General features: G+C 68.7%; 96 protein-coding genes and 2 pseudogenes. 67 read left to right on the top strand and 31 right to left on the bottom strand.

All coding sequences use genetic code 11. The features are described from left to right. Positions 1-82: 82 nt before the first annotated feature. The 3 genes from rlmN to QHF89_RS24355 all read right to left on the bottom strand — a co-directional run bounded on the left by rlmN (position 83) and on the right by QHF89_RS24355 (position 2592). Positions 83-1234 carry a 23S rRNA (adenine(2503)-C(2))-methyltransferase RlmN gene (rlmN, locus tag QHF89_RS24365; RefSeq protein ID WP_136970236.1) on the bottom strand — a complete coding sequence of 384 codons (1152 nt, stop codon included), beginning with the start codon at positions 1232-1234 and terminating at the stop codon, positions 83-85. A 143-nt stretch (positions 1235-1377) separates the two neighbouring features. Beyond that, complete coding sequence (locus QHF89_RS24360) at positions 1378-1869, bottom strand: VOC family protein (protein ID WP_136970237.1); 492 nt, start codon at positions 1867-1869, stop codon at positions 1378-1380. 105 nt (positions 1870-1974) lie between these two features. Continuing rightward, positions 1975-2592 (bottom strand): glutathione S-transferase N-terminal domain-containing protein, encoded by a 618-nt coding sequence (locus QHF89_RS24355; RefSeq protein ID WP_136970238.1) that lies wholly within the window; start codon positions 2590-2592, stop codon positions 1975-1977. A 66-nt stretch (positions 2593-2658) separates the two neighbouring features. Here QHF89_RS24355 and QHF89_RS24350 point away from each other — a divergent pair. Further along, positions 2659-3603: pseudogene (locus QHF89_RS24350) on the top strand (LysR family transcriptional regulator). 2313 nt (positions 3604-5916) lie between these two features. Here the strand turns inward: QHF89_RS24350 and QHF89_RS24345 are convergent. From QHF89_RS24345 to QHF89_RS24330, 4 genes are all read right to left on the bottom strand, one after another. Beyond that, positions 5917-7095 carry a hypothetical protein gene (locus QHF89_RS24345; protein ID WP_136970241.1) on the bottom strand — a complete coding sequence of 393 codons (1179 nt, stop codon included), beginning with the start codon at positions 7093-7095 and terminating at the stop codon, positions 5917-5919. A 110-nt stretch (positions 7096-7205) separates the two neighbouring features. After that, entirely contained in the window at positions 7206-7622 is a 417-nt protein-coding gene (locus tag QHF89_RS24340; protein WP_136970242.1) for a hypothetical protein, read from the bottom strand. Positions 7623-7736: 114 nt separating this feature from the next. Further along, positions 7737-8150 (bottom strand): hypothetical protein, encoded by a 414-nt coding sequence (locus tag QHF89_RS24335; protein WP_136970243.1) that lies wholly within the window; start codon positions 8148-8150, stop codon positions 7737-7739. Between the two features lie 83 nt (positions 8151-8233). Further along, complete coding sequence (locus QHF89_RS24330; protein WP_136970244.1) at positions 8234-8956, bottom strand: transposase; 723 nt, start codon at positions 8954-8956, stop codon at positions 8234-8236. Positions 8957-8968: 12 nt separating this feature from the next. Between QHF89_RS24330 and QHF89_RS24325 the strand changes: the two genes are divergently transcribed. Continuing rightward, positions 8969-9235 (top strand): hypothetical protein, encoded by a 267-nt coding sequence (locus QHF89_RS24325; RefSeq protein WP_136970245.1) that lies wholly within the window; start codon positions 8969-8971, stop codon positions 9233-9235. Between the two features lie 1302 nt (positions 9236-10537). On the opposite strand, the gene QHF89_RS24320 is transcribed toward QHF89_RS24325, so the two are convergent. Next, on the bottom strand, positions 10538-10888 hold the full coding sequence (locus QHF89_RS24320; RefSeq protein WP_136970246.1) for a hypothetical protein: 351 nt from the start codon (positions 10886-10888) through the stop codon (positions 10538-10540). Between the two features lie 1448 nt (positions 10889-12336). Here QHF89_RS24320 and QHF89_RS24315 point away from each other — a divergent pair. Then, positions 12337-13545: an RNA-guided endonuclease InsQ/TnpB family protein gene (locus QHF89_RS24315; protein ID WP_136970247.1), complete on the top strand. Its 1209-nt coding sequence runs from the start codon at positions 12337-12339 to the stop codon at positions 13543-13545. Positions 13546-13890: 345 nt separating this feature from the next. Here QHF89_RS24315 and QHF89_RS24310 read toward each other — a convergent pair whose 3' ends face one another. After that, positions 13891-15744 (bottom strand): recombinase family protein, encoded by a 1854-nt coding sequence (locus QHF89_RS24310; protein WP_136970248.1) that lies wholly within the window; start codon positions 15742-15744, stop codon positions 13891-13893. Positions 15745-16011: 267 nt separating this feature from the next. Between QHF89_RS24310 and QHF89_RS24305 the strand changes: the two genes are divergently transcribed. After that, a complete protein-coding gene (locus QHF89_RS24305) occupies positions 16012-18735 on the top strand; it encodes a hypothetical protein (protein WP_284720888.1) in 2724 nt (907 codons plus the stop codon). Between the two features lie 84 nt (positions 18736-18819). On the opposite strand, the pseudogene QHF89_RS49990 reads toward QHF89_RS24305, so the two are convergent. Further along, positions 18820-19095 (bottom strand): annotated as a pseudogene (locus QHF89_RS49990) (VOC family protein); the annotation flags it as partial. Positions 19096-19405: 310 nt separating this feature from the next. Here QHF89_RS49990 and QHF89_RS24295 point away from each other — a divergent pair. Continuing rightward, positions 19406-20062, top strand: a complete 657-nt coding sequence (locus QHF89_RS24295; protein ID WP_136970249.1) for a hypothetical protein — start codon at positions 19406-19408, stop codon at positions 20060-20062. Here QHF89_RS24295 and QHF89_RS24290 read toward each other — a convergent pair. The 3 genes from QHF89_RS24290 to QHF89_RS24280 all read right to left on the bottom strand — a co-directional run bounded on the left by QHF89_RS24290 (position 20059) and on the right by QHF89_RS24280 (position 22801). After that, complete coding sequence (locus QHF89_RS24290; protein WP_136970250.1) at positions 20059-20610, bottom strand: hypothetical protein; 552 nt, start codon at positions 20608-20610, stop codon at positions 20059-20061. The two genes, QHF89_RS24295 and QHF89_RS24290, sit on opposite strands and share 4 nt — an antisense overlap. A 78-nt stretch (positions 20611-20688) precedes the next feature. Then, entirely contained in the window at positions 20689-21459 is a 771-nt protein-coding gene (locus tag QHF89_RS24285; RefSeq protein WP_136970251.1) for a TIGR02646 family protein, read from the bottom strand. Then, positions 21446-22801, bottom strand: a complete 1356-nt coding sequence (locus QHF89_RS24280; protein WP_136970252.1) for an AAA family ATPase — start codon at positions 22799-22801, stop codon at positions 21446-21448. The genes QHF89_RS24285 and QHF89_RS24280 overlap by 14 nt, the downstream gene beginning before the upstream one ends. A 741-nt stretch (positions 22802-23542) precedes the next feature. On the opposite strand from QHF89_RS24280, the gene QHF89_RS24275 reads away from it, so the two are divergent. The 9 genes from QHF89_RS24275 (at position 23543) to QHF89_RS24235 (ending at position 33131) form a co-directional block, all read left to right on the top strand. Further along, positions 23543-24064, top strand: a complete 522-nt coding sequence (locus QHF89_RS24275) for a hypothetical protein (RefSeq protein ID WP_136970253.1) — start codon at positions 23543-23545, stop codon at positions 24062-24064. Between the two features lie 8 nt (positions 24065-24072). Beyond that, entirely contained in the window at positions 24073-25623 is a 1551-nt protein-coding gene (locus QHF89_RS24270; protein ID WP_284720886.1) for a fused MFS/spermidine synthase, read from the top strand. After that, the gene (locus QHF89_RS24265; protein ID WP_136970255.1) at positions 25613-26107 is read left to right on the top strand and encodes a hypothetical protein; all 495 of its coding nucleotides are present in this window, start codon (positions 25613-25615) and stop codon (positions 26105-26107) included. The genes QHF89_RS24270 and QHF89_RS24265 overlap by 11 nt, the downstream gene beginning before the upstream one ends. A 117-nt stretch (positions 26108-26224) precedes the next feature. Next, positions 26225-26803 (top strand): hypothetical protein, encoded by a 579-nt coding sequence (locus QHF89_RS24260; protein WP_136970256.1) that lies wholly within the window; start codon positions 26225-26227, stop codon positions 26801-26803. Between the two features lie 21 nt (positions 26804-26824). Continuing rightward, positions 26825-27421 (top strand): hypothetical protein, encoded by a 597-nt coding sequence (locus QHF89_RS24255; RefSeq protein WP_136970257.1) that lies wholly within the window; start codon positions 26825-26827, stop codon positions 27419-27421. Continuing rightward, on the top strand, positions 27418-27963 hold the full coding sequence (locus tag QHF89_RS24250) for a hypothetical protein (RefSeq protein ID WP_136970258.1): 546 nt from the start codon (positions 27418-27420) through the stop codon (positions 27961-27963). Before QHF89_RS24255 ends, QHF89_RS24250 begins: the two co-directional genes overlap by 4 nt. Before the next feature lie 160 nt (positions 27964-28123). Further along, entirely contained in the window at positions 28124-29197 is a 1074-nt protein-coding gene (locus tag QHF89_RS24245; RefSeq protein WP_136970259.1) for an AraC family transcriptional regulator, read from the top strand. Positions 29198-29406: 209 nt separating this feature from the next. Next, the gene (locus QHF89_RS24240; RefSeq protein WP_136970260.1) at positions 29407-30507 is read left to right on the top strand and encodes an AraC family transcriptional regulator; all 1101 of its coding nucleotides are present in this window, start codon (positions 29407-29409) and stop codon (positions 30505-30507) included. Between the two features lie 215 nt (positions 30508-30722). Continuing rightward, positions 30723-33131 carry an arylsulfatase gene (locus tag QHF89_RS24235; protein ID WP_136970261.1) on the top strand — a complete coding sequence of 803 codons (2409 nt, stop codon included), beginning with the start codon at positions 30723-30725 and terminating at the stop codon, positions 33129-33131. A gap of 265 nt (positions 33132-33396) precedes the next feature. Here the strand turns inward: QHF89_RS24235 and QHF89_RS24230 are convergent, their stop codons facing one another. Then, the gene (locus tag QHF89_RS24230) at positions 33397-34782 is read right to left on the bottom strand and encodes a calcium-binding EGF-like domain-containing protein (protein ID WP_284720885.1); all 1386 of its coding nucleotides are present in this window, start codon (positions 34780-34782) and stop codon (positions 33397-33399) included. Between the two features lie 685 nt (positions 34783-35467). On the opposite strand from QHF89_RS24230, the gene QHF89_RS24225 reads away from it, so the two are divergent. From QHF89_RS24225 to QHF89_RS24155, 15 genes are all read left to right on the top strand, one after another. Continuing rightward, positions 35468-37129, top strand: coding sequence for a hypothetical protein (locus QHF89_RS24225; protein ID WP_136970264.1), 1662 nt, complete (start codon positions 35468-35470; stop codon positions 37127-37129). A gap of 21 nt (positions 37130-37150) precedes the next feature. Next, positions 37151-37690 carry a DUF3597 domain-containing protein gene (locus tag QHF89_RS24220; protein ID WP_136970265.1) on the top strand — a complete coding sequence of 180 codons (540 nt, stop codon included), beginning with the start codon at positions 37151-37153 and terminating at the stop codon, positions 37688-37690. A gap of 31 nt (positions 37691-37721) precedes the next feature. Then, positions 37722-38972: an alkaline phosphatase PhoX gene (locus QHF89_RS24215; protein WP_136970266.1), complete on the top strand. Its 1251-nt coding sequence runs from the start codon at positions 37722-37724 to the stop codon at positions 38970-38972. A 180-nt stretch (positions 38973-39152) separates the two neighbouring features. Then, positions 39153-40049 (top strand): nucleotidyltransferase domain-containing protein, encoded by an 897-nt coding sequence (locus QHF89_RS24210; protein WP_136970267.1) that lies wholly within the window; start codon positions 39153-39155, stop codon positions 40047-40049. 466 nt (positions 40050-40515) lie between these two features. Beyond that, the gene (locus QHF89_RS24205; protein ID WP_136970268.1) at positions 40516-42162 is read left to right on the top strand and encodes a hypothetical protein; all 1647 of its coding nucleotides are present in this window, start codon (positions 40516-40518) and stop codon (positions 42160-42162) included. Positions 42163-42165: 3 nt separating this feature from the next. Beyond that, a complete protein-coding gene (locus QHF89_RS24200) occupies positions 42166-43002 on the top strand; it encodes a hypothetical protein (protein ID WP_136970269.1) in 837 nt (278 codons plus the stop codon). Positions 43003-43068: 66 nt separating this feature from the next. After that, complete coding sequence (locus QHF89_RS24195) at positions 43069-43917, top strand: SDR family oxidoreductase (protein WP_136927649.1); 849 nt, start codon at positions 43069-43071, stop codon at positions 43915-43917. 4 nt (positions 43918-43921) lie between these two features. Continuing rightward, entirely contained in the window at positions 43922-44239 is a 318-nt protein-coding gene (locus tag QHF89_RS24190; protein ID WP_136927648.1) for a hypothetical protein, read from the top strand. An 89-nt stretch (positions 44240-44328) separates the two neighbouring features. Then, positions 44329-45333 carry an S-methyl-5-thioribose-1-phosphate isomerase gene (mtnA, locus tag QHF89_RS24185; protein ID WP_342763971.1) on the top strand — a complete coding sequence of 335 codons (1005 nt, stop codon included), beginning with the start codon at positions 44329-44331 and terminating at the stop codon, positions 45331-45333. Positions 45334-45414: 81 nt separating this feature from the next. Next, complete coding sequence (locus QHF89_RS24180; protein ID WP_136970270.1) at positions 45415-46527, top strand: Rpn family recombination-promoting nuclease/putative transposase; 1113 nt, start codon at positions 45415-45417, stop codon at positions 46525-46527. Positions 46528-46591: 64 nt separating this feature from the next. Next, complete coding sequence (gene lipA, locus QHF89_RS24175; RefSeq protein WP_136970271.1) at positions 46592-47668, top strand: lipoyl synthase; 1077 nt, start codon at positions 46592-46594, stop codon at positions 47666-47668. Positions 47669-47740: 72 nt separating this feature from the next. After that, positions 47741-48313, top strand: a complete 573-nt coding sequence (locus QHF89_RS24170) for a tellurite resistance TerB family protein (protein ID WP_136970272.1) — start codon at positions 47741-47743, stop codon at positions 48311-48313. 251 nt (positions 48314-48564) lie between these two features. Further along, a complete protein-coding gene (locus QHF89_RS24165) occupies positions 48565-49758 on the top strand; it encodes a thiamine pyrophosphate-dependent dehydrogenase E1 component subunit alpha (RefSeq protein ID WP_136970273.1) in 1194 nt (397 codons plus the stop codon). Between the two features lie 54 nt (positions 49759-49812). Then, positions 49813-50787 carry an alpha-ketoacid dehydrogenase subunit beta gene (locus QHF89_RS24160; RefSeq protein WP_136927643.1) on the top strand — a complete coding sequence of 325 codons (975 nt, stop codon included), beginning with the start codon at positions 49813-49815 and terminating at the stop codon, positions 50785-50787. Position 50788: 1 nt separating this feature from the next. Continuing rightward, positions 50789-52246, top strand: a complete 1458-nt coding sequence (locus tag QHF89_RS24155) for a dihydrolipoamide acetyltransferase family protein (protein WP_136970274.1) — start codon at positions 50789-50791, stop codon at positions 52244-52246. 51 nt (positions 52247-52297) lie between these two features. Here QHF89_RS24155 and QHF89_RS24150 read toward each other — a convergent pair whose 3' ends face one another. Then, positions 52298-54379 (bottom strand): M48 family metalloprotease, encoded by a 2082-nt coding sequence (locus QHF89_RS24150; RefSeq protein WP_136970275.1) that lies wholly within the window; start codon positions 54377-54379, stop codon positions 52298-52300. Positions 54380-54636: 257 nt separating this feature from the next. Here QHF89_RS24150 and QHF89_RS24145 point away from each other — a divergent pair, with 257 nt between their 5' ends. The 5 genes from QHF89_RS24145 (at position 54637) to QHF89_RS24125 (ending at position 61086) form a co-directional block, all read left to right on the top strand. Next, entirely contained in the window at positions 54637-55764 is a 1128-nt protein-coding gene (locus QHF89_RS24145) for a cytochrome-c peroxidase (RefSeq protein ID WP_136970276.1), read from the top strand. Positions 55765-55827: 63 nt separating this feature from the next. After that, positions 55828-56974, top strand: a protein-coding gene (prfB, locus tag QHF89_RS24140) for a peptide chain release factor 2 (protein ID WP_136970277.1) whose coding sequence is annotated in 2 segments (ribosomal slippage) — positions 55828-55896 and positions 55898-56974 — 1146 coding nt in all. Because the reading frame shifts where the segments join, the coding sequence is not laid out codon by codon here. Beyond that, complete coding sequence (lysS, locus tag QHF89_RS24135; protein WP_136970278.1) at positions 56971-58635, top strand: lysine--tRNA ligase; 1665 nt, start codon at positions 56971-56973, stop codon at positions 58633-58635. Before prfB ends, lysS begins: the two co-directional genes overlap by 4 nt. Further along, a complete protein-coding gene (locus tag QHF89_RS24130; RefSeq protein ID WP_136970279.1) occupies positions 58632-60326 on the top strand; it encodes an FtsX-like permease family protein in 1695 nt (564 codons plus the stop codon). The genes lysS and QHF89_RS24130 overlap by 4 nt, the downstream gene beginning before the upstream one ends. 4 nt (positions 60327-60330) lie before the next feature. Further along, a complete protein-coding gene (locus QHF89_RS24125; RefSeq protein WP_136927636.1) occupies positions 60331-61086 on the top strand; it encodes an ABC transporter ATP-binding protein in 756 nt (251 codons plus the stop codon). Between the two features lie 38 nt (positions 61087-61124). On the opposite strand, the gene QHF89_RS24120 is transcribed toward QHF89_RS24125, so the two are convergent. From QHF89_RS24120 to QHF89_RS24095, 6 genes are all read right to left on the bottom strand, one after another. Then, entirely contained in the window at positions 61125-62030 is a 906-nt protein-coding gene (locus QHF89_RS24120) for a hypothetical protein (protein ID WP_136970280.1), read from the bottom strand. A 90-nt stretch (positions 62031-62120) separates the two neighbouring features. Beyond that, the gene (locus QHF89_RS24115; protein WP_284720883.1) at positions 62121-64349 is read right to left on the bottom strand and encodes an MXAN_6577-like cysteine-rich protein; all 2229 of its coding nucleotides are present in this window, start codon (positions 64347-64349) and stop codon (positions 62121-62123) included. Between the two features lie 419 nt (positions 64350-64768). After that, positions 64769-66793: an FAD-dependent oxidoreductase gene (locus QHF89_RS24110; protein WP_136970282.1), complete on the bottom strand. Its 2025-nt coding sequence runs from the start codon at positions 66791-66793 to the stop codon at positions 64769-64771. Between the two features lie 94 nt (positions 66794-66887). Then, positions 66888-67919, bottom strand: a complete 1032-nt coding sequence (locus tag QHF89_RS24105; RefSeq protein ID WP_136970283.1) for an arginine N-succinyltransferase — start codon at positions 67917-67919, stop codon at positions 66888-66890. 156 nt (positions 67920-68075) lie between these two features. After that, on the bottom strand, positions 68076-69113 hold the full coding sequence (locus QHF89_RS24100) for a formylglycine-generating enzyme family protein (protein ID WP_136970284.1): 1038 nt from the start codon (positions 69111-69113) through the stop codon (positions 68076-68078). A 285-nt stretch (positions 69114-69398) separates the two neighbouring features. Beyond that, the gene (locus QHF89_RS24095) at positions 69399-70232 is read right to left on the bottom strand and encodes a shikimate dehydrogenase (RefSeq protein ID WP_284720882.1); all 834 of its coding nucleotides are present in this window, start codon (positions 70230-70232) and stop codon (positions 69399-69401) included. On the opposite strand from QHF89_RS24095, the gene lepB reads away from it, so the two are divergent. Next, the gene (gene lepB, locus QHF89_RS24090) at positions 70231-70962 is read left to right on the top strand and encodes a signal peptidase I (RefSeq protein WP_284720881.1); all 732 of its coding nucleotides are present in this window, start codon (positions 70231-70233) and stop codon (positions 70960-70962) included. The genes QHF89_RS24095 and lepB overlap by 2 nt on opposite strands. Before the next feature lie 58 nt (positions 70963-71020). Here lepB and ftsH read toward each other — a convergent pair whose 3' ends face one another. Further along, complete coding sequence (gene ftsH / locus QHF89_RS24085) at positions 71021-72904, bottom strand: ATP-dependent zinc metalloprotease FtsH (RefSeq protein WP_136970285.1); 1884 nt, start codon at positions 72902-72904, stop codon at positions 71021-71023. Between the two features lie 135 nt (positions 72905-73039). On the opposite strand from ftsH, the gene QHF89_RS24080 reads away from it, so the two are divergent. The 3 genes from QHF89_RS24080 (at position 73040) to QHF89_RS24070 (ending at position 74667) form a co-directional block, all read left to right on the top strand. Beyond that, entirely contained in the window at positions 73040-73582 is a 543-nt protein-coding gene (locus QHF89_RS24080; protein WP_136970286.1) for a hypothetical protein, read from the top strand. Between the two features lie 132 nt (positions 73583-73714). Then, complete coding sequence (locus tag QHF89_RS24075) at positions 73715-74005, top strand: hypothetical protein (protein WP_284720880.1); 291 nt, start codon at positions 73715-73717, stop codon at positions 74003-74005. Then, complete coding sequence (locus QHF89_RS24070) at positions 74002-74667, top strand: sigma-70 family RNA polymerase sigma factor (RefSeq protein ID WP_284720879.1); 666 nt, start codon at positions 74002-74004, stop codon at positions 74665-74667. Before QHF89_RS24075 ends, QHF89_RS24070 begins: the two co-directional genes overlap by 4 nt. On the opposite strand, the gene QHF89_RS24065 is transcribed toward QHF89_RS24070, so the two are convergent. After that, on the bottom strand, positions 74664-75074 hold the full coding sequence (locus tag QHF89_RS24065; protein ID WP_136970287.1) for a hypothetical protein: 411 nt from the start codon (positions 75072-75074) through the stop codon (positions 74664-74666). The two genes, QHF89_RS24070 and QHF89_RS24065, sit on opposite strands and share 4 nt — an antisense overlap. 116 nt (positions 75075-75190) lie before the next feature. Here QHF89_RS24065 and QHF89_RS24060 point away from each other — a divergent pair, with 116 nt between their 5' ends. The 7 genes from QHF89_RS24060 (at position 75191) to tgt (ending at position 81376) form a co-directional block, all read left to right on the top strand. Then, positions 75191-75955: an SDR family NAD(P)-dependent oxidoreductase gene (locus QHF89_RS24060; protein ID WP_136970288.1), complete on the top strand. Its 765-nt coding sequence runs from the start codon at positions 75191-75193 to the stop codon at positions 75953-75955. A gap of 108 nt (positions 75956-76063) precedes the next feature. After that, the gene (locus QHF89_RS24055) at positions 76064-76309 is read left to right on the top strand and encodes a (2Fe-2S)-binding protein (RefSeq protein ID WP_136927626.1); all 246 of its coding nucleotides are present in this window, start codon (positions 76064-76066) and stop codon (positions 76307-76309) included. Between the two features lie 202 nt (positions 76310-76511). Next, on the top strand, positions 76512-76991 hold the full coding sequence (gene bfr / locus QHF89_RS24050; protein WP_136927625.1) for a bacterioferritin: 480 nt from the start codon (positions 76512-76514) through the stop codon (positions 76989-76991). Between the two features lie 108 nt (positions 76992-77099). Next, positions 77100-78458, top strand: coding sequence for a sigma-54-dependent transcriptional regulator (locus tag QHF89_RS24045; protein WP_136927624.1), 1359 nt, complete (start codon positions 77100-77102; stop codon positions 78456-78458). A 243-nt stretch (positions 78459-78701) separates the two neighbouring features. Beyond that, positions 78702-79079 carry a response regulator gene (locus QHF89_RS24040; protein WP_136927623.1) on the top strand — a complete coding sequence of 126 codons (378 nt, stop codon included), beginning with the start codon at positions 78702-78704 and terminating at the stop codon, positions 79077-79079. Between the two features lie 9 nt (positions 79080-79088). After that, complete coding sequence (gene queA / locus QHF89_RS24035) at positions 79089-80231, top strand: tRNA preQ1(34) S-adenosylmethionine ribosyltransferase-isomerase QueA (RefSeq protein WP_136970289.1); 1143 nt, start codon at positions 79089-79091, stop codon at positions 80229-80231. Beyond that, positions 80228-81376, top strand: coding sequence for a tRNA guanosine(34) transglycosylase Tgt (tgt, locus tag QHF89_RS24030; protein ID WP_136970290.1), 1149 nt, complete (start codon positions 80228-80230; stop codon positions 81374-81376). Before queA ends, tgt begins: the two co-directional genes overlap by 4 nt. Positions 81377-81379: 3 nt before the next feature. On the opposite strand, the gene gspC is transcribed toward tgt, so the two are convergent. Then, entirely contained in the window at positions 81380-82366 is a 987-nt protein-coding gene (gene gspC, locus QHF89_RS24025) for a type II secretion system protein GspC (RefSeq protein WP_136970291.1), read from the bottom strand. 44 nt (positions 82367-82410) lie between these two features. Here gspC and QHF89_RS24020 point away from each other — a divergent pair, with 44 nt between their 5' ends. Next, positions 82411-84087: a response regulator gene (locus tag QHF89_RS24020; protein ID WP_284720878.1), complete on the top strand. Its 1677-nt coding sequence runs from the start codon at positions 82411-82413 to the stop codon at positions 84085-84087. On the opposite strand, the gene QHF89_RS24015 is transcribed toward QHF89_RS24020, so the two are convergent. Beyond that, positions 84084-84503 (bottom strand): SpoIIAA family protein, encoded by a 420-nt coding sequence (locus QHF89_RS24015; RefSeq protein WP_136970292.1) that lies wholly within the window; start codon positions 84501-84503, stop codon positions 84084-84086. The genes QHF89_RS24020 and QHF89_RS24015 overlap by 4 nt on opposite strands. 9 nt (positions 84504-84512) lie before the next feature. Further along, positions 84513-84932: an STAS/SEC14 domain-containing protein gene (locus QHF89_RS24010; RefSeq protein WP_136970293.1), complete on the bottom strand. Its 420-nt coding sequence runs from the start codon at positions 84930-84932 to the stop codon at positions 84513-84515. Between the two features lie 663 nt (positions 84933-85595). On the opposite strand from QHF89_RS24010, the gene QHF89_RS24005 reads away from it, so the two are divergent. The 16 genes from QHF89_RS24005 (at position 85596) to dnaJ (ending at position 105410) form a co-directional block, all read left to right on the top strand. Further along, on the top strand, positions 85596-86468 hold the full coding sequence (locus tag QHF89_RS24005) for an AgmX/PglI C-terminal domain-containing protein (RefSeq protein ID WP_284720877.1): 873 nt from the start codon (positions 85596-85598) through the stop codon (positions 86466-86468). 500 nt (positions 86469-86968) lie between these two features. Beyond that, positions 86969-87421 carry a division/cell wall cluster transcriptional repressor MraZ gene (mraZ, locus tag QHF89_RS24000; RefSeq protein ID WP_284720876.1) on the top strand — a complete coding sequence of 151 codons (453 nt, stop codon included), beginning with the start codon at positions 86969-86971 and terminating at the stop codon, positions 87419-87421. Continuing rightward, entirely contained in the window at positions 87418-88377 is a 960-nt protein-coding gene (gene rsmH, locus QHF89_RS23995) for a 16S rRNA (cytosine(1402)-N(4))-methyltransferase RsmH (RefSeq protein ID WP_136970296.1), read from the top strand. Before mraZ ends, rsmH begins: the two co-directional genes overlap by 4 nt. Next, positions 88374-88778 (top strand): cell division protein FtsL, encoded by a 405-nt coding sequence (locus QHF89_RS23990; RefSeq protein ID WP_284720875.1) that lies wholly within the window; start codon positions 88374-88376, stop codon positions 88776-88778. The genes rsmH and QHF89_RS23990 overlap by 4 nt, the downstream gene beginning before the upstream one ends. Continuing rightward, positions 88775-90865, top strand: a complete 2091-nt coding sequence (locus tag QHF89_RS23985; RefSeq protein ID WP_136970297.1) for a penicillin-binding protein — start codon at positions 88775-88777, stop codon at positions 90863-90865. The genes QHF89_RS23990 and QHF89_RS23985 overlap by 4 nt, the downstream gene beginning before the upstream one ends. Further along, complete coding sequence (locus QHF89_RS23980) at positions 90862-92469, top strand: UDP-N-acetylmuramoyl-L-alanyl-D-glutamate--2,6-diaminopimelate ligase (RefSeq protein ID WP_136970298.1); 1608 nt, start codon at positions 90862-90864, stop codon at positions 92467-92469. The genes QHF89_RS23985 and QHF89_RS23980 overlap by 4 nt, the downstream gene beginning before the upstream one ends. After that, a complete protein-coding gene (locus tag QHF89_RS23975; RefSeq protein WP_136970299.1) occupies positions 92469-93926 on the top strand; it encodes a UDP-N-acetylmuramoyl-tripeptide--D-alanyl-D-alanine ligase in 1458 nt (485 codons plus the stop codon). The genes QHF89_RS23980 and QHF89_RS23975 overlap by 1 nt, the downstream gene beginning before the upstream one ends. Further along, positions 93923-95053, top strand: coding sequence for a phospho-N-acetylmuramoyl-pentapeptide-transferase (gene mraY, locus QHF89_RS23970; protein ID WP_136927612.1), 1131 nt, complete (start codon positions 93923-93925; stop codon positions 95051-95053). Before QHF89_RS23975 ends, mraY begins: the two co-directional genes overlap by 4 nt. Before the next feature lie 5 nt (positions 95054-95058). Next, entirely contained in the window at positions 95059-96420 is a 1362-nt protein-coding gene (gene murD, locus QHF89_RS23965; RefSeq protein WP_284720874.1) for a UDP-N-acetylmuramoyl-L-alanine--D-glutamate ligase, read from the top strand. After that, positions 96417-97811: a putative lipid II flippase FtsW gene (ftsW, locus tag QHF89_RS23960; protein WP_284720873.1), complete on the top strand. Its 1395-nt coding sequence runs from the start codon at positions 96417-96419 to the stop codon at positions 97809-97811. Before murD ends, ftsW begins: the two co-directional genes overlap by 4 nt. Then, positions 97808-98932: an undecaprenyldiphospho-muramoylpentapeptide beta-N-acetylglucosaminyltransferase gene (gene murG, locus QHF89_RS23955; protein ID WP_136970300.1), complete on the top strand. Its 1125-nt coding sequence runs from the start codon at positions 97808-97810 to the stop codon at positions 98930-98932. Before ftsW ends, murG begins: the two co-directional genes overlap by 4 nt. Beyond that, on the top strand, positions 98932-100353 hold the full coding sequence (gene murC, locus QHF89_RS23950) for a UDP-N-acetylmuramate--L-alanine ligase (RefSeq protein WP_136927786.1): 1422 nt from the start codon (positions 98932-98934) through the stop codon (positions 100351-100353). Before murG ends, murC begins: the two co-directional genes overlap by 1 nt. Further along, complete coding sequence (locus QHF89_RS23945) at positions 100350-101276, top strand: cell division protein FtsQ/DivIB (RefSeq protein ID WP_136927609.1); 927 nt, start codon at positions 100350-100352, stop codon at positions 101274-101276. The genes murC and QHF89_RS23945 overlap by 4 nt, the downstream gene beginning before the upstream one ends. A gap of 112 nt (positions 101277-101388) precedes the next feature. Further along, on the top strand, positions 101389-102708 hold the full coding sequence (gene ftsA / locus QHF89_RS23940) for a cell division protein FtsA (protein WP_136970301.1): 1320 nt from the start codon (positions 101389-101391) through the stop codon (positions 102706-102708). Between the two features lie 163 nt (positions 102709-102871). After that, positions 102872-104197, top strand: a complete 1326-nt coding sequence (ftsZ, locus tag QHF89_RS23935; protein WP_136970302.1) for a cell division protein FtsZ — start codon at positions 102872-102874, stop codon at positions 104195-104197. A 118-nt stretch (positions 104198-104315) separates the two neighbouring features. Then, positions 104316-105410 carry a molecular chaperone DnaJ gene (dnaJ, locus tag QHF89_RS23930; RefSeq protein ID WP_136970303.1) on the top strand — a complete coding sequence of 365 codons (1095 nt, stop codon included), beginning with the start codon at positions 104316-104318 and terminating at the stop codon, positions 105408-105410. Between the two features lie 2 nt (positions 105411-105412). On the opposite strand, the gene QHF89_RS23925 is transcribed toward dnaJ, so the two are convergent. Genes QHF89_RS23925 through QHF89_RS23915 form a run of 3 tightly spaced genes read right to left on the bottom strand, consistent with a single transcriptional unit; the run spans position 105413 to position 107656 of the window. Beyond that, the gene (locus QHF89_RS23925; protein ID WP_136970304.1) at positions 105413-106597 is read right to left on the bottom strand and encodes a PrsW family intramembrane metalloprotease; all 1185 of its coding nucleotides are present in this window, start codon (positions 106595-106597) and stop codon (positions 105413-105415) included. A 4-nt stretch (positions 106598-106601) separates the two neighbouring features. Beyond that, positions 106602-107426: a hypothetical protein gene (locus QHF89_RS23920; protein WP_136970305.1), complete on the bottom strand. Its 825-nt coding sequence runs from the start codon at positions 107424-107426 to the stop codon at positions 106602-106604. Then, positions 107423-107656, bottom strand: coding sequence for a DNA gyrase inhibitor YacG (locus QHF89_RS23915; RefSeq protein WP_136927603.1), 234 nt, complete (start codon positions 107654-107656; stop codon positions 107423-107425). Before QHF89_RS23915 ends, QHF89_RS23920 begins: the two co-directional genes overlap by 4 nt. Before the next feature lie 52 nt (positions 107657-107708). Between QHF89_RS23915 and QHF89_RS23910 the strand changes: the two genes are divergently transcribed. Continuing rightward, positions 107709-109493 (top strand): hypothetical protein, encoded by a 1785-nt coding sequence (locus QHF89_RS23910; protein WP_136970306.1) that lies wholly within the window; start codon positions 107709-107711, stop codon positions 109491-109493. A 3-nt stretch (positions 109494-109496) separates the two neighbouring features. On the opposite strand, the gene QHF89_RS23905 is transcribed toward QHF89_RS23910, so the two are convergent. After that, positions 109497-110879: a trypsin-like peptidase domain-containing protein gene (locus QHF89_RS23905; RefSeq protein WP_136970307.1), complete on the bottom strand. Its 1383-nt coding sequence runs from the start codon at positions 110877-110879 to the stop codon at positions 109497-109499. A gap of 53 nt (positions 110880-110932) precedes the next feature. Then, a complete protein-coding gene (locus QHF89_RS23900) occupies positions 110933-112015 on the bottom strand; it encodes a hypothetical protein (protein WP_136970308.1) in 1083 nt (360 codons plus the stop codon). An 88-nt stretch (positions 112016-112103) separates the two neighbouring features. Here QHF89_RS23900 and tsaB point away from each other — a divergent pair, with 88 nt between their 5' ends. From tsaB to QHF89_RS23880, 4 genes are all read left to right on the top strand, one after another. Beyond that, positions 112104-112814: a tRNA (adenosine(37)-N6)-threonylcarbamoyltransferase complex dimerization subunit type 1 TsaB gene (tsaB, locus tag QHF89_RS23895; protein WP_136970309.1), complete on the top strand. Its 711-nt coding sequence runs from the start codon at positions 112104-112106 to the stop codon at positions 112812-112814. 16 nt (positions 112815-112830) lie between these two features. After that, positions 112831-113514 (top strand): Crp/Fnr family transcriptional regulator, encoded by a 684-nt coding sequence (locus QHF89_RS23890; RefSeq protein WP_136970310.1) that lies wholly within the window; start codon positions 112831-112833, stop codon positions 113512-113514. 286 nt (positions 113515-113800) lie between these two features. Beyond that, the gene (locus tag QHF89_RS23885; RefSeq protein ID WP_136927598.1) at positions 113801-114658 is read left to right on the top strand and encodes a tetratricopeptide repeat protein; all 858 of its coding nucleotides are present in this window, start codon (positions 113801-113803) and stop codon (positions 114656-114658) included. 73 nt (positions 114659-114731) lie between these two features. Next, complete coding sequence (locus QHF89_RS23880) at positions 114732-115172, top strand: helix-turn-helix domain-containing protein (protein ID WP_136970311.1); 441 nt, start codon at positions 114732-114734, stop codon at positions 115170-115172. The last annotated feature ends 171 nt before the right edge of the window (positions 115173-115343 follow it).

Genomic DNA, 115343 nt, shown 5'->3' with positions numbered 1-115343 from the left:
AGGATGTCCCGGCCTATTTCTCTTTTAGGCCGGCCGAATCGGCGTCGCGAGCGAAAAAACGCGCCGAGGGACGCGGCGCGCGTCAGGCGCCTTCGGTCGCGCCGCTTCGTTCGCGTTCGGCGCGGCGCGCGCCTGCGAGCTGGCCACAGGCGCCGCCCACGTCGCGGCCACGGGGCCTGCGGACGAGCGTCGTCACGCCGTGCGACGAGAGCCGCGCGACGAACGCGTCGAGCCGCTCGGGCGTGGGCGGGCGGAGCGCTGGATCGGGGCCCGGGTTGCACGGGATCACGTTCACGCGGCAGCGGATCCCGCGGACGTAGGCGGCGAGCAGATCGGCGTCCTCGGGCGCGTCGTTCCAGCGGTCGAAGAGCACGTACTCGAAGAGCACGCGGCGGCCTTGGGGGAGCGCGGCGAGGATCGCGTCGCGCAGCGCATCGAGCGGGAAGCGCGCGTTGATGGGCATGATCGCCCGGCGGCGCGCGTCGTCCGGCGCGTTCAGGCTCACGGCGAGCTCGGCGCGCGTGCCTGCGAAGAACGCGGGCAGCTTGTCGGCGACGCCGACGGTGCTCACGGTGACGCGGGAGGGCGCGAAGGCGAAGGCGCGGTCGTCCGTGAGCAGGCGCAGGGCGCGCAGCACCTCGGGCAGGTTGTCGAAGGGCTCGCCCATGCCCATGAACACGAGGTTCGAGAGCGGCGGGGCGCCGCCGGCCTCGTTCCAGAGCGCGCGGGCGAGCCGGACCTGATCGATGATCTCGCCCGCGGCGAGCTGGCGTTCGAGCCCGAGGCGGCCGGTCTCGCAGAAGGCGCAGGCGCGCGCGCAGCCGACCTGGCTCGAAATGCAGAGCGTGGTGCGGCCGGGGCCGGGGATGAGGACGGACTCGACGAGGGCGCCGTCGCGGGCGCGGAACAGCAGCCGGATCGTCCCGTCCTCGGCCGGCGCGCGCTCGTGCAGCGCGAGCGCGGGCGCGGGATCGAGCGCGGCGAGCGCCTCGTGGGCCCAGGCGCCGATGCCGAGGCCGGCGAAGACCGCGGGGCCCCAGGGGATCACCGCGGGGTCGCGGAAGAACGCGTGCCGGACGATCCGGGCGGCGGCCGAGCGGGCGGCCGAGGGGGCACCGCCGGCCGCGACGAGGCGTTCGGCGAGCGAGTTCGCGTCGTGCGAGCCGAGGAGCGTGTCGCCGCGGGCGGCGCGCGAGACGAGCGGGATCCCCCCGCGCTTGTCGAGAACGTCCACGGGCTTCCTGTTACTACGGGGCGGCGCGGAGGGGCAGGGCGGGCGGAGGGGAAACGGCCCAGGGGGATGCGCGGAACCCCAGGTTTTCCACAGGCATGTGGAGAAGCTGGGTGGAAGTGGTGGGGAGGCGGGGGCGGGGACGGCTACGAGCGATAGGCCGCTTCGAGCGCCGCGATGTCCAGCTTGATCATCTTCAGGAGCGCGTCCGACACCTTCTTCGACCGAACCGGATCGGGGTCGCGCATCATCGCGTCGAGCGCGGCGGGCACGATCTGCCACCGCAGGCCGAAGCGATCGATGAGCCAGCCGCAGGCCTGCGGCCGGCCGCCTCCTTCGAGCAGCGTGTTCCAGTAGCGGTCGAGCTCCGCCTGGTCGTCACAGAGCACGACCATGGAGACGGCGTCGTTGAACTCGTGGTGGGGCCCGGCGCTGATCGCCTGGAAGCGCTGTCCGAGGAGCGTGAAGTCCACGACCTTCACGGAGCCCGGCGGCCCGCTGGGCGTCTCGCTCTGGAGCTCGGTGACGTGATCGACCCGCGAGTTCGGGAAAATCGAGGCGTAAAACCTCGCCGCCTCCTCCGCCTCCTTGGCGTACCAGAGATGCGGGAAGATCTTCGTGCTGCCTTTCACGGCCATATCGTTCCTCCTTCGACGCCTTGGACTCTCGGCCAGGGTCAAACTCATCGGTCCCGGTTGGTTTTTCTCGGAGGGGAGGATCGAGGGCATGAAGCGCCGCGAGGCTCAGGCAATGCCTTCGGCCGTGAGCGCCGCGCGGACGGCCGGGCGTTCGGAGAGCCGCTCCAGGTAGCTACCAAGCGCGCCCGGCAAATCGACCCGCAGCAGGTGTCGATACGTTCGCAGCGCGAAGTACGCGTAAGCGTCGAGCAGGCTGAACGCTTCGCCGTGGAGGAACGGGCGATCGGCGAGCGCCTCGGCGAGCAGATGGACGCGGTCTGCGAGGCGCTGCGCGGCCCAGCGCTTCGACTCCTCGCTCACGTTTGGCATCAGGGTGAACGGCGCGAAGCCCTTGTGCAGCTCGGTGGCGATGAAATGCAGCCCTTCGTCGAAACGAACGCGCACGAGATTGCCGCGCGGCGGGGCAAGCTTGGCCTCCGGCCAGGTATCGGCGATGTAGTTCAGCAAGACCGCCGTCTCGGTCAACAAGGTGCCGTCCGGAAGGAGCAGCGCGGGCACATAACTCTTGGGGTTCAAGCGCGCGAAGTCGTCGCCGTCCGCGGTCTTCTTGCTCCGCAAGTCGACGCGGACGAGCTCGAATGTCGCGCCGGCCTCGCGAAGCGCGATGTGCGGCGCGAGCGAGCAGACCCCTGGCGTATAGAAAAGCTTCGTGGTCTCGGTCATGCCCGCAGTCTAGGAAGCCGCCGCAGATTGAACAATGCGAGCAGATTGATCACTCTGTCCAGCGCCATGAACAGCCGACCCGACTTCGCCGCCATCGAAGCCTTCGCTCGCGTCGCCGAGACGGGCAGCTTCCGCGCCGCCGCCCTCGCCCTGTCCGCGCCGGTGTCGACCGTCAGCGTGCAGGTCCGTCGCCTCGAGTGTCGCCTCGGCGTCCGGCTGCTCGAGCGCACGACACGGCGTGTCCGCCTGACCGAGGAGGGGCAGGCGTACCTCGAAAAGGTGCGCGCCGGGCTCGACGCGCTCGCCGAGGCGGAGCGCGGGGTGTCGTCACGCGACAGCGAGGTCCGCGGGCGCCTGCGGGTCGCCGCGCCGGTCGAGTTCGGGCAGGCGGTGTTCGGGCGCGTGCTTGGGCGTTACGCGAAGGCGTACCCGGGCGTCGCTGTCGAGGTCGAGCTCGTCTCCGAGCGTGTCGATCCGGTGCGCGACGGCTTCGATGTCGTGCTGGAGGTCGAGCCATGCGACAGCGCGTCGCTCGTGGCGCGCAGGCTCGGCGCGCCCTCGCGGCGCCGTCTCGTTGCCAGCGCGGACTACCTCGCGCGTCACGGCGTCCCCGCGCACCCGCGCGAACTTTCGTAGCACACGTGCCTCGTGATGGGCACCCGGCGCGAGGCGGCAACCTGGCGTTTCTCCCGCGGCGGCACGAAGCTCTCGATCGTGCACCGCCACGCGACCGCGAATAGCTGGGCGCTCTTGCGGGACCTCACCGTCGCCGGCTGCGGGATCTGCTGCCTGCCGGACTACCTGGCTACGCCCGTGATTTCCGAGGGGAAGGTCGAGGAGGTGCTCGCGGCGTACGTGATGCCCGCGGAGCAGATGTACGCGGTGTATCCCCGCAGCGAGCATGTGCCCGCGCGCCTCCGCACGTTCGTCGCGGCGCTGCGCGACTTCCTCGAGGTGTGGCCTGGTTGCTTGCCCAAGCCACCTCCGCGGACGGCCGCGGGGGGCGCGTGAAGGCCCCCCCCGCTGGACCTGACGAACCTTTACGGGGTGGGGGCCGCCTTCTTCGCAGGTTTTGCGGTGGGGCGGTCAGGAATGATGGCGTGGATCTCCGCCTCGCTGAATCCCTCGATCTTGTTCGTAGGCGGGGCGCCCGATCTTCCATCGGGTGCGGGTGAGCGCGGAGAGAGACCTCGGGCGCCGCAGGCGGGAGGACGCGCCCGGGGCTCGGCGGCTCAGGGCGGCCGAGGTCCGGGGGCGCGCGGCCGAGGTCCGGGTTGTGGCGGGGCAGGAGGTGGTTCGCGGCGAGCGACCGCAATCCGTGTTTGGATCGTTGGCGAGCCAGCGCGTCGCCATGCGCCTTGCACATGTGGGATGACGAGGGCGGGCGGCTGGACGGATCTGGCCGCGGTGCCGCGTCTGTTTTTGGGCCGAGCCGTTCGTCTTGCTTAGGGTGTCTCCGAGGAAGCCGGAGTACGTATGCAATTTTTAATGATGGGTCGCTTGTTCGGTTGGCTCGCGACGACCGTGTTGCTGTTGCCGCTCGCGGCATGCAGCGAGGAGCCGGAACCGGGGACGAGCGGGAGCGTCGCGTCGTCGAGCAGCGGAAGCAGTGGCGGGAACGGGAGCGGGGGCGCAAGCGCTAGCGGCTCCGGTGGCGACGGCGGAAGCGGCGGAGGTGCCGGAAGCGGGAGCGGGGGCGACGGCGGAAGCGGCAAGCGAAATCTGTTTGTGTACCGTTTCTGAGGCTAGAGCGATGACTAACGGCGCGATCTTAAACAGGATTTGCATGGTCCCTCCGGTCACGGGCGGAAGCCTTTCGGGGCGGTCGGCGCAGCCCTCGGGGCGCTCTCGACGCTCGGCGCATGCTCGGCGCGGTGTTGCTCGACGGCGCAGCCCTCGGGGCGCTCTCGACGCTCGGGGGCGATTGCTCGACGGCGCAGCCCTCGGGGCGCTCGGGGGCGATTGCTCGACGGCGCAGCCCTCGGGGCGCTCGGGGGCGATTGCTCGACGGCGCAGCCCTCGGGGCGCTCGGGGGCGATTGCTCGACGGCGCAGCCCTCGGGGCGCTCTCGACGCTCGGGGGCGATTGCTCGACGGCGCAGCCCTCGGGGCGCTCGGCGCGCTCGGCGCGATTGCTCATGAGGCCCGAATCCCCATTGATTAGTGATCCTGTGGCGCGGGCGGAGCCTGGCAACAAAAGACGCGCGGATCCACAGCCTTCACGTTGTTGATTAGTTCGCCGCCGCTTGGCGCGCATGTTCCCGGCTCATTATTGATCCATTGGGCCTTCATCGAACCGAGCGCAAGCGCTTCCGCGCCAAAATCGATGCACAGGCCGGGCACCGCGGGAACATACTCGAATAGCGGATCCGGCGAGGGCCCGCACGTGCTATCTTGGTATGCCGACCAAGCGACCTTGCATTTGGCGTCTATGGGCTCGCCGCATGCACACGGCGAACAATCGATCTTCCCGTCGGTCCCCGCGTAAAAGACGAACTGGCTGGGGAACGCGGCGGGACATTGTGGGAGCTTCTCTTCGTTCACCGGCAAAGCGTACTGTACGCATTGACGGAATCCAGGGGGAGGAGGCTCGGCGCTTGGAAGACACAGATCGCCCGTGTTGTCGCATAGGCCGTTTGCGCTGCCTTGGCACGCTTTCGCGAACGTTCCCCAATAGACGCCATTTGCGAATGACACAGGCCCAGGCGCGAATGACGGCGCCTTCGGGATCGGGTCGCCGAATGGCTCGCACGGCGCCACGCTCGCGGGTGACAGCTTGATTGACGAAAAGCTACCAGGGGGAAGGACTGAGGGGGATACGCAAGACCCGTCCCATTCTGCCGGTGCAGCGTATGCGGCAGCGTTGACGCCAGGGCAAAAGCTATTCGCTTCGATGTCGATCTCGTTCGGAAGCACGCATGCTGCGGGCCCACAAACACACTCGGCGCACTCGAATGAGACGAGCAGATCGCCGTATCCCGTATAGAAGACGTTATCAGCGCGCTCGGGGCATTCCGGCGCCTCCGATTCCTCCCCCATCCATAGAAGCACGGCTCTCTCGCGATAGTCCGAGGTGCCCATGGGTACACATTCGCCACCAGCGGCCTTGCACGACATTGGTTCTACTGCACTACCGCCGTCGGGGAAGCAATCGCCATTAACATCGGCATCAGGGTTCGCGTCGGGCAAGCAATAAACGGTCGCATGCCATGGCTCCGTCGTGCAGCCGTTCGCGCCGAGCGTTGCGCCAATGCCTAGTCCACTCGCAACGATTGCAACCAGGAATTCTGCCCTGACCCTACCTGTAAACATGACCACTGCCTTTCTAGCGCCCGAACACGAGCAATGCGGAGAGGGAAAGCGCAAACCGCTGAGTCTGCCAAACCGGCGTTGTGGCTCCGCTGTCGGCGGTAACATCGATTATCATGTCGCGTGTCAAGGCGGTCGCGTCGGCAAACAAGCGCGCGGAGAGGCTGCCATTAATCGCGTACGTCGCCCCTATGCCTAGGCCCAGCGCAGGGATCACTTTGCCGACCGTATCGGTACGATAGAGCGGGTTTGAATCTACTCGACGATCAAAGAAAGTGGCCCCAGCGAGAGCGCAGCCGTCGAGCCATCGCCACTGCACACACGGCCCAGCAAAGGCGTATGCGGAGAATATGTTGATCGGACGATTCTCGATGTCGCCAAGGGACCACGCACCCCTTGCCATGACTAATGCAGAGTATCCGCTCCGCCGATACTGCCCTATAGCGGACACCCCTACGGACGGAGAGGGCGCGGCGCCGAAAACCATTGCAGGGCCGATGCCAAATCCAAGGCGACCGCCAGGTTTGGCCGACACTGGCACGCTCGGGTCCGGCGCGCTCGGCGCCGCCCTCATAGGAGCAGGAGGCGCGGAGTCACGAATGATTATCGTTTTAGTTGTTTCTTTGGGAGTTGGAGGTGGCGGGGGTGGCAATGCAACAAAATCGAATCTTATAGATACGTCTTCCGAGCCCAGGCATTCGACAATCCTTTCTATGTCAGCGTGGCCCGTCAATGTCCCACGCCATTTATGAACGCCCCGGTTTACGAATGTCCAGAAGAAGCTGCCTCGCGTCGCTCGCCGGTCGTCGCCCTTGTAGATGAGTGCATCGACGCTGCTTGCCGTTACGTCTACTTTGCATACGCGACGCCGAAGCCGCTTGTATGTTTCCCAAAATAATGTGCGTTCGGTATCGTTGGCGCCGGCCGCATAAAAAACAGCCTCAAAGAGTTCGTGGACGGCCCGATAGTCGTACTTCGGCGCATTCGCCATCGCAATACATATCCCCAGGCGACCCGATACTAGGGGGTCCTCGCGAATGTTAAGCGCCTCGGAATACGCGGTTATCGCGTCAGCTATGCGAAATGCCAGCCTCGCACGGTCGCCCTCTGCCACAAGCGCCTTGAATCGAACCTCATCCTGGGGACTCGGTTTTCTTTCCGCATTCATGTCGTGAATGTTGCCGCCGTCGTTCATTTCAATGGGCGTCGCGCCCGGTGCGCCCGAGGTGGGCGGCGCTTGGGGATCCGCGGGCGTCGTGGGCGGATCCGCCGCTGCGACGGGCGCGACGAACGACAGGAGGGCGACTAGAGCGAATGCGGACGGGCGAGCCACGGCGAGCGACGATACACGATCAGCCAAACGGCGGGAAGGGTGGATCGTCGCCTCGGACGAACCCAAGCGCCCAGGGCTGCGCCGTCGAGCGCGACCGCGCCGAGCACCCCGAGGGTTGCGCCACCGAGCGCGACCGCGCCGAGCACCCCGAGGGCTGCGCTGTCGAGCGGGACCGCGCCGAGCACCCCGAGGGCTGCGCCATCGAGCGCGACCGCGCCGGGCACCCCGAGGGCTGCGCCATCGAGCGCGACCGCGCCGAGCACCCCGAGGGCTGCGCCGTCGAGCGCGACCGCGCCGAGCACCCCGAGGGCTGCGCCGTCGAGCGCGACAACGCCGAGCGTCGAGAGCGCCCCGAGGGCTGCGCCGTCGAGCGCGACCGCGCCGAGCACCCCGAGGGCTGCGCCGTCGAGCGCGACCGCGCCGAGCGTCGAGAGCGCCCCGAGGGCTGCGCCGTCGAGCGCGACCGCGCCGAGCGTCGATTTTAATGGTTGGACGTTGTGGGCTTAATCGGCGTCGGGCTCACCCTCGTAATTGTCCCAACCCTCGGGCGGCGCCGTTGCATTCGAGGCGACCAGGGCAGCGCGGGCCGCCGCCTTAATGTCTTCCGGAACGTCTTTCGAGGGTTCCCACGTCGCGATCAATTCGCGCAACCTAATGACGTGGGGCTCTGCCGCGATGTATTGCCGGTTATCTTCGTTGTTCGGTCGTCGCTTTGCGTCGACGATGATCGCTAGGTAACTGTCGAGGGCCCGTAATAGCTCCTCACGGGAGGGTATTCGCGACGCCTTTGCCATAACGCGCGGCGCAGCCAGCGCTATAGTGACCTCTGCGAACCCGATCATGGCGCATAGGGCGTCCTGGGCTTCTTTGGGCATGTCGCCATGCATTGCGTTGGTAGGCTTGTCCTTTTCCGTCATTGCGTTTTCACCCGCGCATCCTGCTACCGTGACAGCGACACAAGCGGCGAGCGCTTGGCCGCGAATGCACGTTAGCTCTCTTCTCATGGGATCGGGTTCTCCAGGAGCATGCACCGGCCACGCTTGCCGAATAGAGCGATATTTAGGACGATCTTGCTCCCTACGATTGCCCCCGTGCCCTTCTGGCACGTGTACAGACACCAATTCTTGACGACGAGATTCGATAGGTCCCACAACTTGGGACAGATCGGACATGCTCCTTTTCCGCAGCCCACGATCATGCAAGCGGAGCTTGTACCGTCATCGAATTCACACTTCTGCATGTAGTCGCACCCGTAATCCTCCACGCATGCATAATTCGGCTTGAAGCCTGCAAGCGGGATGCTCGACGGATCGAGGGTATCGACCCATTCCTGTGCCTGCTGCCACGCGAGCGGAGCATATTGATCGATTAGCTGGTCAATCGTTGCTTGGTCAGCGGTTGCAGGGTCCACGCCGCTGCCTTCGATGAATCCGGCGACGGCATAGCCGGCGTATTCCGAAACAAGCAATGTGCGGGCCGCTTCGTTGGGGTCGGCGTTCTCCAGGTTATCGATCGCGGCTTGTTCCTCGGGCGTGAATTGCGATCCGCCGGCCTGCTCGCCATTGTCGCCCGTATTATCGCCCGACGAATCCCCGCCCGAAAGGCTGCCGCTATCGTCCCCTCCCCCGGGACCAATTCGGATCACGCATGCCGGAATGGTTGCCGAAAGCATTGCGGCGAGAATGCCTGCGGCGCCGATTGTCTGGAAAGAGCGTCGACCCATGGCGAAACCTCCATGCAAGGGAAACCAGGCTACCACGGCACGGGGGCACAACGGAACGAAACGACCGACGATCCCGCGACGTGGAAGGGCCGCGCCGTCCCGAACGATCGCGCCGATCGCCCCGAGGGCTGCGCCGTCGAGCACGACCGCGCCGACCACGCGCCGAGCGCCCCGAGGGCTGCGCCGAGCGTCCCGAGGGCTGCGCCGTCGAGCACGACCGCGCCGAGCGCGCAAGGGGAGAGCCGCCGCGCGGAGCATCGCCCCCCGTGTGATGTGTGATCACGTGGGCTGTGTGAGGGGATCACACGATCCACGTGATCACACATCACACAGAAGCGCCCCCCTTCCGCCCCTTGACTCCAGCATTGCCGTTGACACGCACGCCCGGACCCGTTCGCGCATGACCGCGCCGAGTGCGGAGGGCTGCGCCGTCGAGCACGACCGCGGCGCCGCGCCGCGTCAGTGACGGGCGCTCTTACTGTAATAACCCGCTCCGGAGGGGGTGTAATAACTCACGGAAAGGCCCCCCGTGCGTGGTCCGTAGAGTACGATTTGAGGGGGGATCCCTTGACTCTCGCTGAGGTGATCGGAACCTCGCGGAAACATTGCAGAGTAACGCGATTTGCGTTTCAGGTACTCTACGTAGAGTACCGCTCGCGCGTAGAGTACCTTTTTCGCCCCCTTCCGGGCGCTATGACGCGCCCCCCGCGAGGGCTGCGCCGGGGGGTGTACTCTCCGGAGAGTACACCTCACCCGAGACGCCCCGAGGGCTGCGCCGGGGGGATGTACTCCGCGCGGAGTACATTTCATCGCGCCGCGCCCCCTTGCGCCTTGCGCCCCCTGGAAATGGGCCGGTAGGCTGTCTCCATGGCGCTTGATCCGAAATCGAAGCAACGGGGCGCGCGCATCGATCGGAGCCTGGTCCTAGCGGGGGGCGCAATCGTGGCTGGGCTTCTCATAAAGGAGCGAAGCAGGCGAGAAGCCGTGAAGGAGGTTGCAAAGGGCGCGCTTCGATCGGCGATTGCAGCGCTAAAGGCCGAGCGTGCTCCATCCCTTCCGCGCAAGGTCGAGAGCGATCCGGCGTTCGTGCAAGCCCTGGAGCGGGCAAAGCGTGCGCCGTCGAGCACGACCGCGCCGAGCGTCGAGCACGCCCCGAGGGCCGCGCCGTCAAGCACGACCGCGCCGAGCGTCGCGAGCGCCCCGAGGGCTGCGCCGTTCGTCGTGAGGGCTGCGCCGTCCCTCGGCTACATGCCGAGCACGTGTGAACCTCGCGAAATCGCGCCGACTACGTGCGCGAAAAACTCAAAATCGCGGGCGCGGAGCTGCTCGAGCGCGACTTGTGCGGCAATGCAAGGCGGCACGGGTGTGCCGAACGTCGAGCGCACCCCGAGGGCTGCGCCGCGCCGAGCACGCGCGCCGAGCGTCGAGCGCGCCGCGAGGGCCGCGCCGTCCCCCCGTTTTCCGCACCGGAGAACAGCGCGCCGATCCGGTCCTTCTGGCTTCCTATCGCGCGGTTACGCGTGGATCGAGGGCCGCGTATCTTCGGCGAAGAAACGGAAGCGGGCGCGAGGGCCGCCTACGTCACAGCACCAAGCGCCGCGAGGGCCGCGCCGTCGAGCATGACGCACTGATCGCCGCGAGGGCCGCGCCGTCGAGCACGACCGCGCCGAGTACCCCGAGGGCCGCGCCGTCGAGCACGACGCGCCAAGCGTCGCGGAGGGCCGCGCCGTCGAGCACGACCGCGCCGAGCACCCCGAGGGCTGCGCCGTCGAGCACGACCGCGCCGAGCGCCGCGAGTGCCGCGCCGAGCGTCGAGAGCGCCGCGAGGGCTGCGCCGTCGAGCACGACGCGCCAAGCGTCGCGGAGGGCCGCGCCGTCGAGCACGACCGCGCCGAGCGCCGCGAGTGCCGCGAGGGCTGCGCCGTCGAGCACGACGCACCGATCGCCGCGACGGCCGCGCCGTCGAGCACGACCGCGCCGAGCACCCCGGGGGGGCCGCGCCGTTTGTGTTGTCACGCATGTCTCGGGGTCGTGTGTCTCGCGAGACAAGCCCCCCGAGACATGCGTGACAAGAAACGCGCCCCCTTCCCGCACGATCCCCTTGACAAGTGCCCCGAGGGCTGCGCCGTCGAGCACGACCGCGCCGAGCGCCGCGAGGGCTGCGCCGTCCAGGAACTTGTGATTAGTTCCGGTTTGTGTGTGCTAATTGGTGGCCTAAGTGCGCGAAATGAGACGCGTTGAAAGGATCTCCGGGGGATTAGTTTAGTTCGGATCGAATTAATCACGGACAAACGAACGGTCGCAACTCCCTTGAAAACAAGCTCCGCCGAGCACCAAACGAATCGTTTTCCTACAAAAAGCGGTGTTTGCGTGGCGGTCGACGTGCCATGGCTGCGCCGTCGAGCACGACCGCGCCGAGCCCCCCGAGGGCTGCGCCGAGCGGCGCGAGGGAGCGCACGTCAAGCGGAAGCGGTCCGCGTGGCTCACGAGGGGCTTGTGGGCTTGTGCTCACAAGAGGCTTGTGGCCCAAGCCCCACGGCTACAAGCCAGAAGCGCCGCGGGGGGCTTGCGTGCGCCAAGAGCGGCGCGAGGGCTGCGCCGTCGAGCCCAACCGCGCCGAGCACTGCGCCGAGCGGCGCGAGGGGGCGCACGTCAAGCGGAAGCGTCGTGCCATGGCACGAAAGGCTTGCGGACTTGCGGGCGCAAGTGACTTGCGGCGCAAGCCCCACCGCTGCAAGCCAGAAGCGCCCGCGGGGGGCTTGCGTGCGCCGAGCGGCGCGAGGGCTGCACCGTCGAGCACGACCGCACCGAGCGAGACTTACGATAAGTCGCGGCGCGCCGCGGTGTGCTGGGTGTGCTGAACGGTCGACTGTGCCACGACACACTCCCGAAGCGGGACACACTGCGCGGCGAGCGGGACGCTTAGCGTAAGCGGTGCACACGAAGGGACCGAGCCGCCTCCCGCGGTTCCCTCACACGCTCACGCGAGGCGTGCTCTCACGCGTACGACTGGAGTCCGTGCTGAGACTGAGAGCGGCTGCGCCGTCAAGCATGACCCCACCGCGCGCCCCGAGGGGGGCTCACTCGCATGCGAGTCGCGGCGCCGCGCCTTGCGAGTCTCCGTGGGTGGGCTGCGCCAAGCGCCCCAAGGGCAGCGCCGTCGAGCACGCCCGCGCCGCGCGCCCCGTGGGCTGGGACGAGCGCAGAGCACGCCCCGCAGGCTGCGCCGTTTCATCGCGTGCGTCACGAGGGCTGCGCCATCGAGCACAACCGCGGAAGCGTCGAGCGCCCATGGTTGCCACGTCGCCGGGCCAGACTGTTTCATCACGCAAGCGCCGACGGTGCGATCGCCAAGTAGCTATTGATACCAGCGACGATTCATGACATCATCCAAGTGCTTGCTCAGAACGTTCCGCTACCCGCTGCATCCGACATATGCGCAGGAAAAAATCCTGACGCAATGGCTTGAAGCGTGCTGCGATCTTTACAACGCAGCGCTACAAGAGCGACGCGAAGGGTGGCGACGCGGCCTTCGCATTCGTTTTAACGACCAGACGGCATCGCTTACTGTGATACGCCACGAGGATCCGAAGTTCGCGGCGATGCCTGTTATGGTCTTGCGATCTGCATTGGCCAGATTGCAAGTGGCCTTCGAGGCGTTCTTTCAACGTTGCAACAACGGCGAAAAGCCTGGCTACCCACGCTTTCGTTCGCGACGCCGCTACGACTCGTTTTCGTGGCCGGCGCCCAATGGAATAGACAACCTGATCCAGGGCAAAGGGCGCTCTGGACGCCTTGCAGTTCCGAAGCTGGGCGACTTGCGTTTCAATCTCTATCGGATCCCTCGCGGTGTTCCGCGTACTGTGAGGATCCAGCGCGAATCCACTGGAAAGTGGTGGGTGAGCATTGCTTGCGATCTGGGCGCGGCCCCGGCGCCTGTCGATGCGGCCGCAATAAGTCCTGATCGCGTGGTAGGTATTGATGTCGGGCTCCAGAGCCTCGCCGCACTGTCGACTGGCACGATTGTAGGTAATCCACGACATGTAAAGCGAGCTGAAACGATACTCGCCAGGCGGCAGCGGGTGTTGTCTCGTCGTCGCAATGGTAGCGCATCGCGGAAGCGAGCCGTTAAACTTGTGGCCCGTGCGCATGCGCACGTCAAGAACCAACGATTAGATTACGCCCGGAAGTTTGCGACAAAACTTGTTCGAGACTTCGACTTCATTGCACATGAGGACCTGAATATCGCATCACTGGCGGCATCCACGTTAGGAAAACACGTAAATAATGCGGGGTGGAGGATCCTGCTCCACGCGATTGCTTGCAAGGCAGAATGCGCCGGCAAGGTGGTTGTACAGGTGGATCCTCGTGGAACATCGCAGGAGTGTAGCGCGTGTGGGGGGGTTGTTCAGAAGTCCCTCGCGGTCCGCGTTCACGACTGCCAATGCGGCTTACGTGTTGATCGAGACGTAAACGCAGCACGAAACATTTTAGCGCGCGGTATGCGCGTGGTGTCCAAACTTGGGGACAGCAACCCGAGCAAGGCCCGAAGGTCAAGAGGTCGCGGAAGTTCCGCTGATCAAACGTGACCCATACCGATCGATGCGAGAGTCTTTGTTTCCTTGAGTGCGACCTCAGATTCAAGCGAACATAGCGCAAATGCATTTGGGCCCCGCCGAGCGTCGAGTACGCGTTTCGGGCTCTTAGGCTTGCTGCGCCCCTTTGCCATCCTTCCTGAGCAGATAATCGGACGAGCACGCGCCGTCCTGCACGACACAGCGCCGCGAAAGCCATGATGGGCGGGGAAGGGCTGCGCCGTCGAGCACGACGCGCCGAGCGGAGGCGAGACGGCGCGGGAAGGGGGCGCCATGCGTTCCGGCGCGCGGGATGGCCCCCCGACCTTCCCGCGCGCCGAGCGCCCGCTAGCGCGCCTGCTAGACGTCGTCGGGCGGAAGCGCGCGCACGTGCTCCGCGCCTCCCGGGAGCATCGGGCGAGCAGGGCGGCGCGGATCGTCGCTCGCATGGTCGAGCGTCGCGGGATCGGGTAGGCGCCCCTCCGCGTATCGGACGGCCATCGTCGCGGCGTCGCTCCATTCGATTGCGATCCCCTCCGGACCAATCTTGATCCCGTCGAGCATCGCGCCGAGCGCCGCGCGCCGAGCAGGGACGGCGATGGTCCCCCATTGCGCCACGATCGAGCGCAACCACGAAAGCGCGCCCTTTCGATTCTCGACCGTATCGGCCGACGCTTCCGCGGAGAGCGCCCGCTCCTCCGCGTCGATCGCGGCAAGCTCGCGCTCGATCCGCGCCGCTTCCGCCCGGATCACGTCCATCCCCCACTGACCCGAGGAGACCATGGAAACGAGATTGCTCCGCGCCGTTACGAGCTTGGCCCGCTGCACCCTGAAATTCGGCGCGTGGGGGGACGGCGGAGGGGCTTTCGACAGATGGCCGTCTAGCGCTTTGAAGTGCCGCGCCGCGAGCCTTTCGATCTTCGGATCGATCTCGTCTTGCCGATTCCAGGGCGCCCCCATGCACCGCTCGCGCGTGGCATTCTTCAATTCCGGCGCATAGCGCTTCCGGCACACGTAATATCCTGCGTGCTTATTCTTCTCGCTTGCAGGCTTGGCCGTGATCATCGAGCCGCAAATGGAGCAACGGGCGAGCCCTCGGATCAACCATTCCGAGGTGATCGTGTCCGTGCGAGGCTTGCGCCCGTAGGAGCGCCGTCCGGCTAGCGCGTGCTGGGCCGCGTGCCACATTTGCAGGGAAACGATCGGTTCGTGCGCGTCGACCCATTCCGCGGGCTTTTGCGTCAACTGCCGGTTTTTGTCGGGCCGGACGGGCGTGGTCGCGATCTGGCCGGCGTACATTCGGTTTTTAAGCAATTGCAGGATCCAGACGGTTCGGAAGGTCGCGAGCCCTGCATAGGTCGTCTGGCAATGGAGCGCGATGTCTCGCGCGCTCTTGCCTGCAAGGCACATGTCGAACATCTCGCGAACGATCGGCGCCTTGACCGCATCGATCTCCAATCGGCGCGGCTTATCGTGGACGTCCGCGCCCTTGGCCCGCACGTAGCCGAACGGGGGCTGTCCCTCTACGAATTTCCCGAGGGCCCGGAGCCGCTTTCGATTGCCTTCCGTGCGATCACGGATGCGAGCCCGCTCCATCTGTGCGATCGACGCCCACAGGGCCATTTGCGTCTCCCCCTCGGGGGTAGAGGCGTCGAAGCGTTCAGCGAGAGACAGGAAGCGCGCCCCCCGCTTGATGATGTCGCGCACGGCGGAGATCGTGAAAACGATATCGCGAGAGAACCGATCGAGCTTCGCCACGATCACGAGATCCCCCGGGCGGACGGCCTTTAGCAAGGCTGCGATGTTCTCGCGCCTCTCTTGTGACTCGACGCCGCCTGATTCCGTTTCTTCAAAGTCAATCGGAGCGGGGAGGCGGGCGTATTGACAATAACGCCGGATCTCCTCGTCCTGCGCGTCGAGCGACGTGCCCGATCGCATTTGCTCCATGGTCGACACGCGCCGATAGGCGAGGACTCGCGACGTCCCGGCGTGGGGACCGTCGAGCGTGAGAACACGCCTAACCGCGGAAGGATCCGCGATCGTGGGCCCTGCGTTCACGACCGCGGGCGCATCGGGCGCCGCTTCGAGGATGGAGACCTCGCGCGGGGGGCTGACGTGCGCGCGATCCTGCGCCGCTCCGCGCGCCTTGCCGCCCTTGCCGCCCTTGCTGCTCTTGCCGCCCATGCTCGGGATGATGCCGGTCCTGGCTTCCATGGTCGAGACCTCTCGATCGGACTGCGCCACTACTGAACACGCGATCAGCACATTTGGCCGGGCAACGGGTCGCTCTCAGTGTGTCGCAAGTGTTCGGAATTATTAAGTTTGCTGCCTAGGTAGTAGGTAGCAAATAGATTCCGGATCGGAAGCGGCGGCGCGGGCGGAATGGCCGGCGGGGGCGGCGCGGGGGGTTCTGGCGGAATGGCCGGCGCGGGCGGCTCCGGCGGAGGCTCGATCCAGGAGCCCGTGGGCACGAGCCTGCTCGTGCAGGTCCTCGATACCCAGAACCAGCCAATTCCCTCCGCGGTCGTCACTTCCCAGGGGGACACGCCGCGCCCGACCGACGGCGCAGGCTACATCCTCTTCGACAACCTCGCGCCCGGTCGCTTCTCCGCCCGCGTCGAGCGCTTCGGGTATGCGCCGGCGAGCGTGGTCGTCGAATTGCCCCAGGGTGCGCATGGTGGGGCGGAGGTGCACCTGTTCCCCCTTCCCCCGCGGATTCCCTTCGACGCGACGGCAGGCGCCGCGCTCGACCAGGGACCGGTGCACGTCACCATTCCCTCAGGGGCGATCGTCGATGACCTCGGCGAGCCGGTGACGGGGCCGGTCGAGGCGACCCTCGTGCCGCTGGATCCGAGCCAGGGCCTCGCGAATGCCCCCGGCCCGCTCGAAGGGATCTCCGCCGGCAATGGTGCGATGGTCGGCCTCGAGAGCCTGTTCATGGCGGAGGTGACGTTGTGGCAGGGGAGCCAGAAGGTGAATCTCGCGCCGGGGCAGCGGGCGACGCTGGAGCTGGTGCTGCCGGATGCGGTGGCGGCGAAGGTGCAGGAGGGGCAGTCGATCCCGGCGTGGTGGTTCGATCTGGACGCGGGGATCTGGCGCGAAGAGGGCGCGGGAATGATCCAGGGCTCCGTGGCCGAGCCTGGGAAGATGGCGTGGGTGGCGGAGGTGGGGCATTTCTCGTGGTGGAATAGCGACAGGCCGTGGGAGGAGAAACATTGCTTCCTCGTGCCGGTGGTCTCGGCCGATGGGTCCGACACGCCATCCGGCGTGTCAGTGAGCGTGTCGGGGGTGAGCTACGCGGGCGAGTCGTCCGTGGTGCTGACGGACGCGAACGGGCGTGCCTGCATGGACATCATGCTGAACGGGACGGCACAGATCCTGGTTGGTCCGACGACCGCGCCCTTCGCGACGGTGACGGTCACCGGGTCGGGTCCGGCCTCGGATTGTGGTGGCAATGGCGATGCGTGCACGAACTTGAGCCCGATCTCGCTGCCGCTGGGCTCCGTGTGTACGCCGGGAACGTGGCAGGATTGCGGGTACAGCGGCCCCGCGGGTACGGAAGGCGTGGGGATCTGCCTGGGAGCGAAGGCGTACTGCAATGGCAGCGGGACGGGCTGGACCGGCTGCGTCGGCGAGGTGCTGCCCCAGTCCGAGGACTGTCGCTCGCCGCTGGACGACGATTGTGATGGGCTCGTGAACGAGGAAGGCGACGCCTGCGCGTGCCAGCCGGGGGAAACGAAAACCTGCTATACGGGGCCCGCGGGCACGCTGGGCATCGGTCTATGCACGGCGGGGACGCGAGCGTGCGTGAATGGGTTCTTCGGGCCGTGCCTCATGGAGGTGAAGCCGCAGCAGGAGACTTGCGCCACGCCGGAGGACGATGACTGCAACGGGACGGCCCAATGCACGTTATGGAGCAAGACGCTTGTGGGAGGAGGTGACAATGGGCCCGAGGCGTTCGTGGTCGACAGCGCGGGCAACGTGCTGCTCACGGGTGGATTCCCTGGAATCGTGAACTTCGGCGGCGAGGACCTCATCGACGCGGGGGGCTGGGACATCTACACCGCGAAGCTGGACACGAACGGGAACCATCTCTGGAGCAAACGCTTTGGAGATGCCTCCGGTTTCCAGGGTGGCACGGGGGCGGCCCTCGACAGCGCGGGCAACGTCTTCCTTACGGGACATTTCTATAGCACCACGGACTTCGGCGGTGGGCCTCTCACCAGCGCGGGGAATTTGGACATCTACGTCGCGAAGCTGGACGCGAACGGGAACCATCTCTGGAGCAAACGCTTTGGAGATGCGCAGCGTCAGTCGACCACTGCGACGGCCACCGACAGCGCAGGCAACGTCTTCCTTGTCGGAGACTTCCAGGGCAGCGTGGACTTCGGCGGTGGGCCTCTCACGGCCATAGGCTTGGAAGACATGTTCGTGGCCAAGCTGGACGCCGACGGCAACCACCTCTGGAGCAAGCGCATCGATGTGACAGACCCCGTCAACTACAGCATCACCAACCTCAGGATTGACAGTGCAGGCAATGTACTGGTCACCAAAGGGTTCTATGGCGTCGCGGACTTTGGCGGTGGGCCTCTCCCGAGCCAGGGTGGTATGGACATCGTGGTGGCCAAGCTGGACGCCGATGGCAACCACGTCTGGAGCAAGCGTTTCGGGGATGCTGATCACCAGCTGGTCCGGGCGATAGCGGTCGACAGCGCAGACGACGTTTTGCTCACTGGGCATTTCAAGGGCACCATGGACTTCGGCGGTGGACCCGTCACGAGTGCGGGAGACTGGGACATCTACGTCGTGAAGCTGGATGGGAACGGCAACCAGGTCTGGAGCAAACGCTTCGGAGATCCTGACCTCCAGAGTGCCACTGCGATGGCCGTCGATGGCGCCGGCAACATCGTCATTGCGGGAAGCTTCTATGGCACCGTGGACTTCGGCGGCATGACGTTGACCGTGGGGGGCACACAGAACTTTCCGGACGAAGACTCCTTCGTGGCAAAGCTGGATGCGAGCGGGAACCACCTCTGGAGCCGGCGCTTTGCAGGCCACCTGGAAGGAATCAAACCCGCAGTCGACGACAACGGCAACGTACTGCTCACCGGCGTCCACTTGGATCCCGTGGACTTCGGCAACGGCCCCCTCCCGGGCTCTTCTTTCTACTACCCCGAATTGTTCCTCGCCAAGCTCTCCCCCTGAGGGCGACACCTTCTTCGACCGGATGAGCCAGCCGCAGGCCTGCGGCCGCCCACCCCCTTCGAGCAGCGTGTTCCAGGAGCGGTCGAGCTCCGCCTGGTCGTCGCAGAGCACGACCATGGAGACGGCGTCGTTGAACGCGTGGTGGGGCCCGGCGCTGATCGCCTGGAAGCGCTGTCCGAGGAGCGTGAAGTCCACGACCTTCACGGATCCCGGCGGCCCGCTGGGCGTCTCACTCTGGAGCTCCGTGACGTGATCGACCCGCGAGTTCGGGAACATCGAGGCGTAAAACCTCGCCGCCTCCTCCGTCTCCTTGGCGTACCAGAGATGCGGGAATATCTTTGTGCTGCCCTCCACGGCCATCTCGGACCTCCTTCGATGCCTTGGACCCTCGGCCAGGGCCAAACTCATCGGTCCCGGTCTTTTCTTCCGAGGGGCGGCGGAGCGACCTCAGGCCATGAACGTTCCTGACATCCAAAGAACGCCTGTGTTTCCTGTCCCCTGCAAAGCGCCCCCCTCCGAGCCGTCGTGGCCCGTCGGGAGGGCGAAAGCGGCGCGATGGGCTGCTCTGATCGGACTCACGGCCTGCGGCGGCAGCACCGCGTCCGGCTCGCCGTCGGCGCCGGCCCCGCCGGTGGCCTCGGAGAAAGACACCGGCTCCACGCCACAAGCCGTGCGTAGCTCCCTTCCCTCGGACGAATCCGCGCCGCCCGGTCGAGACACCGACGCCACGCCGCAAGCCGAGCGTAGCGTGCTGCCCTCGGACGAATCCGCGCCGCGGCTTCGAAGGAGCCCCGCGACCCCGGTCGAGTTTGCTGTCGGCGACGAGCGAGTGGTCGTTCGTTTTCGCGCAGGTGCCTCCGCCGACCCGTTCGTCGAATCCATCGCCGTGGGCAGCGAGATGGTGTTCCCTCCGCAATGCGATGCGCCTGCCCTTCCGGCCAGCGGGCTGTGTTCGCCTGGCCATCTCGAGCTGCGTTCCGTTCTAGGGAAGGGCAAGGACCTCGAGCTCGTGGGGACACACGCCCGCGGACAGCAACTGGATTTGGTGTTTGCCGCCGTATTCGAAGGGAGCCCCGAGTGCGGCGCCTACGGGTATTGGCTCCTTCGGGTCGGCCCCACCGGCGCGCGCGCGACGAGCCCCATCCTTGGATGCATGGCGACCCCGGCCCCCGCGGGCCCCGACGGCGAGGTTCCGAACCCCATGATCCAATGGGCGCCGTCCGTCAGCATTCGATTGGGCGAAGAAGGTGGGAGCTGGCGCCGATGGGAGCTGAATGCGCGGACGTTCCAGTGGGTCCAGGTCGCCAGGGGAGGAAAAGCGCTCTAGCCGCGCCGTCTGCGCGCGGCAGCGTGCAGCCGACCGAGCATGAGGCGCCCCCGTTCGATGAGCGCATCGTGCTCGGCGGAGAGGACGAGCATGCCTTCGTCCGCCACCGCGCCGGGGATGTGAGGCGCGAACTCCTCGGCGAGCCCCTCCTCGGCGATCTCGGCGAGATATTCGGGCTGTTCGGTGCAGCGCAAGGCGGAGATGGCGCGGCGAATGTTCGGGAGGGAGCGCTCCTTCAATGCCTCCTCGGCTTGACGGAGCGCGGCCTCGATCACCGACGGAACGAGCGCCGGCCAGAACGCGCGCAAACGCTGCTCGGGCGTTTGCTGCTTCTTTTTCGCGAGCAAGACGTATTGGGCGAGATCGCCGAGCTGCTGCGTGAGCAGGGTCAATCCGGCTTTCGAGGACCTCCGGCGCAGTGAGCGGAGCTTCAAGCTCACCGCCTGGAAGTCGTAGCCGGCAAAACCTGCCTCGCGCGCCGCGTGGTACTCGCTCCAGAGGCGACGGGACTCTTCTTCAAGGTCGAGGGGGACGTCGGATTCCTTCATCTACGTCGGAAGATACTTCGGCTCCGTCAGAGGGACCTAGCATTTAAAAGCGCCGTTCGGGCGCGCGGCGCCCCGGCGTCACTTCCGCGTCGAACCAGCCGCCTTCTGCTTGGACTTTTTGATCCCTTCGAGTTTCCTGATCTCGCGGGGGAGGATCTGTTCGATCACGAAGCTGAACGCGTGGAGCCGAACGGAGCCGCCCCGATCGAGCTTCTCGGCGTCCGCCTTCAGGGTCGCGAGCAGCCGCCGCGCTTGCTCCAGGTTGAGGAGGCGCCCGGCAGGCTGTAGCGTACCCAGGATCGCTCCGCGTCGCAGATCGGTCAGCGTGGCATGCGCGAGCCCGAGCTTCTCGATCGTCGTCTTCGCGGCATCATCCTTTTCATCGGCTGGAGAGATTTCTCCGCGGTGATTGAATGAAAACCTCGCGGAGCATCCCGGGTCCAGCGGCGAAACAAAGAGGTGTTTCTCCTCCGGTGACGGCCAGCTCTTCTTGGTTACGGCCCCGAACGGCGGCTCGAATCCACAATTGGGCCGGGGCCAGCACGCGACGAGGTTGCCGTAGTCGGCGTCTTGCCCGTAGATGCAGTGCTTCTGCGGAGTCACGTGCTCGAGGTGGAAGTCCACCTTCCTCGGTTCCGAGGAGGCGTCGAGCCGGATCTGGATGCCGGTATATGCGCAGATCCCTCCCTGCTCCGCAAAAAGCCCGTCTTCGACGGCTGGCAGCGCCGACGTGTCGCGGCGCAGCTCCTCATACGTGCACTTCATCCCTTCGCCGGGATCCTTGGTGAGCCGTTTGGCGCGCCACTCGACGAAGGCGCTCGGCGGTGGACGCTTCTTAATCGTCCGCACGGCCGGTCCCCTCGTCGTCCCCCTCTTCGGCCAGCGCTTCGAGCGTCTCCAGGCTGCTCTCCAGCCGCACGAGCTCTCCCGTCTCCCCGTCGAGCAGGGCGCGCAGCTCGCGCAGCTTGCTTCGCGCGGCTTCCAGATGGCCCTCTGCGAGCGCCTCCTCCACGTCCCGCTGGAGCGTCCGGGAGGCCTTCGTCTCGCTCGTGGCCCCGGTCATCACGTGGTCGAGGATCCAGTTCGAATCGGCGCCGAATGCGACCGGAGGCAACGTCACGCCCTCGGCGCCGAGCAAGCGCACCTCTTCGCGTTTGAGCTCGCCGATGACCTGGGGAGAATGGGAGGTGCAGACGAACTGGATCGCGGGAAAGGTGCGCTTGAGGTCTGCCGCCACGCGGCGCTGCCAGCGGGGATGCAGGTGCACGTCGAGCTCGTCGATCAGGACGACGCCGGGCGTCTCCCGCAGCAGGCGCGGGAGCGGCTCGTCCTCGGGGCCGAGCTCGTCGGGCGGGAGGAGAAACGCGTTTTGCGTGACCGCCTTGATGGCGAGATCCGCGACCAGGGCGAACATCATGCGTTGCCCGGCGCTCAGGTTGTCGAAGGGCTGCGCCTCGCCGCCGATGGAAAGGACGATCTGGTCGAGGTCGGAGTCGAACCAAACGTTGTCCGCCCCGTCCACGCAGCCGAGCACGGCCCGGCGCACGACCTCGAAGCCGGGACGCATGCGGCCCTTGCGGCTCGCAGATGCGGTGACCTCGCGGCGAAACCACTCGTTGAGATCCCCGAACCGGATCCGCTCGTTGAAGCAATCGTAAAAGGCGGCCCAGCGGCGGGCAGGGCCGTGGAGCTTGGTGTCCTTCTGGATTCGCTGATTCGAGGGTAACCACGCGCGGCCCGCGCCGTAATAAGCGAGCACCGGGAGGACGACATGCTCCCCGGCCGCGTCGCGCTTGTACATGTCCCCGATGATGTCGAGCGCCTGTTTGGACCCCGCGCTGGACGTCCTGCCGCCACTTCCGAGCACACGCTCCCACGCGACACTCTCCACGGGGCCGATCTGGCCGAGCGAAAACACGATGACAGGGAATTGTTCACGGAACTGGATACGATCCCCCTCCAGGGACGGCTCCAGGCGGACCTCGGTCCGCAGGATGTTGCGGCCGCTGTTCCGGACGAGTGTATCGGGGGGGTGCACCAGCCAGATCCCCAGGCTCACCGCGAGCGCATCGAGCAGGCTGGTCTTGCCCGCCCCGTTCTCGCCCACGAGCAGCGTGAACTGCGGATGGAGTCCGAACTCCAGGTGCGCGAACCTCTTGAAGTTATCGATTCCTAAGGTGCGGATTCGCATCGGGCTCCCGGGGGCGTGGGGATCGCTACCACGTGTGTCGTGGTGCTCCAAGAGTACGTCGATCCCGTGTCCACCCCGAGCGGGGCAATGCCCGAGAGAGGGTTGCACCGTCCTGGAGAGGGGATCGCGAGATGCCCGCCAAACAGTTGTATGTGTCCTGAAGAGGGTCGCAAGCCCCCCAGCCGACAGGGGCGCGTGTTCTGGAGGGGGTCGCACCCTCCCCGGCGGACAGGTGCAAGGGTCCTGGAGGAGGGTCACAGGATACCGGCCGACCGTTGCGAGCGCCCTGAAGGCGTGTCGTAGGATACCGCCAGACGGTTGCGACTGTCTTGAGAGAGGGTCGCAGGAGGCCCGCCAGACGGTTGTGACTGTCTTGGAGGAGGGTCGCAGGAGACCGACCGACCGTTGCGCGTGTCCTGGAGAGGGTCGCAGTCTGCCTGGCAGACTGTTGCGCGTGTCCTGGAGAGGGTTGCAGGATGCCCGCCCGTCGGTCGTACCTCGAACCCCAAGCTGTCCCGACCCAGGCTCCCCTTCTTGCGACCCTATCTTGGCGGGCTCTTGACCCGGACCGCAATGTCAGCACTGCGACCCGCGTGACCCCAGCAGAAGCTACCTGCGGGGCCCGTTTTCACGGCGTTCGCCCCTGCTTCCCCTGGAGGCTGGGATTTTGCATCGTCGCCGCGGCGCCGCGGGCCCGCCCCCCGGGCACGGGCGCGGCCCCTTGCTTTCCTTGGAGACCCCATGAACCTGTTTCGAACCGTTCGTCGTCCCCTGAGCCTCCTCGCCACAGCGGGCCTCTTCGCGCTGCTCCTCGCCGACAGCGCAGAGGAGCAGTGTGCGCAGTCGTCCTTCGACCGCACCTTCGACATCACCACGACCTGCGGCGGTACCCTCAGCGGTCGCATCCGCATCCAGGGCTCCATGCAGGTGGGCGTGAGCGCGGATGTGGCGAGCCTGCCGGCCACCAAGGTCTCGGGCGACGTCGCCCCGGTCTCCGGGGGCGTGATCGGTTCGTGCAGCGGTGAGGACGAACCGTTCGTGAGCACGGGCGTCACCCTCAAGCTCCCGGCCTCCGCGACCGGCGATACGGGCGGCGGCGGCGCGGGGGGCGGCGGCGGCGCGGGCGGCGCGGCGCCCGGCTTCGTGGCCACGTGCAAGGTCGACTTGAAGACGCAGCTCGGAAAGGACGTGTCGTGCGCCGTCGACGACGGCACGGGTGTCGACGCCGGCACGTGCACGGTGCGCCTCACGGCCGTGAAATGACGGACGTCATGCGCCCGAAAGGGCTCGCCGCGTGGATGGCGCTGAGCTTCCTCGGCGGCGCGGCCGTGATGAACGGCGAGATCGCCGCGGGCAGGCTGCTCGCGCCGCACCTGGGGACGAGCACCACGACGTGGGCGATGCTCATCGGCACGGTGCTCGGGAGCCTCGCGCTCGGGAGCCTGCTCGGCGGGTGGCTCAGCGCGCGCGGCGCGGCCTCGTGGTGGATCGTGCGGCTGATGCTCTTGTCGGCGCTGCTCTTCGCGGCGCTGCCGCGCGTGGTGCCGTGGGTGCTCGCGTCGAGCCTCGCGCGCTTCCGCGCGGGCAGCGCCGCCTCGCTCGGGTTGCTCGCGGCCCTCACGGCCCTCGCCATTGCGCTCCCCATCGGCTCGCTGGGGGCGGTGCCTCCGCTCGTGATGCACGCGGCGGGGGAGGCGGACGGCGTCGAGGCAAAAGGGAAGCTCGGCCGCCTCGCGGGGCGGCTCTCGGCAATGGGGACCCTCGGCAGCCTCGTGGGCACGTTCGGCGCGGGGCTCGTGCTGCTGCCTTGGCTGGGGACACGCGCGACGTTCGACGTGGCCGCGGTGCTGCTTTCGGGGAGCGCCGCGGTGTTCGGCGTTCGCGCCCGCGCGCGCCGGGAGGCGATCGTCGGGGTCTTGGCCTCGTTGCTGACCGTGGCGCTGGCCTTCGCGCCGCTTTCCACGCCCGCGCCCGCGCAGGGACGGCTGCTCTGGGCCGGCGAGTCGCTCCATAACCACATTGTGGTGGTCGAGCGGGGCGGTGAGCGGCAGATCCGGGTCAATGACGGGTTTGCCGTGCAATCGTTCGCGCGCCTCGACGGCGAGCTGCCCGTGCGCGACGTGTGGGCCTACTACGCCATGGCGCCGAGTTATGGGACCCGGCCGAGCCCCGAGCGCGTGCTGCTCCTGGGGCTCGGCGGCGGCACGTCCGCGGAGGTGTTCCGGCGGCTCTACCCGGCGGCGGCGGTCGTGGGCGTGGAACTCGATGCGGCCGTGGTGGAGGCGGGCCGCACGTGGCTAGGCTTCGATTTGCCGGGGGCCTCCGTGATCATTGATGACGCGCGCCCCTTCCTCGAAGCCGAGGCCCAGCGCGCGCCGGGGCAAAAGGACGTCATCGTGCTCGACGCGTTCCAGTTCCCGTACGTGCCGTTCCAGCTCGCGACAACGGAGTTTTTCGCGGCGGCGCGGCGTTGCCTCGCGCCGGGCGGCGTGCTCCTGGTGAATGCGGGCCGTCATGGCGAGGAGCGTGGCGTGGTGCACGCGCTCGCGCGTACGATGGCGCAGGTCTTCCCGCACGTGCAGGCGGCGGATCCGCCGGGGCGATCGAATACGATCCTGGTGGCGACCGTGCACGCGCCCGCCGAGGCGGTCGGGGTCGCGGGGCTCTCGGTCTCGGCGCGGACGGCCACGGTGCTGCGGGATCTCGCCGGGCGCCACGCCCCGATGCAGCCGGCGTCCTTTCCTGCGAGCACGCCGGTGTTGACCGACGATCATGCGCCGGTCGAGTGGCTCACGGACAGGATCATCTGGCGTGCGCTCTGAGCCCCGGGAGCGCGGCGACGTCCCGGGCCGGGCGCTTTTGCATCCGTGGTCGTGGCTCGCGGGGGCAGCGCTTGTATTGAATGTCTTCTGGTTGCGACGCAGGCACCCGGGGGTGGTGAGCGGCAAGCTCTCGGATCTGGCGATTTGTTTTCTCTTGCCGGTGTTCCTGGTGGCCGCGGCGGAATGGTCGCTCGTGCTTGCGCGGCTTTGTGGCGCCCGCGTGGGGCTCGGCGTGGGGCGCCGTGGAATCTGGGTTTCGTGCGGCGTGACCGTGGCGTACTTCGCGCTGCTGAAGACGTGGCCTGCGTTCACGGGCGTGCACCGGGCGCTCCTCGGGGTGCTGGATATGCCGTTCGGGGGGGGGAGGTCGTTCCGGAACCTGGCGGATCCGATGGATCTGGTGGCGCTCGTGATGGTGCCGCTCAGCGCGTGGCATCTCATGCGGGGGGCGGAGCGGGGCGGGGACGCGGAGACGCGTGGATAGAAGATAGCGCTCGTCCTTGCCTTCCCACCCCGGAGATAGGGACTCCTGGCGGCCACTCGGTTGGCCAAACGCAGACGTGTGTTGTTTTCGCTGCTGGGTGGTACGATTGGTCGCGGGATGGGGAGGATCGGGCATTCACCGCACCGGGCAGGTAGCCCCGAGCGGGCAGGGTTCCTGATTTTCTTCCTCACGCTTCTCGTCAGCGAGGGCGCCCGCGCCGAGCCGAGCGTTGAGCTCGCGGGTTCCGTCGGCTTCGGCGTGCTTGCTGCTGGCATCCCCGCGGGCCGATTCGTGATCAGCCCGAGCGCGAGCCTCGGCCTTGGCGGCAAGCGCGGGTTCTTCGTCGCACGCGACACGGTCTCGTTCCTCGGCGCGAGCGGCGGACGGTTCGGGATCAACAACGAGACCACCGTCGGCGGCGGTCTCTCCTGGGAGCACGTGAACGTGAGCGCAGGGCTCTCGCTCGCGGCGTACTCGCTCCCGATTTGCGGCCCGCGGCTCTGCGGCCAGGTGCGCGGCTTTGCCCCAGGGGCGGGCGCACGGCTCGACTTGTTCGGCCCGTACCTCTCCGGACGTCTCGGCGTTTCGGTGGACTGCGCCGCCGCCTGGATCATGGGCTCCGCATCTCCCGTGTGGCGCGGCGTCTCGGTGCGTTGCTCCGCGGGGCCCATCTTTCGGTTTGGATCTCACCATTGACCCATGAGAAAGGATCTTCCCGTGCGTACGCTGTTCGGCTCGATAACTTCTCTCCTCCTGATGCTCGTGGCCGGGTGCAACACCGTCGACCCGGACGAATGCTGGGTCAACACGTCGGGCGGCCTCGGCGACGAGGAGCCGATCCCGATCGGCGCCGGGGTCGGCGCGACGAGCTCGGGCGATTTTGGCACCCCGCCCGCGGGGGAGCCGCTCGCGGCCGAAGCAACCGAGAACCCGTGCGTGGCGATGGGGTCGGTCACCGTCGTGAGCTTCAGTCCGTCGGAGTTCCCGTTCGTCACCATCGTCCAGGATGACGGCACGGGCCCGGCCGGCGGGTGGCAAGAGGCGAAGGCAAACCTGGAGTTCATCAAGAAGCGACGCGGAGGCGGCAGCACATGGTCCTGCGCCATCACCATCCAAATGCCGCTCCGAGCCGAAGCTTATGGGAAAATTTCGGCGAGCCGTGCGGCCGGCTTCAGCGTCGACGTCACGGAGGACGTCGCCTACGGCATGGACTACAGCCTCCCGCCAGGGATCTTCTGCGAAAAATTCCGCATAGGCGCGGATGTAGCGTTCAAGTCGATGTACCCGAACCTCGGCTCCAGGGTGTTGAAATGAAAACCACAACTCGCTCCGAGTTGCTCGCGCTCATCTACCGCTTCTATCCGCGGGGCGTGCATAACTTCGACCGCATGTATGTCCCTCCCGGCGAGCCCTTCTACGACGATACGGAGGAGCACCGCCGCCTGGTGGAAGCCTCGAACCGCGGGCGAGCAGAGTACCCGACATGGAAGGCGATGATCCGCCGCCTGGGGGATCGATACAGCCTCCAAAACGAGTCGCTCCATCTGTTCTCGGGGGGGCCCGACCCTGCCTACTCAGCCCGCATCTGGCTCACCAAGCAAACGGCGCTGAGCTTCCACGTGTCCCTGCTCGGGCCCTACTACGGGATCCACCTCCCTGGTCTCGCCGAGGAGGAGCCAGTGGCGCGCGAGGTCGCGCGGGAGATCGAGGCCACGTACCCCGGATATCACAAGATCCCGCCGGAACTCGGCAATGAAGTCGTGCCAGACGTGGCGGCCGGGGTGGTAGGGTTCGGAGAGGCGACGATCGATGTCTGCCTTTTCTCGGAAGTCTGGACCTGGGTTCGCCCGGTGTAGCCCTTGCCTGGCACACCCCCGAAACGGCGCCCCGCCCACCCGATCCTGGGGGCGGCGCACACGCCATGCCCGGGGCGCCCCAGGGCCGCCGCCGTGACCTCGCCTCGGTGAGCACCCCCGCTTTGCTTTTGGGTGCCAGTACGAGCGATCATGCCCGTGCATGGTTCCCTCCAAGTCGGGCACGGCACTCGTGCAGCGCCAGCCGGTCCTCCGCGAAGGGGAGCCCGCGCTCGGGGTCCGTCGAGGAGAGGCGCCCCTCTTGGTCGTGAAGGCCCACCTCCGCACCACCGACCCCGACGAACTGCTCCCCGCCTTCTCCCGCCTCTACCCGGGCGCGACGCTCCGGCCCCTGGCAGGGACCGCCTTCCGGTGTGATCTCGGTCTGACCTCGGCCGGGCCCGTGACGTTCGTGGCGGGGGACTGGGACCTCGGCGGCCGGATCGAGGCGGCCGCCCTCGGCGATCGGTACGCGCTGGTGTTTGCCGGGGAAGGCAGCGGCGACGGGGAGGTGGAGATCCGGAGCCGGCGGCTTTTGATCGCTCCGGGAACGCGGGCCGCGCTCTTCGTTCCCGGGCGGCCGGCGAACCTCCGGCTGCCCATGGGGTCGAAGGGCCGGACCCTCACCATCGAGCGAGCCGCGCTCGATGCGCATTTCACCATGCTCACCGGCCACGCGAACCGCGGCCCGATCGCCTTCGACCCCGAGCTGGATCTCACCACGGGCGACGGCGCGACGCTCCACGGGATCGTGCGGTTGCTCCGGGAGGAGATCGCGCGCCCCGCGGCCTCGCCGTTCGTCCGGCCGCGGCTCTTCGACGTGCTCCTCACCGCGCTCGTGACCATTCCTCGCCACGACGGCTTGCGGCTGCTCGAGCTTCCGCCCCCGCGCGTCGCCCCCGCGGTCGTGCGCCGGGCCGAGGAGTACATCGCGGCGCACGTCGGCGAGGCGATCCGGCTCTCGGACATCGTCGCCGCCGCGGGCGCGCCGGCCCGCTCGCTCCAGGCGGCGTTTCGCGCGGCGCGGGGCATGACGCCGATCGGGTTTTTGAAGCTCCGGCGGCTCGAACAGGCGCGCCAGATGCTCCTCGCCCCCGAGCCCGGGACGACCGCGGCGCACGTCGCCGCCGCGATGGGCTTCCGTAGCGCGGGGCGGTTCAGCGTCGAGTACAGGAAGCACTTCCGCGAGAGCCCCTCCGAGACGCTCGCGCGCGGACGCGCCTCCGTCGCGCGCTGATCAAAAAACGCAAGGCTGGTCAACAAGCGCAAGGATCTCGCCCTGCCGCCGGGACGGCCATCGCGGGAGCGATCGCGTTTGGGTATCGATGGGTCTTCATGACACACGCCGCTTCCTTGCTGGCCCGGAGGTCGTGGCTCCGCCGCGCATCCGCCTCCCCCGGATCCGTGGATCAACCCAAAGGCGCGGAGATGCGCTAGGAGAGTTCCATGGTGGGGTGGCCGGGTGGTGCGCTTCGGCTTGTCCAGACACGCCATCGGGGGGAAGGGCCCTCGCGCGTCGTGCAGGCGCCGGGGGCGGGGCTTGCGCGGGCCCAGCTCGTGCGCACCCGCGACGTCGGCGAGGCCCGGGAGGTCTTCAGCCGCGTGTACGCGGGGGCGACCCTCGAGCCCATGCGCGACGCACCCTTCGCCTGTGCGCTGGAGGTCGTCTCCTTCGGCGCAACCCGTGTCGTGAAGGGCGACTGGACCGGCGGAGGGCAGGCCTCCCTGTCGGACCTCGGGGAGCATTACGTCCTGTCGCTCTCGGCCGGTGGCGTGAGCGCCGGTGACCACGCAGGCGAGCCCTTCCGCGTCGTGCCGGGCCGGCGGGGCGCGTTGTTCTCACCAGGGCGCTCCTGCGTTCTCGATGTCGACGCGGAGTTTCACGGGCGGACCCTCGTGATCGATCGCGGAGTGCTCGACGCCCATTTCGCGACGCTCACGGGCACTGCGCCGCGCGGCCCGATCTGCTTCGAGGTGGCGCTCGACCTCGAGGACGGACCGGGCCGCACGGTCCACGAGGTCGCAGAGCTCTTCCGCCGCGAGATCGAGCCGCCATGGGCCTCGCCGATGCTGCTCTCGGCGCTGCGTGGTGCGCTCTTCACGAGCCTCCTGGTGCACACCCGGCACAACCAATCGGCGAGCCTCGATGCGCCGCAGCCGCGCGTGGCCCCGGCGTGCGTCCGCAAGGCGGAAGAATACATGGCCGCGCACGCCGCGGAGCCCGTCGACCTGGCCGACGTCGTCGCCGCGGCGGGCGTGCCGGAGCGGTCCCTGCGGGCGGCCTTCGTGGCATGCCGGGGAATGCCGCCGATGGATTTCCTGCGCCTGCGCCGGTTCGAGCTCGCGCGCGGCCACCTGGCCGAGCCCTCGGCCGATACATCGGTCGCGGGCGTCGTGGCTGCGCTCGGGCTCGGTCACCCGGGGCGGTTCAGCATTGAGTACAAGCGCCGGTTCGGCGAGAGCCCCTCCGAGACGTTGTCCGCGGGGCGCGCGGCCGCGGGCCTGCCGCGCCTCCAGCCGCGACGCCGTGCTGGAATGGCACGATGAGCAGGCGAATGCATTCTTCGCGGTAGAGGCATTCCGGCAGCAGCGAGCGGCGGGCCATCGCTGCGGACGCGCCTGTCCAGAATCGGCAGCGATTGTCCACGAACGGCAAGATTGTGCGCGGGCGCATTCTTCGCTGTTGCATCCTCGTCTGGACCGATGATTCTGGATGCGGCTCGCCATTCCCCTCCTTGGCTGCCCCACGATAGGAGTCACCAATGCCGTTAGATCGAGACCTTCCCAAGCGCGAGATTCTGCCGATCCCGGACAGGGCCTATGCCGGCCCGGTGGTGTACAATGCCGCGGACCCGGCTGCCGTCTTCCCTCCCATCCTGCCGATCCGCCCGCCCGAGGGCGCCCCCAACGTACTCATCTTCCTGATCGACGATGTGGGCTTCGGCGCCTCGAGCACGTTCGGGGGGCTCATCGATACCCCGAGAGCCGACGAGCTCGCCGCGAGCGGCCTCAAGTTCAACCGTTTCCATACGGCAGCTCTGTGCAGCCCGACGCGCGCCGCCTTGCTGACAGGCCGCAACCCCCACTCCGTCGGCATGGGGTGCATCACCGAGATGGCGACCTCGGCGCCCGGCTCCACCTCGATCATCCCCAACAGCGCCGCCTCGATCGCCAAGATACTCCGATACAACGGCTACTCGACGGCTCAGTTCGGCAAGTGCCACGAGGTGCCCGTCTGGGAAACCGGCACCACGGGGCCCTTCGACCACTGGCCCACCTACATGGGCTTCGAGAAGTTCTATGGTTTCGTCGCCGGCGAGACCAACCAGTACTACCCCACTCTCTACGATGGGACGACCTACATCGAAATGCCCGAGCGCGGGAACTACCACCTGACCACGGATCTGGCCGATCAGGCCATCAAGTGGATCGAGACGCAGAAGTCCCTCGCGCCGGACAAGCCCTTCTTCATGTATTTCGCGCCCGGCGCGACCCATGCGCCCCACCAGGTCCCGGCAGAGTGGAGTGATCAGTTCAAAGGGAAATTCGACGAAGGCTGGGACGCTGTGCGCCTCGCCATTTACAAGGAACAAAAAAAGATTGGCGTCATTCCGAAGAACGCGGAGCTGCCGCCGCCCAACGCCGGGGTTCCAGCCTGGGACGAAATGCCCGCCGACATCAAAGATGCCCTGAAGCGCGAGATGGAAATCTACGCTGGCTTCCTCAAACATACCGACCACCAGATCGGCAGGGTGATCGATACGCTCAAGGAGCTCGGCATCTTCGAGAACACGCTCATCCTCTACATCCTCGGCGACAACGGCGCTTCCGCCGAAGGCACGTTTCTCGGCACCTTCAACGAGATGATAGGCTTCAACGGCGTCGAGCCACCGGAGGAGGACCAGATCAAGCTCATCAATGACAACATCGACAAGTTCGGCACCAAGGAAGCGTACAATCACTATGCCGTCGGCTGGGCCCAGGCCATGTGCACGCCGTATCAGTGGACCAAGCAAGTCGCCAGCCACTTCGGCGGCACGCGCAACGGCATGGTCGTCCATTGGCCAGCGGGCATCCACGAGAAGGGCGGGCTGCGGAGCCAGTTCACGTACGTGACCGATGTGCTTCCGACGATCCTCGAAGCGATCGGCCTGCCGGAGCCGCTCAGCGTCGATGGCGTGCTGCAGAAGCCCATCGAGGGGACGAGCTTCTTGTACACGTTCAATGACGCAGACGCGTCCGAGCGCCACAAGACCCAGTACTTCGAGGTGTTTGGCAACCGTGGCATCTACCATGAAGGCTGGACCGCCGTCACCCTCCACGCGAAGCCCTGGGACTTCTACAACTTGCCGGACTACGCAAAGGATGTCTGGGAGCTCTACTTCACGTACAACGATCGCAAGGACACGATCGATCTGGCGGAGGACTGGACCCAGGCACGAAATCTCGCCGCAGACATGCCCGAGAAGCTGGAGGAGCTGAAGAACCTTTTTCAGATCAATGCGGCCCGCTACAACGTCTTTCCCCTCGACGACCGAAAGATCGAGCGCATGCCCTCGGGGCCGGCCGACCAGGAGGCGAACTCCCACCGCCAGAGGTACGTCGACGGCAGTTTCGTCGCCGACCCGTGCGTGATCAACACCTTCAACCGCTCCTTCATGATCACCGCAAAGGTCGAGTTGCCCTACGATGTGACGACCGGCACGACCCGAATGAACGGCGTGATCCTCGCCCGGGGCAACGATTTCGGCGGCTATGGCCTCTATTTCAAGGACGGAGTCCTCACGTACGTCTACAACTACATGGGGACCACGATCCAATACGTTCGAGCAACCTTTCCGGTCGCGAAGGGCACGCACGTGCTCCGCATGGCGTTCGAGTACACCGGCAAGGAGTCCGGCGAGGGCGGCAATGTGACGCTCTCCGTACAACAACCAGGAGGCGACTTCACCACGATCGGCACGGGCAAGATCGAACTGACCAATCCGGTTCTCTTCAACGTGGACGCCTTCCTGATGGTCGGCAAGAAGACGGGCGGCCCCTTGTGCCCCGAGTTCCAAGGGGACAACCGCTTCAATGGCACCGTGTACTGGGCGGAGATCGAGGTCACGGGCCCACCCGTCCTCGTGAGCCCCGAACACCGCGTGCACGCGCTGATGGCGGTGCAATGACACCTTGACCCGGCCGAACGGGCGGCCCGCTTCCGCGCTCTGCTCTCCCCCAGCGCCGCCACCTGGCCGAGCCCTCGGCCGGTGCGTCGCTGTCCGCGGGGCGCGCGGCCGCGGGCCTTCCGCGCCTCCAGCCGCGACGCCGGCCGTGAACGTTCACGAGTGCTGGCACCTCGTCATCCTGGGACCCGAGGGTGAGGGGCGACCGACACCTACACGAGAGCTTGTGCTGATGACCCATGCCGGGCGCCGGTCAGGAGCCGCAGGCTCACTGGCAGACGCCGCCCTGGGCCGCACCGAAGTTCAGGACCTTGGTCCTGCACGCCGCGCCCTCCGCCGCGGTGATGGTCATGATGACGGGGAAGGAACCCCCACTGCAACTCGTGGGGCTGGACGGCTGCATCACCTGCACACCGCAGTAGCTCTCGAGGCCAAACTGCCCGTCCTGCGTTCCGGCGAGGAGCTCCACGAGCGACATGCCGTTCTCGGAGACTGCCCAGGAAAAGCTGTTCTGGCCCATCACGTTGCTCCCGCAGGGGCCCGGGAAGGAGTAATTGGTGCACCGCCCATCCTTCACGAGCGTCCCAGCCAGCGCGCTTTGCCACGCCGGATTCGGATCGCAGGGACAGACGGCGCAAGCCGGCCCGCAGGTGAGCATGCCACCGCAGCCATCGGGGATGGTGCCGCAGGTCGCTCCCTGGGCCTCGCAGGTGGTGGGGACGCAGGTCTCGCAGTTGACACCCGAGTAGCCGGACGGGCAGGAGCAGACGTAGCCGCCCCCCGACGTCGCGCACGTGCCACCGTTCTGGCACGGCTGCCCCGCGCCGGCGGTGCAGGTCCCGGCCTGGCAGGTGTCCGTCTGCGTGCACGCGTCGCCGTCCGCGCAGGTGGTGCCGTCCGGCGCGTCAGCCACGGCCGGCTGACCGGCGCTGCACGCGGGGACCTTGCAGGGGTCCGCGTCGTCGGGCGGCAGGTCGGTGTCGTCGGCGAGGGTCGTGGTGGCGCCGCTCCCGTCACACACGATCGCGCTGCAATCGCCGGGGGTCTGCATGCCCGCGGGCGTGTTCGCGGGGGTGAAGCTCACGCCGCAGACGCCGGCCTCGCACGTGCGCGCCTTGCATTCGTCGTCGGTGCCCGCGCAATCGGTCGGCGCGTTGCAGCCGACGCACATGCCATTGCCGTCACAGACGAGGTCCTGGCCGCAGGCGGCGCCCGCCGCGATCGGGGGGTTCGACGGCGCGCCCGCGGTGCACACGTCGTCGGTGCAGGCGTTCATGTCGTCGGGCAGGTCGATGTCGTCGTTTTGCTGGGTCGCGGCGCCATTGCCGTCACACACGGCCTGCTTGCAATCGCCGGTCACCTGATCGGGCAAGGCGGTCCCCGCGGCCGTGGGCTTGTGCGTGGGCACGTCGCCCTCGCAGACGTCCTCCGTGCAGGGGTTGCCGTCGTCCTCGGGGGTGCACGCGCCGCCACCCGCGCCACCTTCGCCGCCCGTGCCGCCGCTCCCGCCGCCGCCCATGCCGCCGCTCCCGCCGCCGCCCATGCCGCCGCTGCCCATGCCGCCGCCCTGGTCGATCTGGCTACGGTCGACCGCGGCGATGAGCTCGCAGCCGAGCGAGCCGCCCGCGAGCAGAGCGAGCAATACGGGTGTCATGGATGCCTTCGTCATTCTGAATCTCTCCGTGCAATGCAAGCTTTTCGGCGGCGACTTTTACAGGGCACGTACGGGCACGTCAAGCTGCGTCTCCTCCGTGCGCCGCGCCTCCGTATCTTCGCGAACGCAATTGCGGCGAGGAGGAAGCTTCCCCGTCGCCAGGGGCCCCCGTGACCATTCGCCTGTCCAGAAACGGCAGCGAACTGTCCACGAACGGCAAGATAAGCAGGCGGATGCATTCTTCGTGGTTGCATCCTCACCTGAAGCGATGGTGGCTGACGGCGGATGGACGCTTCGTCATCGATCTCTGCAATGACTCAACCAAGAGCCCGCGCTGATCAAAAAGCGCAAGGCTGGTCAACAAACGCAACGATCTCGCCCTGGCGCCGGAAGGGCTATCGCGGAAATGACGTATGGGTGTAGATTGCGGCCGATGCCGTACGCTCTTCATCGCCGGGACGGAGGTCGTGGCTCCGCCGCGCCTCCGCCGCCGCCGTGTTGCTCCTGCTTGCCGCGTCTTGCGCCCCCGCCGCTCAACGGGCCGTTGGGGCTGGCTGACCTCGTGCTGAAGTAGGCACCGCCTCGCCATTGGCTCCGCGGCACCCGCAGGAAACCCATTGCCCTGTGCTTACCCATCGCTGACGTAGTGCCGGCGCGTCCAGACAGTCCGGTAGAAGGATGCTTCATGATCTCCGCTCGATCTCTCGTTCTCCGCAGGACCCTTCCCTTCCTCTTCTCGACGCTCGCCCTCGGGCTCGTCGCCGGGTGCGACGACGAAAATGGCAGCAGCAGTACCAACAGCAGCAGCAGCAGCAGCAGCAGCAGCTCTTCCTCGGGGAGCGGCGGAGCCGGCGGTGAGGACGTCGGGTTCCGCCTCTCGGGTACGCTGTCGTATGAGTACGTGCCCTTCGACGTCGACCTCGAAAAGCTCGATTATGGCAAGATCGAGAAGCGCCCGATCCGCGGGGCCTCGGTCCGCCTCATCGACGCCGACACCGACGCCGAGATCGCGAAGACGTCCTCCGACGACGAGGGCGCCTACAGCTTCGACTACATGGGGGCCGCCAAAGTGAAGCTTTGGGTCTACGCCGAAACGGAAGCCCCCTCCTTGACCGTCGAGGACAATACGTCAGGAGACGCGGTCTACGTGATGGAGAGCAACACGGCCGATAGCGCCGCGGACGCGAAGCTCGACGTCCTCGCCGCCACGGGCTGGGACGGGACCGCGTACACGAAGACCCGCGCCGCCGCCCCGTTCGCCGTGCTCGATACGGCCTACCTCTCGGCGAAGCGCTTCCTCGACGAGGTTTCGCCTCCTCCCGTGTTCCCTCCGCTCAAATTCAACTGGAGCGTCAACAATCGCCCCGAGGACGGGGACAAAGCCCTGGGCCAGATCGGCACCTCGCATTTCGACGGCGAGGAGCTTTATATCCTCGGCAAGGAAGACGTGGACACCGACGAGTTCGATTCGCACATCACCGTCCACGAGTGGGGCCACTGGTTCAACAAGACGCTCGGCCGTGCGGACACCATCGGAGGCACCCACAGCAGCAGCGATATCGAGGACCCGCGGGTCGCCTTCAGCGAAGGGTTCTGCACCGCCTTGAGCGCGATCGTCCTCGACCCGGACACCACCTACACCGACAGCTCCGGGCCCCAGCAGGCGAGCGGGTTCTCGAATGACGTCGAAATGAACGAGAACAACGTCGAGAAGAACCCGGGCTGGTTCTCGGAGACGACGGTCGAGGGGGTCGTGTATGACCTCTATGACGGGCCGAACGAGCCCTTCGACCAGGTCAGCGTGGGCATCAGCGGCATCTACGCGGCGCTCCGGACCCAGAAGGACAAGCCCTCGTTCACGACGATCTTCTCGTACGTGGCCTCGCTCAAGGAGAACAACCCGCAAGCAGCGGCGGACATCGACGCGGTCACGTCGTTCTACAACGCCAGCGCCGATTTCGGCGTCGACCCCATCGAGGACGAGTGGGGGACGAACGAGACGCATTCCGGCGGCTTCCCCGGGAGCCTGCCGGTCTACAAGGAAGGCGTCGTCGGCAATAGCTACACCGTCGACTTGACCGGCGACACGGAGACCAATCGACTCTCCCAGAACGTCTACGTCCGGATCGAAGGCGACGGGATGTCCATCACCGTCACCTCGACCAGCCCGAGCGACGTCGACCTTGCGGTGTTCAAGGCCGGCGTCCTCGTCACGACCGACGGAAACGTGAGCGGGGAAGAGAGCGTCACGTTTGATTCGGAGGCAGGGACGATCTACGTGCTCTCCGTGCGTGGGTTCAACACCATGCCCGTGTCGTACGGGGCCGAAATCACCATCTCGCACTGAAGACTGAAGAAGGAATCGAACATGAAATACATCAGCATCGTGGGGATGGTCGTTCTTTTCGCGGCAGCGGCGTGCGGCACCGACGGCGCGCGGCCTCCGGCGGAGGCGGCCTCGGGTGAGCCCCGAGCCGCGGAACCAAGCACGGCCGCGGCCGAGAAGGCAGGCCCGTCCGAGCCCACCGCAAAGCCCTCCGCCCCCGTGAACGTGAGCGCGACGCTTCGGCCGGGCGCGGCCGATCTGGATGTCGTCTTCGGCGCGGACGGCGCGGGCATCACGATCGAGGTATGGGGGGTCGACGGGCTGAAGCTCACCGGAGGAGCTTCCCCGGTGTCGGCCCCCTCCGTGCGGAGCGGGCAATCCCTGAAAGTGCCCGTGACCTATGACGCCCCGACGGCCGAGAGCAATCTTGCGGTACGCGTCCGCGGCACCTTCGGCGGCCGCGAGCAGGCCAAGGTGCAGTCGTTCACGATCAACACGGGCAGCCAGCCCAAGGGCGCGCAGGCCGGGGAGAACAAGGTCGATGGCGACGGCCGGCCGGTCAAGGTCATGAAGTCGCAATGACGTCACGTCCAAAGGCGGGTATCCTCCGCCCATGGACAAAGCCCGCCCTCTCTTCTCTCGCCGCGTGATCCTGCGGGGAGGCCTCGCAGGTCTCGCCGCGATGATGAGCCCCTCCCTGCTCGCGAGCTGCTCCTCGGAGGGCGGCGCGCCCCCGCCGCCGGCGACGCCCGGCGAGCCGCCGTTTGGTGTACCCATCGACGGGCCCAAGCTCGTGTCACGGATCGCCGAGATCGGGCCGCTCGGCGATCCGGACGCGAATGGGGTCAAGCTGCCGCCGGGGTTCTCCGCGCGGATCGTCGCGAAGACGAACACGAAGCCCCTCGATACCTCCGAGTACGTTTGGCACATCGCGCCGGACGGCGGGGCGACGTTCCTCCTCGAGGACGGCGGTCATGTGTATGTATCGAACTCGGAGGTCCCCATCGCCGGCGGCGTGGGCGCGCTCCGCTTCGACGCCGCGGGGAAGCTCGTGGACGCGTATCCGATCCTGAGCATGACGAACATCAACTGCGCCGGAGGGCCGACGCCCTGGGGCACGTGGCTCTCGTGCGAGGAGGCCTCGCGGGGGCGCGTCTTCGAGTGTGATCCGCGCGGCGAACACGAGGCGGTCGTCCGCCCGGCCCTCGGCATCTTCAAGCACGAGGCGGCCGCGATCGATCGGGTGAAGCACCACGTCTACCTGACCGAGGACGAGGACGACGGGTGTTTTTATCGATTCGTACCCGACAAGCTCAATCGGCACGGCTTCGCGGACATTTCGAGCGGCAAGCTCCAGGTGGCCGAGGTCGGGATGGAGGGGAGCGTCAAGTGGCTCGATGTGCCGGATCCGCTCTACGAAGGCCTGACCCCGACGCGAAAGCAGGTCGCGGGCGCGACGCTCTTCGATGGCTCGGAGGGGATCTGGTACCACGAGGGGATCGTGTACTTCTCGGCCAAGGGCGAAGGGCGCGTGTACGCTTACGACACGATGACGGAGACGCTCGCCGTGATCTATGACGCGAAGGAAGCGGAGACGCCCATTCTGACGGGCGTCGACAACATCACCGTCTCGCATAGCGGCGACGTGCTCGTGGCCGAGGATACGGGGGACATGCAGATTGTGGCGATCTTGCCGAACGGCGAGCTCAAGCCCCTCGTGCAGGTGATGGGGCATGACAAGAGCGAGATCACGGGGCCGGCGTTTGACCCGTCGGGGACGCGGCTCTACTTCAGCTCGCAGCGCGGCGACGGGAGCGGCGGCGTGACGTACGAGGTCACGGGTCCGTTCCACGCGCCGGCCTAGCAGCCTGTGGACTTATCTGCTGCGCGCCCCGAATCGTCGGTCGACATCGCTCGAAATCCTTCAGGATTCCTCGCTCCGTCGCCCTAGCTTCGGGGCGCTCGCGACGATAATTCCACAGGCTGCTAACCCGTTGATCGCACTGGACCGTCGCGTCGCCTGCGAGCAAGATCGGCACTCTCTATGACACTCCCCGCGGAGAAACAAGCCCTGCTCGATACGATCACCACGCGCCTTTCGGCCGTGCCAGGCGTCGTCGCCGTGGTGCTCGGCGGTTCGTACGCGCGCGGCATGGCCCGTCCGGATTCGGATCTGGACGTGGCCATGTATTACGCGGAAGACAGCCCGTTCCGGATCGAGGACATCCGCCGCGTCGCGGCCGAGATTTCGATCGCCGGCCCTCCCGACGTGACCGATTTCTACGGCTGGGGACCGTGGGTCAATGGCGGCGCCTGGATCCGGACGACCGCCGGCAAGGTGGACTTCATTTACCGCAACCTCGATCAGGTTCGGCGCACGCTCGACGAGGCGGCGCGGGGCGTCACGCACCATCATTTCGACCAGCAGCCCGCCTTTGGCTTCTACAGCGTGACCTACCTGGCCGAGACGCGCGTTTGCTTGCCGCTGCATGATCCGGCCGGGCATATCGCATCCCTGAAACGGCAGGTGGAGGTCTACCCGCCGCTGCTGAAAGAGAAGCTCGTTCTTTCGAATCTGTGGCTGGCCGAGTTTTCGCTCGTGCATGCCGCTGCGTATGCCGAGCGCGGCGACGTATATGCGGTGTCCGGCGCACTGACCCGCACGGGGGCTTTTCTGACCCAGGTGCTGTTTGCACTCAACGAGACCTATTTCATGACCGACAAGACGGCGATGGCCGAGATTGCCGCGGGCTTTCATGCGGACGCGCCGCTGGTCCCGCCGGGGTACGTGCAGCAGTTGTCGAGGATATTGGCCCGCCTGGGGGAGACTCCGGCGGATTTGAGCGCTTCCACCCGCGCCGTGAGCGAGCTGTGGGCGAGCGTGGTGGAGCTGGCCAAGGATGTTGGTTTCGGTTATCGACCGGCTTTCACGTTGGTGTGATGCAGGGGGGGCCCCGAAGCACTCCACTCATCCCCATTCACACGCTCTCCCCACCCCGAAACCCCGCCCCGCCCCCGTCGCCGCGCGGCGACGGGCACGCGTCGTCGTGACGCGAGGGGGTCGCCACGCGGCGACGGGCACGCGTCGTCGTGACGCGAGGGGGTCGCCACGTGGCGACGGGCACGCGTCGTCGTGACGCGAGGGGGTCGCCACGCGGCGGCGGGCACACGTCGTCGTGACGCGAGGGGGTCGCCACGCGGCGACGGGCACACGTCATCGTGACGTGAGGGGGTCGCCACGCGGCGACAGGCACGCGTCATCGTGACGTGAGGGGGTCGCCACGTGGCGACGGGCAAGGTGATCCCCCACGCGCGCGATCGCCTCGTCCCCGCAGACGAACGCATCCTCGGCCGCCTCCGCGCACCGATCTCGCCCCCTCCCGCGCCGTTAAGGTAGAGTTCGCCCGATGCGTCCCTTGGGTTTCTTCTCTCGCGCCCTGCTCGCGCTCGCCTTTGGCTCCCCGCTCCTCTGCGCCTTGCCCGCGCATGCGGCGGCGCCCAAGGACGCGCAGGCCGAGAAGGCCATCACGCAGGCGATGGATGTCGACTACCTGGAGACGAAGTTCGATCAGGCTGAAAAGCGACTCCGAGCGGCGATCGACGCGTGCGGCGCGGACAAGTGCACGCCGAGCGTGAAGGCGCGGGCCCTCGTGGCGCTGGGCGTGGTGCTCGCGGGTGGCAAGAAGCAGCTCGAAGACGCGCGTGAGGTGTTCGTCGAGGCGCTCACCCTCGACAAGTCGGCGAAGCCCGACGAGGACATGAGCTCGGGCGAGGTGAAGTACGCCTACGAGAACGCGCGCAAGCAGCTCAAGCTCGACGGCGCGCCCGGGGCAGGGGGAAAAGCCGCGCCTTCCGGCCAGGGCATCACGCATACGGCCCCGGTCGAGCAGCGCGTCGACACGCCCTTGCCGCTCTACGTGCGGCTCGCGCCGGAGCTCTTGCAGGACGCGAAGAAGGTCACGGTCACGTTCCTCGCCCCGGGCGCGGGCGACTGGAAGACGCTCGTGATGAAGAAGGTCGGCGAGTTCGGCTTCGGCATCAACGTGCCGTGCACCGACGTCACGAAAGAGGGCAAGCTCGACTATTACATCACGATCACCGACGCGGACGGCGCCATCGTGACGGGCGCGGGCTCGCGCGCGCAGCCCTTGAGCACGGCGATCAAGGCGCGCATCGAGGGCGAGCCGCCGAGCTGGCCCGGCTTCGCGCCGCCCGAGCTCTGCGTGAAGGTCGAGTCCGGGCCGAAGCAGTGCCTCGACGACAACCAGTGCAACGCGGGGTACGCGTGCATCAGCGGCGAGTGCACGAAGAGGCCGGACGCCTTCGAGGAGCCGAAGGACACGGGCCCGCGGAAGAACTGGGTCTCGCTCACGATCGCGCCGGACATCTCGATCTTCTCGGGCCAGGACGTCTGCTCGGTCGACGGGCAGGAGCGTGAGCACTTCGTGTGCGTGCGCGAGGACGGGAGCCGGTACCTCGGCGCGCCCACGCCCGGCGTCGCGAACAACGTCTCGGGGGGCCTCGCGCTCTCCACGATCCGCGTCATGGCCGGCTACGACCGGCTCTTCCTCGACAACATCCTGGCGGGCGTGCGCATCGGCTTCGCGTTCCGCACGTCGAGCGCCGACGAGGCGAGCTTCCTGCCGGTGCACGCGGAGCTGCGCGGCACCTACTTCATCGGCAAGAACCCGTTCGCCAGCATCGGCGCGCGCCCCTTCGTCTTCGCCGCGGCCGGGCTCGCGCAGATCGACACGCCCGTCAACGTGGAGGTGCTCGAAGACGGCGTCGCCTGCGGCGCGGCGAACCCGGCCGACCAGAACAGCCCTTGCACGAAGCCAGGCAACCCGGCGTACGAGGGCACGCGTGTCGAGCAGCGGGTCCAGTCCTTGAAGGCGTACAAGCAAGCCGGGCAGGGATTTCTCGCGCTCGGCGGCGGCTTGCAGTATGCGCCGCTCGAGCGGGTCGCGATCAGCGTCGGCCTGCGCGCGAACGTGACGCTCCCCGTGGTCACGTTCGTGCTGACGCCCGAAGTGGGCGCGACGATCGGATTCTGAGAAATGCCCGAAGCACAACCCAGCAAGCTCGACGCGGCCCTCGATCTGGTCCTCGCGGGGGGACCCCTGCGCGGCCTGCTCGACGTGCTCGATCGGCACTCGAACCTGCCCGGCACGCGCCCGAACCTCGACTTCGCCCGCACCGTGGGCATCGCGATCGCGTCACGCCGCGGCAAAGCGGACGCGCTCGTCCGCGCGCTGCTCGGATGCCCCGGCGAGTATCCGGTGATCGTCGCGGCGCACGCGCTCGCCCAGCGCGCGCTCGTGGGCCTCGACCCGCGCGGGGCCATGGGCACGCTGCACGACCTCGCGGACGAGCCGCGGCACCTCGTCCGCATGGGCATCGTCTCCGCGCTGCGGGAGGTGCTGCGCGAGCGGGGCGAGGAGACGTTGCCCGAGCTCGCGTCGTGGACCGACGGCTACTTCCACGCGCACGTGGTGCTCGAAGCGCTCGCGGATCGGGAGGTCCTCGATCGGCTGCGCGGGCCGGAGGAGGTGATCGCGCGGCTCGACGAGGCCTTCTCGCTCGCCGACGTCTCCCCCCGCGCGGCGGAGCGATCGCAGGGCCTGCGCACCCTCCGCGAGGCGATGCCGGCCGAGGTCGCGGTGTTCGCAGCGCGCTTCCCCGAGGTCGTCGCGTGGGTCGAAGCGAAGACGGCCTCGAAGCGCCCGGAGACGCGCGAGGTCGTGTCGCAGGCCATCACGGCCCTGCGCCGGGGAGGCCTGAAAAACGCGGAGGCCGCGCGGATCGATGGGCTCTTGGAGGCAAGCAAGAAGCCGCCCCGCGACGCGGCGCGCATCGTCTCCGGGACGCGAAAGCGGAGCAAAGGGCGGCGCTGACGGCGCGTGCCCTTCGAGCGACGAAATCCGTCGCGGAGGGTGCCAGCGTGCAGTATGGAACCCGCCATGCGGCTCGAGAACAGGGTTGTCTTCATCACGGGCGCCTCGCGGGGCATTGGTCGGGCGGTCGCGCTCGCTTGTGCGCGGGAGGGCGCGGACGTCGTCATCGCGGCGAAGTCGGAGGTCGAGGCGAATCCCCGGCTGCCGGGGACGATCCACAGCGTGGCCAAGGAGGTCGAGGGGCTCGGCCGCCGGGCGCTGCCGATCAAGCTCGACGTGCGCGACGCGGACGCGTGCCAGGCGGCGGTCGCCGAAGCGGTGGCGCATTTCGGCCGGCTCGACGTGCTCGTGAACAACGCGGGCGCGCTCTGGTGGGCGGACGTCACCGGGACGCCGATGAAGAAGTTCGACCTCGTGATGGGCATCAACGTGCGGGCGTCGTTCGCGCTCGCGCAGGCGGCCTTGCCGCACATGATCGAGCGCAAGTGGGGGCACATCGTGATGATGTCGCCGCCGGTGGACGCGAACGGGGTCGCGCACCATGGGGCCTACGCGGTCTCCAAGTTCGGCATGACGATGATCGCGCTGGCGATCGCGGAGGAGGCGAAGGCGCACAACGTGACGGCGAACGCGCTCTGGCCGGCGACGGCGATCGAGAGCTACGCGACCATCAACTTCGGCCTCGGCGGCCCGGAGTTCTGGCGCAAGGCCGACATCCTCGCGGACGCGACGCTCGCGCTGATCACGAAGGAGCCCTCGGCGCGGCAGGGCCAGGCCTGGATCGACGAGACGCTCCTGCGCAGCGAAGGCGTCACCGATTTCTCCAAGTACCAGTGCGCGCCTGGCCACGAGCCGCCGCATTTCCCGTTCTCGGCGCTCCCGACGACGACCGAGACGACCGACAAGAAGAAGTGAAGCCATGGCTTCGAGCGACGACGACGACCGAACGATCGGATCGGGCACCACCTTCGCCGTGGATCCGACCCGGGAGATCGCGAGCGTGTTCGACGATCTCGAGGATCTCCTGAAGAACGGCGACGTGATCGAGTCCCTCTCGCAGAGGGGCGTGAACGCGAGCATCGCGCTCACGGCCATCGAGGGGCTCCGGGCCTACCTGGAAGGGAAAAAGGCCGAGGCGGCCGAGGATTTCGCCATGGTGGCGGAGGAGATCCGGGGTCGCCTCGAGCTCGCCCGCGCCGCGGAAGGCCCGAAGAACGGGCACGGGGGGCATTCGTGACCACGGTGGCGCCCCCGCCCTGGTATCCGGCCCCGGCGCTCTCGGGCGCGGGGTACTCGGCGGCCGAGCTCGCGGAGAGCTGCGACCGCGTGTTCCTCCTCGACCAGCGGGATCTGCCGGCGCGCGAGGTCTACGTGACGTTGCGCTCGGTCGAGGATGTCGCGGAGGCGATCCGCGCGATGGTCGTGCGCGGCGCGCCGGCGATCGGGATCGCGGCGGCGTACGGCATGGTGCTCGCGGCGCGCGCGCTGCGCCCGGCGGTCGCGGAGCGGTACGTCGCCGGTCTGCGCGCCGCGGCGAGCATGCTGGTGGCGGCGCGGCCGACGGCGGTGAACCTCTCCTGGGCGGTCTCGCGCATGCTCACGTCGGCCGAGGCGCACGCGAGCGACGCGGCCGAGGTGCGCGTGGCGGAGCTCGCGGCGCTCGCGCGGCGCATCCACGTGGAGGACCTCGAGGCGTGCCGGCGGATGGGTCGGGTCGGCGCGGCGCGCATCCCGGACGGCGCGACGATCCTCACGCATTGCAACGCGGGCGCGCTGGCGACGGGCGGGTATGGCACGGCGCTCGGCGTGATCCGCGCGGCGGCGGAGGCGGGCAAGCGCGTGCGGGTGCTGGCGGACGAGACGAGGCCGTACCTGCAAGGCGCGCGGCTGACGGCGTGGGAGCTCGCGCAAGACGGCATCCCGGTCGAGGTGATCACGGACTCGATGGCCGGCTATTTCCTGCGGCGGCGCGAGGTGACGGCGATCGTGGTGGGCGCGGACAGGATCGCGCGGAACGGGGACATCGCGAACAAGATCGGCACGTACGGGCTCGCCTGCCTGGCGAAGCACCACGGCACCCCGTTTTACGTGGCCGCGCCGTGGAGCACGGTCGATCTCGCGACGCTGGACGGGGATCACATCCCGCTCGAGGAGCGCAGCCGGGACGAGGTGGTCCGGGTGGGAGGCGCGGTGCTGGTGCCGGAAGGCGTGCCGGCGCGGCACCCGGCGTTCGACGTGACGCCGGCCGAGCTGATCACGGCGATCTTCACGGAGCGGGGCGAGTTTGCCGCGGGGGAGATCGCACGGGCGGGCGAGGCGAGCGGGGCGTAAGTCGGTTCGTCCGGGGTCGCCCGGGCTTTCCATCTCGCAAAACTTGTTCGTCCGAGGGAACCCGGGACAAACGTCCCGGGCATGCCAAAGCCGCGCCGTCCGGATCCCTTGTCCCAGCCACACGACGCGCTCTTCAAGTGGGCGTTTTCCCAGCGCGAGCACGCGGTCGGCCTGCTCCGGGCAGCTTTGCCGAAGGAGCTCGCGGACGGGATCGACTGGGGCACGTTGCGGCTCGAACAGGGCAGCTTCGTCGACCGCGCGCTCCGCCACCGCCACGGCGACCTCGTGTTTTCGGCGCGCATTCGCGGGAAAAAGGTCTACTTCCACGCGCTCGTCGAGCAGCAGCGCGACGTCGACCCGCTCATGGTGTTTCGCATGGGCGTCTACATGTTTCGGCTCTGGGAGCAGCTCGTCCGCGACGAGCCCAAGCTGAAGGAGCTGCCGCCGATCATCCCCATCGTCGTGCATCACAGCGAGGCGGGCTGGACGGCGGCGACGGCGTTCCAGGATCTCGTGCCGATGGACGCGACGGTTCGTCCCCGGCTTTCCCCGTTCGTCCCGCAGTTCGAGCTCCGGCTGATCGACCTCGGCGGCGGGCGCGCGGGGGATCTCGTGGAGCGGGCGCTCACGTCGCTCGGGCAGGTCGTTTTGTGGTGTCTGTCCGTGGCGGGCGACGACGCGCGGTTCGAGCAGGAGATCGAGCGGATCGGGCAGGCGCTCGACGAGGTGCTACTGGCCAAGGACGGCCTTGCTGCACTTGGCGTGTTGCTGCGGTATCTTGCATCAACCCACCAGCGCATCGGCGCGGAGAAGGTCGGCGAGATCCTGGAACGTGCGACGGGTTCGGAGGTGCGAGACGTGATCATCACCTGGCTAGACAAGGTCGAGGAGCGGGGACGCGTCGAAGGCCGCATGGAGGGACAGGCGCGGCTCTTGCGGAAACTCCTCACGGCGCGCTTCGGCGCTCTGCCGGCCTCCGCCCGCACGAAGATCGCCGACGCGGACGAGGCCACGCTCAGCCGCTGGGGCGTCCGTCTGCTCACGGCCGAAACCCTGGACGAGGTGTTCGGCGAGGTCCGCCGCGCCGCGCCGCCGTCGCGCGCATCCTCTTCTTCCACCCCGCGCGCATCTTCCTCTTCCACCCCGCGCGCAGCAACAAAGACCCGCGCGCGGGTTCGACGCAGCTCCGTGTGACCGTACGCTCGCCGGCCACGCGAGTCCCTTGCCGCCATCTCCCCTCGGCTCCAGAACGGAATCCATGACCGCCGCTTCCCGCTTCGTCCCCAAGCCTCCCTGGTTGAAAGTCCGCGCGCCTGGCGGCGACACCTACCATCACCTCAAGCAGACCTTCCGCGAGCTCGATCTCCACACCGTCTGCGAGGAAGCGCGTTGCCCCAACGTGGGCGAGTGCTGGCGCGAGGGCACGGCGACGGTGATGCTGCTCGGCGACGTCTGCACCCGAGGCTGCCGCTTCTGCGCCGTCACCACCGGCAACCCGCGCGGCGCCGTCGACACGCGCGAGCCCGAGCACGTCGCGCGCGCGATCGCGCGGCTCGATCTCCAGTACGTCGTCATGACCATGGTCAACCGCGACGACCTCCTCGACGGCGGCGCCGAGCACGTCGGCCGCACCGTGCAGCGCTTGAAGTCGCTCCGCCCCGACATCCTCGTCGAGACGCTCGTCGGCGACTTCAGCGGACATCTCTCCGCCGTCGACACCGTCGTCGACGCCAGGCCCGACGTCTTCGCGCACAACGTCGAGACCATCCGCCGCCTCACGCGCACCGTGCGCGACGTGCGATCGAGCTACGATCAGTCCCTCGCCGTGCTCGAGCGCGCCAAGACGCGCGCGCGGGCGCAGGGGATCGAGGGGCAACTGACGAAGAGCTCGATCATGGTCGGCGTCGGCGAGACGGACGACGAGGTCATCGAGACGATGCGGGATCTTCGCGGCGTCGGCGTCGACGTCGTCACGATCGGCCAGTACCTCCGGCCCACGCCCAAGCATCACGAGGTCCTGCGCTTCGTCCCGCCGGAGACGTTCACGCGCTACGAGGAAGAAGCCCTCGCGATGGGCTTCCTCTACGCCGCGTCGGGCCCGCTCGTCCGGTCGAGTTACCGCGCCGCCGAGGTGTTCCTGCGCAGCCTCTTGCGAGGCAAGGGCGGTGAGGGCGGCGACGTGCAGGCCGAGCTCGATGCGCGGCTCGACGTCGCGCGTCGGGAAGCTGCACGGGTCGCTCTGGAGCTCGGCGCGCCTGCGAGCGTCGAGGTTCCGCTCGGCGCCCGTGCTGCGTCGGCGGGCCTCGTTTCGGCGGCGTCGCTCGTGCGGCGCTGACGTCCTGGGCGCCGGGGCTTGGCGTTTCGGTCGGAGTGTGTGAAAAGGGGCGTCTTAGGGAAGGATCCCGGCATGAGCTCCCCTGACGAGAAGTTCATCGAGCGCGTCACGCAGTGCATCGCACGGCCTGGGCCGAACGCCCCGCGCGGCGTGCAGCACTCGATCCTGGCGCAAGCGGCGCGCCTCGCGCAGAGCCGCCCCATGGGGGACGAGGCCACGGCCCCTTCCGGCTTCGATCCTGCGGCGGCCGCGCTCTTCGAGGGCACGGTCGAGAGCGCGTACCTCGTGGCCGCCTCCGATGGTCCGCTCACCACGACCGAGGACGCCGTGCTCCGCTCCATCGTGGGCATCGGCTGCGATGGCAAGGTCTCGGCCGAGCAGATCGAGGCGCTCTTCGGGGAACTCGCTTCGGCGCACCAACGCGAGAGCGAAGAAGAGCGCGTCGCGCACATCGCGCAGATGATCACGCATCGTGATCACCAGCAGGAGGTGCTGCGCATCGCCGCGATCATGGCGCGCGCGTCGGGCGGCATCCGTCCTTCCGAGCGCGCCTTGCTCGAGCGGCTCGCGCAGCGCTTCACGCTCGGCTCTGCGGCGGTCGACGCGGCGATCACCGAGGCCACCGAGGCCCTCGGCGCCGTCTGAACGTTGGCGCTCGTGCTTGGTCCATCACGCACGGTGCGCGCTCGTGAGGCGTGCACGCGCGGCCGCGCACGCGTCTCTCCTGCGTGGCTCGTCATGCTGCGGGTGCAGCACGAAATCGCGCAATGATTGCCGGTCGTTCTGCGGCCTTTTCGCGGATGCAACAATCACGACGCGGCGTGTTGTAAAATGGCGTGATCTGCGCTTGTCCCCTGGCCATTCTGTCGCCCTTTGACTACGGTCCGGGCGCCATCATGAGCACCGCCACCCAACCCGCATCGAGCCTCGCCTCCTCTGCCTCAGGGGGCAGCATGGACGGCTCCGCCCACCCGGTCGCGCGGCATCCGCTCGACGCGCACGCGCCTGACGTCGTGCGTGTTCTCCGCGACGACGGCACCCTCGATCCGGCGAACGATCCTGGTCTTCGCAGCGACGAGGTGCTCACCCTCTACCGCGCGATGGTCCGCGCGCGCCTGCTCGACGAGCGCCTCGTGCTCCTCCAGCGGCAGGGGCGCATCGGCTTCCACATCGGCTGCAAGGGCGAGGAGGCGAGCATCCTCGGCAGCGCCTTCGCCATGCGGCAGAACGACTGGATCTTCCCGTGCTACCGCGAGTTCGCCGCGGCGCTCTGGCGCGGGATGCCGCTCCAGCGGTACGTCGACAACATGTTCGGCAACACGAACGACCCCGTGAAGGGGCGTCAGATGCCGGACCACTACACGTGGAAGACGGGCAAGTTCGGCTCGGTCAGCTCACCCATCGGCACCCAGATCACGCAGGCCGTCGGGTTCGCCTGGGCCGCGAAGATCCGCAAGGAAGACGCGGCGGTCCTCGTCTACTTCGGCGACGGCGCCACGAGTTCGAACGAGTTCCACAACGGCATGAACTTCGCGGGCGTCTTCAAGGCGCCGACGGTGTTCTTCTGCCGCAACAACGGCTGGGCCATCAGCGTGCCCACCGAGCGCCAGACCGCGAGCGAGACGTTCGCGCAAAAGGGCATCGCGTACGGCGTCCCCGGCGTTCGTTGCGACGGGAACGACCTCTTCGCCGTCGTCAAGGTCACCCGCGACGCGGTCGCGCGCGCCGCGCGAGGGGAGGGCCCGACGATCATCGAGGCGCTCACCTACCGGCTCGAAGGCCACTCGACGAGCGACGATCCGAAGGCGTACCGGCCCGAGGCCGGCCTCGATTCCTGGCGCCGCCTCGACCCGATCCCGCGCCTGCGCCGGTACATCGAGCGCACGACGGGCTGGACCGACGCGCAGGACAAGGAGCTCGAGGCCGAGCTCGACGCCGAGCTCAAGGCTGCGATCGCGGTCTCCGAGAAGACGGCTTTGCCCGCGCTCGAGTCGATGTTCGAGGACGTCTTCGGCGAGCTCCCCTGGCACCTGCAAGAGCAGCGGGACGAGCTTTTGCGTGGACCCCGCGCCAAGGGGCACGGCCACTGATCCTCGGGGAAAGCCCCCGCCCTCCTTTCGAGAAGGTCACGGAGAGATAGCACGATGCCTCAGATGAACATGGTCCAGGCCATCAACGACGCCCTCCGCCACGAGATGCGGCGCGACAACCGCGTCGTCGTCCTCGGCGAGGACGTTGGGAAGGTCGGCGGCGTCTTCCGCGTCACGCAGGGGCTCTTCGACGAGTTCGGCGACGAGCGCGTGATCGACACCCCGCTGTCCGAGGGTGGCATCATCGGTACGGCGATCGGCATGGCCCTCTACGGCCTGGTCCCCGTCCCCGAGATCCAGTTCTCCGACTTCATTTTCCCCGCGTACGACCAGATCGTCTCCGAGCTGGCGAAGTACCGGTATCGCTCGGGCGGCGAGTATCCGGCCAAGCTCGTGATCCGCACGCCGACCGGCGGCGGCATCCGCGGCGGCCATTACCACTCGCAGTCGCCCGAGGCGCAGTTCATCCACGTCGCGGGCCTCAAGGTGGTTTGTCCGTCGAATCCGGCGGACGCGAAGGGCCTCCTGCTCGCCTCGATCCGCGACCCGGATCCGGTCCTCTTCTTCGAGCCGAAGCGCATCTACCGCGCGGCGAAGGGCGAGGTCCCCGAGGGGGATCACACGGTGCCGCTCGGCAAGGCCAGCGTCGTGCGCAAGGGCCAGCACGTGACGATCGTCGTCTGGGGCGCGATGCTCTACGAGGCGCTCGACGCGGCGAACCAGGCGGCGGCGCAGGGCATCGACTGCGAGGTCATCGACCTGCGCACGCTCTGGCCGCTCGACATCGAGACGATCATCACGTCGGTGAAGAAGACGGGCCGCGTGGTCGTGGTGCACGAGGCGCCGAAGAGCTGCGGGCTCGGCGGCGAGATCGTCGCGCTCATCAACGAGAAGGCCTTCCTCCACCTCGAGGCGCCGCCGAAGCGCGTGACCGGCTTCGACACGCCCTTCCCGTACACGCTCGAGATGGAGTACCTGCCGCTCTCCCACCGCATCCTGCCGGCGATCATCGAGACCGCGAGGTACTGAGATGGCAAGCTTCGAGTTCAAGCTGCCCGACATCGGCGAGGGCGTCACCGAAGGCGAGATCGTCAAGTGGCTCGTCGCGCCGGGCGACGTCGTCAAGGAAGACCAGCCGATGGTCGAGGTGATGACGGACAAGGCGACCGTCACGATCACCGCGCCGAAGTCCGGCAAGATCCTGGAGACGCGCGCCAAAGAGGGCCAGGTCGTCGCCGTGCACTCGGTGCTCGTCGTGTTCGATCTCGACGGCGACAAGCCCGCGCTCGCGCCCGCCGCAGCGGCCGAGCCGACGGCGGCGAGCACGCCGAAGGCTGCCGCGAAGAGTGATGGCCCGGCCGCGACCGCGGTCGGCGACATCAAGGAGGACCTGCCCGGCATGAACCTCATGCCGCTCGGGACCTCGCACACGACGAACGGGATCACGGCGGCGCCCGTGGCCGCGTACTACAACGATAAACCACTCGCCACGCCGGCCACGCGCAAGCTCGCCCGGGATCTCGGCGTGGATCTGCGTCGCGTCACGCCCACGGGCGCGAGCGGGCGGGTCACGAAGGACGACGTCCGCGGCGCGATCGCCGCGCCCACGACGGCGCCTCTCGCGATGCATACGGCGGCGGCCTCGCACGTGCCGGAGTCGCTCCCGACGGCGTCCGCGCCTCTGCCGAAGCCCGTTGCCGCGCCCGAGCCGCACCCCGCGGCGCCGGTCACGGCGAAGGCCCCCGCGCCCGTGCGGGTCCCGCCGCCTCCGGCCGGCGAGGAGTCGCTCGAAGAGCGGACCCCGCTGCGCGGCGTGCGCAAGCGGATCTTCGATCAGATGGCCCGCTCGAAGCACACCGCGGCGCACTTCACGTTCGTCGAGGAGTGCGACGTGACGGCGCTGAAGGAACTCCGCGCGCGCCTGAAGCCCGCGGCGGAGAAGGCCGGCGTGAAGCTCACGTTCCTGCCCTTCTTCGTGAAGGCCGTCGTCGCCGCGCTGAAGAAGCACCCCTCGCTGAACAGCGCCTTCGACGAGACCACGCAGGAGATCGTGCAGCGGCGCTACTACGACATCGGCATCGCGTCCGCCACCGAGGCGGGCCTCATGGTGCCCGTCGTGCGTCGCGCCGATCGCAAGAGCATCCTCGACGTCGCCAAGGACATCCAGCGCCTCGGCGACGACACGAAGGCCGGCAAGGTGCGGGCCGAGGATCTCGGCGGCTCCACGTTCACGATCACCTCGCTCGGAGCGCAGGGCGGCCTCTTCGCGACGCCGATCCTGAACTTCCCCGAGGTCGCGATCCTCGGCATCCACCAGATGAAGCAGAAGCCGGTGGTGCGCGACGGTCAGATCGTGATCGGCGACGTGATGCTGCTCAGTTTGTCCTTCGACCACCGCATCATCGACGGCCACATCGGCGCGGCGTTCGCCTACGAGATCATCGGGTACCTCGAGAACCCGGATCGCTTGTTCCTCGAGATGGCGTGAGCCTCTCCTCCCTCTCCACCGCGTGGAGAGGGAGGGCTCAGGCGGGGGAGATCAAGCGGCCCCGGCTGCCTCCGGGGCTTGCTCCTCCGCCTCGTCCGTCTCCTCTCCGGCCTCGTCCTTCTTCGCCTTCGCCTTCGGTTTGCCCGCAGGAATGACGACACCGTGGTTCATCGCCACGGCCTCGCGGATTTTCTGCGTCATCTGCTTCTCCAGCTTCGCCCGGTCACCGAACAGTGCCCAGACTTCCAGCGTGTCGTCGGGTGAGCTTTCGATCGTGCGCTTCGGCAGCGCGTTCACCCAGGCGAAACGATCCGCGGGCGAGGGGTGGCTGTCGTAGGGCGAAGGCTCGGCGTGGATCGCCTCGTCGACCGCCTTCTCGATCTCGGCGTCCTCCGGGGTTTTTCCGCGGACGCGGTAGCGGTAGAGGTTTGCGAGCGCGCGCTTCTCCTGGATCACCTCGGAGAGCGCGACCTGCGTGTGCACGTCGAAGCGGATCGACCGCTCGATCACGTGCTTCAGGCCCTCCGTGAACGCATCCGCCCCATACGCGAAGGCCGCCCATCGGTCTGCGAGCACCTCCTGCAAGCGCGAGGCGCCCTGCGAGATCCGCAGGAAGATCTTGTGGAACCCGCTCACGAAGAGCCACGCCGGGTTGTACCAGCCCGCGGCTCCGCCCTGCGCGAGCGAGAGCGCCATTGTGAACACGCTCCGCCGCACGGCCAGCGCGAAGCCGCCGCCGGCCGTGTCCTCGTTGTGGAAATGCCCGTACTCGTGCGCCAGGACGGCCTTGAACGCGCCGATCGAGAAACCGTCGAGCACGCCCGCGCCGAGCACGAGGCATCGCTCCGTGCGCCCCGTGAGCTGACGGAGCAGGCCGCCGCGCTCGAAGACGCCGACCTCCGTCGTCGGCGTCATGTACACGTTGTCCACGGGCCGCGTGCCGATGCGCCCGGCCACCTCTTCGAGGACGGCGCGGAGCTTCGGGTGTTCGGCGAGGTCGAGCTTGTCGCCCGGCTCGCCCTCCTTCCGCCGGAAAAAGATGCTCTTCAGCATCGCCCAGAGCGACACCAGCGTGAAGATCGCGACGATCGCCACGAGCTTCACGGGGATCCGACCGATCGCGAGGAAGCCGTAGATGATGCCGCCGCCTGCGACGAGCACGAGCGACATCACGATCGGAAGGCTGATGTAGTAGTAGGCGCAGCAGGCCCAGAGCACGACGCCGTAGATACGCCGCAGCCATTTGTCCGCGCCCGTCGCGTTCTCGTCCGCCGACTTCGGGACGGCCGTCGCCGCGCGCAGCGTGAGCTTGCTCAGCAGTCCCCCGAGGCCGAGCAGCGCGACGAGCCCCGCGAGCCACCCGAGGAAGCCGTAGAGCATCGTCGCGCCGTATCGCTCGTGGAACGGCATTGCCTCCTCGTACTGGCCCTTGAGCGACGTGTACGTTGCCTCGTCGATCCCCAGCGATTTCCCGCGTTCGAGTTTTTCGAGGGCCTTGTCCAGGTGGCCCTCGGACGCGTCGACCATCGACGCGTAGAGGTACGTCGGGGCGAACTCCGGCGCGATGCGCTCGAGCGCGCGCGAGCAAGTGCGGAGCTGATCGAAGCGGCTGTACTGGAGCGCGGATTCGCAGTGCAGGAGCTGGGCGAACTTGTCGTCGGGTTTTCGCGCGGCGGCGGAGCTCGCGAGCTCGAACGCTTCGCGCACATCCAACGTGTTCGGGGCCGTGCCTTGGGGCCGCATCAGGAGCGCCTGCGCGAGGGCGGCCTTGTTCTCGGCCACGTCCTCCGTTTCGAGCGCCTTGCGGCAGAGCGCGATGGCCTCGTTGCGCGCGCCTTGGTGGAGCTTCACCGTGCAGAGCCGCCGCGTCGCGGCCGAGAACTTCGGCACCCGCGCGCGCACCTGCTCGTAAAGCCCCGCGGCGCCCGCGAGATCGTTCCGCTCGCGGGCCGCGTTGGCCTCGGCGAACAGCGTCGCCGCCTCGGGATCGAGCTTCTGGATCTGCGCGGCGAGCTCCCTCTCGAAGGCCGCCTCGTCAGCGGCCTTTCCCTCCCCGGAGGTGAGCAAACCCGCGAGGGCGACGAGCCACGCCCCTCCGAACCGCCACGCTCGTTTCCCCCACGTCGTCCGCATCCCTCCCACGGCGCCTCCTCCGCGTTTTTCCGCATCCTACCCGACCCGACTGCGGCTGCGCGATCCCGATGGCGACGCTGCGGCGGGCGAGCCCGACCGAGGGCGCGGGGCTACCGCTTCCGTTGGGGCACCTTCGGTTCGATCCGTCGTCCTTTCAGCCGATCGTTGACGCCGCGTGGTGTTGTCACCTAGAGAGAAGCGCCGAGGAGCCGCTTCCCATGCAATTGGGCTCCGTCTTGCGAGGAGACACGTCACCGATGCGCTTCGCCCTGTTCCTGCCACTGCTCTTGGTCTCTGCCGCGGCGTTCGCAGGCGCCGGCTGCGGCGAGCGTGAGGCCACGCCGCTCCCGTTCCAGCAGAAGAAGAAGGGGGCGAACGCCGCGACCGAGGCCGCGAAGCTCGCGGAGCTCGACCTCGCGGACATGAAGAACAACTTCGGCACGCTGCCCGCCAAGTACGAGGCGAAGAGCGGCGAGACCGACATGAACCCGATCACGACCGAGAAGGTCGCTCTCGGCCGCATGCTCTATTACGACACGCGGCTCTCGAAGAACCAGGACCTCTCGTGCAACTCGTGCCACCTGCTCGACAAGTTCGGCGTCGACGGCACGAAGGTTTCGAAGGGCCACAGAGGCCAGCTCGGCGGCCGCAACGCGCCCACCGTGTACAACGCTGGCGCGTACGTCGCGCAGTTCTGGGACGGTCGCGCGGGCACGCTCGAAGACCAGGCCAAGGGCCCGATCCTGAACCCGGTCGAGATGGCCATGAAGGACGAGGCGAGCGTCGTCGCGGTGCTCGAGACGATTCCGGGCTACGAGGACGCCTTCAAGAAGGCCTTCCCCGACGACAAGGAGCCGATCTCGTACGACAACCTGGCGAAGGCGATCGGCGCGTTCGAGCGGCAGCTCGTGACGCCCTCGCGCTTCGACAAGTACATGGCCGGCGACAAGACGGCGCTCACGGATCAGGAGCGCGCGGGCCTCACGAAGTTCGTGCAGAACGGCTGCACCTCGTGCCACAGCGGCAGCTCGCTCGGCGGATCGAGCTTCCAGAAGCTCGGCCTGATCAAGGCGTACCCGAACCAGAAGGATCTCGGCCGCTACGACGTCACGAAGAAGGACGAGGACAAGATGGTCTTCCGCGTCCCGACGCTGCGCAACGTGGCGCAGACGGGGCCGTGGTTCCACGACGGCGCCTTCGATCGTCTGGAGACGACGGTGCAGGCGATGGCCTACCACCAGCTCGGCAAGGAGCTGCCCGAGGCGGACGTCGCGGACATCGTGGCCTTCTTGAAATCGCTGACGGGCGAGATCCCGCTGGAGTACATCAAGAAGCCCGAGCTGCCCGCGAACGGCGAGAAGACGCCGGGCCCCGATCCCACGTGATCGTGGAGCCCGAAGCTCCAAACCCCCTGGCGTGGGCGGCGGAAATCGAATAAACCGCCGCCCATGCTGTCCGAGACCCGCGAGAAAATCGAAGACCTCAAAAGGCGCTATGCTGCGCTAAGGGGGCATCTTTGACGTCCCCAAGCTCACGCGCATGCTCGCCGAGCTGACGCAAAAGTCGCTCGAGCCTGGTTTCTGGAACGATCAAACGAAGGCGCAGGCCACGCTGCGCAAGCGCGCGGACGTCGAGCAAAAGCTCGAAGTCGCGCAGACGCTCGGCCGCGCGATCGACGACACCGCCGAGTACCTGGAGCTCGCGGCCGCCGAGAACGACGAAGCCGCGATGGCCGACTGCGAGAAGCAGGTCGTCGATCTCGACGCGCGTCTGCGCAAGGTGGAGCTCGAGCGGATGCTGAGCGGGCCCGCGGATCAGTCGAATGCCATCGTCAGCATTCACCCGGGCGCTGGCGGCACGGATGCCAAGGACTGGGCGTCGATGCTGCTCCGCATGTACCTGCGCTTCTGCGAGAGGCGCGGCTACAAGACGGAGATCATCGACTACCAGGACGGCGACGAGGCCGGCATCGACGCTGTCTCGTTCACCGTGTCGGGGCCGGGCGCCTACGGGTATCTGCGCTCGGAGACCGGTGTGCACCGGCTCGTGCGCATGAGCCCGTTCAACGCGGATCATACGCGACAAACCGCGTTCGCCGCGGTCGAGATCACGCCCGACGTCGGGGACGACATCCAGATCGACATCAACGAGAAGGACATCGAGATCACGACGATGCGCGCCGGCGGCAAGGGCGGGCAGAACGTGAACAAGGTCGAGACGGCGGTCCGGCTCCGGTACCTGCCCGATCCGACGATCAACATCGTTTGCCGCGCCGAGCGCAGCCAGCATCAGAACCGGGCGATGGCGCTCAAGATGCTGAAGGCGAAGCTCTACGAGCGTGAGCTGGCGCGGCGCGACGCCGAGAACGCCGCGTACCAGGCCTCGAAGACCGCGATCAACTTCGGCAGCCAGATCCGCAACTACGTGCTCGCGCCCTACCGCCTCGTGAAGGACGTGCGGACCGCGTCGGAGTCCGGCAACGTGGATGCAGTGCTCGACGGGGATCTCGACGCGTTCATCGAGGCGTACCTCTTGGCCGCGGCGGGCGGCACGCTGAAGAAGGGCGGCCAAGTGGTCGCAGAGGACGACGCGTGAGCGAGGACAAGCAGGACAAGAAGGGAGGCTCTTCGGCGGCTGCGGCGACACCGCACGCCGAGGAGACCCTGATCGCCGTTCGGAAAGAGAAGGCCACGAAGATCCGCGGGCGCGGGGAAAACCCCTTCGCCAACGACGTCACGTCGGGCGAGGCGCTCGTGGATCTCGCCTCGGCCCGCGCGCGGTTCGACGGCGCGAAGAACGCCGCGGGCCGGTACGACGCGGAGAAGGTCACGCCCGAGCCCTTGCGGATCGCGGGCCGGGTCCTCTTCCTGCGGCAGATGGGCGGCGTCTCGTTCGTGCGCCTCCGCGATCGCACGGGCGAGCTTCAGCTCTACTGCGACGAGGCCGTGCTCGGCGAGGCGTATGCGCGCCTGCACGAGGAGATCGACCTCGGCGACATCATCGAGGCGAGCGGCACGGCGATGGCCACGCAGAAGGGGGAGCTCAGCGTCAAGGCGACGAGCTTCCGCCTGCTCACGAAGGCCTATCGCCCGTTGCCCACGAAGACGAGCTTCAAGGACGTCGAGGCGCGTTACCGCATGCGCTACGTCGACCTCGTGGCGAACCGCGAGGTCGCCACGGTCTTCCGGGCGCGTACGTTCCTCATCTCGGCGCTGCGCCGTTTCTTCGACGGCAAAGGGTTTTTGGAGGTCGAGACGCCCACGATGCACACGATCATCGGCGGCGCCGCGGCCCGGCCTTTCAAGACGCACCACAACACGCTCGACATGGAGCTCTTCATGCGCATCGCGCCGGAGCTCTACTTGAAGCGCCTCGTCGTGGGCGGCTTCGAGCGTGTCTACGAGATCGCGCGGTGTTACCGGAACGAGGGGCTCTCCACGCGGCACAACCCCGAGTTCACGATGCTCGAGTACTACCAGGCCTACGCCACGTACGAGACGCTCATGGACCAGACCGAGGCCATGCTCCGCGCCGTCGACGAGGCGCTCGCCGCGGCGCTGCCCGAGGAGCATGCGGCGTGGGCGAAGGGGCGCACCTGGTCCTTCGAGCGGTTCGTCCGGGTCCCGATGGCGAAGGCGATCGAGAACGCCCTCACTCGTTCGGGTTTGCCCCCGGAGGTCGCCACGAAGGTCGCCGACGACGACGCGCCGATCAAGGCTTGGGCGAAGGCCGCCAAGGAGAAGAAGCGCGAGATCGACTGGGCGAACTTCCGCTCGGGCATGAAGAAGTGCGACTCGGCCGGCGAGCGCGTCTTCTGCGCCTACGAGTACCTCGCCGAGCCTTTCCTCACCGCGGACTACCGCACGGACGACGGTTCGAAGAGCCTGCCCGTGTTCATCATCGACTACCCGTTCGAGGTCTCGCCGCTGGCGCGGAAGAAGGACGGGAATGAAGCGCTCGTCGACAGGTTCGAGCTCTTCGTCGACGGCCGCGAGCTCTGCAACGCCTTCAGCGAGCTGAACGATCCCGAGGATCAGGACGCGCGTTTCCGGGCGCAGGTCGAGAAGAAGGCCAAGGGCGCCGAGGAGACGATGGACTACGACGCCGATTACGTGCGCGCGCTCGAGTATGGCATGCCGCCGACCGCAGGCTTCGGCATGGGCGTCGACAGGCTCACGATGCTGCTCACGGGCGCCGCGTCGATCCGCGACGTCATCCTGTTCCCCCTCCTCCGGCCCGAGGCGAGCGGCAGTTGATCGCAGAGCTTCCCTTCCTCGTCCTGCGTATCCTCTCCGTCCTCGCGTCGGTGTGGATCGCCGTGCTCGGCTTCCGGCGCCTGCAAGCGGGCTCCCCGCGGGGCGTCGCGTGGCTCCTCGGGTCGCTCCTGGGGTTCGCCTTCGTCGGGCTCTCGACCCTCGCGGCGAAGACCACGCGCGAGCGGTTCGCGCCGTTCCGGCTGCGGGACGAGATCGTCGGGTTCTCCGCGCTCGGCACGGGCGTGATCTTCCTGCTCGTCGTGCTCGCCGCGTTCCTGCCGGTGATCCTCGACATCCTGGAGCGTCGCGGCTTCAGCTCGTACGTGGGCGCGCGGCACGTGCGCGCCACGAAGAGCGGGTTCCTCACGGTGATCAGCGTGCTCAGCATGGCCGGCGTCGCCGTGAGCTCGTGCGCGCTCTGCTCCGTGACGAGCATCATGGGCGGCTTCGGCGCCGACCTGAAGCGCAAGATCCTGGGCAACAACGCGCACATCGTCGTCGACGTGACGCAGCCCGGCGGCTACGGCGACTGGGAAGAGAAGCTCGACGGCATCCGGCTCGCGGTCGCGCCGAAGGGCGGGGCGGCGACGCCGGTCGTGGCGGGCGACGCGATGGGCTCGTCGGCGTCGAACACCGCGGGCGCGCTCGTGCGCGGCATCGACACGAACACGATCGCGCAGGTGATCGACCTCAAGCAGAACATCGAGGTCGGCAACTTCGAGTGGCTCGATGATCCAGAGAAACTCGCGGATCTGCCAGCCGACACGATCATCGGCCGGGGCCCCGGGGGCGAGCCGTACTTCAAGGGGCCGGACCTGCGCGCCTCGGCGGACCTCGATCCGGCGGTGAAGGCAGCGCTGCGCAAGGACGTGAAGGTCCTGCCGGGCGTGATCATCGGCAAGGAGCTCGCGAAGAGCCTGCACGTGCTCGTGGGCGACGAGATCACGTTGCTCTCGCCGATGGGCGAGCTCGGGCCGATGGGCGTGATGCCGCGGACGCGCAGGTTCCGCGTGGCGGCGATCTTCTACAGCGGGATGTACGAGTACGACGCGACGCACGCGTACATCAAGCTCGACGTGGCCCAGAGCTTCTTCAGCATGGGCGACAACATCAGCCAGATCGACGTGCGCGTGCCGGATCCCGAGCGGGTCGCGGAGGTGACGCCGCTCGTGGCGGCCGCGGCCGCGAAGTTCGACATGGGGCCGGGCAAGGAGCCGCTCCGGGTCCGCGACTGGGTGGAGATGAACAAGAACCTCTTCAGCGCTCTGAAGCTGGAGAAGATCGCGACGTTCATCATCCTCTCGATTGCGATCGCGGTCGCGAGCTTCTGCATCGTCTGCACGCTGCTGCTCATGGTGACCGAGAAGGGCAAAGAGATCGCGATCCTGAAGGCGCTCGGCGCGTCGGACGGCGCGATCATGCGCATCTTCATGCTCGAAGGTGTCATCATCGGCGGCATCGGCACCGTGTTCGGCGTGGGCACCGCGTTCGCCGCCTGCTCGGGCCTCGCGCGCTTCGGCGTCCGGTTGGATCCCGATGTGTATTATATCGACCGATTGCCGGTGAACGTGAACGGGAGCGACTACGCGATGGTCGCAGTCGCCGCGCTCATCATCTGCACGATCGCCACCCTTTATCCGGCCCGCGCGGCGTCGAGGCTTTCGCCTGTCGACGGGCTCCGTTACGAGTGAGCCCATGAGCGAGCCGCTCATCGTCATCGAGAATCTGCAAAAGTCGTTCGTCCACATGGGGCGTCGGCTCGACGTGCTCCGCGGGATCGACCTCGTCATCGATCAAGGCGAGGTCGTGGCGATCGTCGGCCCCTCGGGCGCGGGCAAGAGCACGCTGCTCCATTGCATCGGCACGCTGGACTTGCCGACGAGCGGGAAGATCAAGCTCGCGGGCGAGCACCTCGTGGGCCTGCCGAGCGCGCGCCTCGCGGCGATCCGGAACCGCACGATTGGCTTCGTGTTCCAGTTCCACCACCTGCTGCCCGAGTTCAATGCGCTGGAGAACGTGATGATGCCCGGCCTGATCCAGGGCAAGTCACGCAAGGAAATGGAGGCGCCCGCGACGGCGCTGCTCAACGAGGTGGGCCTCTCGCACCGCGTGACGCATCGGCCCGGCGAGCTCTCGGGCGGCGAGCAGCAACGCGTGGCGCTGGCGCGCGCGCTCGTGCTCTCGCCGAAGCTCCTGCTCGCCGACGAGCCGACGGGCAACCTCGATTCGAGCACCTCGAAGGCGATGCACGAGCTCTTCTTCGAGATCAACCGCAAGCACGGCACGACGATCGTGGTCGTCACGCACAACCCGAGCTTCGCCGAGTCGATGCCGCGGATGGTGACGGTGACCGACGGGCGGATCGAGAGCGACGTTCGTCGCGGCCAATCCCCGTTCGAGGCCGAAAGAGCCGGCGCGGCGCCGGAGGCGAGGGCCGAGGCCCAAGCGTAGGGTTTGGCCGGGGAGCGTTTGTCTCCCCGCACCATTCTTCAGGGGAGGACGAGCTTCTCCGCGATCTTCGCGCTCGATTGCGCGGCGCGCACCGGATTCGCGTAGGGGAATGTGATCGAGACGCCGTCGGTCGTGATGGTGCGTGCGCCGTCGTCGCGCACGATTTCGAGGATCGTCGCGTCGGCGAGCGGGGCCGTGCCGGCCTGGATCGTGGCGAGGTCCTTCGCGGCGGGCACGTACTTCGGGGTCCGGACGTCGCCGGGCCGGCCCATCACGTAGACCAGGGCCGCGGCGGCCTTTTTCGTGTCCTTGCCGTGGAACCAGGCGCCGACGTCGCGCGTGTCGAGGTGGCTGCAACCGGCATAAAGCGCGGCCCCGTCCGCGCCCGTCTCGCGGGCGATTCGCTCGCCCAGCCCGATGAACCGATTGCGGCCTTCGAGCTCGAAAAAGGCCCGCGCGTATCCTTCCGAGAACGCGACTTCGACCTCGCCCCGCGGCTCGTACCGCACGACGGAGACGGACCCGTCGTTCACCTTCGCGAGGAGCGCGTCCACGTCTTCGCCGAGCTTGCTCTTTTGGCTCGCGGCATCGATCACCGGGTGCGTGACCATCTTCCCGTTGTTTGGGCCGAGCCAGAGCCGCACCGTGAATCCTTCGAGCGGCATCGCGCCCCAGGCGCCGCCGGTCCAGAGCATCGCGCGCGCGGCCTCGCAGGCGCGGGCGAGCCTGTCGGTTCGCTGCTGGGGGGATTCGAGCCCGGGGTCGGCCGAGGGGGCGGTCGTCGGGGCGGGCCGCTTTCGCAGCGCCGTCACGGTGATCATCACCATCATGCCGATGCCGAGGCCGATCGCGAGGGGAGCAAATCGCTGCGCGGGGGGAAGCTCGACGCTGGTCGGCTTTTTCTTCGGGCCAGGGCCGCGCTTTGGGGGAGGGGTCTTCGGCATGGGCGGAGCTTACTCCACCCGAGGTGTGCCCGGGTACCGCGTCATGTCCGGATCCCGGTTTTTCCGGGATCCGGACATACGCTCAGGGCTTCACGGCCCGAGGCAGTCGTTCGGGCATTCCTGATAGAAGCCGCAGAGAACGATGGCGTTGTAGTCGGCGATGCCGAATACGTGCGCCTGCTCGCAGTCGAGCTGGCACTGCTGATCGCCGGCCGGGCACGCCACGAAGCAGTCGTCGAGCGCGACGCATTCGGCGTTGTTCAGGCAGATCTGCAGGTCGTCCTCGCAGTTGCCGCCCATCCCCGCGGCGCAGGCGTAGCAGCCGGCGCAGCCATTGGCGTTGTTGTCGCAGCTCGCCGGGCAGCCGTTCGCCACCGGGTCCACGCCGCAGCTCGTCCCGCACTCCTGGCAGAAGAGGCACTCGATGATGTTGTTGTACTCATCGATGGCGGCCTGCGTCGTTTGCTGCACGCACATCTGCTGGCAGGTCGCGTCGCAGACGCCGCTGGCAGGGTTCAGGCAGTTGAAGAGCGTGACGCAATCCTGGCTGTTCGCGCAGGTCGCGAGCTCGTCCGAGCAGATACCGTCGAACGCGCATTGCTGGCAGGTGCCGCAGCTCCCGAGCGTATCGCAGCCACCGGGCGGCTGGCAGACGCCGGCATAACAGGCGACGCTGGCCAGGCAGGCCGTGCCGCACATGCCGCAGTTCGCCTCGTCCGTCTGCGTGTCGACGCATTCATTGCCGCACTTCGTCGTCCCGGCCGCGCACGTCGTGCCGCAGGTGCCGTTCGAGCAGACCTGGCCGGCCGCGCAGGCGTTGCCGCACGTGCCGCAGTTGCTCGGATCGAGCTTCGTGTCGACGCAGACGTTGCCGCACTTCGTGGTGCCGGGGCCGCATTGCGCGGCGCACTGGCCGTTCGTGCAGACATTACCGGCGGCGCAGACGTTGCCGCAGGCGCCGCAGTTGCCCGGGTCGTTCTTCGTGTTGACGCAGGTGTTCGCGCACTTCGTCGTGCCGCCGACGCAGTTCAGGTTGCATTGGCCGGCCGCGCAGACCTCGCCGGCCGCGCAGACCTTGCCGCACATGCCGCAGTTCGCGCCGTCCGTGCTGGTGTCGACGCAGGTGCTGCCGCACTTCGTCGTGCCGCCGACGCACGTGAGCTGGCAGGCGCCGTTCGAGCAAACCTGACCGGCCGCGCAGGCCTTGCCGCACATGCCGCAGTTCGCCGTGTCCGTCTTGATGTCGACGCAGAGCGAGCCGCACTTCGTCGTTTGTCCGACGCAGTTGAGCTGGCACTTGCCGGCCGTGCAGACCTCGCCGAAGGGACATGCCGCGCCGCAGGCGCCGCAGTTCAGCGGGTCGAGCGAGAGGTCGATGCACTTGCCATTGCAGTTCGCCGTGCCGCCGACGCAGGCGAGCTGGCACATGCCATTCGAGCAGACCTGGCCGTTCGGACACGACGTGCCGCACATGCCGCAGTTCAGCGGGTCGACCGTCGTGTCGACGCACTTGCCATTGCAGTTCGTCGTGCCGCCGACGCAGGCGAGGCCGCATTGGCCGTTCGCGCAGACCTGGCCGGCCGCGCAGGCCGTGCCGCACATGCCGCAGTTCGTCGGGTCGATGGTCGTGTCGACGCACTTGCCATTGCAGTTCGTCGTGCCGCCGACGCATTGCGTGGCGCACTGCCCGTTCGAGCACGCCTGACCGGCCGGGCACATCGTGCCGCACATGCCGCAGTTCAGCGCGTCGATCGTGATGTCGACGCACTTGCCATTGCAGTTCGTCGTGCCGCCGACGCAGGCGAGGCCGCATTGGCCGTTCGCGCAGACCTCACCGGCCGCGCAGGCCGTGCCGCACATGCCGCAGTTCGCCGGGTCGAGGGTCGTGTCGACGCACTCGCTCCCGCACTTCGTCGTGCCGCCGACGCATTGCGTGCCGCACTGGCCGCCCGAGCAGACCTCATCGGCCGCGCAGGCCGTGCCGCACGTGCCGCAGTTCGCCGGGTCGAGATTCGTGTCGACGCATTTGCCATCGCAATTCGTCGTGCCGCCGGCGCACGTCAGGCCGCACATCCCCGCCGCGCACACCTCGCCGGCCGCGCAGGCCGCGCCACACGCGCCGCAGTTGTTCGGATCGATATCGGTGAGCGTGCACGTGCCGTCGCAGTCGGTTTGTCCGGCGGGACACGGGTCGCTGCCGCCCATGCCGGTGCCGCCGTTGCCGCCGCCCATGCCGCCCATGCCGCCGGTCGCGCCAGCGCCGCCTTCGCCGGCGGTCGTGTTCGACCCGCCGTCGCTACACCCCGTCCAAGAGGCCACGGCGAGACTCATGAAAGCCGCCGTCAGCGCCCATCGCCACCCCCCTCGGGGGGCCTGCGCCTTGTTGCTCATTGTTGTTGAAACCTTCCTGTAAGCAGGCACATCCGCGATTCGAGTGCTTCCTATCCGTCCCCCGCCTCACGGTCTTCCGCGTTCGTCGGCATTGGCGCCGCACGCGCGGTATTTTTTCAGGCGACCATGCCGCAGTTTTGGGAAGGAAGAGATCCGCTGGAATCGCCCCGGGGACCGTCCCTCGGGCGACCGACCTTACCACCGCTCGGACGGACGTGGAAGCGTTGGGACAGCTATCGGACGGACGAGAAATGTCCGAAAGGCCGGAAAGTCGTCTGTTAAAGCGGCAATTCGTCTAGCAATGCGATGCGTCCTGCCTGGAAGCGTCTGTTCAAGCGGCCATTTGTCTAGCCGAGGCGCTGATGGAGGATTTCGGCGGCGCGCAGGGCCATGGCCATGATGGTCATCTGCGGGTTCACCCCGAGCGAGGAAGGGATAGCACTGCCGTCGCATACATAGAGGCCCGCGACGTCGTGGGCTTCGTGGTCGGGGCCGAGGCAGGAGCGGGCGGGATGGGTTCCGATACGGCATGTGCCGAGGGGGTGGTACGCCGTGACCTCGATGTCCCCGGCGCGGATGCGGCTCGCTCGGAGGCGCGCGAGCGCGTCCTTCGTGTTCACCTCGTCGTGGCCCGTGACGAACGGCAAGACGCGGCGCGCGCCGGCCGCTTGAAAGACCTCGCAAAGGATCTCGACGCCGCGCTGGAGGAGGCGCGTATCCCGCTCGTTCATGCGGTAGAGCAGGAGCGGGCGGCCGCCGGGGCCCGTGCGGACCTCGCCGCGGCTATGGTCCTGGACCATGAAGCCGAATGACGCGAGGTAAGGGTATTTTTCCATCAGCTCGATGTACCGCGGGCCGGACCAGGGCACGCCGAGCGCGGTGACGTCGAAGGGGAGCGAGCTGCCTTCGAAGAGCAGGCCTTCTTCGGCGAAATGGTCGATCGAATACCCTTGGGGGATCCCGTTCCATGGATCGACGCGGTCGTCGAAGAGCGCCATCACCTTCGAGGCGGGGTGGATCGAGAGGTTTTTCCCGAGCATCCCCGAGGAGAGGCAAGCGCCGCTGCGGCGCAGGAGCAGCGGCGTCATGAGCGTGCCGCCGGCGACGATCACGGCATCCGCGCGGACGCGGAGGCGCGGGGGTCGGCCCTTCGTCCGTTCGGCGCCGAGCGTCGCGGTGACGCCGCGGGCGCGGCCGGCCACGATGTCCACGAAATCGGCGCGCGCGGCCGTCACGAGCTCGGCGCCGCGGGCGAGCGCGGCGGGCACGTAACTCACGTCGGTCGATCGTTTCGCGCCCGTGGGGCAGCCAAAGCAGCAGATGCCCTGGCCATCGCAATCGGGGGCGTTGCGGGTGAGCGCGTGGTGGCGCAGGCCGAGGTGCTCGGCGCCCCGCGCGATGATGCCGGCGATCTTGCCGAGGTGGAGCGGGCTCGCGGGCGCGACGCCGAGCATGGCCTCGACGCGCTCGTAATAGGGGCCGAGGCCTTCGGGCGAGAAGTCGCGGGGCAGGCCGTGGCGATCACGCCAGTACGCGAAGGTGCGGGCGGGGGCGCGGTAGCAGGTGCCCGAGTTGATGACCGTGCTGCCGCCGACGGCGCGGCCGACCCAGACGGGGATGTTCACGTTGCCGAGCGCGACGGTCATTCCCTTGTCGCGGTAGAGGTCGCGATAGGCGCGGGAGGGCCTGCCGTTGAAGCTCGACCGCCTATGGTAATGGCCCTCCTCCAGCATGAGCACGGCCCGCCCGCGCGAGGCGAGCTCGTAGGCCGCGGCCGCGCCGCCCGCGCCCGTGCCGACCACGACGACCTCGCATTCGAGGTCGAGATCCTCCTCGATTTCGCGCCCGTCGGTCACGCGGGCGAGCCAGCGGGGTTTTTCGTCGCGCACCGTCTCGAGTTCGTAGCGACAACCGACGTGGCGGAACATCTCGGGCCGGTCGAAATGCATTGCCTTCAGTGGTGTGAGCAGGACCCGGAGGACCTCGCGGATCGGCAGCACGCGCGATTGCTCGAAGCCCCCGAGGGCCGCGAGGCGCGCCTCGCGCGAAAGCTCGGAGAACGGCCTTCGTTTCGTCGGCAACGTGGAGAGCTCGACGGCCCAAAGGGCGGCCTGAAAGACACGGATCCCTTCCCGCGGGATGTCGGACAGATAGCGGTGTGTGGCCTCGGCGGTTCCTCGGCCAGCCCCTTCGAGGAAACGCCCCGGCGGCAGGGCGACCTCGGCGACCGCCGTCAGGATGTCGAGCTCGCGCGCGGAGAGCCACCGGTCTCGGTCGTCCCGCGCGTGTGCCGGCGCCTTGTTCCTGTGCCCACTCGAACGAGGACCCGTTTCGGTGGGGACGGAGAGCAGAGGGTCCAGGTGCGCAACCATGCGTGCCTCCCTTGTGTACTAAAAATTCTGTAGCTAAAGAATGCACAGAACACAAGGGGACGAGCACGACGGCTCGGCGTGCCGAGCCGTGGCGTCACTCGATCGGGAGCACGATGAGCGGGCTCGAGTGGTGCAGGCTGAGCGACTCCCAGGCCTCGTCGTCGACGGCGACGCCGCGGGGGCCCTCGCGCAGGTTGCCGAGGACGGCGCGGAAGAAGGGCGGCTCGGGCATCTCGATGGCGAGGATGCCTTTGCGGTCGCCGGCGGTCGGGGAGAAGGGGCGATCGGCGCGGGTGCGCTTCGTGTCGGCGATCAGGCTGATCTCGTCCATCCGCGCCGTGTAGTGCGGGCCGCCGTCGAAGGGGTCGACGCGGTGGGCGTAGCGGAAGCCGATGCGGCGCAGGAGTTTTTCGACGCCGCGGGTCTGCAAGCCCGTCTTGCCGATGACCTTCTGCGCGTCCTCGGGCATGAGGGTCGCGTGGATCGGGCCCTCGGGGAACAGGCCTTTGATGAACTCTTTGTTCTTCTTCGAGAGCCGGTCGGCCTCGCCATACGAGAGGGCGGTGAAGCGGCGGCCGAGGGCCTCCCACAGGTGGCTCGTGCCGTCGGGTTCGAGCGGAGGCATGAGCTCGGCGAGGACCTCCTGCTGGAAGAGATCGCGGTGGGCGGCGAGGTAGAGGAACCGGACGTAGGAGATGGCCGTGCCGAGCCGGTCGCTGGCGCGGCGGTACTCGGGCATGATCACGAGGCCGCCGATCTCGGTCGGGCCGTCGTACGAGTAGCCGATGCGCAGGAGCGTGTGGTGGAAGTGCCGGTCGATCGTGGCCGAGTAGCGCTCCTCGTCGAGCACGTCGAAGTAGATGTACGGCGCGCCCCGCCGGCCGAGCTGCGCGATGATCATCGAGGTGCCGACGATGTGCTCCTTCGCGCGGTCGACGAGCACGAAGACGTACTGCCGGAGGCGCGGGTCCTTGATCTCGCCGGTGAAGCTCTTGTGGGAGAGGCTCACGATCTCGTGAATCTCGTCCCGATCGTGCGGCAGGTTGACCGAGTTGAGGTGTCGCGCGACGCGGAGCATTTGCTCCTCATCACCGAGGGTGGCGGCGCGAATCTCGTAGGGCAGCATGGGAAAACAGAGGCCTTGGGGCGCGGTGGCTCGGCTCGTCCGAGCGCAGCGGGTCCCCCAGAGGCGGACAGCCTAGATGGGCGAGCGGCCTTGGGCCACCAGGGACGGCGAGCGAGCGCCCGTGGCCCCGTGGAAACCGAGCCGCGGAGGGATGCGTTAGCCCGGACAGCATGCGCTCGTCCAGCTCTCTCCCATATCCCGTTTCGTGCAGCCGTCGCCCGCGATGACCGGGTTCCGGCTGTAAAACGTGCCTCCCTCGTACCGATAGGCGGCAGGGCGTCCAGCGTAATGCGCCTTGCAATCGTCGTCGAATCGTGGCGTGCGGCTGCGACGCACGGGTGCGGGCTCGGCGGCGAGGGGTTCGGCGGTGGCGGTGGTGGCGGCCGTGGCGGCGGGGGGCGGGGCGCCCTCGGCGGGAGTGGGCAGGGCGACGCCGCCGAGGGAGCAAGCTCTGCCATTCCACGAGAAACCGGGCTCGCACAGGGGATCGCCCTTCACACGGACGCAGGCATCGCCGCGGGCCTCGGTCTCGGGAGGGCAGGTGAGGGGGGTTTGCGACTTCGCGCAACGCACGCCGAGGGAAGCGCTCCACTTGTGCGGCTCGTAACGATTGCGCAGGGCCGTACGGAGCCATTTGGGGAACCGGCGGCTCCAGCTCCCGCCGCGGTAGACGCGGTGCGTGCCGGTGGTGGCCTCGTCCGGGTAGGGGCCGTAGACGGTGGACGTCCACTCCCACACATTGCCCGACATGTCGTAGAGGCCGAAGGCGCCGGCAGGGAAGGAGCGGACGGGGCAGGTGCCGGGGTGGTCGTAGCAGGCGTGTTTTTCGTCGGGCGGGTCGTCGCCCCAGGAGAACTTGCGATGCTCGTTGCCGGCGCGGGCGGCGTACTCCCACTCGCGCTCGGTGGGCAGGCGCTTCTTGGCGAAGGTGCAGTAGGCCTCGGCTTGGTGGAAGTCGATGCAGCTGATGGGGTGATCGGCGTGGCCCTCGGCGTCTCGGGGGCAGAAGGCCTCGCCGGTGTGCGAAGGGGTGCAAGTGCCGGCGGCGATGCAGGCGCGGTAGGCGGCGACGGTGACCTCGGTGCTGTCGAGGTAGAAGCCGGCGAGGACGACTTCGTGCATCGGCCGCTCCTCGGGCAACCCTTCGGTCGCGCGCGAGCCCATGAGGTAGATGGCCGGTGGGAGGGCGCTCATGCCCTCGGGCGGAGGCTTGGGAGCGGGAGCGGAAGCGGAAGCGGAAGCGGCTGCGGAAGCGGGAGCGGAAGCGGCTGCGGAAGCGGGAGCGGAAGCGGCTGCGGAAGCGGAAGCGGCTGCCGCGACGTTCGTCGAGGTGGGCGCGGGGGCGGGGGACGCCTCGCCGCTGCATCCGAGGGCCACGACGGCGAGCAGCGGAATCAACTGGGCCCGGCGATCCACGGCGCGGAGCATGCCGGCAGACGACGATGCTCTGCAAACAAAACGGGCGAGCTCGGGCCGCGATCACCCGAGCTTGGCGATCTGCTCCCGCAGCGCGGCATCCATGGCGTCGAGCGGGGCTCGCTCGCCCGTGTAGAGCTCGAACTGCCGCGCCGCCTGGTGCAGCAGCATGCGCCCGCCGTGGATCACGCGCGCGCCTTGCCGCGTCGCCGCGCGGACGAGCGCCGTCTCGATCGGCTTGTACACGATGTCCATCACGAGCAGCCCCGCGGGGATCGCCTCTTCCGGCACGGGGCTCTCCGCCGCGATCTCCCCCATGCCCACGGACGTCGCGTTCACGACGACGTCGTAGCGCCCCGCGTTCCGCGCCTCCTCCACGCCGGCCGCGCGTCCCCCGATCTCGGCGGCGAGCGCCTCGGCCTTGTCGAGGCTCCGGTTCGTCACGACAACCTCCGCGCCTGCATCCGCGAGCCCGTGCGCCACGGCGCGCCCGGCCCCGCCGGCCCCGAGCACGAGCGCGCGTGCGCCCTTCACCGGCGCGATCTCCTCGATCGCGCGCACCGCGCCCACGCAGTCGGTGTTGTACCCGAGGAGCCGCCCGTCCTCCTGCACGACCGTGTTCACCGCGCCGATCTTCGCGGCGAGCGGATCGATCCCGTCGAGCAGCGGGAGGATCTGCTGCTTGTACGGCATCGACACGCCGAGCCCGCGGATCCCGAGCGCGCGCATGCCCGTGATCGCGCCGCCGAGATCGGTCACGCGAAACGGCACGTACGTGAACGGCAAGCCGAGCGCGCGGTAGCCCGCGAGGTGCATCGCTGCGCCGAGCGAAACTGGATAAAGCGAAATCGATCCACACAACGTGAGCTTCGCCGCGTAGGCGTGGGCGTTCGTCATGTCCGCAGGCTGGATCGACCTCGACCGTGATGCTACCGAGCATCACGCGATGGCCTCGTTCGAGCCTTCCCTGACGCTTTCCGAAGAGGCAACGCCGCCCGTCGCGTCGCGACGCAAGCGCCTGCTCGCGGCCCTCTTCAAGCGGACCCTCAAGTTTGTCGCGCTCGTCTTCGTGCTGACGGCGGCGCGCGCCTCGCTCGCCGACCAGTACCACGTGCCCACGGGCTCGATGTGGCCGACGATCGAGCCCGGCGATCGCATCTTCGTGGCAAAAGCCGCCTACGGCTTGCGCGTGCCCTTCACCGACGCGTGGCTCTTCCATCACAGGAGCCCGCGTCCCGGCGACGTCGTGGTCTTCGCGGATCCACGCGGCGGCGCGATCCCGCTGGTCAAGCGCGTGGTCGCGACGGAGGGACAATCGGTCGCGGTGAAGCGGGGGATCCTCTACATCGACGGTCGTCCGCAGCGCATCGAGAGGCTGCCGGACGGGCGGTTCTTGGAGCACCTCGGCGGCCTCGCGCACGAGTCGGGCGGTCGCGACTTCGAGGACTTTGGCCCCGCGGTGGTGCCCAGGGATCACCTCTTCGTGATGGGCGACAACCGGCCCGCGTCGCTCGACAGCCGCGTGATGGGCGCGGTGCCGAACACGCTCGTGCGAGGGCAGGTGCTCGGGGTGATGTTCCGGGGAGAAGGGCTCGATTTCGAGCGGGTGTTTCGCGCGATTCAGTGAGGGGCGGGGGCGGGGGCGTGGGGCACGATCTCCACGCCCGCGTCCTGATCCCCCCTACCTACCGACAAGCCGCCCGCGGCCTCGCCTCGCTCGTCGGCACGTCCTCGATCGACACGTCGACGTTCTCCGCCTCCGCCTTCGGCTTCTCCGCCGACGGCGTGTGGAGCAGCGCGCGTACCTCCTCGCCGGACAACGTCTCCACATCCAAGAGCCGCCGCGCGATCCGCTCGAGCGCGTCGAAGTGCTCGTTGATGAGCGCCTTCGTCCGCGCCTCTGCGTCTGCGAGCAGCCGCCCCACTTCGGCGTCCACGACACGCGCCGTCTCCTCGCTGTAGTCGTAGCCGCCGCGCTCGAACGTCACGCTTCGCCGTGGATCGAACGACGCGAGCCCCAGCGCCGAGCCGCCCATCCCGAGCTCGCGCACCATGCGCCGCGCGATGTCCGTCGCGTTCACGAGATCGTCCTGCGCGCCCGTCGACGCGTCGCCGAACGTCCGCTGCTCCGCCACGCGCCCGCCGAGCAGCACCACGAGCCGATCGAGGATCTCCTGCCGGCTCATCAGGTACCGGTCCTCGCGCGGCTTCTGCAGCGTGTAGCCGAGCGCGCCGATCCCACGCGGCACGATCGACACCTTCCGCACCGGATCCTGCGTCGGCAAGAGCTCCGCCGCGATCGCGTGCCCCGCCTCGTGGTACGCCACGACCACCCGCTCGTGCGCCCCGAGCCTTCGGCTCTTGCGCTCCAGCCCCGCGATGACCCGCTCGATCGCCTCGTCGAGATCCAGCTTGCTCACCGCGGTCGCGTGCCTGCGCGCCGCGAGCAGCGCCGACTCGTTCAGCAGGTTCGCGAGATCCGCGCCCACGAGCCCCGTCGTCTGCGCGGCCATGTCGTCGAGGTTCACGTCCGGCCCGAGCAGCACCCTTCGTGCGTGCACCTCCAGGATCTCGCGCCGCTCCCGCAGGTCTGGCCGATCGACGTACACGCGCCGATCGAAGCGCCCCGCGCGCGTGAGCGCCGGGTCGAGGATCTCGGGGCGGTTCGTCGCGGCGATCACCACGAGCCCCGTCGCGCCGTCGAAGCCGTCCATCTCCGTGAGGAGCTGGTTCAGCGTCTGCTCGCGCTCGTCGTTGCCGCCGATCGGCCCGGCTGCGCCGCGCGCCTTCCCGACGGCGTCGAGCTCGTCGACGAACAGGATCGCGGCCGGCTTCTCGCGCGCCTGCGTGAACAGGTCGCGCACACGCGCCGCGCCCACGCCGACGAACATCTCGACGAACTCCGAGCCGCAGATGCTGAAGAACGGCACGTTCGCCTCGCCGGCCACGGCCCGCGCGAGCAACGTCTTGCCTGTCCCGGGCGGCCCCACGAGCAAGCACCCCTTCGGGATCCGCCCGCCGAGCCTGCGGTATCGCTCCGGCGCCTTCAGGAACTCGACGATCTCGGTGAGCTCCGCTTTCGCCTCGTGGCTGCCGGCCACGTCGCGGAACGTGATCGGCGCACCCTTGTCCACGTAGAGCCGCGCCTTGTGTTTGCCGAAGTTCAACGCAGGGTTCGTGATGTTCGGCGTTGGTGCTTTGCGCGACATCGAGCCCACGAGCAGGAGCACGCCTACGAGCGGGAGCGCCCAGAGCAGCATCATCGACAGCGACGGCCCGCCGTCGGAGACCCGGGTGTACGGGACGTCCTTCGCGTCGAGCGTCGCGAGCAGGGCGGTCTCGGCTCCCTCGATACGGCCGGTCCGGAACGTCTGCGACGTGCCGACGGGCGCGTTCGGCGCCGTGCGCCCGATGTACGTATCCCCTTTGATCTGCACCTCGGTGAGCACGCCTTGCTCGGCCATGTCCCGGAACCGAGCGTAAGGAATTCGCTCTTCGCTCCCCTCGAGCGAGCCGAGCAGGAGCACCGCACCCACGACGAGCAGGATGTAAACCCAGAACGATCGCATTGGTCTCCGCCCCGTGCGACCTGCCTGCACACGCTTTGCCAACGGCGATCCCCCCGGGAAGCGACCTCGGGCCGTGCACCGGCGTACCGGCGAGGATGGACAGCCCAAAAGGAGCAGGCGTACGCTTCCCGGTCCATGAACGGCCGTTCCCTGCTGTCCACGCTCGCCGCGAACGTCCCCGCCACGACGTTCGTCACGCTCCTCTCGCTCGGGGCCCTCGGCTGCGGCGCCTCCACGCCGCCGCCCGAAGACGCCACGCACCAGAACGACTCTGCCCCGGACGATGGGGCGAGCGAGCCGCAGGACACCGGGGCGGTCGCGGCGGCGCCCGAGCCGAAGCCGCTCTCGCACGGTGCGAAGAAGATCACCGATGACGGCGCCGCCAACGACTACACGTTGACGGAGAAGGACTGCATCGAGCTCGGCAAGCAGTACGTCGCGGTGCAACGCGGAGACCAGATCGCCGGGCTCGACAAGAGGCTCACGGACAAGCAGCGCGAGCAGGCCGTGAAGAACATCGACGCGGTGGTCGGGAAGATGGGCGAGCCGTGGGCGAACGGCTGTATCGAGAGCCTCGTCGGCAAGGTGGCCGAGAGGAAGCGGCTCGAATGTGCGATGGCCGCGAAGAGCGTGAAGGCGTTCGACGAGTGTCTGAACGGGGAAGACCCGCCGAAGTAAGTCGAGGGCGCCCGGTTCGCCCCCGCCCCCCGGAAAAACTCCGCGGAACAACCAGGTTCGTCCCATCGAACCTCGGCCCCCTTCTTTCTCCTTGTTTCGCCGCTCCTTCGGGTGCTAGGTTTTTCCTTACCGATGCACCCCCTCCTCGCCGACCCCTGGGTCGCGGCGCGCATCGACGCTGCCGTCGCCCCGTACCGCGGCCTCCTCGCCAGCGAAGACCTCGAATTCCTGCGGAATGAGCTCGCCGAGAGGCTCGCGACCGACGAACACGCCGCGCGCCTCCTTCGTCGGGCCGCGCCGAGGCACGTCGAGCAGAGCGGCGAGGCGTTTGTCGGGGACGCCCTCGGGCCCGACGAGGCGCCCGAGGTTCGTCGGGCCAGCGGCATTCATTCGCGGCGCGCCGGATCCGGGGCCGACGAGTGACCCTTCGTGTCGCTTCGCTCGGCGAAGACCCCGCGATCGAGCGTCATTACAACGAGGGCAAGCCCGTGCTGGAGCACGTCCTGCGCTGGATGGTGCGCAGGCTCGGGCACGTGGTCCCGATCGAGGACATGCGCGCGAGCGCCCAGGAGGGCTTGCTCGAAGCCGCGCGCACCTTCGATCCGGCCCGCGCGTCGCTCCCCACGTACGTCGCTCGCAAGGTCCGCTGGGCCATCCTTGACGGCATCAAGCGGGAGCGTCGCTTTCGTCGGGCCCTCGCCCGCGCCACGGCTCTCCTCTGCGCCGAGCGCCTCTCCATCGGGCTCGCCTCCACATCGGACGACGCGGGTTTCTCCGAGGACGACCACGTCTCCGCGCTCGATCGCCTCCTCGAAGCGCACGCGGTGGCCCTCGCGCTTGGCCTCGTCTCCGGCGCGAGCACGCCCGAGGAGCACATCTCGCGCGCCGAGATGGCGCACGCCCTTCGCCGCGCCATCGACGCGCTCCCCGAGCGCGAGCGCAAGCTCGTCGAGCGGCACTACTTCCAGGGAGAGGACTTCGACGAGATCGCCGCGGATCTCGGCATCAGCAAGAGCTGGGCGAGCCGCTTGCACACGCAGGCGATCCAGTCGCTCGCGACCGCGATCGCCGCCCGGACGCGTTAGCGTTTCGCCTTCAGGTACGGCGCTCTCTCTTCGTCCGTCACGGGCTCGACGAAGAGCACGCGGTGGTCGCGTTTGCCGAAGCTCACGAGCCGCACGAAGATGTGGTCGATCGCGACCGTCACCTCGCTCCGCTTGTGCTTCCACAGGTTCGCCGCGTCCTGGAACGTCGGCACCTTCGGGTTGTACGCGATCATGTGGTACTCGGGGCCTGCGGGCTCCGGGTAGTCGTCGACGTGGACGATCTTGTAGAGCCGGATTCCTCCGCTCGACTCGGTGGCCGCGACGACGGCGCCCTGCACGAGGTCCTTGCCGTCGGGATCGGACGCGGCGGGGACGGGTACGTCGCGGTTGCATGCGGCCACGGAGCCGAGGGCCATGCACAAAACGAGCAGCGCGCGGCGAAGCATGGCTCGGGAAATATCACCGGGGCCCCCCGGCGCAAGCGTGGCCTTCCCGATCTCCATCCGCCCGTGTATCACCCGGCATCCGAGGGCTTTCGCGCCCTCGCTTCCTGGAGGAGACCATGCGACTCGAAGACACCAAGTTCATCGTCACCGGCGCCGCCTCGGGCCTCGGCCGTCATTACGCCTATCGCCTCGCCGAGGCGGGCGGACAGGTGGTCGCGGGCGACGTGAACGAGGCCGCGCTCGCCTCGCTCGCGGAGGAGGCCAAGGATCTCCGCGGCAAGATCCACCCGAAGCGCATCGACGTCGGCAGCGAGGCCGAGGTCTCCGCGTTTGTCGACTTCGCGCACGAGGCCATGGGCGGCCTGAACGGCCTCGTCAACAACGCCGGCATCCTGCGCGACGGCCTGCTCGTGAAGAAAGACCGCACGACGGGCGCGATCACGAAGCTCTCCGCCCAGCAGTGGCAGGCGGTCATCGACGTGAACCTCACGGGCGCGACGTACATGGTCCGCGACGTCGTCGCCAAGATGGCGGCGAGCGGCGAGAAGGGCGTCATCGTCAACATCAGCTCGATCGCGCGCCATGGAAACCGCGGACAGTCGAACTACAGCGCCGCAAAGTCCGCGCTCGCCACCAACACCAAGACCTGGGCCCTCGAGTTCGCGCCCTTTGGCATCCGCGTCGGCTGTGTCGCGCCGGGCATGGTCGAGACGCCCATGACCCAGGGCATGAACCAGAAGGCCAAAGACGCGCTCGTCGCCGCGATTCCCGTCGGCCGCATCGGCTTGCCCGAAGACCTCTGGCTCGCCGTTCGTTTCGTCATCGAGTGCGAGTATTTCAACGGCCGCACCATCGACGTCGACGGCGGCCTCGCCATGTGACCACTCCGCCTCGAACAGACGATCGATCCTGGCCGACGGTATTGACCTCGATGATGTTGAAAGCTATTCTCAACATCAACAGGACGCCGGACGGTCGGATCAGCACCTATGTACGTCTGCATCTGTGAGGCGGTTTCGGAGAAGGACATCTTGGACCTCGTGGGCGCTGGTGCCTCGACGGCCCATGAAGTCATGGAAAAAACGCGGGCCGGCACTCGTTGCGGCTCGTGCCGGGCGACCGTGATGTCCCTCGTCGAGGGGGATGGACCGGTCTCCACGGAGGGCGCTGATTCCGCCCCGAGTTGCGGGGTTCGTCGGCTCCGCATGCTTCGATCCGCCTCGTCGGCTGCCTGAGGGTTCGGCTCGGCTCGTTCGGTTCTCGATAACGGTTTTCGACATCTCCAACGTTCCGTGCGCGCGGCAGCGTTTGTCGCGTGACGGTGTCGTTTTGTTTCGAGAGCTCTCTCTCGCCTGCCCATTTTTCCGATAGCGTGCTAGGCGGACATCGCGGCCACCGTATCGCCGGAGCCGTAACCCTTGCAGGCTAGAGGTTTCCATGAAGGGCGACAGAGACGTCATCCACGCGCTGAACGAGGTGCTCGCTGCCGAGCTCGTGGCGATCAACCAGTATTTCATGCACGCCAAGATGTGCGAAAACTGGGGCTATCTGGCGCTGGCCGAGCGCAGCCGCGACGAGTCGATCGACGAGATGCGCCACGCCGAGGCGATCATGAAGCGGATCCTCTTCCTTGAAGGCCTGCCGAACCTGCAGCGCCTCGACAAGCTGAACGTTGGCCAGACCGTGCCCGAGCAGTTCAAGAGTGATCTCGACCTCGAGTACGCAGCCGTGACGCGCCTGAACAGCTCGATCGCTCTCTGTCGTGAGAAGGGTGACCATCAGAGCGAGGCGCTGCTCCGGAGCATCCTGGAAGGCGAGGAGGAGCACATCGACTGGCTCGAAACCCAGATCGATCTGGTTCAGAAGCTCGGCGAGCCGCTCTACCTTTCGCGGCAGCTCTCGCACTGCAAGAGCTGACGCGCGAGGCAATCGTGGCGATGATAGGGTCGCGCGGCACCAGGTCCCTGGCGGGCCGCGCGATCGACTGCACGTGCAAAGGCCCCCAGACGGAGGCCGGGGGAACCCATGGCGAAGATTCTCGTCGTCGATGATCAGCGCAACATGCGCACGACGCTCGCGATGATGCTGCGGAGCGCGGGCTACGAAGTCGACGAGGCGAGCGACGGAAAAGAAGGCGCGGACCGCGGATCGAAGGGCGCTTACGACCTCGTGCTGACCGACCTGCGCATGGGCGGCAACGACGGCATCGGCGTCCTGCGCGCGGTCAAAGAGACGCACGCGATGACCGAGGTCATCGTGATGACCGCGTACGGCACGATCGAGAGCGCGGTCGAGGCCATGCGCCTCGGCGCCTTCGACTACATCCAGAAGCCCTTCACGGAGCAGGAGCTGCTCGTGAAGGTCGAGCGCGCGATCGCGAACCGCAGGCTCACGGGCCAGGTCTCGCTCTTCGCGACCGAGTTCCGCGAGCGCTACAAGTTCGAGAACATCATCGGCCGCTCGCACGCGATCCGCGAGGTGCTCGCACGCATCGTGCGCGTCGCGCCGACGGACGCGACGGTGCTCATCACGGGCGAGAGCGGCACGGGCAAGGAGCTCGTGGCCAAGGCGATCCACGCGAACTCGAAGCGCGCCGATCGCCCGTTCGTCCCCGTCAACTGCGCCGCGATCAGCGAGACGCTCCTCGAGAGCGAGCTCTTCGGCCATGCGCGTGGCTCGTTCACGGGCGCGGTCTCGGCGCGCAAGGGCCTCTTCGAGGAGGCCGACGGCGGCACGTTCTTCTTCGACGAGATCGCCGAGACGCCGCTGACTTTCCAGGCGAAGCTGCTCCGCGCGATCCAGGAGAACGAGATCCGCCGCGTCGGCGAGAACAAGCCGATCCGCGTCGACGTGCGCATCATCGCCGCGACGAACCAGGACCTCATGACCTCCGTCGCCGAGCGTCGCTTCCGGCAGGACCTCTACTACCGCCTCAACGTGGCGCGCTTCATCCTGCCGCCGCTGCGCGAGCGTCGGGAGGACATCCCGGTCCTCTTCGAGTTCTTCCTCGACAAGTACAACCGCAAGATGAGCACGAAGGCGCGCGTCGGCGACGGTGTGCTCGAGGCGGTGTCGGGCTACGAGTTCCCGGGCAACATCCGCGAGCTCGAGAACCTCGTGGAGCAGGCCGTCGCGCTCTCGGGCGGCGGCATGATCACGATCGACGACCTCGGCCTCACCCCCGGCCCCTCGCAGAAGACGGCCCCGACGAGCGGCGGCCGCGCCCTCTCCGACGTGGTCGACTCCGCCGAACGTCAAGCCATCGAGTCCGCGCTGCGCGAGTGCGACGGCAGCCGCGAGCGCGCCGCCGAGGTGCTCGGCATCAGCGCCACCACGCTCTGGCGCAAGATGACACGGCTCGCGATCACGTATCCGCCGGTCTGAACCCGCCCCCCGCTTCCGGAGCCCGCCCCCGGGACATTGCAAATGTGCAAGGTCCCGAGCGAAGCACCTTTCCGACATGCAATGTTCGAGGCGCACCTCGTCTGCCCCGGATGATGCGTTGCGGCGTCGATCACCGGGGGTTTTCCCCGGGATCCGCCGATGGAACGTGTGTTGCTTCGAAAAACGGCAAAGACGAACCCGAGCGCTTTCGTGTCGGCGTCGTCTCTGAAGGGGTCCTTACCCATGCCGCGCGTGTTGATCGTCGATGACGAGGAGAATCAACGCAAGACGCTCTCGATCGGGCTTCGGCTGGAGGGGTTCGAGGTCGTCGGCGCCGCGTCCGGGGAAGAGGCGCTGCGCTTGCTCGGCGAGAAGGCCGTCGACGTCGCGATGGTCGACCTGATGCTTCCAGGCATGAGTGGTCTAGACCTCGTGCGTCAGATCCGCCGCATGTTCCCGAACGTGCGCGTCTACCTCGCGAGCGCCTACCACCTCTCGTCGCGCCAGATGGAGCGCGCCGACTGCGGCGCCGCCGGCTTCATCCCCAAGCCCTACGCCCTCTCCGAGCTCAGCCGCCTGCTGCAAGCCAAGACCCCGGCGCCTGCGCAAGTCGCGTGCTAACAGCCGCGCGTGCGCCGCGACCTCCTCGCCTACGATCTACCGCCCGAGCTCATCGCCGCGCATCCGTCCCCGGATCGTGAAAGCGCGCGCCTGCTCGTCGTCGACGACGCGCCCGGCTGCCTCGAACACGCCTTCATCCGCGACCTGCCCGACCGCTTGCCCGAAGGCGCGCTCGTCGTCGTCAACGACACGCGTGTCCTGCCCGCGCGGCTCCTCGGCCGCAAAGCGTCGAGCGGCGGCAAGGTCGAGATCTTCCTCGTCCGGAAAGTCGCCGACGCGCACGTCGATCGAAGCGGCGAGCGCCTCCCCGCCGAGCGATGGCGCGCCCTCGGTCGTTCGTCCAAGCCTCTCCGCGAAGGCGCCGAGATCACCATCGACGGCCCCGCCTCGCTCGTCGCGCGGATCGAAGGTCGCGACGGGGGGTTTGGGGGCGCAGCTCCGCTTGCCGGAGCGAAGCCCCCAAGCGCAGAACGAGGCCTCTTCGACGTCGTCCTCTTCTCGCCCGAGGGCCGCTCCGTCCCCGACGCGGTCGAGGCCGCGGGCCACATCCCGCTCCCGCCGTACATCCGTCGCGACGACGACGCCTCGGACCGCGCGCGCTACCAGACCGTCTACGCCCGCGAGCCCGGCGCCGTCGCCGCGCCGACCGCGGGCCTGCACCTGACCGAGCCGCTGATCGAGCGGTTTTCCGCGCGTGGGATGGAGCTCGCGCGGGTCACGTTGCACGTCGGCCTTGGCACGTTTCAGCCGGTGACAGTGTCCGATCTCGATGATCACCCGATGCACGCCGAGGCCTACCGCGTGCCGCCCGAGACAGCCGACGCCGTGGCGCGCGCGAGGCAGAAAGGCCGGGAGATCGTGGCGATCGGGACGACCAGCGTCCGCGCCCTGGAGAGCGCCGCGGACCTCACGCGCGAGGGGCACGTCGTCGCGCGGGAAGGGGAGACGCGCCTCTTGATCCAGCCGGGCTATCGCTTTCGCGTGGTCGATCGGCTGCTGACGAATTTTCACCTGCCGGAGTCCACGCTCCTCGCGCTCGTGGGCGCCTTCGCGGGGCTGCCGCGTGTCCTCGAGAGTTACCGCGTCGCGATCGAGGAGAGGTACCGGTTTTACTCGTACGGCGACGCGATGCTGCTGAGGAGACAACGATGAGCGGGCCGAGCACGCCCGGATATGCCTTCCGCACCCTCGCCACGAGCGGCGCGGCGCGCGCAGGCGTCCTGACCACGCCACACGGCGACGTCCCCACGCCGACGTTCATGCCCGTCGGCACGCAGGGCAGCGTGAAGACGATGAGCCCGGACGAGGTCGCGGCCACGGGCGCGCGCATCGTCCTCGGCAACACCTACCACCTCTGGCTCCGGCCCGGCCCCGAGGTCGTCGCCGAGCTCGGGGGCCTGCACGGCTTCACGAAGTGGCCCCACGCGATGCTCACGGACTCGGGCGGCTTTCAGGCCTTCTCGCTCGCCGAGCGGCGGCAGACGAGTGAAGACGGGTTCGTCTTCCGCTCGCACCTCGACGGCGCGAAGAAGGTCCTCACGCCCGAAGTTGCGATGCAGGTGCAGGGGAAGATCGGCGCTGATATCGCGATGCAGCTCGACATCTGCCCGCCCGGCGACGCCTCGCGCGCCGACTTCGAGGCCGCGTGCGCGCGCACCACGCGCTGGGCGCGGCGTTGCCTCGCGGCCAAACGGCCGGATCAGGCGGTCTTCGGCATCGTGCAGGGCGGCACCGATCCCGCGCTCCGGCGCGCGCACGCCGAGGAGCTCGCGGCGATGCCCTTCGACGGCCTCGCGCTCGGCGGCTTCTCCGTCGGCGAGCCCATCGCCCGCATGCACGAGGTCCTCCTCGAAGTCGCGCACACGCTCGATCCCGAGCGACCGCGGTACCTCATGGGCGTCGGCACGCCGTACGACCTCGTCCGCGCCATCGGCGCGGGCGTCGACATGTTCGACTGCGTCCTGCCGACCCGCAACGCGCGCAACGGCCAGGCCCTCACGCGCACCGGCAAGGTCGTCATCAAGCAGGCGCGCTACCGGACCGACCCTTCGCCGCTCGATCCCACCTGCACCTGCCCCACCTGCGCCGCGGGCTACTCGCGCGCCTACCTGCGCCACCTCTTCATCGCGAGCGAGCTCCTCGTGTTGCGGCTCATCACCGTGCACAACCTCCACCTCTACGGCACGCTCGTGCGCGAGGCGCGGGAGGCGATCCTCGCGGGCCGCTACGACGCGTTCGCGAAGGAGTGGCTCGCGGGGCTCGAAGCGGGCGCGGCCGAGAACGCGCCCGCGACGTGATCGCTACTTGATGTTGAGCTCCAGCGTCGTCGGCTGACCGTTGCGGACCACGTCCACGCGGATCTGGTTCGCGGACATCAGCCGCGCGTAGGCCTCCAGCGCGCTCTGCGGGTTCGTCATCTCGAACCCGTTGATGCGCTGGAGCTGGTCGCCGTGCTTCAGCCCGATCGCGTCGAGCGCCGTCCCCTTGCGCACGCCCATCAGCCGCATGCCCGTCGTCTGATCGCCCTGCTTCGCCGGCAGCACGCGCACCTTCTGCAGGTACTCCGCCTGGTTCGTCAGGATCTCGTCCACCACCGTGCGGTCGATGTCGTACTGGTTCGGCCCCGTCTGCCGGATCCGCTCGGCGATGTGCGGCGGGAGCTGCCCTTTCGGCCTCTTCCCCTGCGTCGCGGGCGGCGCTGCTTGCGGCCCCCCGTTCATCGGCCCCCCGTTCATCGGCGGCTGGTTCATCGGCGGCGGCATGCCCTGCATCGCCCTGCGCCGCTCCGCGTCGTGCACCTCGATCTGGCAGAACCGCCCCTCGCGCGAGAGCCAGATCCGATCCGGCCCGATGTGCGCCACGTGGAAGCCGCCGAGCTGGTCGCCCTGGCGATGCAGATGCACGCCCTCGGGCCCTGCGATCGCCGCGAACGACCATGCGGGATCCTCCTCCGACCACACGATCAGCGTCACCAGGCCGACCTCGCACGGTGGATCGTCGAGCGGATGCGTCGGCGGCGGCCCTTGCGGCTGCTCGGGCATGACCAGCGGGCCCGTCATCGAGTCGAACGGATTGCGCTCGAGGATCACGTTACCGCTCGGCCGGCCGGGCTCTTCCTCGTGATGCGCGGCGATCTTCGGCCCCGGCCGCTTCGTCACCGGGGCGCCGTTGGTCATCGTCGCACCGACGAGGTAGCCGAGCCCCTTGGCTTGAAAATACGCCGATGCCAGGAGCAGCAGACCCACGACAACCGGAAAATACCGCTTGAGCAGCGCATCGAGTCGCACCCTGCGGACCCGAGCGAGCGCCATACCAGCGCTCGCTGCCCGTCGTGGCCTGGAAACCCGGAAAACGTGGGGCTCGGCGCGGCACCCTCCTGCTCGGCCCCGGCGCGCCCGTGCGCATCTTGCCCGGAATTTCCCCCTCGGATACGGTGGAGGCCGAGGCGCGGGACGGCGTGGAAATTCCTACGAAAAAGCCGATCGGCAAGATCTTGGTCCAGCAACGCGCGCTCTCCGAAGAGCAGCTCGAACGGGCGCTCGCGACGGGTCAGGGCTCGCCCGTCCCCCTCGCGTCACGGCTGACCGAGGCCGGCACGATCAGCGAGCTCTCCGCCTTGAAGGCGCTCAGCGAGCAGAACGGCGTGCCGGGCGTCGACCTCAAGCAGGTCTGCTTGAAGCTCACGGACCTCGCGATCGTGCCGCGCGGGGTCGCGATCCAACACAAGTTGCTCCCCGTCCTCGTGCGGGACGACAAGGTCCACCTCGCGATGGCGGCGCCGACGAACCGCAAGATCATCGACGAGATCGAGTTCACCACCGGCAAACGCGTCTTCCCCTACGTCGCGCTCGAAGGCCAGCTCCTCAAGGTCATTCCGGCCGCGTACGAAATGAGCGAGCGCGGCGAATCGCACTACGTCGGGCCGAACTGCCCGCCCGAGGTCCGCCGCAAGGCCGGCGTCCCGTTGCCCACGCGCACGCAGGGCGGGGCCGCCGAGGCGCCGCCGCTCGAAGGCAGCATCCTCGCGCCCATGCCCACGGCGGCCGACGCCTCGCAGGCCGCGACCCCGCCGCCGAAGCGCGTCACGACCAAGAGCCAGATCGGCGCGATCGTCGACGACGCCATGCAACGCGCGGCGGCCGACGCCGACGTCTCCGACGCCGACTTCGGCAAAGCGCCGCGGGATCTCTCGGTCATCGCGGGCCCGGGCGCGCTCCGGCCGCCGCGCCAGCCGGGCAAACGCACCGTGCTCGTCGTCGACGACGAGGTCGAGATCCGCAACATCCTCCGCCTCGTCCTCGAACAACGCGGCTACCGTGTCCTCGAAGCCGACCGCGGCGAGGCGGCGCTGCGGATCCTCAAGGAGGACGTGCCGGACGCGATCATCCTCGACGCCATGCTCCCGGGCGAGCTGCACGGGTTCGACATCGCGCGTCAGCTCAAGGGATCGGAGCGGTACGGGCACATCCCGATCGTGATCGTCTCGGCGGTGTACCGGGGCTGGCGCTTCGCGGAGGACCTCAAGGCGAGTTACAAGGTCGACGCGTACGTCGAAAAACCGTTCCGCGTGACGGACGTGATCGAGGCGCTCGAGCGCGCGATCGAGCAGGGGCAGGGCAAGGCGGCGCCGGTCGATCCGGAGCGGATCTCGGCGGAGGCCGAGAAGAAACTCGCGGCGGGGATCGCGGCCTACCAGGCCGGCAAGTTCGACGAGGCGATCGGGTTTCTCCGCGAGGGGACGAAGATCGACCCGCTCGCGTATCGCCTGCACTTCCACCTCGGCCTTTTGCTCGGCAAGCGTGGCCAGATCTACGACGCGATCAGCGAGCTCGAAACGGCGCTGCGCATCAACGACCGGCATTTCCCGGCCTTGAAGAACCTCGCGGTCCTCTACCAGAAGGCCGGCTTCCGCAACAAAGCCGTCGAGGTATGGGAGCGCGCGCTCCGGGCCGCGCCGGACGAACCGACGCGCCAATCCATCAAGGAAATCCTCGTCGGCCTGCTCTAGCCTTTGCGGCGGAGCTCGTCGATCCAGGCGCGGGCCGAGGCTTCGTCGGGGAACGACTCGACCGGGATGCGGCCAATCTCCAGCCCGAGCAGCCGGGTGGCGCGCAGGATCATGCCGGCGACCGCGCGCTGGTAGAGGTCCGCGCCGAACATCGCGGAAGCACGCAGGGTGCCCGCCCGGAAACCCTTGAAGCCCTGCACGGCCACCGAGGGCGCGTACCGCGTCAGCCTCGTGAGGTCCGCGATGTAGTAGACGCCGCGCCCGATCTGCCGCGACGCCTTCTCCATGTACGCGATCCCCGCGCGCACGTCGTCGACCGTGACGACGCCGGTGGGCCGGCAAAGGACGATGTCCGGGGGGTCGAACCGGATGGGATGGGGGCCCAGGGCTTCCCAACCGTCGCTCGGCGTGTCCATCGTCGATGTCTATCCTTTGCTTCGGATCTCGTCGATCCAGGCGCGGGCCGAGGCTTCGTCGGGGAACGTCTCGATCGGCAGACGCGCCATCGGCAGCCCGAGCCGACGCGCCGCGCGCAGGACGGCGCTGTTCTGCACGCGCTGCTGGAAGTTCTCGCCGAAGATCGCCGTGCCGCGCATGTACTCCGTCGGCCGCGAATTGAAGATCTGGAGCGACGTGGAGATCGCGTACCCCGTGATCCGCGACGAATCCCCCAGATAAAAGATGCGGCTCCCGAGCTCTGCCGCGCTCCTTTCGGTGAAGTTCAGCATGCCGCGCGCGTCGGCGGCGGAGATGTATCCGATGGGCCGGCAAAGGACGATGTCCGGGGGCTCGAAGCGGATGAGGTGCGCCCCGATGTAGATCCAATCGTCGTTCGGCGTTTCCAAGGAGGCTCCTCCAGCTCCACAGATGAATGGACTCCCTCCTCCGTGCAACGCAACCACGTTGCGGCCGCTTGGCTCCCGGAAGTTTCGTCCCGCGGCCGAGTCGAGTAGAATCCCAGGCTTGCCGCGGCGGCGTTGATGACTTCCTCCTGCCTGAAGTGCAAATCTCCTCTCGGCACCGGCGCGACCGGCCGGGTGACGTGTCCTTCCTGCGGGCACGTGAACGACATCCGCCCGGCCCCGGGCCTCCTGCCGCGCCCTGCCGCAGGCCTGCCGCCGCGGCCCGCCGCAGGTCTGCCGCCGCGGCCCGCCGGGATCGGCGCCGCGGCCCTCGGTCCTTCCGCGCCGAAGCCCCCCGGCGCACCCCCGAGGTCCCCCCAGCCGCTTTCAGGTGCCTCTTTCAATTTGAAAGAGGTGTCCGAAACCCTTGCGAACGCGCCTCCGCCGGTCCCCGAGGCGTCCGCACCCCTTGCGAACCCCCCTCCGCGGGTCCCTGAGGTGCCCGAAACCCTTGCGAACGTGGGTCGGGACGTAGGGGGCCCGTCCGAAACCCTTGCGAACGCGCCTTCGAAAGCAAAGGAGGCGTTCGCAACGCTTGCGGACGCTCCGGTTGCCACTGCCGCGGCCGCTCCCTTTGCGCTCGACGTCCTCGAAGACCCCTTCGCGATGCGCGACCCCTTCGCGGAGGCGCCCCAGGTCTCGCCCGGCGCGGCGACCACGAGCGACGCGGCCGCGACCCTCGTCCGCCCGGCCCCCGCGCCCGCCCCGGAGCCCTTCCCGGCCCCACGCGCCCCGGCCACCTCGTTCGGCACCGTCGCCCCCGAGGTCCCCGACGACATCGACGAAGACGCCCTCCTCGGCCGCCGCAAAAAAGGCTCCCTCCACCCCGCCGCCCTCGCGCTGATCGCCGCGGGCGCCGTCTTCGGGGGGGTCGCGGCCTTCCTCCTCCTCCGCCCGGCCCCGCCGGCCCCGCAGATCGTCTACGTCACCGCCTCCGCCAGCGCCGCCGCGGCCGCGCCTTCGTCCTTGGCCGGGCCCACGATCGAGGCCTCCGCCGCTGCCGTCGACCCGACCGAAGCCCCCAAGGCCGGCGCCTCGAACCGGCCCCTCGGCGGCCCCTGGCCCACGACGGCCAAGACGGGGACGCCCGCTGCCTCCATCGACATGTCCGGCTTTCAGGGCCCGAGCATCGCCGGGCCGACGAGCGGACCCGCCGGAGGCGCGCAGGCCGCGGGCGCGGGGCAGCTCTCCGCGGGCGAGATCAGCGGCGTCGTCGAGGCGAACCGGCCCATGGTCAAGCGGCGCTGCTGGCAGCCGGCCCTCGACGCGACGAAGGGCATGGGCGGCTCGTCGGCGCGGGTCTCGGCCTCGATCGTGATCGCGCCGTCGGGGGCCGTGCAATCGGTGAGCGCGAGCGGGGCGGAAAAGGACTACCCGGGCTTGTCGAGCTGCATCGCGGCCCGCATCAAAGGGTGGAAATTCCCGGTCTCTGGGGGCTCGACCCCGGTGAACATCCCCTTCGTGTTCGCCGCGCAATAACGCGCGCGCTTCGTCGGGCCCCCTGGACCTCGGGGCCTCGACTGCGGTGCGGCCGCTGCGCGCTCCTCCCTCACCGACGCGCCGAACCCAAGGAAAGCGGCCTTGCCAAACGGCGCCGCTTTTTTGGCCATTTTCATCGTTATGGGCATACCTGCGCACTCGTGCAGAGGCGCATCGGTTCCGGATCGTCCGCCGTCCATGCGGTGGTCACGAAAGCTTCCACCACCTCTTCCCACCGGAGCCTGGATCTCGCCTCCGGCGGGCCGGTTCGTCGCGTCGAGGTTGGTCCGGAAAGGTAGGAGAGGGGAGGATTCCTACCTTCCTTGGGATCCGCCAAACTCCACAAAAAATGCAAACTGTTGACACCCAAGGGCCCTCTCCGTAGCGTGGCGGTGCCCCGTGGGGAAAAGTGGCAAAGATGCCCATGACCTGCCGGGTCCCTCCGGCGCGGGGAAAGCGCCTGGCTGGCAGGCACGAGCGGAGCCGACTCGGTGGGAACCATGTTTCGCGGTCATTTCGAGCACGCGATCGACGCGAAAGGGCGGACCAGCCTGCCCGCGCGTTTTCGCGACGTGCTCGAAGTGCCTGCCGAACAGGTCTGTCTCATCCTGACGCCCGCTCTCTTCGACCCCTGCCTGCACTGCTACCCGCTGCGCGCCTGGGAGGAGCTCGAAGCCAAGATCGCGGCGCTCCCCCAGTTCGAGCCGAACGTCGTCGCCTTCCGCCGGAAGTACCTGTCGGCCGCCGTCGAGTGCGAGCTCGACAAACAAGGCCGGATCCTCGTGCCGCCCTCGCTGCGCGAGCACGCCGACCTGCACAAGGAAGTCCTGTGGGCCGGGATGGGCGCGACGGCCGAGCTCTGGTCGAAGGAGCGGTGGAAGGCCGCCCAGACGATGAGCGAAGCCGAGCTCGCGAGCTTCAAGGCCGCGATCGCGGAGCAGTTCCGCCTATGAACGTGGTGAACGTCGTGCCGATGCGAGACAAGGCCCCCCCGCCCCCTGAGCTGCACAAGGCGCCCCACGTGACCGTCCTCCGCCGCGAGGTGGTCCAGGCGCTCGCGCCCCACGCCGGCGGCGTCTACGTGGACGTGACCCTCGGCGCAGGCGGCCACGCCGAGGCGATCCTCGAAGAAGCCCCGGGCTGCCGGCTCATCGGGGTCGATCGCGACGAGACGGCCCTCGCGCTCGCCAAGGCGCGGCTCGCGCCGTTCGGCGATCGGGTGACGCTCGTGCACGGGCGGTTCTCGGACGTCGAGGACCACCTCGCGAAGATGGGCGTGGGGCCGGTGGACGGGCTCGTCGCCGACGTGGGCGTGTCGTCGATGCAGATCGATGACGCGACGCGCGGCATGAGCTTCCGCGCCGAAGGTCCGCTCGACATGCGGATGGATCCGTCGAGCGGCGAGACGGCGCTCGAGCTGATCGAGCGGCTCGACGACGACGAGCTGGCGAACGTGATCTACCACTACGGCGAGGAGCGAAGGTCCCGCCGGGTGGCGCGCTGCATCAAGCAAGCGCTGGCGAACGGGGAGCTGAAGACGACGCTGGATCTGCGCCGCGCCGTGGTGCGGGCCGTGGGGCCGTCGCGCGTGGGCGGGGTCGATCCGGCGACGCGGACGTTCCAAGCGTTGCGCGTCGCGGTGAACGGCGAGCTCGACGAGCTCGAAGCGCTGCTCCGCGCGGCGAGCCGTGTCGTGAAGATGGGCGGCGTCGCGGCGGTGATCTCGTTCCACTCGCTGGAAGACCGGATCGTCAAGCACGCGCTGCGCGAGGCGAGCGTGTGGGAGCCGCTCTGGAAGAAGCCGCTCGTCGCGTCGGACGAGGAGGTCGCGGAGAACCCGCGCGCGAGGAGCGCGAAGCTCCGGGCGGCGCGGCGCGTCGCGCTCGCGGGGGATGAGGTGTTCGCATGAGCGAGCGCATGAGCGAGCGCATGAAGCAGCGGCCGTTCCTCGCGCTCTGGTCGCTGGCGGTGGTCGCGAGCGTGGCGGCGTTCGTCGTGCACCTCGGGCTGCGCGGCAGGATCGTGGACCTCGGCTACAAGCTCGGCCGCGCGCGCGCCGAGCAAGGGCGTCTGCGCGAGGTGAAGCGCGTGCTCTCGCTGGAGGCGGCGAGCTACGAGACCCCGCAGCGCGTCGAGATGGTCGCGCGGACGCTGCTCGGCATGACGCCGCCGCCGCCCGAGCGCGTGATCCCGGTGCGCTGGGTCGTGAAGATCCAGGACGAGCAGGCCCAAGAAGGCGCGGCGCCCGCGCCGGATCCGGCGGCGCCCGCTGCGGATCCCGCGGCACCTGCGGCCGGAGGTTCTCCGTGAAAAACCTCGATCCCAAGCGCGCGCGCTGGATCCGCATCCGCATGGGGATCCTCTGCGGGATGATGGGCCTCGGGCTCGGCGTGATCGTGTCGGGCGCGCACCGCATCCAGGTCGAGGACGGGCAGGACTGGTTCGACCTCGCCGAGCGGCAACGGCAACGGCGCCTGCACGTGACGCCGAAGCGCGGCACGATCTACGACCGCAACGGCGCGTCGCTCGCGGAGAGCGTCGAGGTGCCGAGCGTCTCGCTCGACGCGGTCGAGCTGCTCCGTGGCATCGAGGACCGCTACCTGCCGATGCGGATCCAGCAGTACGGCGAGCGCATCGCGCAGGCCTTGAACCTCCCGCAGGAGGAGGTCGTCGAGAAGATCAGCCGTCGCCGGCGCTTCGTGTGGCTGAAGCGGCGCGTCTCGGAGGCCGAGGTCGCAGCCGTGCGTGGGCTCGGCGAGAAGAACCAGCGCTACCCGCTGCGCGGGCTCCAGATCGAGGGCGAGGGCCACCGGTTTTACCCGAACCGCGAGCTCGGCGGCCCGCTCATCGGGTTCGTCTCGCCCGACGGCGAGGGGCGTGAGGGCCTGGAGCTCGCGCTCGATCACGAGCTGCGCGGCAAGAGCTCCGAGGTGCGCGGCCTGCGTGATCGTTCGGGCCGCCTGATCTTCTCCGAGGGGATCGAGGACGAGGCCGCGCTCGCGGGCCACAACGTCTTCCTCACGATCGACAAGGGGATCCAGTTCACGGCCGAGCGCGAGCTCGATGCCGCGATGAAGACCTACGAGGCCACGGGCGGCGCGGTCGTCGTCGCCGATCCCTCGACCGGCGAGATCCTCGCGATGGCGAGCGCGCCTGGCTACAACCCCAACGACTACGGCGCGGCCGAGCCCGACGCGCGTCGCAACCGCTGCGTCGTCGATCGCTTCGAGCCCGGCTCGACGATCAAGGTCTTCTCGATCGCCTCCGCGCTCGCCGCGCGCAGCGTGAACCCCACCGCCTCGATCTATTGCGAGGAGGGGAACATGGCGATCGACAACGTCGTCATCCACGACACGCACCCGGCCAAGTGGCTCACGGTCACGCAGATCCTCAGTTTGTCCTCGAACATCGGGACGTCGAAGATCGCGCTCGGGCTCGGCGAGCAACGGCTCTACGAGGGCTTCCGTCGCTTCGGGTTCGGCGACACCACGGGCCTCCCGTTCCCCGGCGAGAGCGTGGGCGTTCTCAGGCCGCGCGCGAGGCCGTGGGTCTCGGTCGAGACGGCGGCGGCCTCGTTCGGTCAGGGCATCAGCGTGACGACGCTGCAGCTCACGATGGCGATGGTCGCGATCGCGAACGGCGGCAAGCTGCTCGAGCCCGTGCTGATCAAGCGCGTGACGGACGGCGGCGGCACGTTGCTGACGGAGACGCAGCCGCGCGTGCGGCGCGAGGCGGTGCAGGCGTCGGTCGCGAAGATGATGTCGGAGATGCTCGTCGCCGTCACCGAGGGCGAAGGCACGGGCGTCGAGGCTGCGATTCCAGGCTTCCGCGTGGCCGGGAAAACGGGGACCGCGCAGAAGATCGACCCGGCGACGGGGAGGTATACGGACACGCACTATGTCGCCTCGTTCGTCGGGTTCGTCCCTGCGGACAAGCCGCGGCTCGTGATCGCGGTGGTGCTCGACGAGCCGCTCGGCGGCACCTACGGCGGTGGCTCGGTCGCCGCGCCGGTGTTCCGACGCATCGGCGAGATGGCGCTGCGGTACCTCGGTGTCACACCTCGCGGCAGTGTGCCCATGAAGCTCAGCGAGGTTTCGGATCGAGCGAAGGTCGGGGATCCGGCGTCGAGTACGTACCAGGTCCTCACGGAGGCGCGCGCGGCCGTGGCTCCGATCACGCCAGGCGTCGTGACGCCGTCGGCGCCGATGAAGAGCGGCGAGACGCGTGTCCCGGATCTGACCGGACAACCCGTGCGCGAGGCGATCCGCGCGGCGACCGCGGCGGGCTTGACCCCCGCGGCGTTCGGCACGGGCCGCCTGTCGAAGGTCGAGCCACCGGCGGGCACGGTGCTGCCCAAAGGTTCGGCGGTGAAGCTTTTCTTCGAGCCCTCGTCATGACGAACGAACGGACGAACGAAGAGCTCCTCCACCCGCGGGAGGTGAGCGACGGCGCGCCACCTTCGTGCAAGCAGGCGAAGCTCGGCCGGAGGCTCGGCGATCTCGTGAACGAGATCCCGGGCGCGAAGCTCGTTTCCGGGGATCCGACCGTCTTTCTCACGGGCGTGCACCACGACTCGCGGCGTGTTTGCCCGGGGGATCTCTTCGTCGCGCGGCCGGGCGCGCGCACGAGCGGCGAGCGCTTCGTGACCGACGCGATCGGGCGCGGCGCGAGCGCGGTGCTGACGGCGTCGGGGGTGAACGTCGAGACGAACGGCCTGCCGCGGATCGAGGTCGCGGACGTGCCGAGCGCGCTCGCGTACGCGTCGGCGGCCATCTACGGGCATCCGACGTTCGCGCTCGAGGTCGTGGGCGTCACCGGGACGAACGGCAAGACGACGACGACGCACCTCGTGCAGGCGTGCCTCGCGGCCGCGGGCCAGCGGCCCGGGATCGTGGGCACGCTCGGGTATCGGTTCGGCGATCTCGACCTGCCGTCCACGCACACGAGCCCCGAGGCCGACGAGCTCGCGCGGATCGCGGCGGCGATGCACCTGCGCAGCGCGACGCACCTCGTGATGGAAGTGTCGAGCATCGCGGTCGCGGCGCGCCGCGTCGAGGCCGTGCGCTTCCGTGTCGCGGCGTTCCTGAACCTCACGCAGGATCACCTCGACTACCACGGCACGATGGAGGCCTACGCCGAGGCGAAGGCGCGCCTCTTCGTCGACCTCGCCCCCGGCTCGGCGGCGATCAACGTCGACGATCCGTTTGGCCCCGCGCTCGTGCGGAGGCTCGCGCCGCGTGGCCTCGGGGGTCCGTCGTCGGCGACGATCGCGCGGTTCTCCACGCGGGTCGGCATCTCGACCGAGGAGGCCGACATCGCGCCCGTCTCGGTGGAGCACACGGCGTCGGGCATCTCGCTCGTGGCGCGGACGCCCGCGGGGCAACTCTCGATCCGATCGCCGCTCGTTGGCGCGCACAACGTGCAGAACCTGCTCGCGACCGTGGCGATCTGCTGGCTGCTGGAGATCGATCTCCACGCGGCGGCGCGCGCTCTCTCGGGGCCGATCCGGGTGCCGGGGCGGCTCGAGCGTTGTGACGATCCGGCGCGGGACGAGGTCATCGTGCTCGTCGACTACGCGCACACGCCGGACGCGCTCGATCGGGTTCTGCAGAGCGTGCGCGCCTTCGGACAAGGCCGCGTGCACTGCGTCTTTGGTTGCGGCGGGGATCGTGATCCGACGAAGCGCCCGCTCATGGGCGAGGCCGTGGCGCGCGGCGCGGACGTCGCGTTCGTCACGAACGACAACCCGCGCAGCGAGGAGCCGCGCGCCATCGCGGAGGCGATCCTGCCGGGGCTCGCGGGCGGCCGAGCGATCGTCCACATCGAGCTCGATCGCGCGAAGGCCATCGAGCGCGCGGTGCTCGAAGCGGCGCCGGGCGACGTCGTGCTCGTCGCGGGCAAGGGCCACGAGCCGTACCAGATCATCGGCGCGGTCACGCTGCCGTTCGACGATCGCATCGAGGCCGAGCGCGCGCTCCGCCTGCGCAGGGGAGAGGCCTGATGGGCACGCCGATCCCCACGAACCAGGCCTTTTTCCAGGCCATCGATCTCATCCAGATCGTCGAAGGAGAGCTCCTCTACAACCGGAGCCTCTTCCTGCTCGGATCGGTGCAAGGCGTCTCGACCGACACGCGCACGATCGCGCCCGGCGGGCTCTTCGTGGCCCTCAAAGGCGAGAGCTTCGACGGACACGACTACCTCGCGCAGGCCGCAGAAAAAGGCGCACGCGCGGCGCTCGTGGAGCAGCCCGTCGACGATGTCCCGGGCCTCACCCTGATGCGGGTTCGCTCGACGATCGATGCGCTCGGCGCGCTCGCGCGGGCCCACGTGGCGACGTGGCGCTCGCGCGGGAAGGGCGATCGGAAGATCGTCGCGATCACGGGTTCGGCGGGGAAAACCACCACCCGAACGGCGACCGCTGCGCTCCTCGATCGCCTCTTCCCGGACGCGGTGCACGCGACGCGGGGCAACTTGAACAACCAGGTCGGCGTGCCGATGGTGCTGCTCGGGCTCGAAGACCACAAGTACGCGGTCGTCGAGATGGGCATGAACCGGCCCGGCGAGATCACGTCCCTCGCGGCGATGGCCCAGCCGGATGTCGCGATCGTGACGCTCGTCGCGGCCGCGCACGTGGAGGGGTGTGGCTCGATCGAGGGCGTCGCGCGGGAGAAGGGGGCGCTCTTTCGATCGCTCTCGCCCAAGGGCATCGCCGTCGGCAACGGCGACGACGCGCGTGTCGTCGCAGAGATGGAAGGTACGCCCGCGGCGCGCTGTGTCCGTTACGGCACGGGCGACGGGGTCGATCTGCGGATCGTCGAGCGTCGACCGGACGGTTTTTCCTCGTCGCGCGTCACCCTCGCGCGCCCCGACGGCTCGTCCTTCTGGTTCCGGACCCCGCTCATCGGCGAGGCCGGCGCCTACGCATGCGCCGCGGCCGTGGCGGCTGCCGAGGCCCTCACGGGGGAGAACCTGACCTCGCAGATCGTCGAGGAAGCCTTCGCTCTCGCGGACGTGGGCGGGGGCGGCGGTCGGCTCGTCCCGCGGCAGCTCGCGCGGGACGTCGTCGTGATCGACGACAGCTACAACGCGAATCCCGCTTCCTCCTCTGCGTCGATCCGCACTGCGGCCGAGCTCGCGCGTGATGCGGGCCGCAGGCTCGTGCTCGTGCTCGGCGCGATGTACGAGCTCGGGCACGAGTCGGCGCGCGGGCATGACGACGTCGGGCGTGTCGCGGCGGAGAGCGGCGCGGCGCTCGTGATCGCGGTGAACGGCGACGCGCGACGGATCGCCGACCGTGCTTCGGAAGCAGGCATTCCTGCGCGGTTCTTCGAGACGAGCGTGGACGCGGCCCCTGCCGTCGCGCTCTCCGTTCAGCCTGGGGATCTGGTCCTCGTGAAGGGTTCGCGCGGCGTTGGGACCGAGCGAATCGTGCGTGCCCTCGCGGAGGTGCCCTCGTGATCTACGAGCTCTTCTACCCGCTCAAGTTTCACTACAGCTCGCTCTCCTGGCTGAACGTCCTCCGGTACATCCCGTTCCGGACCATCATGGCGACGATCACCGCCATGATCCTCACGTTCGTGCTGGCGCCGTGGTTCATCCGCGAGCTCCGGCGCAAGCAGATCGGGCAGGTCGTCCGCAAGGAGGGCCCCGAGACGCACAAGGTCAAGGCGGGCACGCCGACCATGGGCGGCGCCCTGATCCTGCTCTCGTTGCTCCTGCCGACGGCGCTCTGGGCCGACCTGCGCAACCCCTTCGTCCTCGCGACGACGGCGGTGACGGCGGGCTACGGCGTCATCGGCTACCTCGACGATTACCTCAAGATCAAGCGCAAGAATACGGGCGGTTTGCCCGGTCGGTACAAGCTGATCGGGCAGGTCCTCATCGGCGGCTCGGCCATCTCGTACACGTTTCTTTTCTCGTCCAAGCTTCCTGCCGACTGGGCCGAGATCAAGACGCGGCTCGCGCTGCCGTTCGCGGCCTTCTCGAAGCACTCGATCGATCTGCCGGTCTGGTTCTACGTCCCGTTCGCGGTCTTCGTCGTCGTGGCGTGGTCGAACGCCGTCAACCTCACCGACGGCCTCGACGGCCTCGCGATCGGCCCCGTGATGATCAACGCCGGTACGTACCTCATCTGGTCGTACGTCGCGGGCGCGACCATCGCGAACTTCTCGCTCGCGAACTACCTCGACATCCCGAAGATCGCCTCCGCCGGCGAGCTCAGCGTGTACTGCGGCTCGGTCATCGGCGCGGGCATCGGGTTCCTCTGGTACAACACCTACCCAGCCCAGGTCTTCATGGGCGACGTGGGATCGCTGGCCCTCGGCGGGGGCCTCGGCATGCTGGCGATCTTCACGAAGAACGAGCTCTTGAGCGTCCTGCTCGGCGGCGTCTTTTTCGTCGAGACGATCAGCGTCATCGCGCAGGTGACCTCGTTCAAGCTCACGGGCAAGCGCGTGTTCTTGATGGCGCCGATCCACCACCACTACGAGAAGAAGGGGTGGGCGGAGCCCAAGATCATCGTTCGCTTCTGGATCATCTCCATCCTCCTGGCGCTGGTCTCGCTGGCGTCGATGAAGCTCCGGTGAGGCCGATGGATCTTGCAGGTCAAAAGATCCTGACGATCGGGCTCGGCCGCAGCGGCGTGGCCGCGGCGCGGCTCTGCCTGGAGAAAGGCGCGCGCGTCACGGCGACCGACGCGGCCCCGCGCGAACGTTTGTCCAAGGAGGCGCTCACCCTCGAAGCCGCGGGCGTGACGCTCGCCACGGGCGGGCACCCGAACTCGCTCTTCGATGGGGTCGACCTCGTCGTGATCTCACCGGGCGTGCCCTCGTTCCCCGCGCTCGAAGCGTTCGAGAAGGCGGGCGGCGAGGTCATCGGCGAGCTGGAGCTCGCGGCGCGGTTCTTCGCGGGCACGCCCATCGCGCTGATCGGCGGGACGAACGGCAAGAGCACGACGACCGCTCTCGTGCACGCGATGCTCGAAGCGGCGGGGAAGAAGGTGTTCATCGGCGGCAACTTCGGCACGCCGCTCGCCGAGGTCGTGGGGCAATCGTTCGACGCGATCGTCCTTGAGATTTCGAGCTTTCAGGCCGAACGCGTGCCGACGCTTCACGCGCGCGCCCATGCGCTCCTGAACATCACCGACGATCACCTCGATCGGTACCCGAGCTTCGAGGCCTACGCCGACGCGAAGGGAAATCCCTTCGTCAACATGGGCCCCGCGGACACGGCCGTGATCCCGCACGGCGATGCGCTCTGCGCGAAGCAAGCCGCCCGCGGCGGCGCGCGTGTGGTCACGTTCAGCGCGACCGACGAGGCCGCCACCGTGCGCCCCGTCGGCGGATCGATCGTGCATCGCGACGCGTGGCACAGCTTCCCGCTCGACGCGCTCCAGATCGCCGGCAAGCACAACGTCGAGAACGCGTGCGCGGCGCTTGGCGTCGTCGCCGCGTTCGACGTGCCCTTCGACGACAGCGCGGATTCATGGCTTTCGCGCGCCGTCCGCACCTTCCGCGGCCTCGGCCATCGCACCGTGCTCGTCGGCGTGATCGACGGCGTCCGTTACTACGACGACTCGAAGGGCACGAACGTCGGCGCCTCGGTCGCCGCGTTGCGTGGCCTCACTGAAGACAAGGCCGTCCTCATCGCAGGCGGCAAGGACAAGCTCGGCGCGTACGAGCCGCTCGTCGACGCGCTTCGCCAGAAAGGGCGCGCCCTCGTGCTCATCGGCGAGGCGGCCGATCGCATCGAGGCTGCCGCCCGGGGCGCGATCGCGATCGCGCGTGCCTCGTCGATGGTCGAGGCGGTCTGCGTCGCGCGAAGGTTCGCCAAGCCCGGCGACGCCGTCCTGCTCAGCCCTGCCTGTTCGAGCTTCGACATGTTCCGCGACTACAAGGATCGCGGCGACCAATTTGCCCAGGCGGTCCAGTCCATGCTGGAGGTTCGGTCGTGAGCAGCAGCGCCGTCCTCTCGGGCAACCATGCGATCGGCGAGCGCCGCCATTCGAGCGCGCCCCCGCCGAAGAACCGCCTCCTTCCGCCGAGCGATCCGCCGCCCGCGCCGCCGAAGAACGAGTCGCGCGCGCCGCGCAAGGAGAGCGCCGGCCCCGGCAACGGCGTCACCGCGCTCCTGCGGTCGAGCAAGGCCGGCCCCGTCGACTCGGTGCTCGCGGCCGTGGTCATCGCGCTCGTCGGCTTCGGCGTCGTCATGGTCTACAGCGCGAGCGCGATCGAAGCGACCGTGAAGTACCACGACGCGCAGTTCTTCCTGAAGCGCCAGGGCGTCTACGCGCTCGTCGCGCTCTTCACGATGTGGCTCGTGAGCCGCTTCGACTACCGCAAGCTCAAGCCCTTCACGTACCCGGTTCTCGTCGCGGTCACGCTCATGCTGGGCCTGACGATCCTCGGCCTCGGCCACAAGGCCGGCAACGCCTACCGCTGGATCGCGATCGGCCCCGTGCACATCCAGCCAGCGGAGACCGCCAAGCTCGGCATCGTCCTCTGGCTCGCGTACTCGCTCTCGAAGAAGGCCGACACGATCAAGAGCTTCTCCGTGGGCTTCTTGCCGCACCTGATCGTCGTCGGTTTCCTCATCATGCTGCTCTTGAAGCAGCCCGACTTCGGCAGCGCCGTCGTGCTCTTGTTCCTCACGTTCACGCTGCTCTTCGTGGCGGGCGCGCGCCTGCCGTACATCGCAGCGTTCACGGCCCTGCTCGGCATGGGCGCCGCTGCGCTCGTGGCCTTCAGCGACTACCGCTATCGGCGTTACCTGGCGTTCATCGACATGGACAACCACCGCCAGGACCTCGCCTATCAGCCGTTCCAGTCCGTCATGAGCTTCGGCTCCGGCGGGTGGACCGGGCTCGGCCTCGGCAAGGGCCTGCAGGTGCTCTACCTGCCCGAGGCGCACACGGACTTCATCAGCGCGATCATCGGCGAGGAGCTCGGCTTCCTCGGCATCCTCGGCCTCGTCACCGCGTACCTCGTCATCGTCTCGCGCGGCGTGAAGATCGCGCTCGAAGCGCACGACGACTACGGCAGCTTCCTCGCGTTCGGCATCGCCACGCTCTTCGGTGTGCAGGCGCTCGTCAACCTCGCCGTCGCCATGGCCATCCTGCCGACGAAGGGCCTCACGCTGCCGTTCATGAGCTACGGCGGCTCGTCGCTGCTCGTGAATGCCGCCGGCGCGGGCGTCCTGCTCAGCGTCAGCCGTCCGCGGACGAACGAAGTTCCGAAAGACAAACCCGCGCCCGTGCGCACGAGCGAGGGCGCGCCGAGCGCGTCGGCCCTCATCGCGACGGAGGCCCAGGACGGGGCCGCGGCCGCGGAGGGAGCGAGCGCGTGACGACCCTTCTTCTCGCAGGTGGCGGCACGGGCGGCCACGTCTTCCCGATGCTCGCGGTGGGCGAAGCGGTTCGCGCTTCCGACCCTTCGGCGCGTGTCGTCTACGTCGGCACCGCGCGCGGCCTCGAAGCACGCGTCGTGCCCGAGCAAGGCGGCGAGCTCGAGCTCCTCGACATCCTGCCCCTGCGCGGCGGCGGTTTGTCCGGGTTCCTGAAGGGCGCGCAGCACGCCGCGGCCTCGATCCCCGCCGCGCGGGATCTCGTCCGTCGCCTCGGGCCTTCGGCCGTCCTCTCCGTGGGCGGGTACGCGGGCGGCCCCGTCTGCTTCGCGGCGCGCACGCTCGGTGTCGCCGTCACCGTGCTCGAACCGAACAGCGTGATGGGCCTGTCGAACCGCCTGCTCGCGCCGTTCGCCGTGCGCGCCTACACCACGTTCCCCGAGGTCGATCGGTTCTTCCGGCCGAGCATCGTGCGCCGCCTCGGCGTGCCCCTGCGCAAGGCCTTCGCGCCCGCGCCGTACGAGGTCCAGAAGGACCAACTTTCGATCCTCGTCCTCGGCGGCAGCCAGGGCGCCAAGGCCTTGAACGAGACCGTGCCGCGCGCGATTTCCCAGGTCGTGAACCAGGTCCCGGGCCTGCGCGTCGTCCACCAGACGGGCCGCGAGCGCGAGGCCGAGGCACGCGCGCTCTACGAGTCGCTCGGTTTGTCCGGTGCCGCCGAGGTCGTCCCGTTCATCGACGACATGGCCCGCGCGCTCGCCTCGGCCGACCTCGTGATCGCCCGCGCCGGCGCCTCCACGCTCGCCGAGCTCTGCGCCGTCGGCCGCCCCGCGATCCTCGTCCCGTATCCCTTCGCGGCCGACGATCATCAGCTCAAGAACGCGCGCTCGCTGGAGAAGCGCGGCGCGGCCGTCGCGCTGCCGCAGACCGACGCCACGGCCGATCGGGTCGCATCCGAGATCCGCGCGCTCGCGAGCTCGCCCGAGCGGCGCGCTTCCATGGCGCGCGCCGCGGCCGAGATCGGCGCGCCCGACGCGGCGAAGGCCGTGGCGGCAGATCTGCTCGAGCTCGCGCGTTTGCGGGAATCGAAACACCGGGAGAAGGCCCGGGGAAAGACGGCATGATGTTCCGCGGGCGCGTCCGGCACATTCACTTCGTGGGCATCGGCGGCGTCGGCATGAGCGGCCTCGCGGAGATCCTCCGCTCGCTCGAGTTCGACGTCTCGGGCTCCGACGTGAAGAGCGGCTCCACGACCCAGCGCCTCGCCTCGCTCGGCGTGCGCATCGACATCGGCCACCGCGCCGAGAACGTCCGCGGCGTCGACGTCGTCGTGTATTCGAGCGCGATCCGCGCGGACAACCCCGAGCTTGTCGAGGCCCGCGCCCTCGGCATCCCCGTCATCGGCCGCGCCGAGATGCTCGCCGAGCTGATGCGCGTGAAGTACGGCGTGGCCATCGCGGGTTCGCACGGAAAAACCACGACGACCTCGCTCGTCGCCACGGTCCTCCGGCACGCCGGCCTCGATCCGACGGTCGTCGTCGGCGGCAAGATGGCCGCGCTCGGCTCGAACGCGCGCCTCGGCGCCGGGGATCTGCTCGTCGCCGAGGCCGACGAGAGCGACGGCTCGTTCCTGCGCCTGACGCCCACCATCGCCGTGGTCACGAACATCGACCCCGAGCACCTCGATCACTACGGCACGCACGAGAAGATCAAGGACGCGTTCATCGAGTTCGCCGCGCGCGTGCCCTTCTACGGCCTCGCCGTGCTCTGCCTCGATCACCCCCACGTGCAGGACATCCTGCCGCGCATCCCGCGCCGCCACGTCACCTACGGCGTCTCGCCGCACGCGGACTACTGCGCGCGTGGCATCCAGTTCCGCGGCCTGGAGACGAGCTTCAACGCGTATCGCCGGGGCCAGCCGCTCGGCGGCTTCACCGTGAAGATGCCCGGCGCGCACAACGTGCTCAACTGCCTCGCGACGATCGCCGTCGCCGACGAGCTCGAAGTCCCGCTCGACGTCACGAAGCAAGCCCTCGCCACGTTCGGCGGCGTCGCGCGTCGCTTCACGGTCGTCGGCGTGCACCAGGGCGTCACGCTCGTCGACGACTACGGCCATCACCCGGCCGAGATCCGCGCCACGATCGAGGCCGCGCGCCGCGCGTATCCCGACGACGCGCACCGCATCGTCGTCGCGTTCCAGCCGCACCGCTACACGCGCACGAAGGATCTCTTCGATGACTTCACGCGCGCCTTCAACCTCGCGGACGTCCTCTTCGTCACGGACATCTACCCCGCGGGCGAGGCGCCGATGCCCGGCGTGAACGCCGAGCGGCTCGTGCAGTCGATCCGCGAGCACGGCCATCACGACGCCACGTACGTGCCGAACAAGGCCGATTTGCCTGAGGTCCTCGCGAAGGTCACGCGCCCCGGCGACGTGGTCATCGCCCTCGGCGCGGGCGACATCAACAACATGCTGAAGGGCCTGCGTGCGCGCCTCGACGGCGTCACCGAGCCTCCGCCCGCGAGCCGGGAGGGCGGTCCATGAGCGACACGCTGCCCCCGAACCGCCGGCTGAAGAAGCCCTCGACGCCGCCGATCGTTGCTGCTCCAAAAGACCCGGAGCCGCAGCACGACTCGCCGCCGCCGCCCGGGGCCACGACGAGCACGATCCGCCCGCCGAAGCCCAAGGCCAAGCCGCGCCTTTCGCTCCCGCGGCCGAAGCTCCCGCGCGCGCTCTCGCTCTTCCTCGGCGTGATGGTGGTCCTCTCGGCCTCGGTCGCGGTCGCCTGGGGCGCGCGCCGGTACATCATGACGAGCCCGCGCTTCGCGATCCGCACGGTGCTCGTCGATGGAAACCGCCGCTTGCCGGCCGAGCAGGTCGCCGGCGCGGGCGGCGTCACCGTGGGCCACAACATCTTCGCGCTCGACCTGGAGACGGCGGGCGCCGCCATCACCACCGAGCCCTGGGTCGAGAGGGCCCAGGTGACGCGCACGCTCCCGTCCACCGTGCGCATCACGGTCGTCGAGCGCGAGGCCTGGGCCGTGGCCACGATCGGCGGCGAGCTCTACCTCGTCACGCGCGACGGCGACCCGTTCAAGCGCGTCGCCGACGGCGACCCGATCGATCTGCCCGTCGTGACCGGCATCACGCCCGAAAAGGTCGCGGCGGACCGTCCCGGCGTCGTCAACGCGCTGCGCCGCGCGCTCGACGTGGTCGAGGACATGGATCGGGCGGGCATCAGCAAGCGCTACCCGATCCAGGAGGTCCACCTGGAGCGCGACGGCACGATCGTCATGACGATCGGCAAGGACGCCATCTCGCTTTACCTGGGCCAGACGCGGTTTCGCGAGAAGATCGAGCAGGCCGCGCGCGTTCTGATGGAGCTCGCCAAGCGCAAGGCGAATCCCTCGGTGATCTTCCTGGACAACGAAGCGCACCCCGAGCGGGTCGTCGTGAGGATGCGATGAACTGCCGCGTCTCGTGCTCGTTGTCGTTCTCGAAATTTGGCCAGCCTCCGCTCGCCATGTCAGCGTCGCCCTGCTTCGCGAGGCGCACGGCCTCCGTATCGGGTGGATGCGAATGAAGAGCAGGATGGAGCAGAGCGAGATTGTCGTTGGTCTCGACATCGGGACGACGAAGGTGTCTGCCGTCGTCGGCGAGGTCGACGCCGATGGGATCACCATCCTCGGCGTGGGCAACGTCCCGTGCCGCGGGCTGCGAAAAGGCATCGTGGCGAACATCGACTGGACGGTCCGGTCGATCGCGGAGGCCATCGAGGCCGCGCAGACGATGGCCGGCGTCGAGATTCGCACGGTGTATGCAGGCGTCGCCGGCAACCACATCCGCGGCCAGTCCTCGGACGGCGTGGTCGCGGTGGGCGGCGGCGAGGTGACGGACGTCGACGTGACGCGTGTCCTCGAAGGCGCGCGCGCCATTCCGATCGACGCCGATCGGCAGATCCTGCATGCCTTGCCGCGCGAGTTCACCGTCGACAACCAGGACGGTATTCGTGATCCCGTGGGAATGAGCGGCGTTCGCCTCGGCGTGAAGGTGAACCTCATCACGGCCGCGACGTCCTGCGTGCAAAACGTGGTCCGTTGCGCGGAGCGCTGCGGATTGACCGTGGCGGACGTGGTCCTCGAGCCGCTCGCGAGCGCCGAAGCCGTTCTCTCCGAGGACGAAAAAGAGATCGGCGTCGCCGTGATCGATATCGGCGGCGGTACGACGGATTTGCTGATTTACGTGGACGGCGGAATCGCGCATGCGAGCGTCATTCCGGCGGGCGGAAACAACGTGACAGCGGATCTCGCGGCGGGCCTGCGCACGCCGATGGCCGAGGCGGAGCGGCTGAAGCGCAATTTCGGCTGCGCGCTCGGACGGATGGTCGCGGACGACGAGGAGGTCGAGGTGCCGGGCGTCGGCGGGCATCCGCCGCGCAAGGTGCCCCGCCGGGTGCTTTCGGACATCATCGAGCCGCGGATCGAGGAGATCTTCGCGGTGATCCGCAAGCGCATCGAGGACGCGGGCCTGCTCGATCAGCTCGCGGCGGGCGCGGTTCTGACGGGCGGCGCGGTGCTCATGGAAGGCATGAGCGAATTCGCCGAGGAGATCCTGGGTATGCCGGTTCGTCTCGGCGTACCGGTCGGGATGCGTGGAATCACGCAGCTCGTGGCGGGCCCGCAATATGCAACGGGCGTGGGGTTGCTCCACTACGGAGCGAACCAGCTTCGCGAGGCGCGCGAGCCGCGCGTCGTCGTGGAGTCGCAGCCGCCGCCGCGCCAGACTGCGCCGCGCGTGACGGCGCCTTCGAGGCCGGATCGACGAGACCTCTCCGAGGATCCGGTCGTCGAAAAACGGCAAGGCGGTCGGTTCTGGAATTGGTTGCGCGCAGCTTTCTGAGCTGACGCACGAGGGTAAATTTCGTAAAACGAAGTCGAGATAGCGAAGCGTGAGTGATTGATAGGCGGTTTCATGGGGGAGAGGCACCCCATGGAGTCGCCCTGGGAGCAGGCGAGGCTCCCTTGGCCCCGAGCGGCCGGAAAGAAATCCCGGGAGGCGTTTCATGAGTTTCTCCATCGAGTTTGCCGATGAGCACGCGGGCTACGACGCCCGGATCAAGGTGATCGGCTGTGGCGGGTCGGGCGGCAATGCCGTCAACACGATGATCAACTTCGGCCTCGAAGGGGTCGAGTTCCAGGTCGTGAACACCGACGCCCAGGCGCTGTCGGCGAGCATCGCGCCGATCAAGGTGCACATCGGCTCGAACGTCACCCGTGGCCTCGGCGCGGGCGCCGATCCCGAGAAGGGCCGCAAAGCGGCGCTCGAGGACGTGCAACGCCTGAAGGAGCTGATCCAGGGCGCCGACATGGTCTTCGTGACCGCCGGCATGGGCGGCGGCACGGGCACGGGCGCGGCGCCGGTGATCGCGCAGCTCGCTCGCGAGGAAGGTTGCCTCACCGTCGGCGTCGTGACGAAGCCCTTCTTCTTCGAGGGCAAGCAGCGGGCGCGTCGCGCCGAGCTCGGCCTCGCCATGCTCGCCGAGCACGTCGACACGCTCATCACGATCCCGAACCAGAAGCTCCTGACGCTCGGCGATGAGGAGCTCTCGTTCGTGGACGCCTTCCGCAAGGCCGACGAGGTGCTCTACCAGGCGATCAAGGGCATCAGCGACCTCATCACGCAGAACGGCATCGTCAACGTCGACTTCGCCGACGTGAAGACGGTCATGAGCAACATGGGCCGCGCGCTCATGGGCACGGGCTGCGCCAAGGGCCAGGGCCGCGCGCGCCTCGCCGCCGAGATGGCCATCACCTCGCCGCTGCTCGACGACATCTCGGTCGAGGGCGCGATGGGCGTGCTCATCAACGTCGTCGGCGGTCCCGACATGCGCATGCGCGAGATCGAGGAAGCCGCGACGCTCGTGCAGGAGCAGGCGCACGAGGACGCGAACATCATCTTCGGCGCGACCATCGACGAGACGATGGGCGACATGATCAAGGTCACCGTCATCGCGACGGGCTTCGACATGAACGTCTCCGACGCCGCGCAAGCAGCTTCGGGCGCGATGATGCCGGGGGCGCGGACGCCGCAGGCGATGCCGATCTCGACAGCGCCGTCGCTCTCGAGCGCGCTCTCGGGCGCCCTCACGGGCGGGGGCTCGCGCTCGAACCCGCCGCCGCTCTCGGCGCCGCAGCGCAGCATGCCGCAGCCGCAGCGCGAGGAGCCGGCCTACACGGTGCGCGGCGGTCGTGGCGCGCCTGCCCAGCAGCCGGCCCCGGCCTCACTCGCGTCGGGCGCCTCGGGGACGCCCTCGCGTGAGCGCGCGACGTTCGTTCCGCCGCTCGACGCAGACTGGGATACGCCGGCGTTCCAGCGCCGGGGTCAGTAAATCCGGATAGGGGGGGCTGGCCAAGCCGGGTGCGCTGGCTTGGTTGACAGCCCCTAGGGGCGACTTATCGTCTCACGGCCTTGCGGCCTGTGCGGCCGCCGCCCCGGTCGCCGCGATCATGAGCCAAAAACGGGATTATTACGAGGTTCTCGGGCTGTCGAAGGAAGCTTCGACCGACGAGCTCCGCAAAGCGTACAGGGCCGCTGCCCTCAAGAACCACCCCGACCGGAACCCGGGCGACAAGGAGGCCGAGGCGCGCTTCAAGGAAGCCACCGAGGCCTATCAGGTCTTGTCCGACGACCAGAAGCGCGCGCGGTACGACCGCTACGGTCACGCCGGTGTCGAGGGCATGCCCGACATGGGCGGCCAGGACATCTTCACGCACTTCCAGGACATCTTCTCGGAGCTGTTCGGCGGGTTCGGCGGCGGTGGGTTCGCCGGCGGCGGGCAACGTCGTTCGCGCGGCCCGGCGCGCGGGCAAGACCTCCGCGTCGAGCAACGCCTCACGCTGCGCGAGGCGATGACGGGCACGAAGCGCGAGGTCGTGCTGCGGACGCCCGTCGCCTGCGAGGAGTGTCAGGGCAGCGGCGCCAAGCCCGGCACGAAGCGCAAGACGTGCGGCGTGTGTGAAGGCGCCGGGCAGGTGTCGACGGCGCGCGGGTTCGTCATGTTCACGCAGACGTGCCCCGAGTGCCGCGGCGAAGGCACGGTCGTGAAGACGCCGTGTCCTTCGTGCAACGGCGCCGGCGCGGTCGAGAAGTCGCGCAAGGTCGTCGTGAACTTCCCGGCCGGTATCGACGCCGGCCAGCGCCTCCGCGTGCCCGGACAAGGCATGCCCGGCGCGCTCGGCGGTCCGCCCGGCGACCTCTACGTCGACGTCGACCTCCAGCAAGACGAGCGCTTCGAGCGCGACGGCGCCGACCTCGTCACGCGCGCGCTCGTGTCGTTCGCCAGTGCGACGCTCGGCGGCACGTCCGAGATCGAGCTGCCCGACGAGAGCAAAGTCAGCATCGACATCCCCGCCGGCACGCAGCCCGGCGAGGTGATCACCGTGCGCGGCAAGGGCATGCCGCGCGTCGACGGCCGCGGCCGCGGCTCGCTCCAGGTCGTCGTGCAGGTGCAGGTGCCGAAGCAGATTTCGGCCCGCGCGCAGGAGCTCTTGAAGGAGCTTCAAGCCGAGCTCGGCCACGAGAACGAGACCGCCTCCGCGTAGACCTACGCGTCCGACAGCCCGAGCCAAGCCCCGAGACAAGCCAGCGCGAACGCGAGCGGCGCGCACGCGAGCGCGATCACCACCGCCACCGGCGCCGCGAGCCCGAGCAGCACGATCGTCCCGACGATCGCCAGGAGCGCGCTGATCGCCGGTTCGAGCACGCTCCGCGCCGCCGACGCGCGCGCCACGATCCACCCCGCGAACAGGAACGAGAGCAGCGCCGCGCTCGCCAGGAGGAGGAGCGGCGCGACGGCGTTCGACGCGTCGCGATCGATCGACGCGAACTCGAAGCCGAGCCTTCGCCCGAGCAGCACCGCGCCCACGAGCATCGCCGTGATCATGCCCGTCGTCACGAGCATGCCGAGGCCGATCCAGAAAAACGAGAGGGGCCGCTCCGAGCGCCGGAGCGCCTCGCGCATCGCCCGGAGCGACGGCGGCGCGAGCGGCAAGAGGCGCGGCTTCTTCGGCTCGTGCTCGCGCTCGCGTGGCTCGACCTTCCCCGCCTCCGCGCTCCGCTGGAGCACGTCGCGGACGCCGATCCAGGCGAGGACGCCGGCGACCACGAGGATCGGGATCGTCGCGAGCAACGACGCCGGCCCCCGGGCAAACGCGACGTGGTGCGCGATCGCGTTGCCGGCCGTGGCGAGGGCCCAGGCCGCGTTGAACCAGCCGCCGCCCATGCGGCCCTGGCCATCCCGGCCGAGCGCGAAGCCCCACCACGTCGCGAGGCACGTCGCCGCGAGCGTCGTCAGCGCCGTGCGTGCCGGCGCGATGAGCGAGAACGGAAGGCCGATCAGGAACAACGCGCTCTTCAGCGTCATGAACCCGAGCGCCGCGGCCGCCGCGTACGAGATCGCGTCGATCGGCCGATGTTGCCCCACGCGCAGGCGGAACGCGGGCGTCGCGGCCGCGACCTTGAGCGCCTCTTCGAGCGGCGCGGCCACGAGGTAAGCGTACACGAGCGCCGCGAGATCGATCCCCACGCCGAGCTTGCGCGGCCCGAGCACGCCCGTGAGCGCGCGCTCGCAGAGCTCCGCCGGGACGCACGCGAGCATGCCGAGCGCGAACGTCGCCACGACCGAGCGCGGGCTCGAGGGGCGGAGCGTGTCGCGCGAGGCGAACCCCACGTACAGCGCGACGGGCGCTGCGAGCGCGAGCAGGCCGAGGAGGATCTGGAGGGCGAGCAACGTTCTAGAAGTGGAGCCCCAGCACGGCGGAGCCGGTGACCGCGGCACCGTAGCTCGACCCCTCGACCTTGAGCACTTCCGCGCGTGCTCGTTCGAGGGTCGTGAGGTTCGGATCGCCCTGGATCTCCGTGACCTTCGAGGGATCGAGCCCCGGGCGCGTGAGGCCGAGGACCTCGGCGCTCGCGCTCACGCCGAGCGTGAACATGGGCGTGATGTAGTAGTCGAGCCCGGCCTGGCCGCGCACGTAAAACCCGTGGACCTGCGTGTTCTCCAGGGCCGTCGCCGCCGCGCCGCTCTGGAGCGCGCTCTTGAAGCTGCCGAGCGCCGTGTAGCCGCCGCCGAGTTCGAAGTGCGGCTCCAGGTTGCCGAGCGGCAGGTGCAGGCCGATCTCGCCGCCGACGCTGAAGAGGTCCCACGTGTTGAAGAAGCCCACGCGGCCGCGCGCGCCGATCGTGATGAACACGAGCCGCAGGCCGAGCCCCGCGCCGATCACCGGGCCGTTCGCCTGCGTTTCGATGAACCCCGCGCTGAAGCTCTGCTCGTCGATGTTGAAGGTCCGGAGACCCACGTGCTGGAAGCCGCCTTCGGCCTCCAGGTACACCCACTCGAGGCCGCGGCCCGAGTCGCCCTTCTTCGCGTCGTCGAGGTCTTGCGACGTCTCCGAGGCGGCCGGCGCCTGGCTCGCCGAGGGCGCCATCGGGGGCGGCGGCGAGAGCCCTCCGGCCGACATGTCCTGTGCGTCTGCGGTCCGTACGTAGGCCAAGGATACGAGCAAGACCGCGGAGGCGAGCGTGATCCCGGCAAGCCGGGTCGTGCGTTTCGTCGTCACGTTTCTTCGTCTCCCTTCGGTTCGTCGGGATCGTCCTCCCTGCGCGTCCCCTCGCCCTCCAGCATGCTCGTGTCGACCGGTGGGCCGGGGACACGGTAGGCACCCGTGAGCCAGCGCTCCAGGTCGAGCACCTTGCACCGGGCCGAGCAGAAGGGCCGCGCGGGGTTTTCGGGCCCGAGCACGGCCTCGCGGCCGCACTGCGGGCAAGTCGGTCGGGAGGATGCTCCCATGATGGCGCTAACGTAGCAGCCTCCCGGGCGACCATGTAGCCTCGGGGGCATCATGCGCTCGTGGAACCGAGCCGCGGCATTCGTGCTCACCGCGGCGCTGCCTTTCGGATGTGCGGGTCGTGCAGACCTCGAGACCACCCTCGAAGGCGGAGACGATGTTTCCGTCCCGCCGATCGACACGGGTCCGCCCCCCGCGGCGGCGCGCGCAGACAAGCTCGATCTGCTGCTCGTCGTGGACAACTCCCGGAACCTCGACGCCGCGCAAGGCCTGCTCGTCGAGACGTTGCCTTACCTGCTCGACAGGCTCACGCGCCCCGCGTGCGTGAACGGCTTCGGCACCATCGTCTCCGAGACGGCGAGCCCCGAGGCGCCTTGTCCCGTTGGTGTGCGGGACTTCGCGCCTGTCAGGGACATCCACATCGGCGTGATCTCCACGAGCATCGGCGGCCACGGCGCGGACATCTGCAGCCCGGCGAGCAGCACGTTCGACCCGAGCGCCAACGATCGCGCGCGGCTGCTCACCCGCGCGGCGAGCGGCGGCGCCGTGCCCACCTGGGAGAACAAGGGCTTCCTCGCGTGGGATCCGGGCCAGGCGTCGAACCCCCCGGGCGACGCGGATCTCGGCGCGCTCGGCGCGAAGCTCGCCGAGATCGTGGGCGGCGTCCGCACGAAGGGCTGCGGCTTCGAGGCGCAGCTCGAGAGCATCTACCGCTTCCTCGTCGACCCCGAGCCGTACCTCGACATCTCGCTCGTCGACAACAAGGCCGTTCCGAGCGGCATCGACGACGTCCTCCTCCAGCAACGCGCGGACTTCCTCCGCCCCGACTCGCTCGTCGCCGTCCTGCTCCTCACGGACGAGGACGACTGCTCGACGCGCGACGGCGGCCAGTACTTCGCCGTCAACCAGGGCACCGACCTCAACGGCAAGCCGTTCCGCATGCCACGCGGCCGCAGCGTGTGCGCCGCGACGCCGGACGATCCCTGCTGCGTCTCGTGCGCGCAGCCCACGCCGCCCGGTTGCCTCGACACGGAGCTCGATCCCGCATGCAGCGCGCCTTTCACGGCGATCGAGGATCCTCTCAACCTCCGCTGCTTCGAACAGAAGCGTCGCTTCGGCATCGACTTCCTCTACCCGACCTCGCGGTACGTCGAAGGCTTCGCGCGCGACGTCGTCTCCAACCGCGCCGGCGAGCTCGTGAAGAACCCGCTCTTCGTCGGCGACCGCCCGCGGGAGCTCGTCTTCTTCGCCGGCATCCTCGGCGTGCCTTGGCAGGACGTCGCGGTGGATCCCAAGGCGCTCGCGACGGGCCTCTTGCCGGCGACGGAGCTCGACTGGTCGCTCCTCCTCGGCGATCCCGAGACCGGCGAGCCGCCCGCCGATCCGCTGATGCGCGCCTCGATCGAGCCGCGCGAAGGCATCCACCCGCGCACGGGCATCCCGCTCGCGCCGCCCTCGGCGAGCGCGCTCGAAAACCCCATCAACGGCCACGAGCGCACGACCACCGCCCGCGACGACCTCCAGTACGCGTGTATCTTCCCGCTGCGCGTGCCCAAGGAGTGCACGGGCCAGGCCGACTGCGAGTGCGCGGGCACGGACGTCACGACGAACCCCGTCTGCCAGGCCCCCGACGGGAGCTACGGCGCGACGCAACGCTTCGCCCGCGCCGTGCCCGCCACGCGCCCGCTCGCCGTCATGAAGGAGCTCGGCACGCAGGCCGTCGTCGCCTCGATCTGCGCCGAGAAGGTGAGCTCGCCCGTGCAGCCGACCTTCGCGTACAAGCCCGCCGTCGACGCGTTGCTCCGCACGATCCGCCGCCGACTCGAACCCGCCGACTGAACCTCACTCCACCCGCACCGCCGCGTAGAGCGCCTCGCCGTCGCGGCGCAACCGCACGAGCAGCGTCCCCGGCCGTTTCGCCTTGTCCACCAGGCGCAGGAAGTCCGCGCCGTCCTCGATCGGCTGGCCGTTGACCTCCACCACGACGTCGCCCACTTCGAGCTCGCCCGCGGCCGCGCCGCGCGGATCGAGCCCGTCGATGCGCGCCCCGCCGCCGAGCGCGTCGCTCACCGACACGCCGAGGGTCTTGCGCGGGCCGACGTCCTCCGGCTTCTGCGCCGGTTTTTCCTCGGCCTCCGGTCTCGCCAGCACCACGCGCTTGACCTGCTCGTCCTTGCCGTGCCGGATCAAGAGCCGCATCGACTCGCCGGGCTTGCGGTGCCCGAGCAGCCGCGCGAGCTCCGCCGCCTGATCGATCGGCTCGTCGTCCGCCGACAGGATCACGTCGCCCGGCTCGATGCCCACCTTCGACGCCGGCCCGCCCGCCTCGACGTCCGTCACGAGCGCGCCCGTCGGCCCCGGCAGCGCGAGCGCGCGCGCGAGGTCGTGCGAGATCGCCTGGAACGCGACCCCGAGCACGCCGCGCGAGACGTGCCCCGCGTCGCGCAGCTCCGGGATCACGGCGCGCACGTCGTCGATCGGGATCGCGAAGCCGATGCCCTGCCCGCGCGCGTGGATGACCGTGCTCACGCCGACGACGCGGCCGCGCCCGTCGAAGACCGGGCCGCCGCTCGAACCGGGGTTGATGCTCGCGTCGGTCTGGATGAGGTGATCGAAGGGCCCGAGCCCGAGCACGCGCTCCTTCGCGCTCACGATGCCCAAGGTCACCGTGTGCCGCAGGCCGAACGGGCTCCCGATGGCCACGAGGTAGTCGCCCACGCGGAGCGCCTCGCTCGTCCCGAACTGCGCGACCGCGAGGCCCGCCGCGCCGCGCAGCGCGAGCAGCGCCACGTCGAGCTTCTCGTCCTCGCCGAGCACCGACGCTTCGAGCTCGCGTCCGTCGGAGAGCTGCACACGCACGCGCTCGGCGCCGTGCACCACGTGGGCGTTCGTCACGACGAGCCCATCGGGGCTCACGATGAAGCCCGATCCCACCGCCCGCTCGATCGAGCGTGACGTCCCGCCCGCGCGCACGCGCTGCGGGTCCCCACGCTCCTCGGCCCCGCGTGTGGCCGCGATGCTCACCACCGTCGGTCGCACGTGCTCGACGAGGGTCGAGATGTCGAGCGCGACCCCCGCCTCTCCCGGCGGGGCCGGGGGCAACGCCGCCGCCGCCGTGGGCGTGAAGGCGCGGTCGTTCGTGGTCGCATCGGCGCGGTTGCTGCAAGCCGGGACCCCGTGGGTCAGGGCCAGGCCCAGCGTGAAGGCCAGCGCGGAGGACGTCATGGACGGCACGTAGAGCCGTCCCCTTGGGTCGCAAGCGACGTGGCAGCGGGTCTCTAGCCCCGCGTGAGCTCGACGCGTAGGAACTCGACGGTGATCTCGACGTGACGCCCGCTCGTCTGCGTGAACGAGGCCACGCCGCGCTTGCCTTCCCAGCGATGCGCCAAGCCAAACGCACCAGCGCCGCTCGGATCCTCCGGTGCGTCCGTGTCGCTGAGCTCGACCGAGAGCCGGAGGATCTGCTTGCCCGCGGTGACCGAGCCGCCTTGCAGCGCGAAGGTCCCGCCGCGGAGGAGGGCCATGGTGTTCTTGGCGGCCTTGAGCAGGTGCGCGGGCGGGTTCGGCGCGAGGGGCTCGACGCCGGTGATCTTGCCCTCCTCGCTGATGATCATGGCCACCTCGATCGACCCGCCGCCGCCGACCGGCAGCTTCCCCCACGTCGCGTCCGAGCCGCTGGCCATCGGCAGGGCGCGCGTGAACGCCCGCCCCAGGTCGCGGACCGAGGACGCCCCCTCTGCGCCGAACGAGCCCCCGCCTCCCGGAGACGATCCCCCCGGGGGATTTTGGTCCCCGGAGCTGGGGGATGTGTCTTTGGATACGGGGGGCGTCGTTTTGGTGCGGGGGGGTGTATTTTTGGATACGGGGGATCGTTCGCCGGAGCTGGGGGATCGTTCGCCGGAGCTGGGGGATCGTTCCTCGGAGGGGGGGACTGGCTCGTGGGAGGGGGGGACTGGCTCGTCCGGATCCTTTTTCGGCTCCTTGGGCTCCTTGGGCTCCTTAGGCTTGGGCGGATCGGCCTTCGGCTTGGGCGGGTCGACCTTGGGCGGAGGCGGCGGCGGCTCTGCGGGCTCGTTCGGGGCGGCCGCGGGCGGCTCGTTCGGGGCGGCGGGGGCAGGGGCGGGCGCCGGCGGTTCGGCGGGCGCGCTTCCGATCTCGCTGCCCGTCACGTCCACCTCGTGCAGCTCACCGCCGATCGGCGCGGCCGTCGTCCCGGCCCACGTATCCGCCGGGGGAGCGAGCTCCTCGGGCGCGTGCTCCTTCCGCAGCCCGGCGGCGGCGATCAGCGACGCGTGCGCCAGGATCGACACGATGACCGCTCCCTGCATCACCCACGTCGTGCTGGATCCGTCGCGTGCCATCCCGGTTGTCCTCGCGCCTTCGCGCTCGTAGTGTCCGTCAGGCAGGACAACGCCCGCGCGCCCACGTTCCCAGTCCCCTTCAGGTTACATGAGGCTCCTCGCCATCTCCACCTCCACGCCTCGCGGCAGCGCGGCCGTCTTCGACGGAGGCAAGCTCCTCGGCGCGTCCGTCTACACGGATCTCGCAGGCCACGCCGAGCGCGTCTTCCTCGCCGCCGCCGAGGCCCTCGCCGCGGCCGGCGTCTCCGCGGCGTCGATCGAGGCCTTCGCCTGCGACATCGGGCCCGGCTCATTCACGGGCGTCCGGGTCGGCGTCGCTGCGGCGAAGGGCATGGCCATCGGCCAGGGCGCGCCGCTCGCCGGCGTCGGCTCGCTCGAAGCCATGGCCGCCGACGCCTTCGCGAGCGGACGCGCTGGGCCCCACGACATCGTCGTCGCCGCCCTCGACGCGAAGAAGCAGGAGCTCTTCCTCGCCGCGTTCGACGCGAGCGGCGCCGTCTGCTGGGCCCCGCGCCACGTGCCCCGCGTCGACGTGGCCGCGCTCGTGCTCGCCGGCCCGGGTTCTTCCCTTCCGCCGGGCGGGCTCCTCCGTGTCGTCGGTGAGGTCGCGGCCGAGGATCCGGCGCTAGAGGCCTTCGTCCTCCGATCCCCCGGGACCGACCTGCCCGACGCTGCGGCCGTGGGGCGCGTCGCGCTCGCGCGGCTCGGTGCCGGCGGCGACTTCGACGCCGAGCACGTCGAGCCGCTTTACGTTCGTCCGCCCGACGCGAAGCCGATGGCATCGGGCGGGCCCAGCTAGGTAGACTCGCGACCGGATGGACCTACTCGACGACGATCCCGAGGCCGCCGAGGCGGCGCGTGTGCTCATCGCGCGCTTCGGCAAGAGCTTCCAGCCCGGCGAGGTGATCTACCGGGAGGGCGAGCCCGGCACGGAGGCGTATCTGCTCGAGGAGGGCCGCGTGCGCCTCATCAAGAAGGTGCGCGGCGCCGAGCGCAGCTTGATGGTGCTCAAGCCTGGCGACCTCTTCGGCGAGTCGGCCCTCTTGCCCGGCGCCGAGCGCTCCTCCACCGCGGTCGCGCTCTCGTCCGGCCTCGCGCTCGCGATCGACCAGGCGACGCTGCAGAACTTGCTCGAGCACAACGCGGGCATCGCCTCGCGCATGGTCAAGCAGCTCGTGCGACGGCTGCGGGACGCCGAGGATCAGATCGAGCTCATCATGCTGACGGACGTGCAGTCGAAGATCGTGAGCGCGCTCCTCAAGCTCGCGCAGCAGACGCGCGAGTCGGGGGGCAACAACGCGGTCTTCTCGGTCTCGCCGATGGAGCTCGCGACGCGCGTGGGCCTCGACGTCGACACCGTCAAGCGCAGCGTGCAGAAGCTCCGGGAGGGCCAGTACATCCGCGTCGCCGACGAGCGGCTCGAGGTCCCGGACATCGAGGGCCTGCGAAAGCTCTACGGCCTGCTCGGTCAGAAGGACGAAGTCGCGAGCGAGGCGTGACCTGATCTCGGCCTTCTCCGGGCCGAATGTTTCGCCTCAAAGCAACGCGAAATCTCCCCGCATAACACGCCTTGTGTTCCTCACGCCACCCTTTCCAGGGATGCGTGTGTTTCTTTGTCTCGGTGCGTGGGGGAGGGCGTCTTTTGCGGGTTGACGCTTCTTCCAGCCTGGGTTACCCAAGTTTTCCCGGGCGCCTGGCCCGGATTTGGGCCTCGGGCGAGCCCGGGGGCGGATCGGGAGAACCCTTCTCCGACGGAACAAGGGGATCCCGAACAGTTAAGGACGCATGATCCAGGGGCAAACGGGCAAGAAAACGGGCGTCTGGTCGCGCAAGGTGCGCGGCCCTGCGGCGCTCGCTTGCTCGGTCTTGTTCCCTGTGTTGCTCACGTTCGCCCCAGCGTGCAGCGGCGCGCAGGAGCGCGCGGACGGCGTCGACGCGAAGGCGCGCGCCGAGTACGACCTCGGGCGGGAGGCGTTCGAGGGGGGGCGGCTGCGCGAGGCGCTCGGCCATGCGCAGGCCTCGCTCCGGATCGACGAGACGAACCCCGACGCGCACTACCTTTCCACCGTCATTCTTTTGGCATTCTGCGCGTCGGACGAGACCTCGACGGACTGCCGTTTCGAGGAGGCGGAGCGCCACGCGCGCGCCGCGCTCGAGTCTGCGCCCGAGATGCGCGACGCGAAGAACGCGCTCGGCGTCATTCTCGTGCATCGGAAAAAGTACGACGAAGCTGTGTCCGTCCTCAAGCCGCTGGCCGAGGACATTCTTTATGCTTCCCCCGAGCAGGCGTGGGGAAATCTTGGCTGGGCATATCTTTCGCGTGGGAGCCTCGACGAGGCGATCGACGCACTTCGGCGGTCTCTCGCGGCGCAGCCGCTGTTTTGTGTAGGGAACTACCGGCTCGGGCTGGCCTACGAGAAAAAAGGCGAGCTTGCGCTTGCGCGAGAGGCCTTTACGAAAGCGCTCGAGACGGATAAACCTCAGTGTCGGAATCTCCAAGAGGGGTTCGCCGCCCGCGCTCGCGTGGCGGGAAAGCTCGGGCAGCAGGATCTCGCCCGGGAAGATCTCGAACGATGCCGCGATGTGGCCCCGGCGACAGTGGCCGGCAAGCGTTGCGCTGCAGAACTCGGATCGCTGCAATGAGTCTTTGCGCGGCTTGTTTGAAACGTGCAAAAGGGAGTCAATCGAATCGATTGAATGAACGGGTGAAGTAGGGATGGAGTCGATCGGCCGCTACCTGAGACATGCCCGTGAGACGAGGGCAATGAGCGTGGAGGAAGTCTCCCGCGCCACCCGCATTCCCGTCCCCTCGATCGAGCGAATCGAGGCGGATCATTTCGATGATTTGCCAGGTGAAGTGTTCGTCCGGGGGTTCCTGCGCGCCTACGCGCGGGCCGTCTCCCTCCCCGTGGAAGAGGTGCTCGCGCGGTATACTGCGAGCCGCCGCGTCGCCGTGGTCACGCCACTTCCCATTGCCTCCCCGGCCGGAGGTTCGCAGGGCAAACGCTTCGGCGTGGCGATGGCCTTCGTGCTTCTGCTGATCCTGTTCACGCTGGCCCTGAGCATCGTCATGCGGCCGCGTGGGCATGATATGCCGCCTGAACTGTCGAGTTCCGATGGGGGGCGCCGAGACGCCCCCCAAACCCCCCTGGTTTAGTTCCGATGGGGGGCGCCGAGACGCCCCCCAAACCCCCCTGGTTTAGTTCCGATGGGGGGCGCCGAGACGCCCCCCAAACCCCCCTGGTTTAGTTCCGATGGGGGGCGCCGAGACGCCCCCCAAACCCCCCTGGTTTAGTTCCGATGGGGGGCGCCGAGACGCCCCCCAAAC

The sequence above is a fragment of the Polyangium sorediatum genome, assembly GCF_029946465.1.
In the GTDB taxonomy this organism is placed as follows: Bacteria; Myxococcota_A; Polyangia; order Polyangiales; family Polyangiaceae; genus Polyangium; species Polyangium fumosum.
This window is presented reverse-complemented; position numbering and strand designations above follow the sequence as displayed.

Coding starts and splice junctions, on each gene's coding strand:
- QHF89_RS24015 (WP_136970292.1), bottom strand. CDS start 84,503: ATGGACACGCCGAGCGACGGTTGGGAAGCCCTGGGCCCCCATCCCATC.
- QHF89_RS24190 (WP_136927648.1), top strand. CDS start 43,922: ATGGCTTCGAGCGACGACGACGACCGAACGATCGGATCGGGCACCACC.
- QHF89_RS24215 (WP_136970266.1), top strand. CDS start 37,722: ATGGACAAAGCCCGCCCTCTCTTCTCTCGCCGCGTGATCCTGCGGGGA.
- QHF89_RS24120 (WP_136970280.1), bottom strand. CDS start 62,030: ATGCCGAAGACCCCTCCCCCAAAGCGCGGCCCTGGCCCGAAGAAAAAG.
- QHF89_RS23910 (WP_136970306.1), top strand. CDS start 107,709: ATGCGCTCGTGGAACCGAGCCGCGGCATTCGTGCTCACCGCGGCGCTG.
- QHF89_RS24160 (WP_136927643.1), top strand. CDS start 49,813: ATGCCTCAGATGAACATGGTCCAGGCCATCAACGACGCCCTCCGCCAC.
- QHF89_RS24245 (WP_136970259.1), top strand. CDS start 28,124: ATGGTTCCCTCCAAGTCGGGCACGGCACTCGTGCAGCGCCAGCCGGTC.
- QHF89_RS24225 (WP_136970264.1), top strand. CDS start 35,468: ATGATCTCCGCTCGATCTCTCGTTCTCCGCAGGACCCTTCCCTTCCTC.
- ftsH (WP_136970285.1), bottom strand. CDS start 72,904: ATGCGATCGTTCTGGGTTTACATCCTGCTCGTCGTGGGTGCGGTGCTC.
- dnaJ (WP_136970303.1), top strand. CDS start 104,316: ATGAGCCAAAAACGGGATTATTACGAGGTTCTCGGGCTGTCGAAGGAA.
- QHF89_RS24330 (WP_136970244.1), bottom strand. CDS start 8,956: ATGGGTCGACGCTCTTTCCAGACAATCGGCGCCGCAGGCATTCTCGCC.
- QHF89_RS24230 (WP_284720885.1), bottom strand. CDS start 34,782: ATGACACCCGTATTGCTCGCTCTGCTCGCGGGCGGCTCGCTCGGCTGC.
- QHF89_RS24060 (WP_136970288.1), top strand. CDS start 75,191: ATGCGACTCGAAGACACCAAGTTCATCGTCACCGGCGCCGCCTCGGGC.
- QHF89_RS24100 (WP_136970284.1), bottom strand. CDS start 69,113: ATGAGCGCCCTCCCACCGGCCATCTACCTCATGGGCTCGCGCGCGACC.
- QHF89_RS24145 (WP_136970276.1), top strand. CDS start 54,637: ATGCGCTTCGCCCTGTTCCTGCCACTGCTCTTGGTCTCTGCCGCGGCG.
- QHF89_RS24165 (WP_136970273.1), top strand. CDS start 48,565: ATGAGCACCGCCACCCAACCCGCATCGAGCCTCGCCTCCTCTGCCTCA.
- QHF89_RS24360 (WP_136970237.1), bottom strand. CDS start 1,869: ATGGCCGTGAAAGGCAGCACGAAGATCTTCCCGCATCTCTGGTACGCC.
- QHF89_RS24205 (WP_136970268.1), top strand. CDS start 40,516: ATGCGTCCCTTGGGTTTCTTCTCTCGCGCCCTGCTCGCGCTCGCCTTT.
- QHF89_RS24235 (WP_136970261.1), top strand. CDS start 30,723: ATGCCGTTAGATCGAGACCTTCCCAAGCGCGAGATTCTGCCGATCCCG.
- ftsZ (WP_136970302.1), top strand. CDS start 102,872: ATGAGTTTCTCCATCGAGTTTGCCGATGAGCACGCGGGCTACGACGCC.
- QHF89_RS24200 (WP_136970269.1), top strand. CDS start 42,166: ATGCCCGAAGCACAACCCAGCAAGCTCGACGCGGCCCTCGATCTGGTC.
- QHF89_RS24355 (WP_136970238.1), bottom strand. CDS start 2,592: ATGACCGAGACCACGAAGCTTTTCTATACGCCAGGGGTCTGCTCGCTC.
- mraZ (WP_284720876.1), top strand. CDS start 86,969: ATGTTTCGCGGTCATTTCGAGCACGCGATCGACGCGAAAGGGCGGACC.
- QHF89_RS24290 (WP_136970250.1), bottom strand. CDS start 20,610: ATGAAGGAATCCGACGTCCCCCTCGACCTTGAAGAAGAGTCCCGTCGC.
- QHF89_RS24335 (WP_136970243.1), bottom strand. CDS start 8,150: ATGACGGAAAAGGACAAGCCTACCAACGCAATGCATGGCGACATGCCC.
- QHF89_RS24315 (WP_136970247.1), top strand. CDS start 12,337: ATGACATCATCCAAGTGCTTGCTCAGAACGTTCCGCTACCCGCTGCAT.
- QHF89_RS24055 (WP_136927626.1), top strand. CDS start 76,064: ATGTACGTCTGCATCTGTGAGGCGGTTTCGGAGAAGGACATCTTGGAC.
- rsmH (WP_136970296.1), top strand. CDS start 87,418: ATGAACGTGGTGAACGTCGTGCCGATGCGAGACAAGGCCCCCCCGCCC.
- QHF89_RS24180 (WP_136970270.1), top strand. CDS start 45,415: ATGCCAAAGCCGCGCCGTCCGGATCCCTTGTCCCAGCCACACGACGCG.
- QHF89_RS24125 (WP_136927636.1), top strand. CDS start 60,331: ATGAGCGAGCCGCTCATCGTCATCGAGAATCTGCAAAAGTCGTTCGTC.
- QHF89_RS24310 (WP_136970248.1), bottom strand. CDS start 15,744: ATGGAAGCCAGGACCGGCATCATCCCGAGCATGGGCGGCAAGAGCAGC.
- QHF89_RS23915 (WP_136927603.1), bottom strand. CDS start 107,656: ATGGGAGCATCCTCCCGACCGACTTGCCCGCAGTGCGGCCGCGAGGCC.
- QHF89_RS24195 (WP_136927649.1), top strand. CDS start 43,069: ATGCGGCTCGAGAACAGGGTTGTCTTCATCACGGGCGCCTCGCGGGGC.
- QHF89_RS24155 (WP_136970274.1), top strand. CDS start 50,789: ATGGCAAGCTTCGAGTTCAAGCTGCCCGACATCGGCGAGGGCGTCACC.
- QHF89_RS24045 (WP_136927624.1), top strand. CDS start 77,100: ATGGCGAAGATTCTCGTCGTCGATGATCAGCGCAACATGCGCACGACG.
- ftsA (WP_136970301.1), top strand. CDS start 101,389: ATGAAGAGCAGGATGGAGCAGAGCGAGATTGTCGTTGGTCTCGACATC.
- QHF89_RS23980 (WP_136970298.1), top strand. CDS start 90,862: ATGACGAACGAACGGACGAACGAAGAGCTCCTCCACCCGCGGGAGGTG.
- QHF89_RS24110 (WP_136970282.1), bottom strand. CDS start 66,793: ATGGTTGCGCACCTGGACCCTCTGCTCTCCGTCCCCACCGAAACGGGT.
- QHF89_RS24220 (WP_136970265.1), top strand. CDS start 37,151: ATGAAATACATCAGCATCGTGGGGATGGTCGTTCTTTTCGCGGCAGCG.
- QHF89_RS23890 (WP_136970310.1), top strand. CDS start 112,831: ATGGACCTACTCGACGACGATCCCGAGGCCGCCGAGGCGGCGCGTGTG.
- QHF89_RS23990 (WP_284720875.1), top strand. CDS start 88,374: ATGAGCGAGCGCATGAGCGAGCGCATGAAGCAGCGGCCGTTCCTCGCG.
- QHF89_RS23945 (WP_136927609.1), top strand. CDS start 100,350: ATGAGCGACACGCTGCCCCCGAACCGCCGGCTGAAGAAGCCCTCGACG.
- QHF89_RS23880 (WP_136970311.1), top strand. CDS start 114,732: ATGGAGTCGATCGGCCGCTACCTGAGACATGCCCGTGAGACGAGGGCA.
- QHF89_RS23975 (WP_136970299.1), top strand. CDS start 92,469: ATGGGCACGCCGATCCCCACGAACCAGGCCTTTTTCCAGGCCATCGAT.
- QHF89_RS24105 (WP_136970283.1), bottom strand. CDS start 67,919: ATGCTGCCCTACGAGATTCGCGCCGCCACCCTCGGTGATGAGGAGCAA.
- lepB (WP_284720881.1), top strand. CDS start 70,231: ATGTCCGCAGGCTGGATCGACCTCGACCGTGATGCTACCGAGCATCAC.
- QHF89_RS24270 (WP_284720886.1), top strand. CDS start 24,073: ATGCGCCCGAAAGGGCTCGCCGCGTGGATGGCGCTGAGCTTCCTCGGC.
- QHF89_RS24080 (WP_136970286.1), top strand. CDS start 73,040: ATGAACGGCCGTTCCCTGCTGTCCACGCTCGCCGCGAACGTCCCCGCC.
- QHF89_RS24075 (WP_284720880.1), top strand. CDS start 73,715: ATGCACCCCCTCCTCGCCGACCCCTGGGTCGCGGCGCGCATCGACGCT.
- QHF89_RS24275 (WP_136970253.1), top strand. CDS start 23,543: ATGAACCTGTTTCGAACCGTTCGTCGTCCCCTGAGCCTCCTCGCCACA.
- QHF89_RS24240 (WP_136970260.1), top strand. CDS start 29,407: ATGGTGGGGTGGCCGGGTGGTGCGCTTCGGCTTGTCCAGACACGCCAT.
- QHF89_RS24040 (WP_136927623.1), top strand. CDS start 78,702: ATGCCGCGCGTGTTGATCGTCGATGACGAGGAGAATCAACGCAAGACG.
- QHF89_RS23905 (WP_136970307.1), bottom strand. CDS start 110,879: ATGACGTCCTCCGCGCTGGCCTTCACGCTGGGCCTGGCCCTGACCCAC.
- murD (WP_284720874.1), top strand. CDS start 95,059: ATGGATCTTGCAGGTCAAAAGATCCTGACGATCGGGCTCGGCCGCAGC.
- QHF89_RS24150 (WP_136970275.1), bottom strand. CDS start 54,379: ATGCGGACGACGTGGGGGAAACGAGCGTGGCGGTTCGGAGGGGCGTGG.
- tgt (WP_136970290.1), top strand. CDS start 80,228: ATGAGCGGGCCGAGCACGCCCGGATATGCCTTCCGCACCCTCGCCACG.
- QHF89_RS24170 (WP_136970272.1), top strand. CDS start 47,741: ATGAGCTCCCCTGACGAGAAGTTCATCGAGCGCGTCACGCAGTGCATC.
- QHF89_RS24280 (WP_136970252.1), bottom strand. CDS start 22,801: ATGCGAATCCGCACCTTAGGAATCGATAACTTCAAGAGGTTCGCGCAC.
- QHF89_RS24345 (WP_136970241.1), bottom strand. CDS start 7,095: ATGAACGACGGCGGCAACATTCACGACATGAATGCGGAAAGAAAACCG.
- tsaB (WP_136970309.1), top strand. CDS start 112,104: ATGAGGCTCCTCGCCATCTCCACCTCCACGCCTCGCGGCAGCGCGGCC.
- QHF89_RS24250 (WP_136970258.1), top strand. CDS start 27,418: ATGAAAACCACAACTCGCTCCGAGTTGCTCGCGCTCATCTACCGCTTC.
- QHF89_RS24065 (WP_136970287.1), bottom strand. CDS start 75,074: ATGCTTCGCCGCGCGCTGCTCGTTTTGTGCATGGCCCTCGGCTCCGTG.
- QHF89_RS24005 (WP_284720877.1), top strand. CDS start 85,596: ATGCGCGACCCCTTCGCGGAGGCGCCCCAGGTCTCGCCCGGCGCGGCG.
- QHF89_RS24325 (WP_136970245.1), top strand. CDS start 8,969: ATGCAAGGGAAACCAGGCTACCACGGCACGGGGGCACAACGGAACGAA.
- bfr (WP_136927625.1), top strand. CDS start 76,512: ATGAAGGGCGACAGAGACGTCATCCACGCGCTGAACGAGGTGCTCGCT.
- QHF89_RS23885 (WP_136927598.1), top strand. CDS start 113,801: ATGATCCAGGGGCAAACGGGCAAGAAAACGGGCGTCTGGTCGCGCAAG.
- QHF89_RS23900 (WP_136970308.1), bottom strand. CDS start 112,015: ATGGCACGCGACGGATCCAGCACGACGTGGGTGATGCAGGGAGCGGTC.
- murC (WP_136927786.1), top strand. CDS start 98,932: ATGTTCCGCGGGCGCGTCCGGCACATTCACTTCGTGGGCATCGGCGGC.
- lipA (WP_136970271.1), top strand. CDS start 46,592: ATGACCGCCGCTTCCCGCTTCGTCCCCAAGCCTCCCTGGTTGAAAGTC.
- QHF89_RS24260 (WP_136970256.1), top strand. CDS start 26,225: ATGGGGAGGATCGGGCATTCACCGCACCGGGCAGGTAGCCCCGAGCGG.
- QHF89_RS24210 (WP_136970267.1), top strand. CDS start 39,153: ATGACACTCCCCGCGGAGAAACAAGCCCTGCTCGATACGATCACCACG.
- QHF89_RS24095 (WP_284720882.1), bottom strand. CDS start 70,232: ATGACGAACGCCCACGCCTACGCGGCGAAGCTCACGTTGTGTGGATCG.